112 protein-coding genes and 2 pseudogenes (2 of these 114 cut by a window edge) are annotated in these 115,343 nt (G+C 45.5%); 77 read left to right on the top strand and 37 right to left on the bottom strand.

What is annotated here, in order from left to right:
- Together lplD and FB592_RS17180 are read left to right on the top strand one after the other, a co-directional pair.
- Positions 1 to 1,020 carry the 3' portion of an alpha-galacturonidase LplD gene (lplD, locus tag FB592_RS17185; RefSeq protein WP_141949842.1) on the top strand. It extends 321 nt beyond the left edge of the window, so only the last 1,020 of its 1,341 coding nucleotides appear in the window; its start codon lies beyond the left edge, outside the window; the stop codon is at positions 1,018 to 1,020.
- A 74-nt stretch (positions 1,021 to 1,094) separates the two neighbouring features.
- Positions 1,095 to 1,790, top strand: coding sequence for a DUF421 domain-containing protein (locus tag FB592_RS17180; protein WP_032726686.1), 696 nt, complete (start codon positions 1,095 to 1,097; stop codon positions 1,788 to 1,790).
- A 36-nt stretch (positions 1,791 to 1,826) separates the two neighbouring features.
- On the opposite strand, the gene hmoA is transcribed toward FB592_RS17180, so the two are convergent.
- The 3 genes from hmoA to FB592_RS17165 form a co-directional block, all read right to left on the bottom strand.
- Positions 1,827 to 2,153: a heme-degrading oxygenase HmoA gene (gene hmoA / locus FB592_RS17175; RefSeq protein WP_003243958.1), complete on the bottom strand. Its 327-nt coding sequence runs from the start codon at positions 2,151 to 2,153 to the stop codon at positions 1,827 to 1,829.
- Between the two features lie 103 nt (positions 2,154 to 2,256).
- Positions 2,257 to 2,619, bottom strand: coding sequence for a VOC family protein (locus tag FB592_RS17170; RefSeq protein ID WP_003233803.1), 363 nt, complete (start codon positions 2,617 to 2,619; stop codon positions 2,257 to 2,259).
- A 91-nt stretch (positions 2,620 to 2,710) separates the two neighbouring features.
- Positions 2,711 to 3,253, bottom strand: a complete 543-nt coding sequence (locus tag FB592_RS17165; RefSeq protein ID WP_031315514.1) for a hypothetical protein — start codon at positions 3,251 to 3,253, stop codon at positions 2,711 to 2,713.
- Positions 3,254 to 3,450: 197 nt separating this feature from the next.
- Between FB592_RS17165 and FB592_RS17160 the strand changes: the two genes are divergently transcribed.
- The 3 genes from FB592_RS17160 (at position 3,451) to FB592_RS17150 (ending at position 5,399) form a co-directional block, all read left to right on the top strand.
- Positions 3,451 to 4,323, top strand: coding sequence for an STAS domain-containing protein (locus tag FB592_RS17160; RefSeq protein ID WP_085187052.1), 873 nt, complete (start codon positions 3,451 to 3,453; stop codon positions 4,321 to 4,323).
- Between the two features lie 154 nt (positions 4,324 to 4,477).
- Positions 4,478 to 4,645, top strand: a complete 168-nt coding sequence (locus FB592_RS17155; protein ID WP_014663144.1) for a YezD family protein — start codon at positions 4,478 to 4,480, stop codon at positions 4,643 to 4,645.
- Between the two features lie 109 nt (positions 4,646 to 4,754).
- Positions 4,755 to 5,399, top strand: a complete 645-nt coding sequence (locus FB592_RS17150; protein WP_003244397.1) for a Bax inhibitor-1/YccA family protein — start codon at positions 4,755 to 4,757, stop codon at positions 5,397 to 5,399.
- Between the two features lie 57 nt (positions 5,400 to 5,456).
- Here the strand turns inward: FB592_RS17150 and pdxR are convergent, their stop codons facing one another.
- A complete protein-coding gene (gene pdxR / locus FB592_RS17145) occupies positions 5,457 to 6,872 on the bottom strand; it encodes a MocR-like pyridoxine biosynthesis transcription factor PdxR (RefSeq protein WP_141949841.1) in 1,416 nt (471 codons plus the stop codon).
- 201 nt (positions 6,873 to 7,073) lie between these two features.
- Here pdxR and trpD point away from each other — a divergent pair, with 201 nt between their 5' ends.
- From trpD to FB592_RS17065, 16 genes are all read left to right on the top strand, one after another.
- Positions 7,074 to 8,132 (top strand): anthranilate phosphoribosyltransferase, encoded by a 1,059-nt coding sequence (gene trpD, locus FB592_RS17140; RefSeq protein ID WP_029726643.1) that lies wholly within the window; start codon positions 7,074 to 7,076, stop codon positions 8,130 to 8,132.
- A complete protein-coding gene (gene trpC, locus FB592_RS17135; RefSeq protein ID WP_128740110.1) occupies positions 8,107 to 8,889 on the top strand; it encodes an indole-3-glycerol phosphate synthase TrpC in 783 nt (260 codons plus the stop codon). Before trpD ends, trpC begins: the two co-directional genes overlap by 26 nt.
- A gap of 17 nt (positions 8,890 to 8,906) precedes the next feature.
- Positions 8,907 to 10,103, top strand: coding sequence for a tryptophan synthase subunit beta (gene trpB / locus FB592_RS17130; RefSeq protein ID WP_029726645.1), 1,197 nt, complete (start codon positions 8,907 to 8,909; stop codon positions 10,101 to 10,103).
- Positions 10,100 to 10,918, top strand: a complete 819-nt coding sequence (trpA, locus tag FB592_RS17125) for a tryptophan synthase subunit alpha (protein WP_128740111.1) — start codon at positions 10,100 to 10,102, stop codon at positions 10,916 to 10,918. The genes trpB and trpA overlap by 4 nt, the downstream gene beginning before the upstream one ends.
- A gap of 10 nt (positions 10,919 to 10,928) precedes the next feature.
- On the top strand, positions 10,929 to 11,579 hold the full coding sequence (locus tag FB592_RS17120) for a phosphoribosylanthranilate isomerase (RefSeq protein WP_128471733.1): 651 nt from the start codon (positions 10,929 to 10,931) through the stop codon (positions 11,577 to 11,579).
- Positions 11,564 to 12,592: a Gfo/Idh/MocA family protein gene (locus tag FB592_RS17115; protein WP_160240599.1), complete on the top strand. Its 1,029-nt coding sequence runs from the start codon at positions 11,564 to 11,566 to the stop codon at positions 12,590 to 12,592. Before FB592_RS17120 ends, FB592_RS17115 begins: the two co-directional genes overlap by 16 nt.
- Positions 12,589 to 13,740 (top strand): DegT/DnrJ/EryC1/StrS family aminotransferase, encoded by a 1,152-nt coding sequence (locus tag FB592_RS17110; protein WP_250620095.1) that lies wholly within the window; start codon positions 12,589 to 12,591, stop codon positions 13,738 to 13,740. The genes FB592_RS17115 and FB592_RS17110 overlap by 4 nt, the downstream gene beginning before the upstream one ends.
- The gene (locus FB592_RS17105; protein WP_141949840.1) at positions 13,737 to 14,864 is read left to right on the top strand and encodes a DegT/DnrJ/EryC1/StrS family aminotransferase; all 1,128 of its coding nucleotides are present in this window, start codon (positions 13,737 to 13,739) and stop codon (positions 14,862 to 14,864) included. Before FB592_RS17110 ends, FB592_RS17105 begins: the two co-directional genes overlap by 4 nt.
- The gene (locus FB592_RS17100) at positions 14,839 to 15,708 is read left to right on the top strand and encodes a sugar phosphate isomerase/epimerase family protein (RefSeq protein WP_032678961.1); all 870 of its coding nucleotides are present in this window, start codon (positions 14,839 to 14,841) and stop codon (positions 15,706 to 15,708) included. The genes FB592_RS17105 and FB592_RS17100 overlap by 26 nt, the downstream gene beginning before the upstream one ends.
- Positions 15,701 to 16,996 (top strand): M20/M25/M40 family metallo-hydrolase, encoded by a 1,296-nt coding sequence (locus FB592_RS17095; RefSeq protein WP_128740114.1) that lies wholly within the window; start codon positions 15,701 to 15,703, stop codon positions 16,994 to 16,996. The genes FB592_RS17100 and FB592_RS17095 overlap by 8 nt, the downstream gene beginning before the upstream one ends.
- Entirely contained in the window at positions 16,993 to 18,096 is a 1,104-nt protein-coding gene (locus tag FB592_RS17090) for an Ldh family oxidoreductase (protein ID WP_029726653.1), read from the top strand. The genes FB592_RS17095 and FB592_RS17090 overlap by 4 nt, the downstream gene beginning before the upstream one ends.
- 19 nt (positions 18,097 to 18,115) lie before the next feature.
- Positions 18,116 to 19,018: a Gfo/Idh/MocA family protein gene (locus tag FB592_RS17085; RefSeq protein WP_029726654.1), complete on the top strand. Its 903-nt coding sequence runs from the start codon at positions 18,116 to 18,118 to the stop codon at positions 19,016 to 19,018.
- Between the two features lie 12 nt (positions 19,019 to 19,030).
- Positions 19,031 to 19,444 carry a DUF6917 domain-containing protein gene (locus FB592_RS17080; protein ID WP_029726655.1) on the top strand — a complete coding sequence of 138 codons (414 nt, stop codon included), beginning with the start codon at positions 19,031 to 19,033 and terminating at the stop codon, positions 19,442 to 19,444.
- Positions 19,441 to 20,130: a B3/B4 domain-containing protein gene (locus FB592_RS17075; RefSeq protein WP_128740116.1), complete on the top strand. Its 690-nt coding sequence runs from the start codon at positions 19,441 to 19,443 to the stop codon at positions 20,128 to 20,130. Before FB592_RS17080 ends, FB592_RS17075 begins: the two co-directional genes overlap by 4 nt.
- A gap of 26 nt (positions 20,131 to 20,156) precedes the next feature.
- Positions 20,157 to 21,491 carry a nucleotide sugar dehydrogenase gene (locus FB592_RS17070; protein ID WP_029726657.1) on the top strand — a complete coding sequence of 445 codons (1,335 nt, stop codon included), beginning with the start codon at positions 20,157 to 20,159 and terminating at the stop codon, positions 21,489 to 21,491.
- 137 nt (positions 21,492 to 21,628) lie between these two features.
- On the top strand, positions 21,629 to 22,555 hold the full coding sequence (locus FB592_RS17065) for a DMT family transporter (protein ID WP_128740117.1): 927 nt from the start codon (positions 21,629 to 21,631) through the stop codon (positions 22,553 to 22,555).
- Positions 22,556 to 22,578: 23 nt separating this feature from the next.
- Here the strand turns inward: FB592_RS17065 and yetL are convergent, their stop codons facing one another.
- Positions 22,579 to 23,082, bottom strand: a complete 504-nt coding sequence (gene yetL, locus FB592_RS17060; protein WP_003233796.1) for a transcriptional regulator YetL — start codon at positions 23,080 to 23,082, stop codon at positions 22,579 to 22,581.
- A gap of 162 nt (positions 23,083 to 23,244) precedes the next feature.
- Here yetL and FB592_RS17055 point away from each other — a divergent pair, with 162 nt between their 5' ends.
- Positions 23,245 to 24,354 carry an FAD-dependent oxidoreductase gene (locus tag FB592_RS17055; protein ID WP_141949839.1) on the top strand — a complete coding sequence of 370 codons (1,110 nt, stop codon included), beginning with the start codon at positions 23,245 to 23,247 and terminating at the stop codon, positions 24,352 to 24,354.
- A 34-nt stretch (positions 24,355 to 24,388) separates the two neighbouring features.
- On the opposite strand, the gene FB592_RS17050 is transcribed toward FB592_RS17055, so the two are convergent.
- A complete protein-coding gene (locus FB592_RS17050) occupies positions 24,389 to 25,459 on the bottom strand; it encodes a DUF3900 domain-containing protein (RefSeq protein ID WP_003233793.1) in 1,071 nt (356 codons plus the stop codon).
- 149 nt (positions 25,460 to 25,608) lie between these two features.
- On the opposite strand from FB592_RS17050, the gene cypD reads away from it, so the two are divergent.
- The 7 genes from cypD to FB592_RS17010 all read left to right on the top strand — a co-directional run bounded on the left by cypD (position 25,609) and on the right by FB592_RS17010 (position 36,214).
- Complete coding sequence (cypD, locus tag FB592_RS17045; protein WP_141949837.1) at positions 25,609 to 28,794, top strand: bifunctional P-450/NADPH--P450 reductase; 3,186 nt, start codon at positions 25,609 to 25,611, stop codon at positions 28,792 to 28,794.
- A 446-nt stretch (positions 28,795 to 29,240) separates the two neighbouring features.
- Positions 29,241 to 31,160 carry a lipoteichoic acid synthase LtaS1 gene (gene ltaS1, locus FB592_RS17035; RefSeq protein WP_015252593.1) on the top strand — a complete coding sequence of 640 codons (1,920 nt, stop codon included), beginning with the start codon at positions 29,241 to 29,243 and terminating at the stop codon, positions 31,158 to 31,160.
- A gap of 236 nt (positions 31,161 to 31,396) precedes the next feature.
- The gene (locus FB592_RS17030; protein WP_070548693.1) at positions 31,397 to 32,161 is read left to right on the top strand and encodes a glucose-1-phosphate cytidylyltransferase; all 765 of its coding nucleotides are present in this window, start codon (positions 31,397 to 31,399) and stop codon (positions 32,159 to 32,161) included.
- Positions 32,162 to 32,167: 6 nt separating this feature from the next.
- Complete coding sequence (locus FB592_RS17025; protein ID WP_003233783.1) at positions 32,168 to 33,136, top strand: GDP-mannose 4,6-dehydratase; 969 nt, start codon at positions 32,168 to 32,170, stop codon at positions 33,134 to 33,136.
- Between the two features lie 23 nt (positions 33,137 to 33,159).
- A complete protein-coding gene (locus tag FB592_RS17020; protein WP_041851193.1) occupies positions 33,160 to 34,071 on the top strand; it encodes a putative nucleotide-diphospho-sugar transferase in 912 nt (303 codons plus the stop codon).
- Positions 34,072 to 34,099: 28 nt separating this feature from the next.
- Complete coding sequence (locus FB592_RS17015) at positions 34,100 to 35,278, top strand: glycosyltransferase family 2 protein (RefSeq protein WP_125121402.1); 1,179 nt, start codon at positions 34,100 to 34,102, stop codon at positions 35,276 to 35,278.
- A complete protein-coding gene (locus FB592_RS17010) occupies positions 35,279 to 36,214 on the top strand; it encodes a putative nucleotide-diphospho-sugar transferase (protein ID WP_134992021.1) in 936 nt (311 codons plus the stop codon).
- Between the two features lie 29 nt (positions 36,215 to 36,243).
- On the opposite strand, the gene FB592_RS17005 is transcribed toward FB592_RS17010, so the two are convergent.
- The 3 genes from FB592_RS17005 to bcaP form a co-directional block, all read right to left on the bottom strand.
- Positions 36,244 to 37,473 carry an MFS transporter gene (locus tag FB592_RS17005; RefSeq protein WP_103803338.1) on the bottom strand — a complete coding sequence of 410 codons (1,230 nt, stop codon included), beginning with the start codon at positions 37,471 to 37,473 and terminating at the stop codon, positions 36,244 to 36,246.
- Positions 37,474 to 37,584: 111 nt separating this feature from the next.
- On the bottom strand, positions 37,585 to 38,292 hold the full coding sequence (locus tag FB592_RS17000) for a YjjG family noncanonical pyrimidine nucleotidase (RefSeq protein WP_101501751.1): 708 nt from the start codon (positions 38,290 to 38,292) through the stop codon (positions 37,585 to 37,587).
- A gap of 91 nt (positions 38,293 to 38,383) precedes the next feature.
- A complete protein-coding gene (gene bcaP, locus FB592_RS16995) occupies positions 38,384 to 39,769 on the bottom strand; it encodes a branched-chain amino acid transporter BcaP (RefSeq protein WP_003233771.1) in 1,386 nt (461 codons plus the stop codon).
- Between the two features lie 249 nt (positions 39,770 to 40,018).
- Here bcaP and yfmT point away from each other — a divergent pair, with 249 nt between their 5' ends.
- The 6 genes from yfmT to FB592_RS16965 all read left to right on the top strand — a co-directional run bounded on the left by yfmT (position 40,019) and on the right by FB592_RS16965 (position 46,744).
- On the top strand, positions 40,019 to 41,476 hold the full coding sequence (yfmT, locus tag FB592_RS16990) for a benzaldehyde dehydrogenase (RefSeq protein WP_014479141.1): 1,458 nt from the start codon (positions 40,019 to 40,021) through the stop codon (positions 41,474 to 41,476).
- 13 nt (positions 41,477 to 41,489) lie between these two features.
- A complete protein-coding gene (locus tag FB592_RS16985; protein ID WP_003233767.1) occupies positions 41,490 to 42,350 on the top strand; it encodes a methyl-accepting chemotaxis protein in 861 nt (286 codons plus the stop codon).
- Positions 42,351 to 42,483: 133 nt separating this feature from the next.
- A complete protein-coding gene (locus tag FB592_RS16980; RefSeq protein ID WP_015383066.1) occupies positions 42,484 to 44,373 on the top strand; it encodes an ABC-F family ATP-binding cassette domain-containing protein in 1,890 nt (629 codons plus the stop codon).
- A 122-nt stretch (positions 44,374 to 44,495) separates the two neighbouring features.
- Positions 44,496 to 44,942, top strand: coding sequence for a YfmQ family protein (locus FB592_RS16975; RefSeq protein WP_106074008.1), 447 nt, complete (start codon positions 44,496 to 44,498; stop codon positions 44,940 to 44,942).
- 123 nt (positions 44,943 to 45,065) lie between these two features.
- Positions 45,066 to 45,488, top strand: a complete 423-nt coding sequence (locus FB592_RS16970; RefSeq protein WP_141949835.1) for a MerR family transcriptional regulator — start codon at positions 45,066 to 45,068, stop codon at positions 45,486 to 45,488.
- A 65-nt stretch (positions 45,489 to 45,553) separates the two neighbouring features.
- Positions 45,554 to 46,744 carry an MFS transporter gene (locus FB592_RS16965; protein WP_076458612.1) on the top strand — a complete coding sequence of 397 codons (1,191 nt, stop codon included), beginning with the start codon at positions 45,554 to 45,556 and terminating at the stop codon, positions 46,742 to 46,744.
- A gap of 36 nt (positions 46,745 to 46,780) precedes the next feature.
- On the opposite strand, the pseudogene FB592_RS21175 reads toward FB592_RS16965, so the two are convergent.
- Positions 46,781 to 46,905: pseudogene (locus tag FB592_RS21175) on the bottom strand (GNAT family N-acetyltransferase); the annotation flags it as partial.
- A 31-nt stretch (positions 46,906 to 46,936) separates the two neighbouring features.
- On the opposite strand from FB592_RS21175, the pseudogene FB592_RS16955 reads away from it, so the two are divergent.
- Positions 46,937 to 47,090: pseudogene (locus FB592_RS16955) on the top strand (hypothetical protein).
- 109 nt (positions 47,091 to 47,199) lie between these two features.
- Here the strand turns inward: FB592_RS16955 and FB592_RS16950 are convergent.
- The gene (locus tag FB592_RS16950) at positions 47,200 to 48,756 is read right to left on the bottom strand and encodes an ABC-F family ATP-binding cassette domain-containing protein (protein ID WP_014476110.1); all 1,557 of its coding nucleotides are present in this window, start codon (positions 48,754 to 48,756) and stop codon (positions 47,200 to 47,202) included.
- 172 nt (positions 48,757 to 48,928) lie between these two features.
- Between FB592_RS16950 and FB592_RS16945 the strand changes: the two genes are divergently transcribed.
- A complete protein-coding gene (locus tag FB592_RS16945; RefSeq protein WP_032726670.1) occupies positions 48,929 to 50,059 on the top strand; it encodes a DEAD/DEAH box helicase in 1,131 nt (376 codons plus the stop codon).
- A gap of 68 nt (positions 50,060 to 50,127) precedes the next feature.
- Positions 50,128 to 50,574 carry a GNAT family N-acetyltransferase gene (locus FB592_RS16940; RefSeq protein WP_021481220.1) on the top strand — a complete coding sequence of 149 codons (447 nt, stop codon included), beginning with the start codon at positions 50,128 to 50,130 and terminating at the stop codon, positions 50,572 to 50,574.
- 52 nt (positions 50,575 to 50,626) lie between these two features.
- On the opposite strand, the gene FB592_RS16935 is transcribed toward FB592_RS16940, so the two are convergent.
- The 6 genes from FB592_RS16935 to FB592_RS16910 form a co-directional block, all read right to left on the bottom strand.
- Positions 50,627 to 51,646, bottom strand: a complete 1,020-nt coding sequence (locus FB592_RS16935; protein WP_029317502.1) for an NADP-dependent oxidoreductase — start codon at positions 51,644 to 51,646, stop codon at positions 50,627 to 50,629.
- Between the two features lie 104 nt (positions 51,647 to 51,750).
- Entirely contained in the window at positions 51,751 to 52,551 is an 801-nt protein-coding gene (gene yfmF / locus FB592_RS16930; protein ID WP_124048443.1) for a Fe(3+)-citrate ABC transporter ATP-binding protein YfmF, read from the bottom strand.
- A gap of 12 nt (positions 52,552 to 52,563) precedes the next feature.
- Complete coding sequence (gene yfmE, locus FB592_RS16925) at positions 52,564 to 53,565, bottom strand: Fe(3+)-citrate ABC transporter permease YfmE (protein ID WP_021481218.1); 1,002 nt, start codon at positions 53,563 to 53,565, stop codon at positions 52,564 to 52,566.
- Positions 53,562 to 54,563: a Fe(3+) dicitrate ABC transporter permease FecD gene (gene fecD / locus FB592_RS16920; RefSeq protein ID WP_014476116.1), complete on the bottom strand. Its 1,002-nt coding sequence runs from the start codon at positions 54,561 to 54,563 to the stop codon at positions 53,562 to 53,564. The genes yfmE and fecD overlap by 4 nt, the downstream gene beginning before the upstream one ends.
- Positions 54,564 to 54,635: 72 nt before the next feature.
- Positions 54,636 to 55,583 carry a Fe(3+)-citrate ABC transporter substrate-binding protein YfmC gene (gene yfmC, locus FB592_RS16915; protein WP_070548703.1) on the bottom strand — a complete coding sequence of 316 codons (948 nt, stop codon included), beginning with the start codon at positions 55,581 to 55,583 and terminating at the stop codon, positions 54,636 to 54,638.
- Between the two features lie 108 nt (positions 55,584 to 55,691).
- Positions 55,692 to 56,060 (bottom strand): YfmB family protein, encoded by a 369-nt coding sequence (locus FB592_RS16910; RefSeq protein WP_003233730.1) that lies wholly within the window; start codon positions 56,058 to 56,060, stop codon positions 55,692 to 55,694.
- Positions 56,061 to 56,303: 243 nt separating this feature from the next.
- On the opposite strand from FB592_RS16910, the gene FB592_RS16905 reads away from it, so the two are divergent.
- From FB592_RS16905 to nosA, 10 genes are all read left to right on the top strand, one after another.
- Positions 56,304 to 56,651, top strand: a complete 348-nt coding sequence (locus FB592_RS16905; RefSeq protein ID WP_003233729.1) for a YflT domain-containing protein — start codon at positions 56,304 to 56,306, stop codon at positions 56,649 to 56,651.
- 189 nt (positions 56,652 to 56,840) lie between these two features.
- Positions 56,841 to 58,103 (top strand): pectate lyase, encoded by a 1,263-nt coding sequence (locus FB592_RS16900; protein WP_128746972.1) that lies wholly within the window; start codon positions 56,841 to 56,843, stop codon positions 58,101 to 58,103.
- 126 nt (positions 58,104 to 58,229) lie between these two features.
- Positions 58,230 to 59,666: an anion permease gene (locus FB592_RS16895; protein WP_015383080.1), complete on the top strand. Its 1,437-nt coding sequence runs from the start codon at positions 58,230 to 58,232 to the stop codon at positions 59,664 to 59,666.
- A 127-nt stretch (positions 59,667 to 59,793) separates the two neighbouring features.
- Positions 59,794 to 61,422: a two-component sensor histidine kinase CitS gene (gene yflR / locus FB592_RS16890; RefSeq protein ID WP_141949833.1), complete on the top strand. Its 1,629-nt coding sequence runs from the start codon at positions 59,794 to 59,796 to the stop codon at positions 61,420 to 61,422.
- Positions 61,394 to 62,074 carry a two-component response regulator CitT gene (citT, locus tag FB592_RS16885; RefSeq protein WP_015252569.1) on the top strand — a complete coding sequence of 227 codons (681 nt, stop codon included), beginning with the start codon at positions 61,394 to 61,396 and terminating at the stop codon, positions 62,072 to 62,074. The genes yflR and citT overlap by 29 nt, the downstream gene beginning before the upstream one ends.
- Positions 62,075 to 62,076: 2 nt before the next feature.
- A complete protein-coding gene (locus tag FB592_RS16880; RefSeq protein WP_021481215.1) occupies positions 62,077 to 63,036 on the top strand; it encodes a tripartite tricarboxylate transporter substrate binding protein in 960 nt (319 codons plus the stop codon).
- Between the two features lie 26 nt (positions 63,037 to 63,062).
- Positions 63,063 to 63,188 (top strand): hypothetical protein, encoded by a 126-nt coding sequence (locus FB592_RS21170; protein WP_021481214.1) that lies wholly within the window; start codon positions 63,063 to 63,065, stop codon positions 63,186 to 63,188.
- A gap of 43 nt (positions 63,189 to 63,231) precedes the next feature.
- Positions 63,232 to 64,533 carry an Mg(2+)/citrate complex secondary transporter CitM gene (gene citM / locus FB592_RS16875; protein ID WP_021481213.1) on the top strand — a complete coding sequence of 434 codons (1,302 nt, stop codon included), beginning with the start codon at positions 63,232 to 63,234 and terminating at the stop codon, positions 64,531 to 64,533.
- Between the two features lie 55 nt (positions 64,534 to 64,588).
- Positions 64,589 to 65,383 carry an MBL fold metallo-hydrolase gene (locus FB592_RS16870; protein WP_049140626.1) on the top strand — a complete coding sequence of 265 codons (795 nt, stop codon included), beginning with the start codon at positions 64,589 to 64,591 and terminating at the stop codon, positions 65,381 to 65,383.
- Positions 65,384 to 65,501: 118 nt separating this feature from the next.
- Positions 65,502 to 66,593: a nitric oxide synthase gene (nosA, locus tag FB592_RS16865; protein WP_128737651.1), complete on the top strand. Its 1,092-nt coding sequence runs from the start codon at positions 65,502 to 65,504 to the stop codon at positions 66,591 to 66,593.
- On the opposite strand, the gene FB592_RS16860 is transcribed toward nosA, so the two are convergent.
- Positions 66,584 to 66,859, bottom strand: coding sequence for an acylphosphatase (locus tag FB592_RS16860; RefSeq protein ID WP_141949831.1), 276 nt, complete (start codon positions 66,857 to 66,859; stop codon positions 66,584 to 66,586). The genes nosA and FB592_RS16860 overlap by 10 nt on opposite strands.
- A gap of 66 nt (positions 66,860 to 66,925) precedes the next feature.
- Between FB592_RS16860 and FB592_RS16855 the strand changes: the two genes are divergently transcribed.
- A complete protein-coding gene (locus tag FB592_RS16855) occupies positions 66,926 to 67,591 on the top strand; it encodes an MOSC domain-containing protein (protein ID WP_014479155.1) in 666 nt (221 codons plus the stop codon).
- Positions 67,592 to 67,631: 40 nt separating this feature from the next.
- Here FB592_RS16855 and FB592_RS16850 read toward each other — a convergent pair whose 3' ends face one another.
- The 4 genes from FB592_RS16850 to map all read right to left on the bottom strand — a co-directional run bounded on the left by FB592_RS16850 (position 67,632) and on the right by map (position 69,333).
- On the bottom strand, positions 67,632 to 67,769 hold the full coding sequence (locus FB592_RS16850) for a YflJ family protein (RefSeq protein ID WP_003239885.1): 138 nt from the start codon (positions 67,767 to 67,769) through the stop codon (positions 67,632 to 67,634).
- A 156-nt stretch (positions 67,770 to 67,925) separates the two neighbouring features.
- Positions 67,926 to 68,081 carry a hypothetical protein gene (locus FB592_RS16845; protein ID WP_003244572.1) on the bottom strand — a complete coding sequence of 52 codons (156 nt, stop codon included), beginning with the start codon at positions 68,079 to 68,081 and terminating at the stop codon, positions 67,926 to 67,928.
- 106 nt (positions 68,082 to 68,187) lie between these two features.
- Positions 68,188 to 68,502: a DUF3243 domain-containing protein gene (locus FB592_RS16840; protein ID WP_003242951.1), complete on the bottom strand. Its 315-nt coding sequence runs from the start codon at positions 68,500 to 68,502 to the stop codon at positions 68,188 to 68,190.
- A gap of 81 nt (positions 68,503 to 68,583) precedes the next feature.
- Positions 68,584 to 69,333, bottom strand: a complete 750-nt coding sequence (gene map, locus FB592_RS16835; protein ID WP_003233698.1) for a type I methionyl aminopeptidase — start codon at positions 69,331 to 69,333, stop codon at positions 68,584 to 68,586.
- Between the two features lie 171 nt (positions 69,334 to 69,504).
- Between map and nagE the strand changes: the two genes are divergently transcribed.
- Positions 69,505 to 70,863: an N-acetylglucosamine-specific PTS transporter subunit IIBC gene (nagE, locus tag FB592_RS16830; RefSeq protein WP_014479158.1), complete on the top strand. Its 1,359-nt coding sequence runs from the start codon at positions 69,505 to 69,507 to the stop codon at positions 70,861 to 70,863.
- A gap of 33 nt (positions 70,864 to 70,896) precedes the next feature.
- On the opposite strand, the gene ltaS is transcribed toward nagE, so the two are convergent.
- Positions 70,897 to 72,846 (bottom strand): lipoteichoic acid synthase, encoded by a 1,950-nt coding sequence (gene ltaS, locus FB592_RS16825; RefSeq protein WP_003233694.1) that lies wholly within the window; start codon positions 72,844 to 72,846, stop codon positions 70,897 to 70,899.
- A 100-nt stretch (positions 72,847 to 72,946) separates the two neighbouring features.
- On the opposite strand from ltaS, the gene FB592_RS16820 reads away from it, so the two are divergent.
- The 3 genes from FB592_RS16820 (at position 72,947) to FB592_RS16810 (ending at position 75,035) form a co-directional block, all read left to right on the top strand.
- Positions 72,947 to 73,084, top strand: a complete 138-nt coding sequence (locus tag FB592_RS16820) for a hypothetical protein (RefSeq protein WP_103803342.1) — start codon at positions 72,947 to 72,949, stop codon at positions 73,082 to 73,084.
- An 18-nt stretch (positions 73,085 to 73,102) separates the two neighbouring features.
- On the top strand, positions 73,103 to 73,495 hold the full coding sequence (locus FB592_RS16815; RefSeq protein ID WP_003233692.1) for a DnaJ family domain-containing protein: 393 nt from the start codon (positions 73,103 to 73,105) through the stop codon (positions 73,493 to 73,495).
- A 124-nt stretch (positions 73,496 to 73,619) separates the two neighbouring features.
- A complete protein-coding gene (locus tag FB592_RS16810; protein ID WP_015252561.1) occupies positions 73,620 to 75,035 on the top strand; it encodes an alanine/glycine:cation symporter family protein in 1,416 nt (471 codons plus the stop codon).
- Here FB592_RS16810 and FB592_RS16805 read toward each other — a convergent pair.
- The 4 genes from FB592_RS16805 to FB592_RS16790 are packed head-to-tail and all read right to left on the bottom strand — an operon-like array spanning position 75,032 to position 79,024.
- Positions 75,032 to 76,108 (bottom strand): endospore germination permease, encoded by a 1,077-nt coding sequence (locus FB592_RS16805; RefSeq protein WP_041851179.1) that lies wholly within the window; start codon positions 76,106 to 76,108, stop codon positions 75,032 to 75,034. The two genes, FB592_RS16810 and FB592_RS16805, sit on opposite strands and share 4 nt — an antisense overlap.
- A 23-nt stretch (positions 76,109 to 76,131) precedes the next feature.
- Positions 76,132 to 76,332: a hypothetical protein gene (locus FB592_RS16800; RefSeq protein ID WP_003233686.1), complete on the bottom strand. Its 201-nt coding sequence runs from the start codon at positions 76,330 to 76,332 to the stop codon at positions 76,132 to 76,134.
- A 15-nt stretch (positions 76,333 to 76,347) separates the two neighbouring features.
- Positions 76,348 to 77,502 carry a Ger(x)C family spore germination protein gene (locus tag FB592_RS16795; protein WP_041851178.1) on the bottom strand — a complete coding sequence of 385 codons (1,155 nt, stop codon included), beginning with the start codon at positions 77,500 to 77,502 and terminating at the stop codon, positions 76,348 to 76,350.
- Entirely contained in the window at positions 77,483 to 79,024 is a 1,542-nt protein-coding gene (locus tag FB592_RS16790; protein ID WP_103803343.1) for a spore germination protein, read from the bottom strand. Before FB592_RS16790 ends, FB592_RS16795 begins: the two co-directional genes overlap by 20 nt.
- A gap of 188 nt (positions 79,025 to 79,212) precedes the next feature.
- Here FB592_RS16790 and treP point away from each other — a divergent pair, with 188 nt between their 5' ends.
- From treP to FB592_RS16770, 4 genes are all read left to right on the top strand, one after another.
- Positions 79,213 to 80,625, top strand: a complete 1,413-nt coding sequence (gene treP / locus FB592_RS16785) for a PTS system trehalose-specific EIIBC component (protein WP_003233682.1) — start codon at positions 79,213 to 79,215, stop codon at positions 80,623 to 80,625.
- A 70-nt stretch (positions 80,626 to 80,695) separates the two neighbouring features.
- Positions 80,696 to 82,381, top strand: coding sequence for an alpha,alpha-phosphotrehalase (treC, locus tag FB592_RS16780; RefSeq protein ID WP_103803344.1), 1,686 nt, complete (start codon positions 80,696 to 80,698; stop codon positions 82,379 to 82,381).
- 20 nt (positions 82,382 to 82,401) lie between these two features.
- Positions 82,402 to 83,118 carry a trehalose operon repressor gene (gene treR / locus FB592_RS16775; RefSeq protein ID WP_041851175.1) on the top strand — a complete coding sequence of 239 codons (717 nt, stop codon included), beginning with the start codon at positions 82,402 to 82,404 and terminating at the stop codon, positions 83,116 to 83,118.
- 139 nt (positions 83,119 to 83,257) lie between these two features.
- Complete coding sequence (locus FB592_RS16770; RefSeq protein WP_014476144.1) at positions 83,258 to 83,923, top strand: NAD(P)H-dependent oxidoreductase; 666 nt, start codon at positions 83,258 to 83,260, stop codon at positions 83,921 to 83,923.
- 36 nt (positions 83,924 to 83,959) lie between these two features.
- Here FB592_RS16770 and FB592_RS16765 read toward each other — a convergent pair whose 3' ends face one another.
- Positions 83,960 to 88,324: a multifunctional 2',3'-cyclic-nucleotide 2'-phosphodiesterase/3'-nucleotidase/5'-nucleotidase gene (locus FB592_RS16765; protein WP_141949829.1), complete on the bottom strand. Its 4,365-nt coding sequence runs from the start codon at positions 88,322 to 88,324 to the stop codon at positions 83,960 to 83,962.
- Positions 88,325 to 88,566: 242 nt separating this feature from the next.
- On the opposite strand from FB592_RS16765, the gene yfkM reads away from it, so the two are divergent.
- Positions 88,567 to 89,085, top strand: a complete 519-nt coding sequence (yfkM, locus tag FB592_RS16760) for a general stress protein 18 (protein ID WP_141949827.1) — start codon at positions 88,567 to 88,569, stop codon at positions 89,083 to 89,085.
- Between the two features lie 39 nt (positions 89,086 to 89,124).
- Here the strand turns inward: yfkM and FB592_RS16755 are convergent, their stop codons facing one another.
- Positions 89,125 to 90,315, bottom strand: coding sequence for an MFS transporter (locus FB592_RS16755; RefSeq protein WP_141949824.1), 1,191 nt, complete (start codon positions 90,313 to 90,315; stop codon positions 89,125 to 89,127).
- Positions 90,316 to 90,407: 92 nt separating this feature from the next.
- Positions 90,408 to 90,623 (bottom strand): DUF1128 domain-containing protein, encoded by a 216-nt coding sequence (locus FB592_RS16750; protein ID WP_003243712.1) that lies wholly within the window; start codon positions 90,621 to 90,623, stop codon positions 90,408 to 90,410.
- A 202-nt stretch (positions 90,624 to 90,825) separates the two neighbouring features.
- On the opposite strand from FB592_RS16750, the gene yfkJ reads away from it, so the two are divergent.
- From yfkJ to FB592_RS16735, 3 genes are read left to right on the top strand one after another with little or no spacing between them, the layout of a single operon-like run.
- On the top strand, positions 90,826 to 91,296 hold the full coding sequence (gene yfkJ / locus FB592_RS16745; protein WP_038829516.1) for a protein-tyrosine-phosphatase: 471 nt from the start codon (positions 90,826 to 90,828) through the stop codon (positions 91,294 to 91,296).
- A 17-nt stretch (positions 91,297 to 91,313) separates the two neighbouring features.
- Positions 91,314 to 91,634, top strand: a complete 321-nt coding sequence (locus tag FB592_RS16740) for a hypothetical protein (RefSeq protein WP_003233665.1) — start codon at positions 91,314 to 91,316, stop codon at positions 91,632 to 91,634.
- Between the two features lie 23 nt (positions 91,635 to 91,657).
- The gene (locus tag FB592_RS16735) at positions 91,658 to 92,485 is read left to right on the top strand and encodes a YihY family inner membrane protein (RefSeq protein ID WP_014479170.1); all 828 of its coding nucleotides are present in this window, start codon (positions 91,658 to 91,660) and stop codon (positions 92,483 to 92,485) included.
- Positions 92,486 to 92,683: 198 nt separating this feature from the next.
- On the opposite strand, the gene FB592_RS16730 is transcribed toward FB592_RS16735, so the two are convergent.
- Entirely contained in the window at positions 92,684 to 93,859 is a 1,176-nt protein-coding gene (locus FB592_RS16730) for an MFS transporter (RefSeq protein ID WP_003243008.1), read from the bottom strand.
- A gap of 167 nt (positions 93,860 to 94,026) precedes the next feature.
- On the opposite strand from FB592_RS16730, the gene cax reads away from it, so the two are divergent.
- Positions 94,027 to 95,082, top strand: a complete 1,056-nt coding sequence (gene cax / locus FB592_RS16725; RefSeq protein WP_003242902.1) for a calcium/proton exchanger — start codon at positions 94,027 to 94,029, stop codon at positions 95,080 to 95,082.
- Between the two features lie 70 nt (positions 95,083 to 95,152).
- On the top strand, positions 95,153 to 95,947 hold the full coding sequence (locus FB592_RS16720) for a YfkD famly protein (RefSeq protein WP_003233657.1): 795 nt from the start codon (positions 95,153 to 95,155) through the stop codon (positions 95,945 to 95,947).
- A gap of 38 nt (positions 95,948 to 95,985) precedes the next feature.
- Here the strand turns inward: FB592_RS16720 and mscC are convergent, their stop codons facing one another.
- Both mscC and yfkAB read right to left on the bottom strand, forming a co-directional pair.
- Positions 95,986 to 96,828 carry a mechanosensitive ion channel protein MscC gene (gene mscC, locus FB592_RS16715; RefSeq protein WP_010886444.1) on the bottom strand — a complete coding sequence of 281 codons (843 nt, stop codon included), beginning with the start codon at positions 96,826 to 96,828 and terminating at the stop codon, positions 95,986 to 95,988.
- Positions 96,829 to 97,950, bottom strand: coding sequence for a radical SAM/CxCxxxxC motif protein YfkAB (gene yfkAB / locus FB592_RS16710; protein ID WP_141949822.1), 1,122 nt, complete (start codon positions 97,948 to 97,950; stop codon positions 96,829 to 96,831).
- A 144-nt stretch (positions 97,951 to 98,094) separates the two neighbouring features.
- Between yfkAB and FB592_RS16705 the strand changes: the two genes are divergently transcribed.
- Positions 98,095 to 98,280, top strand: coding sequence for an SE1561 family protein (locus FB592_RS16705; protein WP_003223132.1), 186 nt, complete (start codon positions 98,095 to 98,097; stop codon positions 98,278 to 98,280).
- 100 nt (positions 98,281 to 98,380) lie between these two features.
- Complete coding sequence (gene pdaA, locus FB592_RS16700) at positions 98,381 to 99,172, top strand: delta-lactam-biosynthetic de-N-acetylase (protein ID WP_003244439.1); 792 nt, start codon at positions 98,381 to 98,383, stop codon at positions 99,170 to 99,172.
- A gap of 37 nt (positions 99,173 to 99,209) precedes the next feature.
- Here the strand turns inward: pdaA and FB592_RS16695 are convergent, their stop codons facing one another.
- Positions 99,210 to 100,070, bottom strand: coding sequence for an NAD(P)-dependent oxidoreductase (locus FB592_RS16695; protein WP_141949820.1), 861 nt, complete (start codon positions 100,068 to 100,070; stop codon positions 99,210 to 99,212).
- 98 nt (positions 100,071 to 100,168) lie between these two features.
- Positions 100,169 to 101,128 (bottom strand): magnesium/cobalt transporter CorA, encoded by a 960-nt coding sequence (gene corA / locus FB592_RS16690; protein ID WP_003233650.1) that lies wholly within the window; start codon positions 101,126 to 101,128, stop codon positions 100,169 to 100,171.
- A gap of 117 nt (positions 101,129 to 101,245) precedes the next feature.
- Between corA and FB592_RS16685 the strand changes: the two genes are divergently transcribed.
- The 12 genes from FB592_RS16685 to FB592_RS16630 all read left to right on the top strand — a co-directional run bounded on the left by FB592_RS16685 (position 101,246) and on the right by FB592_RS16630 (position 114,647).
- The gene (locus FB592_RS16685) at positions 101,246 to 102,109 is read left to right on the top strand and encodes a DNA-3-methyladenine glycosylase family protein (protein ID WP_141949817.1); all 864 of its coding nucleotides are present in this window, start codon (positions 101,246 to 101,248) and stop codon (positions 102,107 to 102,109) included.
- 115 nt (positions 102,110 to 102,224) lie between these two features.
- Positions 102,225 to 103,625: a 23S rRNA (uracil(1939)-C(5))-methyltransferase RlmD gene (gene rlmD, locus FB592_RS16680; protein WP_015252551.1), complete on the top strand. Its 1,401-nt coding sequence runs from the start codon at positions 102,225 to 102,227 to the stop codon at positions 103,623 to 103,625.
- 619 nt (positions 103,626 to 104,244) lie between these two features.
- On the top strand, positions 104,245 to 104,529 hold the full coding sequence (locus FB592_RS16675; RefSeq protein WP_021481197.1) for a YfzA family protein: 285 nt from the start codon (positions 104,245 to 104,247) through the stop codon (positions 104,527 to 104,529).
- A 756-nt stretch (positions 104,530 to 105,285) separates the two neighbouring features.
- Positions 105,286 to 106,263, top strand: coding sequence for a tRNA dihydrouridine synthase (locus tag FB592_RS16670; RefSeq protein ID WP_141949815.1), 978 nt, complete (start codon positions 105,286 to 105,288; stop codon positions 106,261 to 106,263).
- Positions 106,264 to 106,437: 174 nt separating this feature from the next.
- Positions 106,438 to 106,890: a DUF6884 domain-containing protein gene (locus FB592_RS16665; protein WP_003233638.1), complete on the top strand. Its 453-nt coding sequence runs from the start codon at positions 106,438 to 106,440 to the stop codon at positions 106,888 to 106,890.
- Positions 106,891 to 106,919: 29 nt separating this feature from the next.
- Positions 106,920 to 107,609 (top strand): YfjL-like protein, encoded by a 690-nt coding sequence (locus FB592_RS16660; RefSeq protein WP_141949813.1) that lies wholly within the window; start codon positions 106,920 to 106,922, stop codon positions 107,607 to 107,609.
- A 230-nt stretch (positions 107,610 to 107,839) separates the two neighbouring features.
- Positions 107,840 to 108,841 (top strand): acetoin:2,6-dichlorophenolindophenol oxidoreductase subunit alpha, encoded by a 1,002-nt coding sequence (gene acoA / locus FB592_RS16655; protein WP_015383114.1) that lies wholly within the window; start codon positions 107,840 to 107,842, stop codon positions 108,839 to 108,841.
- 3 nt (positions 108,842 to 108,844) lie between these two features.
- Positions 108,845 to 109,873, top strand: a complete 1,029-nt coding sequence (gene acoB, locus FB592_RS16650; RefSeq protein WP_015252545.1) for an acetoin:2,6-dichlorophenolindophenol oxidoreductase subunit beta — start codon at positions 108,845 to 108,847, stop codon at positions 109,871 to 109,873.
- 13 nt (positions 109,874 to 109,886) lie between these two features.
- A complete protein-coding gene (gene acoC, locus FB592_RS16645) occupies positions 109,887 to 111,083 on the top strand; it encodes an acetoin dehydrogenase complex dihydrolipoyllysine-residue acetyltransferase (protein WP_141949811.1) in 1,197 nt (398 codons plus the stop codon).
- Between the two features lie 20 nt (positions 111,084 to 111,103).
- Entirely contained in the window at positions 111,104 to 112,480 is a 1,377-nt protein-coding gene (acoL, locus tag FB592_RS16640; RefSeq protein WP_101501769.1) for an acetoin dehydrogenase complex dihydrolipoyl dehydrogenase, read from the top strand.
- A gap of 116 nt (positions 112,481 to 112,596) precedes the next feature.
- Positions 112,597 to 114,414, top strand: a complete 1,818-nt coding sequence (acoR, locus tag FB592_RS16635; RefSeq protein ID WP_014479182.1) for an acetoin dehydrogenase operon transcriptional activator AcoR — start codon at positions 112,597 to 112,599, stop codon at positions 114,412 to 114,414.
- A 53-nt stretch (positions 114,415 to 114,467) separates the two neighbouring features.
- Complete coding sequence (locus tag FB592_RS16630) at positions 114,468 to 114,647, top strand: small acid-soluble spore protein H (RefSeq protein WP_003244276.1); 180 nt, start codon at positions 114,468 to 114,470, stop codon at positions 114,645 to 114,647.
- Positions 114,648 to 114,682: 35 nt separating this feature from the next.
- Here the strand turns inward: FB592_RS16630 and FB592_RS16625 are convergent, their stop codons facing one another.
- On the bottom strand, positions 114,683 to 115,012 hold the full coding sequence (locus FB592_RS16625; protein ID WP_010886445.1) for a YnfA family protein: 330 nt from the start codon (positions 115,010 to 115,012) through the stop codon (positions 114,683 to 114,685).
- A 49-nt stretch (positions 115,013 to 115,061) separates the two neighbouring features.
- Positions 115,062 to 115,343: the 3' portion of a YfjD family protein gene (locus FB592_RS16620; protein WP_015715517.1), read on the bottom strand. Its footprint extends 276 nt past the window's final position; 282 of the gene's 558 nt are visible here — the last part of the coding sequence; its start codon lies beyond the right edge, outside the window; the stop codon is at positions 115,062 to 115,064.

Below are 115,343 nucleotides of genomic sequence, written 5' to 3'. Positions count from 1 at the left end.
TATCAGTCTGTAGGTGATACTGTCGGGCCCGGAGGGATCATCAGGGGCTTGCGTGCTGTGCCGATATTTGCGGAAATTGCCCGGGCAATAAGAGACTACGCACCTGAATCATGGGTCATTAATTATACAAACCCGATGTCTGTCTGTACAAGAGTGCTGTATAAAGTGTTTCCCGGAATCAAAGCGATTGGCTGCTGCCACGAGGTATTCGAGACGCAAAAGCTATTGGCGGAAATGGTCACGGAAAGGCTGGGGATAGAGGTGCCGCGGCGTGAGGATATCCGCGTTAATGTGCTCGGCATTAACCATTTTACATGGATCACAAAAGCCTCTTACCGCCATATTGACCTGCTGCCTATATTCCGTGAATTCAGCGCGCACTATGGGGAATCAGGATATGAGCTGGAGGGGGAAAGCTGGAGGGACAGCGTCTTTTGTTCGGCACACCGTGTTGCGTTTAATTTATTTGAAACGTATGGCGCCATCCCTGCTGCAGGAGACAGGCATCTGGCAGAGTTTCTTCCCGGCCCATACCTCAAACAGCCTGAAGTATGGAAATTTCATCTCACACCTATATCATTCAGAAAACAAGACAGAGCTGAGAAACGACAAGAAACAGAACGGTTGATCGTGCAACAACGGGGCGTTGCTGAGAAAGCTTCGGGAGAAGAAGGCGTGAACATCATAGCGGCTCTTCTCGGATTGGGTGAACTCGTCACAAATGTAAATATGCCGAATCAAGGCCAGGTCTCAAACCTTCCTAAACAAGCCATTGTCGAAACAAACGCATTCATCACAAGGAACCGTGTCCAGCCGATTTTTTCCGGAGCGCTTCCGAAAGGTGTGGAAATGCTGGCGGCTAGGCATATATCCAATCAAGAGGCAGTGTCGGAAGCAGGTCTAACAAAGGATACTGGCCTCGCGTTTCAAGCTTTCCTCAATGACCCGCTTGTCAGGATTGACCGCAGTGATGCAGAGCAGCTTTTCAATGACATGCTCCAATGCACCATGCAACGTTGAGCGGAGCTTTTCCGGTTTAGAAAAGAAACCATTGACCATACTGATAGTATAATCAAGAAGTAGGTGCTATCAATATGGGAGATTATTTAAGTGTTGCGGTAGAATTGGTCTGCGGTTTAGGCATTTTATTTATTATCTTAAAGCTTCTCGGGAAAACCCAATTTTCTCAAATTACGCCGTTTGACTTTATTTCTGCTTTAATTTTAGGAGAATTGGTCGGAAATGCCGTCTACGATCATGATATCAAAATCAAAGAAATCATTTTTGCTTCGCTGCTGTGGGGCGTGCTGATTTATGTTATTGAATTTATCACGCAAAAAATGAAATCATCGCGAAAGTTCTTGGAGGGTGAGCCGAATATCGTCATCCGCAAAGGAGAGCTTCAATATAAAGTAATGAAGAAAAATAAGATAGACATTAACCAGCTGCAAAGCCTATTGAGGCAAGCGGGGAGTTTTTCGATCCAAGAAGTAGAATATGCGATTCTTGAAACAAACGGGATGGTCAGCGTGCTTCCAAAATCAGACTTTGACAAACCGACAAATAAGGATTTGCAGATTCCTTCGAAGTCCGTTTCTCTGCCGATCACGTTAATCATAGATGGAGAGATTGTGCGGGATAATTTGAAGGAAGCAGGTGTGGATGAACAGTGGCTGAAACAAGAATTGAAAAAGAAGAACATTGATAAGACAGAGGACGTGTTATTTGCAGAATGGCATAAAAATAAGCCGCTGTATACTGTAACGTACGAACAAAGCAGATCAACATGACTCTTAGAAAAAAGCTTGCAGCAAGGCGCAAGCTTTTTATTGATTGTATGTCCCTTGTTTGACAGCACGTACATGGTACATGCTCACTTCAGTGCTGATCAGATAGTCAGGCTTTGGTTTGCCTTTGTTTGCTTTATGGCCGGCGATATGCGCATCGCTTTTTTCCCATTGCTTCCAGTGATCCTCTGATTCCCAGCGAATCATGACAACAACTTCTTCATCACCGCGGCGCACATTTTTCTCAAGCACTGTCACATCAATTAAACCTTCTTGTTTTTCAATGATTCCTTCAGCGCTGAAACGTTCTATAACTTTATCTGCAAAGCCTTCTTTAACCGTCATTTTTCTCAACTGTACAAACATTTGTCTCACTCCAATCATTCTCACATATGAATAATTGTAAATGAAATTCATTCTCAATGTCAAAGAAAGCGCAGGACGGAATCGAACCGCCGTGCGCAACAGTTTATTCTTTTAATAAAAACACATTTCCGTCTTCGTCCTTAAATTGAACGAAGGTGCCCCACTCCATTTGATTGGGCTCACCGAGAAATTCTACACCGTTTGTCTTCATTTTCTCGTATGTACCAAAGATGTCTTCGCATTCAAACACAATAGAAGCCTTCATTTGCTCTGAGCCTTTCATCATGGCTTTCGGGTAAATGACTAAACGAGTCTCGGCCCCTTTTGGCGCAACCTCCAGCCAGCTTGCTTCAGGTCCCATTGGGTGGTCCGCTGCAATATCAAAGCCTACCTTCTCTGTCCAAAATTGCTTCGCTTTCTGCTGGTCCTCGACATATACAGCAACAGTGCCAATTTGTTTGATCATAGGGAAACCTCCAAGTTGAAAAGATAATAATACTATAACCTGTTTACGGCCGAAGTAACATAAAAAAATCAGCCGGGAAACCGGCTGATTTTTAAAATGAGCAGCTTACAACATCGATGTGATTTGTGTCTAAGGCGAAATAAACCCAGCGGCGCCGTGAGGAATCCCAATAAAAGCCGCCGACAGACCTTCTGCCAAGGATGATCGGGTAAAACCAAAAGGAGCGGCCATTGGTTAACCAAACATAGGTAAATCGGAAAAGGCAAGGACGAATGGTGATTGGTTCAACTAACAAAACGGCTCCTTGAGAACCCTGCGGTTTTGGGGGTTTCGCTGGTATTTGGGAAGGAGGAGGTCCCTGCGGCGCACCGCCGAAGCCTGGGCTAGCACCGCTGCCAATACCAGGGCCGGAGCCGCCGCCAAAGCCTGGAACAGCGCCACCGCCAATACCAGGGCCGGAGCCGCCGCCAAAGCCTGGAACAGCGCCACCGCCAATGCCAGGGCCGGAGCCGCCGCCGAAGCCCGGAACAGCGCCGCTGCCAATGCCAGGCCATGGATATCGGTATTCATATTCAAAAGCAGGCCAAGGCTCATAAAAATGCCCCGCAAACATATAAGGATCAACATAATACATGTGATAACGTCCTTTCTCATTGTAAACTGTACATTGCAGTTTATGCGGGCGGACTCTTATTGGTGCATTCGCCTAAGGATATGAAGCAGGAATGCTCTCAGAGAGCAGAGTCATTTGATTTTTCTCTAGTCTTATTCACAATTCCGATTTATCATTTTATAATGAAAGTGCTTCTATTACGAAAAAGGAGACAGACCGTGAATATCGATCAATTATTATATCAATATATCATAGACAACACTGCGGATATTACTGAGAAATGGTTCAGTTTGCGTTGCCAGCTAAAAGGCGAGCTATATTCCGCCAGCCATTTAAGTGAAGAAACGAAAACACTTTTAACCGAGCAGCATACATTTACCAATATAACAATCGCAAGCGCATTTCTGGAGGATCAAACCGATTTTCAAGAAAACATGACAAAATGGGCGGAAAACGTTGCGAAAAACAGGGTAGAGCAGGATGTTCAAGTGCATGAGGTCGTAGAAGCCATATCCAATTCTAGAATCTCATTCTGGGACGCAGTCGCCACATTTATAAAAGAGAATCAGGAAATTGTGACAAATGAGGATGCAGACCGATGGAACCGCATTGTGAACCAGTCGTTCGATAAGCTGATTATTGAATTCTCCGAGCAGTACCAAAAATTCATGCTGATGAGGCTCACATCTCAGCAGGAACTGATCTCAGAGCTTGGCTGTCCGGTAATTTCCATTGCCGATGGAATCGGGATATTGCCGCTTATCGGCTCCATTGATACAAAACGGGCACAGGTCATTTTAGAAACAGTGCCGGTCCGCTGTGTCGAGAGAAAAATCACAAGCCTTGTCGTTGACCTTTCGGGTGTTCCGATTGTGGATACCATGGTGGCTCAGCAATTGTACAACCTGTCTAAAACGCTTTTCTTATTAGGCGTCAAAGCCGTATTTTCAGGGATTCGCCCGGATGTGGCCCAAACATCGATTCAATTGGGGCTTGATTTTAGTGAATATGAAACGTATGGCACGCTGAAGCAGGCATTAGAAAACATGGGTGTCCGCTGTATTGTTGAGGAATTGGAAGAAAACAAATAGGGAGTTTCTAGGCATATGATCGTCCGTCACCGGGTGATCATATGCCTTTTTGATTTGAACAGAAATCACCATTGATTTATCGAAAAAAACATAATATTATAATTCTTATAAGAATACTGTGAATTAAAACCTATTCAACAGGGGGGAAGGTCTTTTGGTTTCAAAATTAACGATTGATCCGGAAGTGATTGAAAAAATTATCAGCTCGCTGGAAACACTCGATTTCGGCACCGTTCAGATTACGGTTCATGATTCTCAGGTTACCCAAATTGAGAAAATAGAAAAGCACCGTTTTTCGCTGAAAAGGAAAGAATCAAAATGATAATGTAAAGGGCGTTTGTTTTCATTAAATTCTCCTTAAAACATATACATATTTCATCCAATTTTTATATAATAGACCTTTAAGATCATTTTTTAGGAGGATTTTTGACATGCAAGCTACGGTTCACGAGAGTAAGCAATCGATCATGCAACGCATTTTGACAGTCTTTGTCTTCACATTGCTGATCGCGACTGTCGGCCTTTTTATCGGCCAATTTGTTCCTGTCGCTTTGATGCTGCCGCTTTCTATTCTTGAAGTGGCGATGATTATTCTGGCCTTCTGGATGCGCAGAAGAAAAGCGGTCGGGTATGCGTTTGTATATACATTCGCGTTCGTTTCCGGCATTACCTTATTTCCGATCGTCAGCCATTACGCTTCCATCGCCGGCGCCTATGTCGTGCTCGAAGCCTTTGGTTCTACATTTGTCATTTTTGCCGTCTTAGGCACAATCGGCGCAAAAATGAAGAAGGATTTATCCTTCCTGTGGTCGTTTCTGCTGGTTGCGGTGCTCGCACTCGCAGTGGTAGGGATTTTCAACATTTTCAGCCCGTTAAACTCAGCGGCGATGATGGCGTATTCCGTGATCGGAACCATCGTCTTTTCCCTTTACATTTTGTATGATTTGAACCAAATCAAACACCGCCACATTACGGAAGACTTGATTCCCGTTATGGCATTATCGCTGTACCTTGACTTTATCAACTTATTCATCAACCTGCTCCGCTTCTTCGGCATTTTGAGCAGTGATGATTAATGAAAAAGCGCCTGTCATTGGATAGGCGCTTTATGAATGCAAGTGATCAGGTAACAGTTAAACAATGATTGAGTCTAGTCCTCGCTTAATTCTTCTTACACCCTTTTCAATTTCCTCAAGGCTCAGATGGCCGAAGCCAAGCAACCATTTTGAATTATGGCTATGAGATCGTCTAGTATAATCATTTGCCGGATAGATATGAACCCGTTCCTTTTTTAGTGCCTGCTGAAACTTGTCACTCGGATGATCATACTGAAAGTCGACCGCTAAATGAAGACCTGTGCTTTCCCCCATAATGCAAATGGATGAAAATTCTCTCTTCAGAATTTTTGTTAACAGGTTATTTTTTTGCTTATATATCTTATTGGCTTTTCTGATCTGACGGTCAAGGTGGCCCTGTGAAATAAATTCAGCAAGTGCTTTCTGCTCGAAAAGGGAAGAATGCAGGTCGCTGTACCATTTTTCTTTTCTGCATTGTTCAATCAGTTCATCGGGCAAAATCAAATAGCCGATGCGAAGAGCGGGCGACAATGTTTTACTGAATGTGCCAATATAAATCACACGGTCCGGATCAAGTTCATAGAGCGAACTGATAACGGGGCTAGTATAGCGAAATTCACTGTCATAATCATCTTCTACAATATAAGTGTTATGGTGCCTCGCGTATTGAATTAATTCAATTCTTCTTTGAATCGGCAGTGTTCCGCCAAGTGGAAATTGGTGGGATGGCGTCACATAGATCAGCTTTGGGGCTTCTTTGAATTTCAGATGTTTGGTGACTGCACCCAGCTGGTCTACTTCAAGAGAATACATAGAGCAGTTCTTTTGGTTGAATATTCGGTAAATATCAATTGAACAAGGATCTTCTAAGCAAATTGAATCACCAGGATGAACCAAGGCATGAGACAAAATAGAAAGTCCTTGTGCGGCCCCATTTGTAATAATGATGTTTTCACTGGAGCAGCAAATTCCTCGTTTTAAATAGAGATAATCGGCTAAAGCCTTTCTCAATTCATACAGTCCCTCAGGTTTGCCATACCCGAATAACTGCTTTGGACTGTTTTTCATTGTTTCACTGTACACCTTTTGCCATTGAATTCTCGGAAATAATTGCAGGTCGGGCATTCCCGTTTTGAAATCTACAATATCCCCTGTATCAGTATGACAGGGATTAGTGAGAGTAGCAGTTTTTTGGTCTTTTATATTCTTACGTTTTGCACAATCTAATAAAATACCTTTGGATATAAAGCTCCCGGCCCCCTGCCGGCTTTCAATGTATCCTTCGGCATATAGCAATTCATAGGCCGAAATGACAACATTTCTCGATATCTTTAACTCTTTGGAAAGTTCCCTTGTTGAAGGGATTTTCCATCCTTCCTTTAGGCGGCCCGATAAGATTTCTTGTCTGATTTGGATGTAAATCTGTCTTGTAAGCGGTACTTTTGAGCTTTTATTTACCTTAATCCAAAGCATAGTGCGCACTCCTTCATTGTATAAAATACTCTTTTAAATAAATTATTAGAAAGAAATTTTATCCATTTTATAACAATTTTCGACGTAAAATGGTACTGTTAATTTTTTTAGTAATGGACCTATAATTGTAAATACTACCATGATATATTAATTACGCAAGTGAGAGGTTGTTTAACAATATAAGGAAAAAGGAGTGTTGGAGTGACAGCATTTAATCGTTATATTAAGAAAATAATCAATGGGAAACACCTGAACAGAGAAGAAGCCTATCAATGTATGAAACACATATTGGAAGACGATTACAGTACAGTGCAAATAGGAGCGCTGCTCACCTCGCTTACGCTCAAAGGGGAAACAAAAGATGAGATAATTGGTTTTATCCGTGCGATACGGGACAAAATGATTCCCTTTGAAAGGACTAAAGAAGTACTTGATACATGCGGAACAGGCGGTGACGGCAGCAATTCGTTTAATGCATCAACGACAGCCTCCCTGATTTCTTCTTCCGCAGGCATACCCGTAGCCAAAAATGGAAACAGGTCTTCTACCAGCAAATGCGGAAGTGCTGATTTATTAGAAGCGTTAGGACTCAATATAGAATTGCCCGCAGTACAATCACAGCAACTGTTAGAATCAACTGATTTTACCTTTTTATTTTCTCAATTCTTTCATCCGAAACTTAAAAAACTGGCGTCCGTCAGGAAGAGTCTGACTTTTCGAACTTGTTTTAATTTAATTGGGCCTTTATGCAGTCCGGCAAGGCCTGAAAGACAGCTGTTAGGTGTGCCCGATCCAAAGCTGATCCCATTTTTCGCAGACTTATTACTGGAATCAGGGGTGAAAAGAGCTTTAATTGTCAGCAGTATGGATGGATTTGATGAAATCAGTGTGTCAGCCCCTACTTCTATTTGTGAGATAGATCACAAAGAAACGAAGGAATATATCATTCATCCGGAACATTTTAATGTGTACAGGAGTAATGCCGAAGTGGTCAGCTGTGATAGTTTAGAAGATAGCGTCCAGGCTTTTTACAGTGTGTTAGATTGTCAGCAATCGGCCATTACTGATTTTTGCATTATGAATGCCGGGGCCGCGCTATATCTTGGTGGGAAAGCTGACAGTATAAAACAAGGTACTGAGCTGGCACGAGAGCTGCTAATCTCAGGTAAAGTGAAAGAACATTTCTTCCTTATTAAAAATGAGAGTCAGCGTTTGACAGAAGGAGAGCAGCTACATGAACATGTTAGACGAAATTATTGAATACAAGTATTCCGAAGTGAAAGAAAAGAAAAAATGCAAGCCTGAGTCGGAATTAATAAATATGATTCAGACTGCCAGGAAAACGAGAGACTTTTATCAAGCGATCCAAAAACCGAATATTTCTCTTATCGCCGAAGTGAAGAGAAAATCTCCTTCAAAAGGATTGATTCGGAAGGACTTTGATCCGCTCAAACTAGCCCGGACATATGATAAAAGCGGAGCAAGCGCAATTTCGGTGCTCATCGATGAAAAGTTTTTTGGAGGCAGTGCGAAGTATTTGAGAAAAGTCGCTAACGACCCCGATATTACAATACCAGTTATGTACAAGGAGTTTATTGTCGATCCCTATCAAATCTATGAAGCGAGAGCAAACGGAGCAGACGCTGTATTAATCATTGTCAGAGCGATAGATCAAACACTGTTATCAGAGCTTATTCAATTGGCCTACGACTTAGATATGGATGTACTTACAGAGACGTTTACACCGGAAGAAGTCACAAAGTCCATTGAAGCAGGCGCTAAAATTATCGGGATAAATAACCGTGATCTGCAAACTTTTGAAGTGGATCTGGAGAAATCAAAGGTAATGAAAAAACGAATTCCTGATGAGTATCTAGCTGTTAGTGAAAGCGGTATCTTAACAAGGCAGGATGTACTTGCAGCACAGGAATTGGGGTTTGACGGGATGCTCGTCGGAGAAACCATTTTAAGGGCTGACAGTGTAGAAGAGAAAGTGAAGGAATTAACAAACTTTTGAGCTAGGGGGAGACGAATGTGAATGGTTTATTCGGTGAATATGGAGGAGCATACGTAGCTGAAACACTTGTCAGCAATTTAAATGAATTTGAAAGAAGCTTTGAAAGGCTGATGGCTGACAGTACTTTTATTGACGATTATCATGCGTTGCTAAGAGAGTTTGTGGGAAGACCCACCCCACTTACATATTTAAAGCAGCTCAGTACAGCATCCAAAGAAGGGCCTGCCATTTACCTGAAAAGAGAAGATTTGACTCATACGGGAGCTCACAAAATTAATAATGCACTCGGACAGGCGCTTATGGCCAAAAAATTAGGAAAAGAGAGAATTGTTGCCGAAACAGGTGCAGGCCAGCACGGTGTGGCTGTTGCAACAGTTTGTAGTTTTCTCAATCTTAATTGCGTTATTTATATGGGGGCATACGATGCGGAGAGACAGCGTATGAATGTCCAGCGGATGAAGCTTTTAGGAGCTGATGTAAAACTTGTCCATCACGGGACAAAAACGTTAAAAGACGCAATTAATGAAGCGATTCGCGATTGGGTTTCTTACGCAGATACGACTCATTATTTGTTAGGTTCAGCGGTAGGACCACATCCTTTTCCATCCATTGTCCGCCATTTTCAATCGATCATTGGAAAGGAAGCGAAAGAACAGATGATACAGGCGATCGGGGGGCTGCCGGATTATGTCATTGCCTGTGTCGGCGGAGGAAGCAATGCAATTGGCATGTTTAGCGCTTTTCTTGAGGAATCCGATGTGAAACTGATTGGCGTTCAGGCAGGCGGAGCGGGTCTTGAGAGCGGACATCATGCATCGCCATTGCTGGTCGGGAAAAGCGGAATCGTTCAAGGAATGAAAACGTATGTCCTGCAGGATAACGATGGACAAATTCTTGAAACTAAAAGCATAGCACCCGGTCTCGATTATCCCGGAGTAGGTCCGGAACACAGTTATTTAAAAGATTCGGGAAGAGTGGAATACACGTCTGTTAACGATCAGCAGGCATTGGATGCATTCCAGCTATTATCCAGAAAAGAAGGAATTATACCTGCACTTGAGTCTTCTCATGCTGTAGCCAAGGCAGTGGAACTTGCTAAACAATTAACGGGAGACAAAACCATATTGGTGAATCTTTCGGGGCGAGGCGATAAAGACTTGGAACAGGCGCTTTCGGCTATCGAAACAAGGCAAAAAGAGGGGGCTTCCTTATGATACAGCATAAAGTTGAAGAGATGTTTCAAGATTTGGAGAGGAAAGGGCAAAAAGCGCTGATTCCATATATTCCAGTTGGATATCCTCGTTTAGATGAAACCTTAGATTATATTGAGTGCATCAGTAGGGCTGGAGCCGATATGATTGAATTGGGTGTTCCATTTTCTGATCCGCTTGCGGACGGACCCGTCATCCAGGAAGCGGCGCAGATAGCACTTCAGCAGGGGGTTACTCTTCGAAAATGTTTGGAAACTGTAAAAGCTGTTCGTGCCAGCGGAAATACAATACCTATTGCGTTGATGGGCTACTGTAATTCATTCTCTGCTTATCAATTTGAAACGTTTGCCGCAGACGCTGAAGAAGCAGGAGTGAACGCCTTGATCATCCCTGATTTGCCGCCAGAAATGGCCGAATATTGGGTTAATTGTGCAAGCAAGCACCATATTGACATTATTTTCTTCATTGCTCCAACAACAACGGAAGAACGGATCGAGGTTATTTCTAAAGCCGGATCAGGTTTTATCTATTGTATTTCCGATCTTGGTGTAACAGGTGAAAGAGATAAGGTACCGATCGCTTTACCAGAGTTTATAAATCATCTCAGGGAAAAAATTAAGCTTCCTTTAGCAATTGGTTTTGGCATATCAATACCGGATCATGTCAGAGAAGTCAGTTCATTTGCTGATGGTGCCATTGTAGGGAGCGCGCTGATCAGGCTGATAAAAGAAACACCCAAGGATGAGCGGCTTCAAGCTGTATCCGTATTTATATCTAATTTAAAAGAGAGTACAAAATCAGTCCATTTGAATAGATGAGGTGAGATTGTTGAGTGTAGTCAAAATCTGCGGCATCAAAACGATGCTAGAAGCAGAAGAAGCTGTTGCGGCTGGAGCACAGGCTGTTGGGTTCGTTTTCTCTGCAGAAAGTAAACGGTACGTTACGCCCCAGCAAGCGCGGGAGATCATTCAGACGCTGCCCCCATTTGTATCCGCTGTTGGCGTTTTTGTAAATGAAAATCTAACGATAGTTAATGAAATTACTGCCAGCTGTGGAATGACATTTGCCCAGTTGCACGGTGAAGAGCCGCCTGAATATTGTGAACAGGTGATTTGTCCCGTGATTAAAACCATTAAAGTACGGTGTGAACAGGATTTACACGCATTCAGCCTTTATAAACCGCATTCATTTTTGCTGGACAGCTATGTGAAAGGAAGTCAGGGAGGGACAGGACAAACCTTCAATTGGGAGTTGGCCAAAGATGTTTCCAGCAGGCAGCGTGTGATACTGGCCGGAGGGCTGACGCCGAACAATATAACGGAAGCACTGGAAACTATTAAACCCCATGGGATTGATGTAAGTAGCGGTGTCGAAACCGGCGGCAAAAAAGATTTTTATAAAATGAGAGAACTGATCCGGCAATGCGGGTACTACCAAAACGTGAGGTTAGGAGAGAATGCGTCATGCTGCAGCCAATAATCATTGGATTTGGAAGATCGGGAAGAGATCTGCATTTGCGATGTTTACGGAAGGCTGCGGCATCAGAGGAAGCTGAAGACTTGTTTCATCAACAGGTCATCGTAATCGATCCGTATATTAAAAACAAATCGTTCGAAGATGTGGCGTTTTGCGGGAGTCTTCAAGAGGCGGCTGGACTTCGGCCATCAATCTGTCAGGATGCTGTTCTGCATATTTGCACTCCGCCATCGGCACATATTTCTATCATTAAGGAAGCTGCTTCGGCCGGGTTTAGACATATGATTGTGGAAAAGCCGCTTACGGATGATGTTGGTGAGATTGATGCGCTGATCAAATCAGTAGAAGAACATCAGCTTGATGTTATCGTTGTCGCGAATTGGCTGTCCAGCCGATTAACCGCTAAAATTCAAACATTTTTAGAGCAAAAAACGTTTGGGAACCTGCAAGCTGTCTATCTGCAGCAGGATAAACCGAGATTTTGCCGTACACTTGAAAACTCATCACATGGCAATGCATTTGATATTGAGGCACCGCATCAAATGGCGCTTGCGTGCTTTTTACAAGGAGCCGATGCTGAAGTCATCGCTTCGGAGACAAAAGATATGGTGATCGGCCAGCAACGGTATATGCGCCTTGGCGGAGCGGAAGCTGTTCTTAAGCATGCGAATGGTAGCCGTACATATATTGCATCGAATTTAACATCATTCGTTAAACAAAGAACCGTTAAAATTCAATTCGAGCAATATACGCTTCTAGGGCATTTTCCGCCTGATGGAAGCGACAGCTATTCAAACATTTCTATATATAACAGTGCTAACGAAATGGTTCATTCAGAATTAATTTATGATGACCCTTTAAGTTTATGTTTTATTGAATACTATCAATATTTTCACGGTATCTCTCAAATAAAACCAGTTAGTGATATTTATTTCAATCAAAAGATCATCCAATTACTTGAGGAAGCTAAAGCTAAAAGCGAGATAAAATTACATACAAAAGGAGCAGTCATATGACAGTAAAGAAAGACATGAGGATTCCATTTTTCTCTGGGAAAATTTCTTTCCACAAGCGTTGGGGCCTAATCTCAGAGAGACTGGACGAAGTCATTTCAGAAGGTAAATTTATTGACGGAGGTGCTGTCCGCTCTTTTGAAGCAGCTATACAGAATTATACAGGCGCAAAACATGCCGTAGCAGTGAATAACGCAACAGACGCACTGCAAATCATTTTAAAGGCAGCGGGCATTCAGCCTGGCGATGAGGTGATTGTACCTTGCTATTCCTTTTTTGCCTCGGCTTCGAGTATTGCGAATGTAGGCGCCACTCCAGTGTTTACAGACATTGAGCCTGAAACGTACAATATTTGCCCTGAACAAATTGAAGAAAAAATCACTCCAAACACAAAAGCAATTATGGTTGTTCATCTTTTTACACAAATGGCTGATATCAAAAAGCTGAAAGAAATTGCAGAAAAACACAATCTGATTCTGCTGGAAGATAGTGCCGAGGCGATTGGTATGAAAGCTGAAGGTATCCATGCCGGCCTTCACGGTCTGGCGGGTGTCCTATCCTTTTTCCCAACAAAAACGCTGGGCGGAATTGGCGACGGGGGCATGATTTTAACCAATGATGATGAGTTTGCTAAAACCTGTCGTTTACTTAGGCATCACGGCAAACTGGGGACAGAGTATTATCATGACATCATCGGTTATAACAGCAGAATGGATGATATTCAAGCAGCGGTCTTAGAGGAGAAATTAAGATATTTGCACGAAGATATTGTCCGCAGAAAAAAATTGGCAGAAGGATATGATGAAAGACTGAAAGAGCTTCATCCCACGGTGACGACGCCAACAGTTGTGGAGAAACCATATAGTGCTGTCCATGTTTATTATGTGTATTTAATAGAAGCTGATAACAGAAATGAACTTGCAGCTTATTTGCAAAAAAGAGGAATAGAAACAGAGGCTTATTATCCGTATCCGCTTCATCTGCAGCCATGCTTTCAATATCTCAATTATACACATGGAGACTTCCCGCATGCTGAGAGAGCGTCAACTCGTGCGTTAGGCCTTCCGCTATACCCAGATTTAACCGAAGATGAGCTTGATTATGTGTGTGATGTTATAACAGACTTTTACGAGGGTGGAGGCAGCTTATGATACAGCCATATCAAAACTATCAGTTGAGATATAAAAATGAGAAAGAAAGAATAAAATCTATCGTTTACGAAGCGGGATTGAAAGATCAGTTTATTTTAAAGGAAAAGGTCGCTCGCCTTGAAGAAAAAATAAAAGGATATACAGGTGCTCCTTATGCAACAGCAGTATCGAACGGCACTTCTGCCTTGATCATCATATTGAAAGCACTTGGTGTCAAACCCGGTGTGGACGTCCTGACGCCGGCATTCTCCTTTATCGCGACAGCGAGCTGTATTTCTGTTCTCGGCGGAAACCCGATTTTTGTCGATATCGATAAGGAAACAGGAATGATTGATCCTGATGATGTTAAGCGAAAAATAACACCTTCGTCCCGCGTCATCATTGCTGCACATTTATTCTCTGTCATGGCTGATATGAAAAGATTGAGAGACATTGCAGATGAGCATGGACTGTTTTTGGTCGAAGATAGTGCTGTCGCGCTCGGGGGAACTATAGATGGCGTATCAGCGGGGCTATTGGGTGACATCGGCCTGTACTCGTTTTTCCCTGCAAAACCGATCGGGGGGATTGGTGACGGGGGCATGATTGTCACCAAGGATGATGAATTAGCAGCAAGATGCAAAATGCTGAGAAACCATGGTCAAGAAGAAGGCAAACGGTTTTATCACACTTTAATAGGCTATAACTATCGAATGGATGAACTAGTAGCCGACTTTATTTCACAGCGGCTGGAACAGTTGGAGCAAATCATAGAAAAACGAGGTGAACTTGCGGAACTGTATCATAAAGAGCTGGCACCTTCCGCAACTTATGTATCCTTGCCACCAAAAACGGAGTATCAGCGAGTATACTACACATATCTTGTACAAGCTGAATACCGTGATGAGCTTCAGTCATTTTTAGAAGAGAAAGGCATTGAGACTGTTGTTTTTTATCCTCTTGCCATTCATGAGCAAAAAGCTTATCAGCATTTGGGTCATCAGCCAGGAGATTTCCCAAATGCGGAGCAATTCGCAAGAAAGAGCTTAGCGTTTCCTTTGTATCCTGAGATGAGACATACCGACGTGCGACAGATCACAGAAAGGGTGAATGAATTTTATGCGGCTAAGCAACATCAGTCTTAGCGGGATAGCGGATGAAGCTGCCCAAACGCTTGATATGCAGATTAAAGCTCATCAAATGCTGGGGTGGCAAAGCATTGAGCTCCGGTCTATTCAAGGTTTATCTATTGCTGAACTTGACGAGGCTGCCTTCAATGATGTGGTTTCTTTGATACAGTCGCATGAAATGAAAGTAACCGCTTTTTCTTCAAAAGTGGGAAATTGGGAAAGGCCAATTACATTCGATAAGGAAACTGAAAAAGAAGAACTAAAAAGAATAGCTGAACGCATGCACCGTCTGAAAACACGTTACGTTCGGATTATGTCTTATCCAAATGACGGATTAGAGCCACAGGAATGGAAGGAAAAAGTAATCGCTCGCGTCAAAGAGCTGACAACATTAGCGGAGCAGGAAGACATTATTTTGCTGCATGAGAACTGTGCCGGCTGGGGCGGACAAAGTGCAGAGAATACAATTGAATTAATCACATCCATAAACAGCCAAGCATTAAGGCTATTGTTTGATATCGGAAACGGCATCACTTACGGCTATGACAGCTTATCCTTTTTAAAGGCTGTTTATCCTTATGTGGAGTATGTTCATATGAAAGACAGCTTGAGTGATGGTCAAAACATCCATTTTACCTTCCCAGGAGCCGGTGAATCGAAAGCGGCGGAGTGTTTGGCTTATTTAGCAGATCTGAATTATAAAGGTGTCATATCGATTGAACCGCATATTCATCTGATTCCTCATCTTGGTGAAGTTCCGGGGAATGAGAACGATCACTTTGCTTCATATATTAGATATGGAAGAGAAACGGAACAATTGGTCAGGTCGATCATGAAAACAGGAGTACACAATGGCTGAATTATTCACTGAATATTATGTTAATTTATTGACGGATTTGCTGAATATCGACACGACAACTCCGATGGAAACAGGAGTTGCCGGACACCATGAATACGCGTTGAAACGTTATGCAGAAGCTGCTTCACACTTAGGGTTTAAACCGGTTTATTTTGCTCCTCCGATGGAAGAAGATATTCTCAGATCTGAAATACCGGGGGCTGTAAAAGAGATGTATGCAAAAATGGGCGATGCTTTTTTAAGCTCGCAGCCCAATCTGGTTATGGAACTGGGGTATTCACATGAACGAGAAGCAACCATTATGTTCAATTTTCATATCGATACAGTTGAAGGATACGGAATGACAAGCTATCGAAATGAGAGCTTTTTTGGCCGGGGAGCCGTTGACATGAAGGGACCGGCAGTTGCTCTGTTGGCGGGACTGCAAGCGGCTCTTGAGGAAGCACCCTCGCTTACCGGAAATATGAAGGTGATCATCCAGGCTGTCTCCGGAGAAGAGGGAGGTGCAATGGGAGTGTATGGGACAAAGCTTCTTTGTGAAAGAGGATACGTTGGCGCGCTGAATGTATTTATAGAACCAACGGAGCGTTTATTTTTCGATCATTCTACAACGTCAATGACCGCACAAATCACTGTTGATGGAAACGATTCAACCGACGATGCCCCTGCTGTAGGTCATAATGCCACCTTGGTTTTAGGATTCCTCGCTCAGTTTATGACGAAGGCGCTATCAAAGCGCTTAAACAATACGGATGCAAAAATGTGCCTTTCCGGTTTGCATACAGGCCGCATGCATAACAAGGTGTATGGATCAGGGGTTCTTAAGTGGAATTTCGCCTACTCTTCAATGGAGCAGCACAATTTAATTGAAAAGCTTGTAGAAGATAGCTATTCCGAAGCGATGAAAGCCTTTGTTTTGCAATTTGCCGATGTTCCTGATGCTGCAAAAACTGTGAGAGAAATAGACAGTATATGTACCTTAACGTGGGTAAAGAAGGAACTCCCAGTATTAAATAATAAGAATGAAGCAAAAAGAGCTTTACTCGAGGAATCTGGCTTGAAGCTGCTTCCCGGTCATATGCAATCAAAAGCGTTTACTTGTGATGCAATGTGGGCGCAAGGTGACGGAATGTATACTGTTGTATATGGACCAGGCAGCCTGGAAATCAATAATGCACATGGAAAAAATGAATATATCGAAAAGGCTGAATTGGAGAAGTTCAGCATGGACATCAAAAATCTGATTTTACATGTTAATGAGAAAACAAAGAAACGGGTGCTCAAATGAACTTTTATACATTTAAAGAAGATCAGTTATCTGAGTTTGTCAAAAATACTTTTATTCATCACGGTTTGCGAGACGATCATGCTGAAACTGCTGCTAAAGTACTGGCATACGCCGATTTAAACGGATTCTCAACACACGGAATCGCAAACTTGGAGAAAATTTACTTAACAAAAATTCAAAACGGCGATATGAATCCTAAAGCCGAAGTGCAGCATGTCATCGACCATCAGGCGATTTCGGTTTTAGACGCTCAGCACGGCATTGGGCTCGTCGTTGGTGATACGGCGATGAAAATCGCAATTGAAAAAGCGAAAATGTTCGGCGTCGGGATCGTAACCGTCAGAAACAGCTCTCACTTCGGTAGTGCAGGCTATTACAGCCATAAAGCATTACAAGAAAATATGCTAGGTTTTTCTATGACCAATTTAGGCTCACAAGGAGTGGCTCCGCCGATGGGCGGGACGGTAAATATGCTTGGTACAAACCCCATCAGTGTAAGCGCACCTTCACAAGAACTGCCGCCATTCTTATTAGATATGAGTACGACTGTTGCAGCTACTGGAAAAATAAAAGAAGCAGCGAGACAGGGGCGGTCTATTCCTGAGGGATGGCTGATCAACAAGGAAGGCCAAACGACAACAAATCCGCATGACTACCTTAATGGACAAGGGTTTATCCAGTTCCTTGGCGGGAGACCGGAAATGGGAGGAAACAAGGGATACGGCTTATCGATTTTAGTAGATATTTTATGCGGACTGCTTTCGGGGGCGGATATCGGTCCTCATTCCGGTGTATTGTCGGAAAAAGGGGCTGGAGAGAATGACTACAATGTCGGCCATTTCTTTATGACAATTAATATAGATGCATTCGTTCCAATCTCACAATTCAAACACCGTATGGAACAAATGCTAAGCACGCTAATGGCTTGTCCGACAACACAAACAGCGGATCAAGTCATTTATCCGGGTTATCTTGAAGGGGTGAGGAAGAAGGAGAACATTACAGTGGATGAAGTGATATTTGGTTCTTTAACCAACTTATCGAAACAGGCGGGAATCAGCATACCAGAATATGCACAGGCTTCAAAAGTCTATTCTTAATAAATTGGGGGATAACATTATGAAAATCGGGATCATTGGATTGGGCGTCATATCAAAATATTATGTAGAGGCCATTAAACAGTTAGACTCATTTACACTGTCAGCGGTATGCGATATACAAAAAGAAAAAATGAGTCCTTTTCCTGAGGCGGAGCACTACACAGATTACCGAACGTTTTTAGAAAAGGCCGATATTGACGGTGTTGTCATTAATGTTCCGAATCACATGCATTATGACATTTGCCGCTATGCATTGGAATGCGGTCATCATATTTGTTGTGAAAAACCGCTAACAATTGAACTGAAAGATGCTGACCGTCTGGCTGAACGTTCTCAACAAGTACAGAAGACACTTTTTACAGCATTCCACAGACGGTACAATATCAATTTTCTAAATGAGATGAAAAAAATAAACCTATCACAAATCAAAAGCGTAAAAGCCCGTTATTTAGAAAATATTAAAGAACACGCCGGAAGTGACAGCTGGTATCTCGAACCGGACCAATGCGGAGGTGGATGTGTTGCTGATAACGGACCGAACGTATTTGATACGCTATCTTATTTCTTGGGCAAGCTTGATGTAACAGGTGCACAAATTTGGAACAATGCGAATGACATTGATGTACAAGCTGTTATTCAATTGAAAAATGGTGACGGCGTACAGGCACAAGTGGAGCTTGATTGGGAATTTCCTCATGGAGAAAGAAAAGATGTTGATATTACGCTGCAAGACGGTACAACGATTCATATTGATATGCTGAAAGATTTTGAAGTGTTTAAATCCTCTCTCTATCATGAGTATGAAGAAATTTTAAAAGATTTCAAAGCCAGCATCGCTGCCGGAAATTGCTTCGGAGAAAGCGGTCAAGATGCTGTCCGGCTTGTACAAGAAGCGTACAGCTTTGGAAGAGTAACCTTATAAGGGAGCTAAACAATGAAGATTGCAGCTATAAAACGGACCGTAACCGGACGGTTTGTGAAACTTTTATTTCATAAACAGGATAAACGAAACATGGTTTTAGAAAACTTTCAAACTAGATGTATCAGAGAAAAAGAGATTCATGAAATTGTGACAACTGATCAGAAAGCATATGAACCCGGACAGCTAGTAGGAAGGATCGGTTTCTTAGGATTTGCTGAGATGGACACAGGCGGGGTCATACAGAAGGGTGATCGTGTGTATATCAATGAAACGTATCTTGGCGTTGTTGCCGGATTTGATGCTTGTCATTTTCCGAATCACTATAACATTATCATTCAGACGGATCTTCTGCTGTCAGCAACTGATATTGATCTGTCTGTAGAAGAAGAAATCCGTTTTGTGAGTTCGGGATATCGAACAATATGAATAAGGAGCCAGTATTCCAGATTCGTATAACAGAAGATGTACGAACCGCTTTTCCGAATCTAATTATTTTTGCTGCTGACATTCAGGTAGGCAATCTCAAAAGAGAGACGGAAGAAGTCATGAAAGTGCTTTGGAAGAAAGAACATGCACAGTGGCGGGGGAAGACAAAGCAGGATGTAAAACAAACGGATGTAATCAAAGCATACAATGCTTTTTTTGAATCAATCGGACTTCAGACGAAAAAAACACCTCCGTCCGTTCAAAATATGATTCAGCGATTTTTACTGAAAGATCAATTAGTTAAATATCCGAAAATTAATCCTATTGTCGACGTTTTGAACGTGGCTGCGGTGCAAAGCTTGATTCCGTTGGGAGCATTTGACTTGGATAAGATCAATGGTGAGATGAGACTGGATGTCAGCTCTGCCGGTGAATCATTTTTACCGGTGAATTCTGACAATGAAATTCGCCTGTCAACAGGCAGTCTTGTGATAAGGGATGACAGCAGAATCCTATCCCAATTTTGCTATAGAGACAGCGATTATCAAAAAATAACGGATCAATCTGCCAAGATTCGCATTATGGGGTGCCGTGTAGAAGGAGTTCGTGACATAGATGTGATCCAGGCTGTTAACGAGACAATCCGTATTTTAACCACTTTATATGAAGATTGTGCAATGATTTAACTCATTTATTTTAGGAGGGATGCGAAATGGAAATGTTGGAAAAAATCAAGCACAAGCAAGCCTCAATCGGCATTGCTGGTCTTGGATATGTAGGGCTTCCGCTAGCTACTGCTTACGCTGAAAACGGTTTTTCTGTCATGGGAATTGACAGTGATTCGGAAAAAGTGAAACTCATCAATCAAGGAATCAATTATATAGACGGTATTGACCTTGAAAAGGTCGTAGCAGACGGCCGGTTAAAAGCTGTAGATCACTATGAAGAGGTTAACAAGCTTGATGTAATGATCATATGCGTACCGACTCCGCTTGATCAAAACCAGCAGCCTGACATTTCATATATTGTCAATGTGATGAACCATGTCAAAAAACGATTGAAAAAAGGCAGCCTCATTATATTAGAATCCACAACCTATCCGGGAACAACCGAAGAAATTATTCATCAATCCGTAACGGAAGAAGGCTTCATTGTTGGAGAGGACATCTACATTTGCTTCTCGCCTGAAAGAATTGATCCAGGTAACCTAAGTTTTACAATCAAAAATACAACAAAGGTAATCGGAGGAATTACGCCGAAATGTCTGGAACGGGGACAATTACTGTACAGCCACATTATTGATACCGTGTTTCCGGTTTCTTCCCCGCGAGTTGCCGAAATGTCAAAGCTGCTGGAAAACACATTCCGAAGCATTAATATCGCTTTTATCAATGAAATGGCACTGATGTGTGAGAAGCTTGAAGTGAATATATGGGAGGTTATAAAGGCGGCCTCTACAAAGCCATTCGGGTTTATGCCGTTTTATCCCGGCCCGGGGATCGGAGGGCACTGTATTCCGCTTGATCCGATGTATCTGTCCTGGAAAGCAAGAGGAGAAAATTTTTACAGCCGTTTTATTGAAACAGCGCAGGAAATCAATAAACAAATGCCTCAGCACATTGTAAGTAAAATCAGCGAAATCTTGAACGAAGAGAAAAAATGCCTGAATGGCGCTTCTATTTTGCTGCTGGGGATGGCATATAAGCCGAATGTAAGTGATTGCAGAGAATCACCGAGTCTAGATGTATATGAGTTGTTAACAGAAATGGGTGCAAAGGTCAGTGTGAATGAACCGTTTTGTGAGAATATTTTTGACCGGAATGGAGCTAAAATGGATAACAGGCCGCTTCATTACAGCCAATTTGCTGAATATGACTGTGTGGTGCTATTAACACCACATTCTATGTACGATCCGGATCTGCTGACATCTTCAGCAAAGGCCCTTCTTGATACAAGAAACTTGACTGATGGTATTCATCAAGACCATGTTTATGTCATCGGCAGCCCAGTAAAGAAAAGAAAGGGGAAGCAGCTTCTCCCAAATTAAAAAGCAAAATTCCACTTTAAGATGATACGAATCACAAGGAGCTGGCTTTTAAATGGATCTATTAGTTTCTTGTGAATTGGACCTGTAACAAACTAATTTTACATGCTATGTTTAACAAAAATGTTAGGTGGAGTATGATGAAAAATCAATTAAGCGCATATATTTCCCTGGGAACGGCCATGGCAATCGTCGGCAGCTCTGTCGTCGTAGGAAAACTCATGGTTGAGCGTATTCCTGTCTTTCTATCCTCGGGACTGCGTTTTTTGCTGGCTTCTGTCGTATTGCTCACGCTGCTGTTTTGCATTGAAAAAGGGTTTCCGGCTTTAACGAAAAAAGATGTGCTCGTTTTGCTGGTGCAATCATTTACAGGCGTGTTTTTGTTCAGTATTTGCCTGCTGTATGGGGTTCAATATACTACGGGAACGGAAAGCGGCATTTTGACAAGCACAACCCCCATGGTGATCGGTATTTTATCCTTTTTCCTGCTGAGAGAAAAAATTGAGAAAAAGACGCTGATCGGCATTTTGCTGGCGGTTTGCGGCGTAATGGCGATTAATCTGTTTGGAGCGGGGAGCCAAGACGGGACGCCGCACGCCTTATTCGGGAACATGCTGATCATTGCTGCAGTCATTGGCGAAGCGTTGTTTACATTGATGGCCAAGCTGCTATCTCCGCATGTTTCGGCACTGGCGATTTCGACCTTCGTATCACTCTTCGGTTTCCTGTTTTTTCTCCCGTTTGCTTTGTTTGAGGCCTCTTCATTTGATTTCAGCGTGCCGACTGTTTTGGATTGGTCGTATGTGCTGTATTACGCGCTTTTTGTCACTGTTTTGGCGTTTTACTTATGGTATAGCGGGGTGACGAAGGTGCCGGCTGGGGTGTCTGGCATTTTCACATCCTTTCTTCCGGTCTCTGCTGTCATTTTGTCAGGCGTGATATTAAAGGAGCCGTTTGAGCTTGTGCATTTGATTGGCATTGTATGTGTCATCGGCGGCATATTTGTTACGGTCATAAAGAAAAAACAGCCGGATGCGTATCCGGCTTCAGAAGAAAAGACGCTTTAGCCTGTCCTGGTCGGACGGGTTTTTTAGTCTTTAAATACGCTCAGCCTTTCAAAAAGATCACCAAGCATCTTCACGAACATGTCTTTTTCCTCGTCGCTGTAGTTTTCCATGACAGCGGATATTTTGCTGAAATGGCCGGGCAGAAATTGCTCAAGGCGTGCTTTGCCTTCCGTTGTCAGTTCAATGCTGATTTTTCGTTTATCCTCTGTGTGATGCCTGCGGCTGACAAAACCGTCTCTCGCCAGCCCGTCCAGCAGGCCTGTAATTGTTGCTTTCGTGACATTTGACCGCTTGGCAAGCTCTGTCGGACTTAACCTATGATCCTTGGCATCAAAGAGCAGCATCAGGATTTTGAATTTTCCTTCTGAAAGCCCTCGGCCAGCAAAGTAATGCTCCATCACATGATTCATTTTTTTTGAAATATCAAATAGAGATAAAAACAATTCAAGAGAGCCGGCGTCAATATTGGCATACGTTTCGGCGTGCTCTGTTATATGCTTATATTTCGGTAAATGTTTTAATTCCATCGCAAGTAGCTCCCGTACATTCGTTGTGACACGATTATAAAGGAGGGAAAACCATAACGCAACTTGGCTTGGAGATGATTGACAGATTTTCTTGGGACATAGTAAGGTAATATAGTTAGGCGACTAACTAATACATATAGAGCTGAAAAGGTGGTTATTGATATGAAACATATGTTAATTGCAGGAGGCGGCATCGGCGGCTTGTCAGCGGCCATTTCTCTCCGTAAGGCAGGGTTTTCCGTCACCTTATGTGAAGCGGCTTCAGAAAACCGAAAAACAGGTGCGGGAATTCTTCAGCCGCAAAACGCAATGGCCGTCTTGAAAGAATCGGGCGTGTTCGAGGAGTGCTGTAAGCATGGCTTTCAAACAGAGTGGTTTAAAACGTTTGATGCACAGGGGAATTTGCTGTTTCAAGTCAGTGAATCCTTTTTAGACGATTCACTTCCGGGACGCAATAATATCCTGCGCAAAACGTTAAATGACATTCTCATGAAGCATGCCGAGGCAGTGGGTGTAGACATCAAGTGGGGGAAAAAGGTTGTCGCTTATGAAGAAACAGCTGAATCGGTCACTGCCGTATGTGAAGATGGGGAAAAGATGCAGGCTGACATTCTGGCGGGCTTTGACGGCATTCACTCCGTTGTTCGCGATATAATGCTGCAAAAGGAGACGGAAAAAGAGCATCTCGGCATGGGGGCGTGGCGCTTTTATATCGAACTTCCTGATTACACATTCGAGGACGCAACATTCATGTATAGAAGCGGAGACACACAAATTGGGGTGGTGCCATTGGCAGAACACGCTGGCTATGTCTTCGTCCTCCAGCCTTGCACGAGCGATTACTGGGATGAGGAAGATACCCGGTTTGATAGAGTAAAAGAGATTCTTTCTGGTTTTCGGGGGCTGGATTTTGTCACAAAGCACATGTCAAAACAGCATCCTGTCATCTTTAACAAACTGGAGCAGGTCGCCGTGCAGGAGCCATGGCATAAAGGCCGCGTTGTCATCGGAGGAGACGCTGCCCACGCTGGCGCGCCGACCTTGGCGCAAGGAGCGGCAATGGCGATCGAGGATGCCATCGTCCTCGCCGAAGAACTCCAAAACCACGCCGACCACGAAACAGCATTACAGGCATACTACAAAAGAAGAGCCCCACGAGCGCTCAAAGTCCAGAACCTATCATCGGAAATCGTCCGCCGCGGGCTGAAAGGAGAGCCGGGAGCGGAAGAACTGATTGGGGAGTGCTATGCGGTGTTGAGGGAAGGGTATTAAATAGGAAAAGTCCAGAAAATGATTTCTGGACTTTTTAGTCTTGCTCTGTTTTATTCCTTATCCGCTCAATCACCTCATGCAGCCCCTCAGGCTTATAAAACTCCACCGGTGAACTGCCTTTCTCAAACGAAATCGTCTCGGCTTCAATCAGCGCGACATAGCGCCCGTTTACTTTTGCGAGATGAATAGAATCGCCAAAATCCGCTAGCAATCCCTTAATCTCTGTTTCTCCGACTTTCATTTTCAGCTGGGCCTCTGGCGTGTGCTCGATGATTTGGGCGGAGGCTTCGATGACTTGATGGGTGTCGAGGCGCTCTTGGATTTCCCGCTTTTCGCTTGCTTCCCAAATTTCAATGTCGTGCTCGAACTGCTTGAGCTCTTCGCTGTTGTCTTCAAATGTCTCGTAGACGTGCTCCTGTACCATGTTCATGACCTGATTTTTCATGATTTCCGGCATCGATTCGCCGTACTCGACGAATTTCAGAAAGTCCTCAAAATAGCGGGCGTGCGAGGCCTGATGGATTTTTAGCTCACCTTCTTCGACCATTCCTTCCTCTGGCATGTACGGGTATTGGATGCTTTTCATGTTTTTTGTCGTGATCGCCATTTCGACTTTTTTAATGAGAGAAGACGCGTCAGAGATGCGGGCGACCTTCGGCTCAAAGTCACATTTCATAATGAAGACAAATGACTCGTCAAAGTATTTTCTCGGCACGGCCGAAGCGACGAGAAACACACCGCCGCGGACCGCGCTTGTGTCGAGGTACGTGCGGACGAACTGCTCACTCAGCTCATTGAAGTCTTCTTTTGTTTCCGCCAGACGCGCACGGTTGAACATGTTGTAGTTTGGGTTGGAATCAAGCTCGTGGCCGGGCTCGACGATAAAATGGCCGATTTTCGTCGGCACCTGCTCGGACTGCGGATGGCGGTCTGCTTTCCGTTTGACGATTTTTTTCAGTTCCCCGTCGAGAAAGTCCTTCAGCTCGCTTTCTTCAAATTCGCCCGTATCAAGGGTCTGGAAGTGCTTGAACTGCTTGTTCGCCTGCTCATCTTTGCCTTCCACCTGTATGACATAAAAGGATAAAAACCGAATTTCAAAATCCATATATAAACTCACCTTATTCGCGTATTGTACAGCTTCTCAAGTATAGAAAAAACAGCAATCATGCGTCAATTGGGAGAACGGAATAATCATGACCACGAAAGGGAAATGTAGTCAAATAGAAGGCATCTCATACGGAAAGGAATGGTTCGATGAAGGAAACAAGCCCGATTCCTCAGCCGAAGACGTTTGGGCCGCTCGGCAATTTGCCTTTAATCGATAAAGACAAGCCGACACTTTCGCTGATCAAACTGGCGGAAGAACAGGGCCCGATTTTTCAAATTCATACACCCGCGGGCACGACCATTGTAGTGTCCGGCCACGAATTGGTGAAAGAGGTTTGTGATGAAGAACGGTTTGATAAAAGCATTGAAGGCGCCTTGGAGAAGGTCCGCGCGTTTTCCGGTGATGGATTGTTTACGAGCTGGACGCATGAGCCTAACTGGAGAAAAGCGCACAACATTCTGATGCCGACGTTCAGCCAGCGGGCCATGAAGGACTATCATGAAAAAATGGTCGATATCGCTGTTCAGCTTATTCAAAAATGGGCCAGGCTTAATCCGAATGAAGCAGTTGATGTCCCGGGGGATATGACGAGGCTGACGCTTGACACCATTGGGCTATGCGGGTTTAACTACCGCTTTAACAGTTACTACAGAGAAACGCCCCACCCGTTTATCAACAGCATGGTGCGGGCGCTTGATGAAGCGATGCATCAAATGCAGCGGCTTGATGTTCAAGATAAGCTTATGGTCAGAACAAAGCGGCAATTCCGCCATGATATTCAAACGATGTTTTCTTTAGTCGACAGCATTATTGCAGAGCGCAGGGCGAATGGAGACCAGGATGAAAAAGATTTGCTTGCCCGCATGCTGAATGTGGAAGATCCGGAAACGGGTGAAAAGCTCGACGACGAAAATATCCGCTTTCAAATTATTACGTTTTTGATTGCCGGCCATGAAACAACGAGCGGCCTGCTTTCCTTTGCGACCTACTTTTTATTGAAGCATCCTGACAAACTGAAAAAGGCGTATGAAGAGGTCGATCGGGTGCTGACAGATGCAGCGCCGACCTATAAACAAGTGCTGGAGCTTAAATACATACGGATGATTTTAAATGAATCACTGCGCTTATGGCCGACAGCTCCGGCTTTCAGCCTTTATCCAAAAGAAGACACAGTCATTGGCGGGAAATTTCCGATCACGACGAAAGACAGAATTTCTGTGCTGATTCCGCAGCTTCATCGTGATCGAGACGCTTGGGGAAAGGACGCCGAGGAATTCCGGCCGGAACGGTTCGAGCATCAGGACCAAGTGCCTCATCATGCGTACAAACCATTCGGAAATGGACAACGGGCCTGTATCGGCATGCAGTTTGCCCTTCATGAAGCCACACTTGTGCTGGGGATGATTTTAAAATATTTCACACTGATTGATCATGAGAATTATGAGCTTGATATCAAACAAACCTTAACACTTAAGCCGGGCGATTTTCACATTAGGGTTCAAAGCCGTCATCAGGAAGCCATTCATGCGGACGTCCAGGCAGCTGAAAAAGCCGCGCCTGATGAGCAAAAGGAGAAAATGGAAGCAAAGGGTGCATCGGTCATCGGTCTTAACAACCGCCCGCTTCTCGTGCTGTACGGCTCAGATACTGGCACTGCAGAAGGCGTCGCCCGGGAGCTTGCTGATACTGCCAGTCTTCACGGCGTAAGGACAGAGACAGCACCTCTGAACGACCGGATTGGAAAGCTGCCGAAAGAGGGAGCGGTTGTCATTGTGACCTCGTCTTATAATGGAAAACCGCCAAGCAATGCCGGACAGTTCGTGCAGTGGCTTCAAGAAATCAAACCGGGTGAGCTTGAGGGCGTCCATTACGCGGTATTTGGCTGCGGCGACCACAACTGGGCGAGCACGTATCAATACGTGCCGAGATTCATTGATGAGCAGCTTGCAGAAAAAGGCGCGACTCGGTTTTCTGGGCGCGGGGAAGGAGATGTCAGCGGTGATTTTGAAGGGCAGTTTGACGAGTGGAAAAAAAGCATGTGGGCGGACGCCATCAAAGCATTCGGACTTGAGCTTAATGAAAACGCTGATAAGGAACGAAGCACGCTGAGCCTTCAGTTTGTCAGAGGGCTGGGCGAGTCTCCGCTCGCTAGATCGTACGAAGCCTCTCACGCATCCATTGCCGAAAATCGTGAACTCCAGTCCGCAGACAGCGATCGAAGCACTCGCCATATCGAAATTGCATTGCCGCCGGATGTTGAATATCAAGAGGGCGACCATCTTGGCGTATTGCCAAAAAACAGCCAAACCAATGTCAGCCGGATTCTCCACAGATTCGGCCTGAAGGGAACCGACCAAGTGACATTGTCGGCAAGCGGCCGCAGTGCGGGGCATCTGCCATTGGGCCGTCCTGTCAGCCTGCATGATCTTCTCAGCTACAGCGTCGAGGTGCAGGAAGCAGCCACAAGAGCGCAAATACGTGAACTGGCGGCATTTACAGAGTGTCCGCCGCATAGGCGCGAATTAGAAGAACTGTCAGCAGAGGGTGTTTATCAGGAGCAAATATTGAAAAAACGAATTTCCATGCTGGATCTGCTTGAAAAGTATGAAGCGTGCGACATGCCGTTTGAACGATTTTTAGAGCTTTTACGGCCGTTAAAACCGAGATATTATTCAATTTCAAGCTCTCCAAGAGTGAATCCGCGGCAAGCATCGATCACAGTCGGTGTCGTGCGCGGCCCTGCGTGGAGCGGCCGTGGCGAATACAGGGGCGTGGCTTCAAATGATTTAGCTGAGCGCCAAGCCGGAGATGATCTCGTGATGTTTGTCCGCACACCGGAATCCCGGTTTCAGCTTCCAGAAGACCCTGAAACGCCAATCATTATGGTCGGACCAGGCACAGGAGTCGCGCCATTCCGCGGTTTCCTTCAAGCCCGCGAAGTTTTAAAGCGGGAGGGGAAAACGCTCGGTGAAGCTCATCTCTATTTTGGATGCAGAAACGATCGTGATTTTATATACCGCGATGAGCTTGAGCATTTTAAAAGAGACGGAATTGTCACTGTCCACACAGCCTTTTCCCGCAAAGAAGGCATGCCGAAAACGTATGTCCAGCATGTCATGGCTGACCATGCAGAAACGTTAATATCGATCCTTGACCACGGAGGCAGGCTTTATGTATGCGGTGACGGCAGCAAAATGGCCCCGGATGTGGAGGCGGCACTGCAAAAGGCGTATCAGTCTGTTCATGGCACCGGGGAGCAAGAAGCGCAAAACTGGCTGAGACATCTGCAGGATACCGGTATGTACGCTAAGGATGTCTGGGCAGGGATATAGATAAAGAAGACTGGAGACATCCAGTCTTTTTTGTCCTTTAGAAAAAATGGTGATCGCGCTAAACATTGATGCATACAATAACTTCAGTCCGCCGGAAGGGCGGGCTGTCTGCAAAACCTATTTTTCGTTTTTGCTAGTTTATGTTATTCTTATACTCGGTATCTATTTCTTTTTTCAAAGGCACACATGACAAAAGAAATCCTTTTTTTATTTCCAAGAAAAAAATGTGAAACGAAATGAAGGTTTCTTTCGTCCAGTGATTGGTTTCCAAATGGTTGTAATAAAAATGATATGGTGCGAAACATAAATATTCCGGCTTGCCGCGGTGTATTTCTTGTTGTGTGATGCCTTGATTTTGTTTGGAAAGAAGGAATTGGAAGGCAGGATATAAAGAGCAGGTAAATATGAATGAAGAACTTAAAGTGTTTAAGAAAGTAGAGGTTGCCATGAAGAAACTTTTTTCTTACAAACTTAGCTTTTTTGTGCTGGCTGTTATACTGTTTTGGGCAAAAACGTATTTATCCTACAAGACTGAGTTTAATCTTGGGGTAAAAGGCACAACTCAGGAGATCCTCCTGATATTTAACCCATTCTCAAGCGCCGTCTTCTTTTTAGGACTGGCTTTGCTGGCGAAAGGGCGTAAATCAGCCATTATTATGCTGATTATCGATTTCTTGATGACATTTGTGTTATATGCAAATATTTTATTCTATCGTTTCTTTGACGATTTCTTGACGTTCCCGAACATTAAACAGTCCGGAAACGTTGGAAACATGGGAGACGGGATTTTCAGTATCATGGCCGGTCATGATATTTTCTATTTCTTAGATATTATCATTTTGATTGCGGTATTGATCTGGAGACCTGAATTAAAAGAATACAAAATGAAAAAACGCTTTGCGTCTTTAGTGATCCTTTCTGGGATCGCACTGTTTTTCATCAACCTGCACTATGCGGAAAAAGACCGTCCGCAGCTGCTGACAAGAACGTTTGACCGCAATTATATCGTGAAGTATTTAGGTCTTTACAACTACACCATTTATGACGGTGTGCAGACGGCTCAAACAGAAACGCAACGGGCCTATGCAAGCAGCGATGATTTAACAAGCGTCGAGAATTACACGACGTCTCATTATGCGAAACCAAACGCCGAGTACTTCGGCTCTGCCAAAGGCAAAAATATCATTAAAATTCACCTCGAAAGCTTCCAGTCATTCCTGATTGACTACAAGCTAAACGGTGAAGAGGTGACGCCTTTCTTAAATAAACTTGCGCACGGCGGGGAAGATGTGACGTATTTTGATAACTTCTTCCATCAGACAGGCCAGGGAAAAACATCTGATGCCGAGCTGACAATGGATAACTCGATCTTCGGTCTTCCTGAAGGCTCCGCGTTTGTGACGAAAGGCGAAAACACTTACCAATCGCTTCCTGCGATTTTAGACCAGAAGGAAGGCTATACAAGCGCCGTCCTGCATGGTGATTACAAATCGTTCTGGAACCGTGACCAGATTTACAAACATATCGGATATGACAAGTTCTTCGACGCAAGCACGTATGATATGTCAGATGAAAATGTGATTAACATGGGACTTAAGGATAAGCCGTTCTTTACAGAATCGATTCCAAAGCTTGAGTCTCTTAAACAGCCGTTTTACGCGCATTTGATTACTTTGACAAACCATTATCCGTTTAACCTGGATGAAAAAGACGCGTCTCTTAAAAAAGCGACAACTGGCGATAACACAGTTGACAGCTACTTCCAGACAGCGCGTTACCTTGACGAAGCGCTTGAGCAATTCTTCAAGGAGCTGAAGGAAGCCGGCCTGTATGACAACTCAGTCATCATGATTTACGGTGACCATAACGGTATTTCTGAAAACCATAACCGAGCGATGAAAGAGATTCTTGGAAAAGAGATCACAGATTATCAAAACGCACAGAACCAGCGTGTGCCGCTGATGATCCGCGTTCCTGGCAAAAAAGGCGGAGTGAACCATACGTATGGCGGCGAAATTGACGTCATGCCGACAATTCTGCACTTAGAAGGAATTGATTCTCAGAAATACATCAACTTTGGTACTGACTTATTCTCTAAAGACCACGACGATACAGTGGCATTCAGAAACGGAGACTTCGTAACGCCGAAGTACACATCAGTCGACAATGTCATTTATGATACGAAGACTGGTGAAAAACTGAAAGCGAATGAAGAAACGAAGAATCTGAAAACAAGAGTGAACCAGCAGCTGAGCCTTTCAGACAGTGTCCTGTACAAAGACTTGCTGAGGTTCCATAAACTAAATGATTTCAAAGCCGTTGATCCGTCAGACTATCATTACGGCAAGGAGAAAGAAATCAAATAAGATGAAAAAGAGCCTTGAGCGGGCGCATTGCCTTCGCTCAAGGCTCTTTTTTTGGTTATACAACCAACTTGAAAAAATAGATTCCATTTGGTCACCAAGGCTGGCTTTCTCTCATATCATTACAGTAGATTTTGAAACCGGTATTGAAATCGGACAAATTATCGGGGAAATGCCTTGATAGATTGTGAAGATGTACCAGGTTTCGAACTCAATATTCATAGAGATGAGGGGTAGAGATGAAAGCGGTCATTCTCTGCGGCGGAAAAGGAACGAGAATGAGTGAAGTCACGAATGACATTCCTAAACCGCTCGCCATGATAGGCGGCAAACCGATTCTATGGCATATTATGAAAATTTATCAGTACTACGGAGTAAACGAGTTTATTCTGCTGTTGGGCTATAAAGGAGAAAAAATCAAGGAATACTTTCTCGACTATGAATGGAAGCACAACAGCCTGACACTCGACAGCTCTACGGGAGAGGTACAGATCCTGGGGCAGCCTGAAACGTGGAAAATTACGTTTTTGGAGACTGGGGAAGATACGCTGACAGCCGGAAGAATCTTGCAGGCGAAAGACTATATCGGTGATGAAACATTTCTGCTCACCTATGGGGACGGGCTGGCCAATATCAATCTTTTCCATCTCATCAGCTATCATCAGACAAAAGGTGCTGCCGCGACTGTCACCGGCATTGACAAAGTCTCGCAGTTTGGCACCTTGACGGTTGAGGACGGCATGGCGAAAACATTTTCTGAGAAGACATCAAGTGACGGAATCATCAACGGCGGATTCTTCGTTCTCAGTCCAAAGGTTTTCGAGTATTTGCCGAAGGACGGGAACGCGATGTTCGAAGATGAACCGCTGAAGAACCTTGCCAAAGACGGGGAGCTTGCTGTGTACCGCCATTATGGATTTTGGACGGCCATCGATACGTATAAAAATCTTTTAGAAGTCAACAAAATGTGGAATCAAGGACAACAAGTATGGAAGGTATGGTGAATCGATTTGAGTTTCTGGAAAAATAAAAACGTATTTGTCACGGGATGCACAGGTCTTTTAGGAAGCTATTTGGTGAAAGAGCTGATCGATCAGGGCGCAAATGTTACGGGGCTTGTCAGGGATCATGTGCCTCAATCCAATCTTTATCAGGGAGAACATATCAAGAAAATGAACATCGTGCGGGGCTCTCTAGAGGACTTGGCTGTGATTGAACGCGCGCTTGGCGAGTATGAGATCGACACTGTCTTTCATCTCGCTGCACAAGCGATTGTCGGCGTAGCAAACCGCAACCCGATTTCTACCTTTGAAGCGAATATCCTCGGCACCTGGAATATTCTCGAAGCCTGCCGCAAGCATCCGTTAATTAAGCGGGTCATTGTCGCTTCAAGTGATAAAGCTTACGGCGATCAAGAAAACCTTCCATACGATGAAAACATGCCGCTGCAAGGCAAGCACCCGTACGACGTCTCAAAAAGCTGCGCAGATCTGATCAGCCACACCTATTTTCACACGTACGGGCTTCCGGTCTGCATTACGCGCTGCGGAAACTTATACGGCGGCGGAGATTTGAACTTCAATCGCATCATTCCTCAGACGATTCAGCTTGTGCTGAACGGGGAAGCGCCGGAAATCCGAAGCGACGGCACATTTGTACGGGACTATTTCTATATTGAAGACGCCGTTCAGGCTTATCTGCTTCTTGCAGAAAAAATGGAAGAAAACAATCTTGCCGGAGAGGCCTTTAACTTCAGCAATGAGATCCAGCTGACCGTACTTGAACTGGTAGAGAAAATATTAAAGAAAATGAACAGTAATCTGAAACCTAAGGTGCTGAATCAGGGAAGCAATGAAATCAAACATCAATATTTATCCGCGGAAAAAGCAAGAAAGCTGCTGAATTGGACACCGGCCTACACCATTGATGAGGGACTTGAAAAAACGATTGAGTGGTATACGGAATTCTTCAAAAAGTAATGTGAAACGAGGTGAACAAGACTGTGACCAGCGCGTATTGCACCGTTTTATCAAAAGGAAGATTATATCAGGCAGTCGCTTTGTTTAAGTCGTTAGAGCTAGTTGATCAAGACAGTCCCATTTTTATACTTTGCATGGATGAAGATACGCACCGCGTGTTACAGAAGCTGAAGATGAAGCAGCTGAACCTTGTGCCGGTGGCCGCACTTGAAAATGAATTGCTATTGAAGCTGAAGGAAACTAGAGATCAAAGTGAGTATTGCTGGACGATGAAGCCGATCTTTCTGCAAGCTGTGCTGAATAGCAATCCCGGGCTGGAGCGTGTGACGTATATTGACGGGGATCTCTTTTTCTATGCAGATCCATCGCCGATTTTTGAAAACCAGCCGGACTGCTCGGTGCTGCTTTCACGGGGGGATATTGTAATCCCTTCTTTTGAGAAAGAGCAGATTGACATGCTGCAGCGTCTTTTAGGCAGATATAATTCCGGGTTTATCAGCTTCAAGCATGATGATGCAGGCATGGATTGCTTGGAGTGGTGGAAGGAACGCTGTCTTGAGGAATGCAAAAATGCACCGGGTGAAGGAAAATTCGGTGATCAGGGCTATTTGGATTATATGTCTGAGCTGTTTCCGAATGTGTGTGACATTACAACACCCGGCGTGAACATCGGGCATTGGAATTATGGGCAGCATACGTTTTCCTGGAAAGATGGCCGGATCGTGCTGGAGGATGGCAGTCCGCTGATCTTTTATCATTTCAGCGGATACCGAATCGTCAGCATCAATGAAATCAAACAGATTCATGAAACAACCCGCACAGATCTGCCGTTTGTGCATGAACTGTATCAAGAGACACTGCCGCATATCATTCAGCACATCAAAACGTTAGACCCTGAATTTAACGGTTTTGCTTCAAAAGATGACAACAAATAAATGAGTAAATACAGGAAGTGAAAATGAAGTGAAAGCAAGCGTTATTATTCCTGCATATAATTCGAAGGAGCGTCTTTACAACAGCCTTCTGTCATTAAACCAGCAGGAGTGCGATGAAGAATTCGAAGTCATTGTAGCGGACAATGGCTCTGAGGACGGGACGCTCTCGATGCTTGAGTCATTTCAAGCTGATTTTCCGCTGATCTTTACACGGATTAAAGAAAACAGGGGCATTGCGTACGGACGAAATCAGGCGCTTCGCAATGCCAGAGGAGATATCCTGATTTTCCATGACAGCGATATGCTTGCGGCAAAGGACCTTGTGGCAAAACATATTAAAGCCCATGAGAACGAAGAGAATCTCGTCGTGTGCGGGTTGTTTTGGAAACGGATCTACAGTTTTTATTATGAACGGTTTGAAGAAGAACATAAGGAACAGCTCGCAAAGCTCACAGGTGAAATGCCGAAGAAAGACAAACAAAAGCTGCTGGAGGAGGCGGACATCAAAAACGGAAGCTTTCTTGATAAAAGCTTTGACCTCGATACCGACTTTATAGACGTGCTCAAGAAGATTTTAGATGAGTACGGCGATGACTTGAAAGGCTATCATATGCCATGGCGCTTTTTTATCACGAATAATTCCTCTGTGAAACGCAAGCATGTGGTTGACCTCGGTTTATTTGACGAAGGCATTGTGCGGTACGGGTTTGAGGATTATGACCTCGGGATCAGGCTTCATCAGGCCGGATTGACCTTCAGGCTTCGCCGCGATATTGTCAGTGTTCATCAGGAGCATCCAAGCAATTGTAAGTCTGTAGATGATATTCGGGCCAACATTGCCTATATGTGCGATAAATACAATAACATCCGCTCCTTAGACGTTCATCTCGCTTTTAATGGACCGTTCCCGTCTGACATGACGAACAGAATCATGGCTGATATTCAAAAGCTGCTGGAGTCTCAGAAATATGATATGCTGCTGAATCTGTTTCTTGAGCTTCTGCATGTTGTTAAAGAGCGCAACATTGATCCGGATTGGCGAAAGAAAGCCCCAAGGGTGACGGCGAAAAGCTTTGATTTACAAACTGTCCGCAAGCTTCTGCCAAAAGCGAAGAAAAAGCTAGGCGTGAACGATTTTGCCAACGCACTGTATGCGCTTGTCAACGATTTGCTGCACGTGGATCTTAGATCATTGGATGTGGTATAAGTGAGTACATTTCATTTTTCAACGATAGTGTCAAGGACACATATCTTTAAGCTCATGCCTATGATTCATTCTCTCCATGAGCATTGCGATGATTTTCATTTATATGTGCTATGTGTCGACCAGAAAGCGTATGAATTGCTTCAGCACGTTCCATGGGAGCATGTAACCTTTGTGCAGCTGCATGAAATGGAAGACCCGGAGCTGTTGAAAGCGAAAAGCAACAGAACGTTTCATGAATATTGCTGGACGTTAAAGCCTGCCTTTTTGTTTCATGTGATGAGCAAGTGGGATGACGCTGAATACTTTGCCCATATGGATACGGATCTATTTTTCTTTTCTGATCCGGCACGTATTTTTGCAGAAAACCCAACGGCGTCTCTGTATTTGACTGATCATCGTAATTCGCCGCGCTTCATGTCCTACTACGACCGAACCGGACGCTTTAATACAGGCTTTGTCGGTGCCGGTAATACAAAGGAAGCATATGAAGCGGTGTGGCAGTGGAGACAGGACTGTATTGAATTTTGCACGGTCGAAATGGATACGGAACGAAAGACATATGGTGATCAAAGATATGTGGAGAAATGGCCGGCGCAGTTTAAAGGTGTTCATGTTGTCAAATCAATAGGAGCCAATACAGCGCTTTGGAATATCGAAAACTATAAGGTCGGGCAAAAGGACGGCCGCGTGTATATAGATGAAACGCCGCTGATTTTCTATCATTTCTCTGGGTTTACAATGGTGACAGAAAAAGAGTTTAATCTTTGCTGGTACTATCGGATTGAAGACGAAGCGACAATTGAGATGATTTATATGCCCTATATATTAAATCTGAAAAGATGGATTGATGAAATACAGTCGGCGTTTCCGGACTTTGCGGATGGCTTTATCCCGAAGCACGCAGTGCCTGACACTCATTTTATCCAGCTGGATTAAAAAACCCCTGCCGCCTGGCAGGGGTTTTTTCAGCTATGCCATTCTCTCAGCTTCTGGTCACTTGGCAATAGGAAGGCAAGGATGCCGAGAACAGGGAGAAAGGCAATGGCGATCATCGTCGGGGTCAGTCCCGCGGCGTCAATCAGAGCGCCCAGCGCCACAGCGCCGATCGCGCCCATCCCGAAGGCAAGCCCGACGGTTAAACCGGACATTGTGCCGATTTTTCCAGGAACTAGCTCCTGTGCGTAGACGACCGTTACAGAAAAGCTCGACATCAGAACCAAGCCAATCAATGCGAGCACGCCATAGGCGAGAACCGGTCCGGCAAATGGCAGCAAGATCGCCAGCGGCGCCGAGCATAACAGCGAACCGAGGATAACGAAGCGTTTTCCAAAACGGTCTGCAAGCGGGCCGCCGAGAAACGTGCCGATTGCGCCGAACAGCAAGAAGACAAAAATATAGCTTTGTGCCTGCTGAATGCTTACGTGATAGGTATCCATCGCGTAAAACGTGTAAAAGTTACCGATCGCACTCGTATACCAAGAACGAGCAAAAATGAGAAATATAATAATAATAAGAGCAGATACAACAGATTTGGTGATGGCCGTGTTTTCAGCCGTTTTCTTTTGTTTGCCTGATTTCTTGGCAAGGCTGCCGAGACGTGAGGCGTACCATTTCGCAATATACATGAGAAACATAACAGCAAGCGCGGCGACAAGCGTGAACCAAACAGCGCCGAATTGCCCGAGCGGTACAAGGATCAGCGCGGTGATCAGCGGCGCCATCGCCTGGCCTGAGTTTCCGCCCACCTGATAAATCGACTGGGCGAGCCCGCGTTTTGTGCCGGCGGCCATATACGCCACACGGGAGCCCTCCGGGTGGAAAATGGCCGAGCCTAATCCAATGAAAAACACACAGCATAAGATCGTTATGAATGACGGGGCAAATGCAAGGCCCAAAATGCCAAGCATGCTGGCGGTCAAACCGACTGGCAGCGCATACGGCCGCGGCCGTTTATCGGTATACCAGCCGACAACAGGCTGCATGACGGATGACACCATGTTTAATGTGAAAGCGATGATGCCGAGCTGTGTAAACGTCAGGCTCATGGAGCGTTCCAAAATAGGGAACATGGCCGGAATCACAGCCTGAAGCGAATCGTTGAGCATATGGCAAATTCCGATAATAATCAAAATCGGATACACCGTGGTGCCTGGTTTTTGAACTGTTTTTTCTTTTAACGGGGCGGCGATAGCCAATTGAGTCTCCTCCTTACATATATAACCAAAGCATACCACCATATTATTCATATGGTGAAGAATTTATCAAGAGGAAAAAAGATTCTTATGAAAGAAATACCGTCAGCCTGATTAGGAGCTGACGGTATTTTCGATATTCAAAATGTGATATAGCTCTTCAAGCTTACGAATCTCATAGGTTGGTATGATCTCTGGCACATTCGGCTTCATGTCAGGGTTCATCCAACAAGTGTCAAGTCCGGCGAGCTGTCCGCCTTTGATATCAGCAGTCAGTGAATCCCCAATGATTAATGTGTGCTCTGCTGAAAATTGAGGAATCCGTTCAAATACGTAATCGAAATATTCCTTCATCGGCTTTTGGAAGCCTGTGTCTTCAGAAACGAAAATGTCCTTGAAGAATGGACATAATCCTGAATCACGGAGACGCTTATATTGTGTGTGAGACACGCCATTTGTCACGATGTACAAATCAAACTGTTGCTGCAGATTTGAGATGAGATCAAATGCACCGTCAATAAGCTGATGTCCTTCTTCAAGAAAGCGGCGGTATTTTTGCTCAAGTTTGGTTCCGTCAGTCTCATAGCCGTATTCTTTAAGCAAAGCGGAGAAACGTGTGTTTACGACTTCATCCCGTGTCATCTTACCTTCTTCAAAGGCTCTCCAGAGACCTTGATTGATGGTTTTATACTGCGCCTTCATGTCATTTGTTAAAGGAATGTTCTGATCTTCAAACAGCAAACGCAGGGCTAAAGCTTCTGCCGCTTGAAAATCAAGGATGGTATCATCTACATCAAATAATAAAGTGCGGTATCGTTTCATCTGTGTGTCTCCCTTTCTCATATGTATTCAAAGTATAGCACATAAAAAAAGGAAAAAGCCGGCGGGTGAGGCACCGCCGGCTAAAAAGAGATTATTTGTTTAATAAGCTGTGTTTTCTCGAATATAGGAAGTAAACCAGTGTTCCGACAGCGATCCAGATGACAAATGAAAGCCATGTGACGCCGGGAAGGCTGTACATGAACCAGAGGCAGATGCCTGCGCTGATAATCGGCACAACCGGAACGAACGGCACTCTGAAGGACGCCTTGATTTCAGGATGTTTCTTTCTTAGCACAATGACAGCAATAGATATGACCGTAAACGCGGCAAGTGTTCCCATGTTCACCAGATGGGCCAGCGTTCCGAGGTTAATAAAGCCGGCGATTCCCGCTGCAACGATCCCTGTCAGCCATGTGTTGCGGAACGGGGTTTTAAATGACGGATGAACCTTTGCGAACAATCCAGGCAGAAGGCCGTCTCTGCTCATGGCAAATGTCAAACGAACCTGAGCGTACAGCAAAGCGAGCATCACCGTCGTAATCCCGATAATCGCACCGACAGAAATAATTCCGGCAACAGCGTCCTGTCCGACGAATTTCAGCGCAAAGGATACAGGATCTCCGACATTCAATTTGGCATAAGGCATCATGCCTGTCAGCACAAGCGATACCGCGATGTACAGAACCGTACAGACGGCTAGAGCTGAAATAATGCCGACGGGCATGTTTTTTTGCGGATTTTTCACTTCCTCTGATGCGTTAGAAACCGCGTCAAACCCAAGGTACGCGAAGAATACAGTGGCAGCGCTAAGTATGACGCCTTTCATCCCGAATGGCATAAAAGGAGACCAGTTATCCGGTTTCACATAGCCGATGCCGACAATAATGAACAATAATATGATCGCGATTTTCATCAGTACGATGACGTTGTTAAAGCGTGTGCTTTCCTTGACGCCTCTGCTGACAATCGCAGTGATGAGGAGAATGATCACCGCAGCCGGAAGGTTAAATACGGCGCCCGCCGTGCTTCCCGGCGCTCCTGTCAGTGCAGCCGGAATATGAAGATTGAAGCCGGCAAGCAGTGATTGAAAGTATGAAGACCAGCCGGTGGCAACCGCCGACAGTGCAATGACATATTCAAGCATGAGATCCCATCCGATCAAAAAGGCGAGCAGCTCTCCAAGTGTCACGTATGAGTATGAGTACACGCTTCCCGAAATCGGAATGGAAGACGAAAACTCAGCATAACAGAAAGCAGCCAGCGCACAGGCGAGCCCCGCTAAAATAAACGATATGATGAGGGCGGGACCTGCACCGGTCGCTGCCACTGTTCCTGTAATGACAAAAATCCCTGTACCGATGACACAACCGATACCGAGCAAGGTTAAATCAAATGCGCTTAACGTACGGGCAAGGCTTTTTGACTTGCTCTGCGCACTCAATGTTTCAAGCGGTTTTTTTCTAAATAATGAACTCATCAAAAGTTCCTCCTAGAAATATTCAAAATATTCTAATCATTATATGCAGTTCTTGTTGTATTATATTGTCGAAATTTGACTCAGTCAATAAAATATTTTTCTGCTTTAAACGATAGAAGCGAAACAGCGTTGTCGTATCATAGGATAGTAATTTTTACTAATCGTATATTCAATTTTATGCAAGATGAACCGATAGAAAAAATAGATTCGCCCATATTTTGATTTGCGGTTATAAAGGAGATGCTGACCATGTTTCAATATGAAGAGTTGAATAAACAGTTTATCGGCGGGAAATGGCAGGAGGGCAGCAGCCCAAATGTATTGGAAAACAAAAATCCTTATACTCAAAAAACATTCACAACATTCCGTAAAGCGACTGCTGACGATGTAGATGAAGCGTATCGGGCAGCGGCGCTGGCAAAGAAAAAATGGGATGCGGTCAACCCGTTTGAGAAAAGAACCATTTTAGAAAAAGCCGTCACGTATATTGAAGAAAATGAAGAAGCCATTATTTATTTGATTATGGAGGAGCTAGGCGGTACAAGGCTCAAAGCGGCTTTTGAAATCGGACTTGTCAAAAACATCATGAAGGAAGCGGCAACGTTCCCAATCCGCATGGAGGGGAAAATTCTTCCGTCCACAATAGATGGCAAGGAAAACAGATTATATCGCGTGCCTGCAGGTGTAGTCGGTGTCATCAGTCCGTTTAACTTCCCATTCTTTTTATCTATGAAATCAGTGGCGCCTGCACTCGGAGCCGGCAATGGCGTTGTGCTAAAGCCGCATGAGGAAACGCCGATTTGCGGCGGAACGCTGATTGCGAAAATTTTTGAGAACGCGGGAATTCCAGCGGGGCTGCTGAATGTTGTTGTCACAGACATTGCTGAAATCGGCGACAGCTTCGTTGAGCATCCAGTGCCGCGGATCATCTCATTTACCGGTTCTACGAAAGTCGGCAGCTACATCGGACAGCTTGCGATGAAGCATTTTAAAAAGCCGCTTCTTGAGCTTGGCGGAAACAGCGCCTTCATCGTACTTGAGGATGCAGATATAGAATATGCGGTCAATGCGGCGGTGTTCAGCCGATTTACACATCAAGGACAGATTTGCATGTCAGCCAACCGCGTGCTTGTTCATTCTTCTATTTATGACAAGTTCCTTGAGCTGTACCAGGCAAAAGTGGAATCGCTGAAAGTCGGCGACCCAATGGATCCTGATACGATTATCGGGCCATTAATCAACAGCAGACAGACGGACGGGCTAATGAAGACTGTTGAGCAAGCAATTGAAGAAGGCGCTGTACCAGTGAAGCTTGGCGGATTTAACGGGACGATCGTGGAACCGACGATCTTAAAAGACGTCAAACCGTTCATGAGCATTGCCAAGGAAGAGCTGTTCGGACCAGTCGTCTCCTTTATGAAGTTTGATTCAGAAGACGAAGCGGTGGATATCGCAAACGAAACCCCGTTTGGCTTGAGCGGTGCCGTACATACGTCAAATCTTGAGCGCGGCGTGGCTTTTGCGAAACGCATTGAAACAGGCATGATTCACGTCAATGACACGACCATCAATGATGAACCGAATGTAGCCTTCGGCGGTGAAAAGCAATCAGGCCTCGGCCGTTTAAACGGTGAGTGGAGCCTCGAAGAATTTACAACGCTGAAATGGATCTCGGTCCAGCACGAAAAACGCAGCTTCCCTTATTAATGAAAAGGAGTGAATGGAATTGACCATAAATACGGAAAAAGAAACCGCAGATATTCTGGACGCATTTATCAAAGTAGCCCCTTATTTAAACAGCCTGGTTCAGGATGATATTACAATCGGCATTTATGATACGGAAAAACTGCTCGTGAATATACCGGCCAAAACCTTTTCGCTGAACGTAAAAGCCGGCGATCCGCTGCAGGAAGGGGATATCATCACAGATGCCATCCGAAGCAATCAGAAGAAGACGAGCATGGTTCCGAAAGAATTGTTCGGCTTCCCATTGATCGCGCGTGCCATCCCGCTGCACGACGAGAATGGAAGAGTCATTGGAGGCGTCGGCCTCGGAACGAGCCTTGAGGAGTCGTCAAAGCTGCATGATGTCGCGGAAAGCTTATCAGCTGTCGTTGAACAAACAGCCGCGGCTATTTCCGACATTTCTGAATCAATTAACGGGTTTTCAACTCAAATGTCGGGCATTTCCTCTCAGGCGAAAAAAGTAAGCGAAAGCGCCGGTGAAATCGCTGATATTTCAGTAACTGTTAAAGGCATCTCTGACCAAAGCAATCTGCTCGGCTTGAACGCCGCGATCGAAGCGGCAAGAGCAGGGGAGTCCGGAAAAGGCTTCTCTGTCGTCGCAGATGAGATCAGAAAGCTAGCAACGCATTCAAAAGAAAATGTCGGCCAAATTGACCAGATTACGAAAAAAATCCACAGCCTGCTGAAAGGGCTGGAGGAATCCATTGAGTCGATTAACCAGCATACAGACGGACAAGCCGCTGCTGTTGAACAAATTTCCGCCACAATGCAGGAGATTTCAGGAAGCGCACAGCATCTTGCAAAAATGGCCGAAAAAGCGCTTGAGGAAGAGTAAGAGACCGGGGACAAATGTCCCCGGTCTTTTTCTATCCTGCATTTCCATGAAATTTGTCTGACGTTTTACTAGTTTTATTCCAGCGGCTGATTTAAAATGTACACATGAACTTACGTGAGGATTGATAGGAACCATGAGCATATTAAAAGCGGAAAATCTTTATAAAACATACGGAGATAAAACATTATTTGACCATATCTCCTTTCATATTGAAGAGAATGAGAGAATCGGATTAATCGGGCCGAACGGAACAGGAAAATCAACGCTGCTGAAAGTGATTGCCGGCTTGGAATCTATCGAAGAAGGAGAAATCACGAAATCCGGAAGCGTGCAGGTCGAATTTCTTCATCAAGACCCGGAGCTGCCTGCGGGGCAAACAGTGCTGGAGCATATCTATTCCGGTGAATCGGCTGTGATGAAAACCTTGCGTGAATATGAAAAAGCGCTGTATGAACTGGGGAAAGATCCCGAAAATGAACAGCGCCAGAAACACCTGCTGGCAGCACAAGCGAAAATGGACGCAAACAATGCATGGGATGCAAACACCTTGGCAAAAACCGTATTGTCTAAGCTGGGCGTCAACGACGTAACAAAACCGGTCAATGAGCTCTCAGGCGGCCAGAAAAAACGGGTAGCCATTGCCAAAAACTTAATTCAGCCCGCTGATCTGCTCATTTTGGACGAGCCGACAAACCATTTGGATAATGAAACGATTGAGTGGCTTGAAGGGTATTTAAGCCAATATCCCGGCGCCGTCATGCTGGTGACGCACGATAGATATTTCTTAAACCGTGTCACCAACCGCATTTATGAGCTTGAAAGAGGCAGCCTCTACACGTACAAAGGCAACTATGAAGTGTTTTTAGAAAAACGCGCGGAACGGGAAGCGCAGGCTGAGCAAAAGGAAACGAAGCGGCAAAACCTGCTGCGCCGCGAGCTGGCCTGGCTCAGACGGGGAGCGAAAGCCCGCTCAACAAAACAAAAGGCGAGAATTGACCGGGTAGAGACGCTTAAAGAGCAGAAAGGCCCTCAGTCATCAGGTTCACTCGATTTTGCCATTGGCTCGCACCGTCTCGGAAAACAGGTTATTGAAGCGGAGAACGTCATGATCGCTTATGACGGCCGCATGCTCGTCGACCGTTTTAATGAACTTGTCATACCAGGTGAACGGATCGGGATCATCGGGCCGAACGGCATCGGGAAAACAACGCTGTTAAATGCCCTTGCCGGCCGTCATACGCCGGACGGAGGCGATATTACGATCGGACAGACGGTCAGAATCGGCTACTATACTCAGGATCATAGTGAAATGAACGGTGAGTTAAAGGTCATTGACTATATAAAAGAAACGGCGGAGGTCGTAAAAACGGCAGATGGCGATATGATTACAGCTGAACAAATGCTCGAGCGTTTCCTCTTCCCGCGTTCGATGCAGCAGACGTATATCCGCAAGCTGTCCGGCGGGGAAAAACGCCGTTTATACTTGCTTCAGGTTCTCATGCAGGAGCCGAATGTCCTGTTTCTCGATGAGCCGACGAACGATTTGGATACTGAAACATTAAGCGTTCTTGAGGATTATATTGACCAGTTCCCAGGCGTCGTCATCACCGTATCCCATGACCGCTATTTCCTTGACCGCGTCGTCGACCGTTTGATTGTATTTGAAGGAAATGGCGTCATTTCCCGCTTTCAAGGCTCCTATAGCGACTATATGGAGGAGTCAAAAGCGAAAAAAGCGGCCCCAAAACCGACAGCTGAGGAAAAAACGGCTGAAGCCGAGCCGAAGAAAAAACGGAAAAAGCTTTCTTACAAAGACCAGCTGGAATGGGATGGCATCGAAGATAAAATTGCCCATCTGGAAGAAAAGCATGAGCAGCTCGAAGCTGACATCGCCGCAGCAGGCAGTGATTTTGGCAAAATCCAAGAGCTGATGGCCGAGCAGGCGAAAACTGCGGAAGAGCTTGAGGCTGCGATGGACCGCTGGACAGAATTGTCCCTCATGATCGAAGAACTGGAAAGCTAAAAAGCGTGGCCGCAGCAGGCCGCGCTTTTTTTCACATAATGGACAAAAACGAACCGGCCTGCTTATGTTAGGATAAAATTGTGTGTCAGCGGCACATGGAAAACTAACGGAGATGATGAAGTATGACATGGGCGATCGTGATGTTAATTCTCATGAGTCTGGTGAAAATCGTATTAACCTGTCTTCCTACAGGCGTCATAGAATGGCTGCTCGGCAAATTTGAAGTGCACGCCAAGCTGAGTGGCGAAAATGCGAGTCTCTCTCTAGATGGAAAACGCCTCGAGGGTGCAGAGAAGCAGAAAGTGATTGATCAATTTAACGAAGCTGTCTTCCTGGAAAAATATTATATCTATCCAGGTGATGAAGAGCGTTATTTACATCCGGAAAACGGCGGCACGCCGCTGGTGATAGATACAAAAAAAGGAAAAAAAGACGTGAAGCTGTTCGTGTACCGCTATGACGACCATATCGACGTCGTGAAACAGTACAAGAAGAAAGTGATCGCGTATCGAGTGCTTTCTGAAAGCCTTCAAAAAGAGTCTCTGTCAGTGGCGGGAAGTTTAGCTTAAACAGGAAAGTGAAAGACGGGTGCTGTATGCTACTCGTCTTTTTATTGTTTTTTAAAACTTAACGTTTACGTTAAGGTTCAAAAGGTGTATAATGGTAACAGAAACGGCGAAGGGGGATTTACCTTGGAATGGATGAAGATTGATCAAGTGGCCAAAAGAAGCGGACTGACAAAGCGGACCATCCGGTTTTATGAAGAAATCGGCTTGATTCCGGCGCCGAAACGGACAGACGGCGGTGTAAGGCTTTATTCAGAGGATGATATGGAGGAGCTTGAGAAAGTCATCAGCACAAAAGAGGTGCTCGGTTTTTCCCTTCAGGAGCTTCAGCATTTCATGGAAACCAGCCGCCAGCTAGAGTTAAACAAAGAGGGGTATTTGTTGTCACTGGATCCCAAGGAACGGAAAGAAAAACTGGAGGAAATTCAGCAAACCCTGAATCACCAGTTGGATTTGATTGATGAGAAAATCCGCACATTCCAAAGCTTTAAAGAACGCCTGCAGGGCATGAAAAATAAAGCGGAACGTGCCATTCAATCAATCGAATGAAAAGTTTGTTAAACGCTATTTTCGTAGCGTTTCTTTTAATGGAATAAAGATGGAGGTCAGGTCAAATGGATAAGACAACACAAGTGAATCAGAAAACAGGCTTGCTCAGCCAGCCAAAAGCTGTATGGGCTGTCGCGTTTGCCTGTGTGATTTCCTTTATGGGAATCGGGCTGGTTGATCCAATTCTTCCGGCCATTGCCGCACAATTACATGCTTCACCTAGTGAAGTATCACTCTTGTTTACAAGTTATTTGCTAGTAACCGGATTTATGATGTTTTTCTCAGGAGCCATTTCCAGCCGCATCGGCGCAAAATGGACGTTAATTCTCGGACTTATTTTTATTATTGTGTTTGCGGGGCTTGGCGGCAGCTCAAGCTCAATCGCTCAGTTAGTCGGCTATCGCGGCGGCTGGGGATTAGGTAATGCTTTGTTTATCTCAACAGCGCTTGCCGTCATCGTCGGCGTGTCAGTCGGCGGCAGCGCCCAAGCGATTATTTTGTATGAGGCCGCGCTCGGTCTCGGGATTTCTGTCGGGCCGCTTGCAGGCGGAGAGCTTGGAAGCATTTCATGGCGCGCACCGTTTTTCGGAGTATCTGTCCTGATGTTTATTGCGTTAATCGCGATTTCTTTCATGCTTCCGAAGCTGCCGAAACCGGCGAAACGCGTCGGTGTGTTTGATGCGATGAAGGCGCTAAAATATAAAGGCCTTTTAACAATGGCGGTATCGGCATTCTTATACAACTTTGGATTTTTTATTTTGCTTGCTTATTCTCCGTTCGTTCTGGATTTAGATGAACACGGTCTTGGATATGTCTTCTTCGGCTGGGGCCTTCTGCTGGCGATTACGTCAGTCTTTACGGCGCCGCTCGTGCACAAAGCGCTGGGCACAGTGCGTTCGCTCGTCGTTCTCTTTATCGCCTTTGCGGCCATTCTCGTTATTATGGGGATCTGGACAGACCATCAAACTTTGATTATTACATGTATCGTTGTCGCTGGTGCTGTCCTTGGTATGGTGAATACGATCATGACAACCGCTGTGATGGGTTCTGCGCCGGTTGAACGTTCAATCGCGTCTTCAGCCTACAGCTCAGTCCGCTTCATCGGCGGCGCGCTCGCTCCGTGGATTGCAGGAATGCTGTCAGAACACTTTACTGCAAGCACACCATATATAGTAGGCGGAATCGTCGTTTTTGTCGGCATGCTTGTCCTTCTCATGGGACGTAAACATCTTGCTGGAATTAAGGCGGGGCATTAATAACGAAAGACACTGCCACAGATGCAGTGTCTTTTTTTAATCGTGGAATCTCCCCATTACTACCGTATTGTAGTGATTTCCGTCAGAAAGCAATTTCTCCTTTTTTAAGATTCCTTTTCGTTTGTTTCCAGGACATTCAGTGAGATTTTTTTAACTCCGTTGATGGTTCATGCTGTAGAGGGGACGTTTGCCATGGATAAGGCAAAGCCTGATGAATATGATCAGAAGTGTTTACAGGTGCTCTATCATTACATACACAGCGTCATGAAAAACAGCTTTTCGCCCGAGTGGTTTACCGCTTGGACAGATGAGGAGGATTTTGAGCTGTCTGCCAAAAGAGAGCTGACACTTGATGAATTCACATCTCCATTTTAAAAGACAGAGAGCTTTTGAGAATCGTTCAGAATAAATGGCAGTAAAAAACCCGCCCTTTAGCAGGCGGGTTTTTTTATAAATTAAAGCACTTTCGTCGTCCAAGACTCGCAGTTCCACGTTTCTGTCGCGATATCCATATAAAAGTCTGGCTCGTGGGAAATGAGCAGAATGGAGCCTTTATATTCTTTCAGGGCGCGCTTGAGCTCTTCCTTGGCATCGACATCCAAGTGGTTTGTCGGCTCATCGAGCACCAGCAGGTTTGTTTCTGAGTTGATTAGCTTGCACAATCTGACTTTCGCTTTTTCGCCTCCGCTTAATACGGAGACGCGGCTTTCGATATGCTTTGTCGTCAGTCCGCATTTTGCCAGAGCGGCACGGATTTCATACTGCGTATAAGAAGGGAATTCGCTCCATACTTCTTCGATGCACGTATTGTTGTTTGTTTCCTTGACCTCTTGCTCGAAATAGCCGGTATAGATGTGCTCACCGCGTTCTACAGAGCCTTCGAGCGGCTGGATTTCGCCAAGCAAACTTTTCAACAACGTCGTTTTTCCGATCCCGTTTGCGCCGTAAAGGGCGATTTTTTGGCCGCGCTCCATGCGGAGGTTGAGCGGACGGGACAGCGGGGAATCGTAACCGATCACGAGATCCTTTGTTTCAAAAATCAGCTTGCCTGACGTTCTCGCCGGCTTAAAGTGGAATTCCGGCTTTGGCTTTTCTGCCGCAAGCTCGATCATATCCATCTTATCGAGTTTCTTTTGGCGGGACATCGCCATGTTTCTCGTGCTGACGCGCGCTTTGTTGCGGGCGACGAAATCCTTCAGCTCTGCGACTTCCTGCTGCTGCTTTTTATAGGCCGCTTCAAGCTGTTGTTTCTTCACCTCGTAGACTTCCATAAACTGATGGTAGTCGCCGACATAGCGTGTCAGCTCTTGATTTTCAACGTGATAAATCAGGTTGATGACACTATTCAAGAACGGAATATCGTGGGAAATCAGGATGAACGCGTTCTCGTATTCCTGCAGGTAGCGTTTCAGCCATTCAATATGCTGTTCATCAAGATAGTTGGTCGGCTCATCGAGAAGCAGAATTTCCGGCTTTTCAAGGAGCAGCTTAGCGAGAAGGACCTTTGTGCGCTGTCCGCCGCTCAAATCGGTGACATCTCGCTCTAAACCGATATCGCTCAAACCGAGACCGCGGGCGATTTCCTCCACCTTGGAATCAATGACATAAAAATCATTGTTTGTCAGCGCGTCTTGAATGACGCCGACTTCTTCAAGCAGCTTCTCGAGCTCGTCGGGATCTGCTTCACCCATTTTGTTGTAAATCTCGTTCATTTCCTCTTCCATCGCAAATAGATAATGGAACGCGTCTTTCAGGACGTCGCGAATGGATTTTCCTTTTTCCAGCACGGTATGCTGATCAAGATAGCCGACACGGACATTTTTTGACCATTCGACTTTTCCCTCATCAGGTTCAAGCTTTCCGGTAATAATATTCATGAAGGTTGATTTTCCTTCACCGTTTGCGCCGATCAAGCCGACGTGCTCGCCTTTTAACAGGCGGAAGGAAACGTTATTAAAAATGGCCCGGTCCCCGAAGCCGTGGCTTAAATCCTTTACAGATAAAATACTCATGTTTACACCTCTATCGTTATCAAACACGCACAATCGGCGTGTAATATTCACCCTTTTGATTATAAAGGAGGATTCGGAATGTTGAAAGGTATAGGAAAGAAAAAGAAAAATTGCGTTCCGGGCGAGGTTTTGAGATACTATGGAATAGATTTCAGGAATTGAGGAGAACAAAATGACGCAAACTTGGCCATTTTTACATAATGCACAATCATTTATACAAGAGAATTGGAATGCTTCCGGCTTTCAAACGCCAACCCCTGTTCAAGAGCAGGCAGCCCAGCTGATCATGGACGGAAAGGATGTCATCGCGGAATCGCCGACAGGCACAGGCAAGACGCTGGCGTATGCGCTGCCGGTCTTGGAGCGGATCAAACCAGAGCAAAAGCATCCGCAGGCGGTGATTTTAGCGCCTTCCCGTGAGCTGGTGATGCAGATTTTTCAGGTGATTCAGGATTGGAAAGCGGGCTCAGAGCTGCGCGCGGCTTCCTTAATCGGCGGGGCGAATGTGAAGAAGCAGGTCGAAAAGCTAAAGAAACATCCGCATATCATTGTCGGCACGCCAGGCAGGGTATTTGAACTGATTAAAGCAAAGAAACTCAAAATGCATGAAGTGAAAACGATTGTACTTGATGAAGCGGATCAGCTTATCCTGCCGGAGCATCGCGAGACGATCAAACAAATTATTAAAACGACATTAAGAGACCGCCAGCTTCTATGTTTCTCTGCCACGCTTAAAAAGGAAACAGAGGATGTGCTACGCGAATTGGCGCAAGAGCCTGAGGTGTTGAAGGTGCAGCGAAGCAAGGCGGAGGCAGGGAAAGTGAAACATCAATACCTGATTTGCGACCAGCGCGACAAAGTGAAGCTGCTACAAAAGCTGTCTAGACTTGAAGGCATGCAGGCACTCGTATTTGTGAGAGACATTGGCAACCTGAGTGTATATGCGGAAAAACTGGCATATCACCACGTTGAACTCGGCGTTTTGCACAGTGAAGCGAAAAAAATGGAGCGGGCAAAAATCATTGCCGCATTCGAAGACGGAGAGTTTCCTCTTTTATTGGCGACTGACATTGCCGCACGCGGTTTAGACATTGAAAACCTGCCATACGTGATTCATGCTGATATTCCAGATGAAGATGGCTATGTCCACAGATCAGGACGAACAGGCCGGGCCGGAAAAGAAGGCAACGTGCTGAGCCTTGTGACAAAATTGGAGGAATCTAAGCTGAAAAAAATGGCGAAGAAGCTTGGTGTTGAGCTGAGTGAAGCTGTGTATGCAGGCGGAAAACTGAAGACGAAATAAAAAGAAGGGCGAAAAGCCCTTTTTTTGTTGTAAAATAATAGAAAAAGTTTCGCGCAGGGGGTGGGAAGGTGGTTTCAATAGACAGGTTTCAAGCAGTGAAGGAGTCAGAGCTGAAAATTCTTGAAAGCTGGTTTGAGAATGAGGATACCAGACGGAGAATGGATGGGATGCTGCCATTAGATGAGTGGTATGCACGAGTAAATAAAGATAAACACGATACTGTCATCATGGCGTATGATGGACAGCTGCCGGCAGGGATGGTCGTTATTGAGTTCGGGGAGAAGCGGACATATATTGGATTGATCGTCAATCCTTTGTACCGGCTTCAAGGGTACGGAAAACGGATATTGCAAAAGCTGATGACCGAACCTGATTTTACTAGCGTGCGGGAATGGGTGGCATGCATTGAAGAAGACAATCGAATCAGTTTAGCTTGCTTTCAAGCAGCAGGATTCACTTTGGAAGATACAGAACCTGATGAAGATGGTTTTCTTACGCTGATTCTTCGCAGCTGATCTCATCGAAACATAAAAGGAGGGCAAAAAGCCCTCCCGTTTTCATCTTCATTCAGCTCGGATCACTGACCTTGATCAGCTGTTTCCCTTTATTTTCTCCCTTAAATAAACCGAGAAACGCGTCAGGAATGTTTTCGAAGCCTTCTGTGATGGTTTCCTCGTAATGGAGTTTACCAGCCTTCAGCCATTCGGCCAGCTGTTTTGCTCCCTCAGAAAAACGATCGGAGTAGTCGCTTACGATAAAGCCTTGCATCAGCGACTTCGTTTTAATGAGTTTTGATTGGACACGAGGGCCCATGTCATCTGCTTCGCTTTCTGCGTTATAGGAAGAAATGGCGCCGCACACCGGAATGCGGGCAAATTCATTGAGCAGATTCATCACCGCGTCTGAAATCGGTCCGCCGACATTGTCAAAATACACATCGACACCGTCAGGACAAGCGTTTTGAAGCGCTTTTTGGATATCATCCGCTGTTTTGTAATTGATGGCTTCGTCAAACTGAAGCTCCTGTTTTAAGTAGTCGATTTTTTCATCAGAGCCCGCGATACCGACAACTCGAGCGCCTTTGATTTTGGCAATTTGCCCGACTGTTGAACCAACGGCTCCCGCAGCTCCGGAGACAACCACGGTTTCGCCTTCCTTCGGGCGTCCGATGTCCAGCAATCCGAAGTATGCTGTTAAGCCGGTCATTCCCAAAATGCCGAGATAGGCCGAAGCGGGAGCAAGGCTTGTATCAATTTTTCGCAAGGCAGACTCGCTCACAGCGGAAAATTCCTGCCAGCTGAGATTTCCGATGACGATATCGCCTTTTTTCAGATGATTCCCGTCTGACACAACTTCAGCGATAACCCCGCCAGAAAGCGCTTCATCCAAGGCGAACGGCTCAACATATGACTTCGTATCCTGCATACGGCCGCGCATATAAGGGTCAACCGAAACATAAAGCGTTTTGACAAGCACTTCCCCTTGCTTGGGTTCAGGAACCGGAATGGTTTCAAAGCGAAAGTCTTCATGAACAGGAATACCTTGTGGACGTCTTGCTAATTGAATTTGCTGCTGAGATGCTGTCATTTTCATCCTCCTATCACTTGGTTGACACCACTGTAACATGGACAGGAGAGGAAATACAAAAGGTAAGCTGGCATACAAAAAAGGAGAGGGGGCTCCTCTCCTTTTCATTTCGCCCGTAATTTCGGGCACAGTCCCGTCGGCAGGCACATTGGCTTCTGGTCGATCGGGCTTCTCATGATGCAGCATTCCAAGCCGAAGACTTCACGGAAAAATGGCTGGGTGAACACATCTTCCGGTGTTCCGGCGTTGTATATTTTTCCGTCCAGCACACTGATTAGATAGTCAGCATATTGAGCGGCTTGGTTTAAATCATGGAGCACCATGACAACGGTGCGGCCATGGTCGCGGTTCAGCTTTTTCAGCAGTTCAAGCACTTCAATCTGGTGTGAGATGTCTAAATACGTGGTCGGCTCATCAAGCAAAAGCAAATCAGTGCCTTGCGCAAGTGCCATTGAAATCCAGGCTCTTTGTCTTTGGCCGCCTGAGAGGGCATCCAGCGTCCGCTCCTTCAGTTCAATCATGCCCGTTGCTTCCAGCGCCCACTCTACCATGTCATGATCCTCTTGGGTATGCTTGGATAACAGCTTTTTGTGAGGATGTCTGCCAAAATAGCATAATTCCTCTACCGTCAATCCTTCAGGAGCCTGAGGAGATTGTGGAAGAATGGCCAGTTTTTTTGCGACTTCTTTTGATGGCTGGCGGTGGATGTCTTTTCCTTCTAGTAGCACTGTACCGCTTTTCGGGGCCATCAGCCTGGCGAGCGATTTGAGGATTGTTGATTTACCGCAGCCATTAGCGCCGATGAGCGCAGTGATTTTTCCTTCTTCTATCTTTAAGTCGACTCCGTCAATAATCACTGTACTGTCATATGAAAGAGTGAGCTGGTCTGCAGCCAGTTTTCCCATGGTATCCTCTCCCTACTGTTTCCTCGCTTCGAATTTCAATAAATATAAGAAATAAGGCGCGCCGATCACGGCTGTCAGTATTCCGGCAGGTATTTCAACCGGAGGCATGATGCCGCGCCCTAACGTATCTGCAATTAATAATATAATAGCACCAATCAATGCCGATGCAGGCAGTAAATATTTAGCTTTTTCTCCGGTAAGCCGTCTGGCGATATGCGGAGCAAGCAAGCCGATAAAACCGATTGAGCCGACGACGGCTACACAGCTTCCCGCCAGCGCCACCGCGGTGAAAATCAGGATGAATCTCAGCCGGTTTGCGTTTTCTCCGAGACCCTGTGCAAGCTCATCCCCGAGTGACATAAGATCCAGCTTCGGTATGAGTATGCAGACGATCGGAAAAAGAATTAAAAGCCATGGCGCAAGCAGCTTGACTTCTTCCCAGTTTCTTCCCCAGAGGCTTCCTGTCAGCCAAATGAGTGCAGCATTCACGTCGCCCGGAAACTTGACCATCATATATTGCATTCCGGCGTGGCAGACCGCGCCTAAAGCAATGCCTGATAAAGCCAGTGAAGAGGGCTGAATGCTCTTTTTTCGGGCTATCATTAATAATAGTACAGCAATAATGGCGGCTCCGGCAAATGCGGAGAACGGAAGCACGTATACCGGCGACTCAGGAAAGATGAGAATCACAGCCATCGCCGCAAGTCCGGAGCCTTTTGAAATGCCGACAACGTCCGGGGAAGCGAGCGGATTTCGGATCACACCCTGTAAAATCGCTCCGGCAGCGGCAAGCCCTGCACCGGCCAAAATTGCTAATATGATGCGGGGAAGGCGATATTGCTGGATGATAAATTCAAAGGAATGATCCAGTCCCAGCAGATTCGTCACTACCGCATCAGGTGAAATGTATAATGCACCGATTCCCATGCTGATGACGGACAGAACGATCAAAATCACGGCCAATATGAGTATCGCCAGTAAGGGGCGTTTTTGTTTTCTGGTTGTTTTCTTCATTTCAGGTTTCGCCCTTTCCTTGCCAAATATAAGAAAAACGGCGTTCCGATAATCGCGGTGACAATGCCGACCGGTGATTCATAAGGAAATGCAATCCATCTGGCCAGAACATCTGCGTACACCAGCAAAATGGCACCGAACAGTGCCGAAAACGGAAGCACGTATTGATAATGTTCTCCGATCAGCTTGCGAACAATATGCGGGACGAGCAGCCCGACAAAGCCAATCGGCCCGGCGACGGCTACGGAAGCGCCGGAAAGGATTAAAATAATCAAACTGATCAGAATCCGGATGCCGTTCATATTTTGTCCAAGCCCTTTTGCTGTTTCGTCTCCGAGACCGAGAACAGAAACAGAACCGGAAAATACGAGGGCAAGCCCGATGCCAATGACAGAAAACGGAGCGATGGTTATGACATCCTGCCAGTTGCTGCCGTCGATTGCGCCTGTCATCCAGTACAGAACATCCTCACCTGACTCATTTAAAATAATGATGGCCTGTGTCATAGAGGAGAGGAACAAATGCACGGCCATTCCTGACAGCGCCAGCTTAACAGGTGTCATTCCGCCGGATGAGGCAATCATATACACAATCGCGCCGCCTGCTGCCGCACCCGCAAAAGCGAATATAACAGATGAATAGGGCGATGCCGGCAGAATGACGAGAGAAGCAACGACAAAAAGCGATGCACCCGCATTCACACCGAAAATTTGGGGTGAAGCCAGAGGATTTCTGGTCATAGCCTGCATCAGCGCCCCTGCTACAGCTAGGCTGGCGCCGACAAAAACGCCGATTAATGTGCGGGGAAGGCGAAGAGTGGAGATGATGAGCTGTTCCTTTGAACCGTCCCATACAAAAAGATATTTCAATGAATCTATGATGCCGATGTCTGAGGCTCCTACTGAAAGATTCAGCCCAAGCCCAAATATAAAAATAATCAGTGCAATGATGAACATCATCAGTCTTGATGATGAGCGCCGTTTGGCTGAATGATACAACAGTCTCACTTCCTTACTGCGTCTGGTTGCAAAAACGAAGAAGCAAGGATTTCCCCTCGCTTCTCATTTGTCCTATTTATTATACACTTTTTTAAGCACATCTTTGGCGCTTGTTTCACTAGACTTGATGCCTCTGAATCTTGTCCAAGTGTCACGGTCCGCATCATAGACTTGTCCATTTTTCACCGCTTTGAGATTTTTCCAGAGCGGGTTCGTTTTCCACTCATCTACAATGGTTTTGCCTTCGTTGGCTGAGATGAACAAAATATCAGGATCGATTTTGCTCAATTGCTCGAGGCTGACCTCTTGATAGGCGTTATCTGACTTCACGGCGTGTGTAAAGCCGAGCATTTTAAAGATTTCTCCGTCATAGGATGATGATGTATGAAGCTGGAAGGAATCCGCTCTTGCAACGCCGAGAACGATGTTGCGGTTTTCATCTTTCGGAAGTTCGGCTTTTAGATCGTTGATGACTTTTTTGTGCTCGGCAAGCTTTTCTTTTCCTTCATCCTCTTTATTTAATGCTTTAGCAATGGTCGTAAAGCTGTCGATCGTTTCGTCATATGTCGCTTCACGGCTTTTTAATTCAATCGTCGGAGCGATTTGTTTCAGCTGTTTATAAATGTTTTTATGGCGCTCAGCGTCAGCGATGATTAAATCAGGCTTCAAGGAACTGATGACCTCAAGATTGGGTTCGCTGCGTGTGCCTACAGATGTGTAATCAATGGAGCTGCCGACAAGCTTTTTAATCATATCTTTTTTGTTGTCATCGGCGATGCCCACCGGCGTAATGCCGAGATTGTGAACGGCATCCAAGAATGAAAGCTCAAGCACAACCACCCGCTTAGGTGTGCCGCTTACTGTCGTTTTTCCTTCTTCGTCATGGATCACTCTGGAATCCTTAGACTCGCTTTTGCCGCTTCCGTTGTTATTCTGGCTTGATGAACAGCCGGATACAATGAGGCAGGCGAGCAATAAAACACTCATGATGGCAATCAACTTGTTAGAATAGGTGCGCATGTCATTCTTCCTTTTTTTAGATTTAGTAATGAGAATCATTATCACATGTAACACTATAATAGCATGGCTTATCATGTCAATATTTTTTTAGTAAAGAAAGCTGCGTTTTTACTGCTTTCTCATGAAAGCATCATCAGACACAAATAAGTGGTATGCAGCGTTACCGTGTCTTCGAGACAAAAACGCATGGGCGTTGGCTTTAGAGGTTTCGAACATATCAGCAGTGACATAAGGAAGGAGAGTGCTGAGATAACCGGACAATTTCTTTTCTATTTCATCTGTTAGTGCAAATTCAATGTCGCCGATATTCATGATAATCGAGAAAACAAAGTCGATATCGATATGAAAATGTTCCTCGGCAAAAACCGCAAGCTCGTGAATTCCTGGTGAACATCCGGCACGCTTATGGAAAATCTGTTTGACTAAATCACTCACAATCCAAGCATTGTATTGCTGTTCTGGTGAAAAGTATTGCATTAGACATACCTCCTGCTCGTACGGATAAAGGCAGCGTTTCATGGTCGTGTGCTCCGTGCAGCGGCTTCTCTTTAATTTTGATTTTTCTGAAAATAGGTCCCGTTCCTATCACTTTACCATGGACGGAAAACAAATAGCTACTACCATTCCTCCTGTTTTTCTCTTTAATGTTCTGGAATCTGTTTCAGGTACAGACGATCGGGTATGAAAGAAATATAGAAAACATGAAGGAGGAATATCGACATGAAACCAGTTGTAAAAGAGTATACAAATGACGAACAGCTCATGAAGGATGTAGAGGAATTACAGAAAATGGGTGTTGCGAAAGAGGATGTATACGTCTTAGCTCACGACGATGACAGAACGGAACGCCTGGCAGACAACACGAATGCCAATACGATCGGAGCCAAAGAAACAGGTTTCAAGCACGCGGTGGGAAATATCTTCAATAAAAAAGGAGATGAGCTCCGCAATAAAATTCACGAAATCGGTTTTTCTGAAGATGAAGCCGCTCAATTTGAAAAACGCTTAGATGAAGGAAAAGTACTTCTCTTTGTGACAGATAACGAAAAAGTGAAAGCTTGGGCATAAAGCAAGGAAAAAACCAAAAGGCTATGACGGCCTTTTGGTTTTTTTGCGGTCTTTGCGGTGGCATTTTGCAGAATGCCGCAATAGGATAGCGGAACATTTTCGGTTCTGAATGTCCCTCAATTTGCTATTATATTTTTGTGATAAATTGGAATAAAATCTCACAAAATAGAAAATGGGGGTACATAGTGGATGAAAAAAGTGATGTTAGCTACGGCTTTGTTTTTAGGATTGACTCCAGCTGGCGTGAACGCAGCTGATTTAGGCCACCAGACGTTGGGATCCAATGATGGCTGGGGCGCGTACTCGACCGGCACGACAGGCGGGTCAAAAGCATCGTCCTCAAATGTGTATACCGTCAGCAACAGAAACCAGCTTGTCTCGGCATTAGGGAAGGAAACGAACACAACGCCAAAAATCATTTATATCAAGGGAACGATTGACATGAACGTAGATGACAATCTGAAGCCGCTTGGTCTAAATGACTATAAAGATCCGGAGTATGATTTGGACAAATATTTGAAAGCCTATGATCCTAGCACATGGGGCAAAAAAGAGCCGTCGGGAACACAAGAAGAAGCGAGAGCACGCTCTCAGAAAAACCAAAAAGCACGGGTCATGGTGGATATCCCTGCAAACACGACGATCGTCGGTTCAGGGACTAACGCTAAAGTCGTGGGAGGAAACTTCCAAATCAAGAGTGATAACGTCATTATTCGCAACATTGAATTCCAGGATGCCTATGATTATTTTCCGCAATGGGATCCGACTGACGGAAGCTCAGGAAACTGGAACTCACAATACGACAACATCACGATAAACGGCGGCACACACATCTGGATTGATCACTGTACATTTAACGACGGTTCGCGGCCGGACAGCACATCACCGAAATATTATGGAAGAAAATATCAGCACCATGACGGCCAAACGGATGCTTCCAACGGCGCTAACTATATCACGATGTCTTACAACTATTATCACGATCATGATAAAAGCTCCATTTTCGGATCAAGTGACAGCAAAACCTCCGATGACGGCAAATTAAAAATAACGCTGCATCATAACCGCTATAAAAATATTGTCCAGCGCGCGCCGAGAGTCCGTTTCGGGCAAGTGCACGTATACAACAACTATTATGAAGGAAGCACAAGCTCTTCAAGTTATCCTTTCAGCTATGCATGGGGAATCGGAAAGTCATCTAAAATCTATGCCCAAAACAATGTCATTGACGTACCGGGACTGTCAGCTGCTAAAACGATCAGCGTATTCAGCGGGGGAACGGCTTTATATGACTCCGGCACGTTGCTGAACGGCACACAGATCAACGCATCGGCTGCAAACGGGCTGAGCTCTTCTGTCGGCTGGACGCCGTCTCTGCATGGATCGATTGATGCTTCTGCTAATGTGAAATCAAATGTCATAAATCAAGCGGGTGCGGGTAAATTAAATTAAGAAAGTGAAAAACACAAAGGGTGCTAACCTTTGTGTTTTTTAATTAATTAAAATGTTTATTAACTTAGTTAAGGAGTAGAATGGAAAAGGGGATCGGAAAACAAGTATATAGGAGGAGACCTATTTATGGCTTCAGAAAAAGACGCAGGAAAACAGTCAGCAGTAAAGCTTGTTCCATTGCTTATTACTGTCGCTGTGGGACTAATCATCTGGTTTATTCCCGCTCCGTCCGGACTTGAACCTAAAGCTTGGCATTTGTTTGCGATTTTTGTCGCAACAATTATCGGCTTTATCTCCAAGCCCTTGCCAATGGGTGCAATTGCAATTTTTGCATTGGCGGTTACTGCACTAACTGGAACACTATCAATTGAGGATACATTAAGCGGATTCGGGAATAAGACCATTTGGCTTATCGTTATCGCATTCTTTATTTCCCGGGGATTTATCAAAACCGGGCTCGGTGCTAGAATTTCGTATGTATTCGTTCAGAAATTCGGGAAAAAAACCCTTGGACTTTCTTATTCACTGCTATTCAGTGATTTAATACTTTCACCTGCTATTCCAAGTAATACGGCGCGTGCAGGAGGCATTATATTTCCTATTATCAGATCATTATCCGAAACATTCGGATCAAGCCCGGCAAATGGAACAGAGAGAAAAATCGGTGCATTCTTATTAAAAACCGGTTTTCAGGGGAATCTGATCACATCTGCTATGTTCCTGACAGCGATGGCGGCGAACCCGCTGATTGCCAAGCTGGCCCATGATGTCGCAGGGGTGGACTTAACATGGACAAGCTGGGCAATTGCCGCGATTGTACCGGGACTTGTAAGCTTAATCATCACGCCGCTTGTGATTTACAAGCTGTATCCGCCGGAAATCAAAGAAACACCGGATGCGGCGAAAATCGCAACAGAAAAACTGAAAGAAATGGGACCGTTCAAAAAATCAGAGCTTTCCATGGTTATCGTGTTTCTTTTGGTGCTTGTGCTGTGGATTTTTGGCGGCAGCTTCAACATCGACGCAACCACAACCGCATTGATCGGTTTGTCCGTTCTCTTATTATCACAAGTTCTGACTTGGGATGATATCAAGAAAGAACAGGGCGCTTGGGATACGCTCACTTGGTTTGCGGCGCTTGTCATGCTCGCCAACTTCTTGAATGAATTAGGCATGGTGTCTTGGTTCAGTAATGCCATGAAATCATCCGTATCAGGGTTCTCTTGGATTGTGGCATTCATCATTTTAATTGTTGTGTATTATTACTCTCACTATTTCTTTGCAAGTGCGACAGCCCACATCAGTGCGATGTATTCAGCATTTTTGGCTGTCGTCGTGGCAGCGGGCGCACCGCCGCTTTTAGCAGCGCTGAGCCTCGCGTTCATCAGTAACCTGTTCGGGTCAACGACTCACTACGGTTCTGGAGCGGCTCCGGTCTTCTTCGGAGCAGGCTACATCCCACAAGGCAAATGGTGGTCCATCGGATTTATTCTGTCGATTGTTCATATCATCGTATGGCTTGTGATCGGCGGATTATGGTGGAAAGTACTAGGAATATGGTAGAAAGAAAAAGGCAGACGCGGTCTGCCTTTTTTTTATTTTCACTCCTTCGCAAGAAAACGGATTTTGAAAAATGAGAAAATTGCCTGTGAAAAATGGTATGATCTAGGTAGAAAGGACGGCTGGTGCTGTGGTGAAAAAGCGGTTCCATTTTTCCCTGCAAACAAAAATAATGGGGCTGATTGCGGCTCTGCTGGTCTTTGTCATTGGTGTGCTGACCATTACGTTAGCAGTTCAGCATACACAGGGAGAACGGAGACAGGCAGAGCAGCTGGCGGTTCAAACGGCGAGAACCATTTCCTATATGCCGCCGGTTAAAGAGCTCATTGAGAGAAAAGACGGACATGCGGCTCAGACGCAAGAGGTCATTGAACAAATGAAAGAACAGACTGGCGCGTTTGCCATTTATGTTTTGGACGAAAAAGGAGACATTCGCAGCGTCTCTGGAAAAAGCGGATTAAAGAAACTGGAGCGCAGCAGAGAAATTTTGTTTGGCGGTTCGCATGTTTCTGAAACAAAAGCGGATGGACGAAGAGTGATCAGAGGGAGCGCGCCGATTATAAAAGAACAAAAGGGATACAGCCAAGTGATCGGCAGCGTGTCTGTTGATTTTCTGCAAACGGAGACAGAGCAAAGCATCAAAAAGCATTTGAGAAATTTGAGTGTGATTGCTGTGCTTGTACTGCTGCTCGGATTTATTGGCGCCGCCGTGCTGGCGAAAAGCATCAGAAAGGATACGCTTGGGCTTGAGCCGCATGAGATCGCGGCTCTATATCGTGAGAGAAACGCAATGCTTTTCGCGATTCGAGAAGGGATTATTGCCACCAATCGTGAAGGCGTCGTCACCATGATGAACGTATCGGCGGCCGAGATGCTGAAGCTGCCCGAGCCTGTGATCCATCTTCCTATAGATGACGTCATGCCGGGAGCAGGGCTGATGTCTGTGCTTGAACAAGGAGAAATGCTGCCGAACCAGGAGGTAAGCGTCAACGATCAAGTGTTTATTATCAATACGAAAGTGATGAATCAAGGCGGGCAGGCGTATGGGATTGTCGTCAGCTTCAGGGAGAAAACAGAGCTGAAGAAGCTGATCGACACATTGACAGAGGTTCGCAAATATTCTGAGGATCTCAGGGCGCAGACTCATGAATTTTCAAATAAGCTTTATGCGATTTTAGGGCTGCTTGAACTTGGGGAGTATGATGAAGCCATTGATCTGATAAAAGAGGAATATGCGATACAAAATGAACAGCATGATCTTTTATTCCATAACATCCATTCGCAGCAGGTGCAGGCCATTTTGTTAGGGAAAATAAGCAAGGCATCGGAAAAGAAGGTCAAGCTGGTGATTGATGAGAACAGCTCACTCGCGCCTCTTCCTGCGCATATCGGCTTGTCCCATCTTATTACGATTATTGGCAATTTAATTGATAACGCTTTCGAAGCTGTAGCGGAGCAAAGCGTGAAGGAAGTTTTGTTTTTTATCACGGATATGGGCCATGACATTGTCATTGAAGTATCAGACACAGGGCCCGGTGTGCCGCCAGAGAAAATAGAAGCTGTGTTTGAGAGAGGCTATTCTTCAAAGGGGATGAGGAGAGGCTACGGTCTGGCCAATGTGAAAGACTCAGTGCGTGAACTGGGCGGCTGGATCGAACTGGCGAATCAAAAAACTGGCGGGGCGGTATTCACTGTGTTTATACCGAAGGAGAAACAAAGGGGGAATCCATTTGATTCACATCGCGATTGCGGAGGATGATTTTCGAGTTGCGCAAATCCATGAGAGATTGATTAAACAGCTTGATGGATTCAAGATTATCGGCAAGGCGGCTAACGCAAAAGAGACATTGGCGCTTTTGAAGGAACACAAGGCTGATTTGCTTCTGCTGGATATTTATATGCCGGACGAGCTTGGGACCGCGTTGATTCCTGATATACGAAGCCAATTTCCTGAAGTGGACATTATGATTATCACAGCGGCAACAGAAACCCGGCATTTGCAGGAAGCGCTAAGAGCAGGAATTGCCCACTATTTGATCAAACCTGTAACGGCTGACAAGTTCAGGCAGGTGCTGCTTCAGTATAAAGAAAAAAGGAAGCTGCTCATGTCTCAGCCGGAGGTCAGCCAATCCATGATCGACCATATTTTTGGGAACAGTGTGAAGACAGCTTTGCCGGCAGAGGATTTGCCGACTGGCATTAATTCGATTACACTGCGAAAAATTAAGGAAGCGCTTCAGACTGCGTCAGAAGGATTGACAGCGGAGGAACTTGGGGAAAAAATGGGGGCGTCACGAACAACTGCCCGCCGTTATGCCGAGTATCTTGTGTCAAAGGAAGAAGCAAGAGCCGAGCTTGAATACGGGATTATCGGCAGGCCGGAGAGAAAATATTATTTGGCGGCGGATTAGATATGAAAAAATCTATAATCCTATTGATTTTTCTATTGATCTTTATGCAGGGTGATATCAGGCAGGCGGCTGCGCCGCGCCTGCCGGACGGGCCGATAGAAATTGTCGTCCCTGCCGAACCTTCTGGCGGCTGGGATGTCACAGCGCAGGCGATCCAATCAGTTTTGAGGCAGAAGCAGATCGTGAAGGATGATGTTCATATCGTCTATAAATCCGGCGGCGGGGGAGAGAAAGGCTGGAAATATGTCAACAAAAGCAGCAAACAAACCATCAGCATGACGTCCAGCCTAATATTGAGCAATGATCTTCTCGGGCAAAGCAAATTAAAAATGTCCGATTTTACGCCGCTCGCCATTCTCTCCAAGGAATGGCAGACGATTGCATTGCCAAAAGGATCAGCGTTAACAAATGGCAAGGATGTGCTGAATGAGATCAACATGCATCCCGGCAAGGTGAGAATCGGCTTTGCCCCGGGGTTTGGCAATGATGATCAGCTCTCGTTCGTCAGAGCGGCAGATATGTACGGCATTGACCCGTTTGACATTCAATTCTCACAGTATGACAGCAGCGAACAGCTCATTCAGGCGCTGATCAGACATGAGATAGAAGCGGCTTCCATGACACTTTCTGAAGCGAAACCATATGAACGAAACGGCGATATCACGTTAGCCGCTGTAACGTCTGATAAAAGGCTTCCCGGTTTTCCAAATGTACCGACGTGGAAGGAGCAGGGAATCCCGTTTGTTTTTTCTCATTGGAGAGGGATTTTGGGCCCGAAAAATATGTCTGAGGAAGAGATTTCTTATTGGGATCAAGCGCTAAAGAAGGTCACCTCTTCACCTGAATGGAAGCGGAAAATAAACGAACAGGACTGGGAAAGCTTTTATTTGAACAGCAGGGAAACGAAACGGTTTTTAGAAGAGCAATCTGCTTTTTATCAAAGCATCATGACAGGAAATTAAGATCCCGGCATCCCGGGATTTTTTTCATGCTGAAAATTGATCAAAAAGAACAAAACGGTTTTAAAAAATTAAAAATACAAAAAAACCAAATTATTTACTTGCGGTTGGTTTTCCCATACGATGGCAAAAAGGCAAGACAAAAAGGGGAGTAAGGGAGAAAAAAATGTAAGCGGATTCATTTAAGGGGGAATGGATGTGTTAGCAATCTTAGGCTTTCTCATGATGCTTGTGTTTATGGCATTGATCATGACAAAACGGCTTTCTGTTTTAACAGCATTAGTTTTGACGCCGACTGTGTTTGCGCTTATCGCCGGATTTGGATTTACTGAAGTTGGGGACATGATGATTTCGGGGATTCAGCAAGTCGCGCCGACTGCGGTCATGATTATGTTTGCGATCTTATATTTTGGAATTATGATTGATACAGGCCTGTTTGATCCAATGGTTGGCAAAATTTTAAGCATGGTCAAAGGAGACCCTTTAAAAATTGTTGTCGGGACAGCGGTTCTTACAATGCTCGTCGCCTTGGACGGAGATGGCTCGACAACGTACATGATTACGACAAGCGCCATGCTTCCGCTCTATTTGCTGCTAGGCATCCGGCCAATTATCCTGGCGGGAATCGCGGGAGTCGGCATGGGAATCATGAACACAATTCCATGGGGCGGTGCGACGCCGAGGGCGGCGAGTGCGCTGGGGGTTGATCCAGCTGAGCTTACAGGGCCGATGATTCCTGTCATTGCAAGCGGGATGCTTTGTATGGTGGCGGTTGCGTATGTGCTTGGAAAAGCGGAACGAAAGCGCCTTGGTGTGATTGAACTGAAACAGCCAGCCAATGCCAATGAACCGGCGGCAGCGGTTGAAGATGAGTGGAAGCGGCCGAAGCTTTGGTGGTTCAATTTATTGTTAACGCTTTCTTTAATAGGATGTTTAGTATCGGGTAAAGTTAGTTTAACCGTACTGTTTGTCATTGCGTTTTGTATTGCGCTGATTGTGAATTATCCCAATCTCGAGCATCAGAGACAGCGCATCGCAGCGCATTCCAGCAACGTGCTGGCTATCGGTTCAATGATTTTTGCCGCGGGGGTGTTCACGGGGATTTTGACAGGCACGAAAATGGTTGATGAAATGGCGATCTCACTCGTGTCCATGATACCGGAACAAATGGGCGGATTGATCCCAGCGATTGTGGCCTTAACAAGCGGTATTTTCACATTTTTGATGCCGAATGACGCGTATTTCTACGGGGTGCTGCCGATTTTATCAGAAACAGCTGTCGCATACGGTGTGGATAAAGTGGAAATTGCCAGAGCCTCTATTATCGGCCAGCCGATTCATATGCTGAGTCCGCTTGTGCCATCCACTCATTTGCTTGTCGGACTCGTCGGAGTTTCTATTGATGACCATCAAAAATTCGCATTGAAATGGGCGGTTCTCGCAGTGATCGTCATGACGGCTATCGCTCTATTGATCGGTGCGATCTCTATTTCCGTATGATAATTCAGGCGTAATGACACACACTAACGGCATACAACATTCCGGAGGTGTCATTATGAGTGATCCTTATATGCCGCTGACTTCAGTCAGAAGCGGAACGGGGTTCGAAGCGGCAAAAGGGGTGCACGGCCTGACTGTGCAAATTGCGAATGTCTATTTTATTCAGCTGCCTTCTGAACCTCACTCATTTGTTTTAATTGATGCCGGCATGCCTCAATCAGCTGGCATGATTGTCAATGAAGCCAAACAAAGATTCGGTGAAGGGTTTCAGCTGAAGGCGATTATCCTCACACACGGGCACTTTGACCATATTGGGGCAATCGAAGAGATCCTTGAGCATTGGGATGTGCCTGTTTATGTCCATTCTCGGGAAATGCCTTATGTAACAGGTAAAAAGGATTATCCTCCGGCTCGTCCTGACAGCAAGAGCGGGCTGGTCGCTAAGCTGTCGCCGCTGTTTCCGCGGCACTCCATCGATATTTCCTCACATGTCCAGGCACTGCCGGAAGACGGTTCAGTCCCTTTTCTTGACGAGTGGATGTGGATCGCGACACCAGGACACACGCCGGGCCATATTTCGTTATTCCGCGATGACGGCCGCGTGCTTGTAGCAGGTGATGCTGTTATTACAGTGGAACAGGAGAAAATGGCTGACGTCTTGATACAAAAACAGGAGCTTCACGGTCCGCCGGCTTATTTCACGCCTGACACAGAGACGGCCGCTGAGTCCATTCTGAAGCTGGCCGGTCTTGAACCGGAAGCGTTATTGACAGGGCACGGCATACCGATGACCGGCAAAAACTTTCGAAGTGACTTAACTGAATTGGCAAATCGATTATCGTCTATTTGACACCCGCATTACGCGGGTGTTTTTTATTGTTTTCCAGGAAGTTGCAGAAAAATCATTTGTCTTGCCGCTTAAAAACGATACAATGAAAAGCATGAAGTGATGTGAAGGGGAGAGTTTGTTGGAAGAAAAAGAAATACTCTGGAACGAAGCGAAAGCGTTTATTGCCGCATGCTATCAGGAATTGGGAAAGGAGGAGGAAGTGAAAGACCGTCTCGAGGACATTAAAAGCGAAATTGACCTGACCGGAAGCTATGTACATACGAAGGAAGAGCTGGAGCACGGAGCGAAAATGGCTTGGAGAAACAGCAACCGCTGCATCGGCAGATTGTTCTGGAATTCGCTGAATGTTATCGACAGACGAGACGTCCGGACGAAGGAGGATGTGCGTGACGCCCTCTTTCACCATATTGAAACCGCCACCAATAACGGGAAAATCAGACCGACCATTACGATTTTCCCTCCGGAAGAGAAGGGTGAAAAGCAAGTCGAGATCTGGAATCATCAGCTGATCCGGTACGCTGGATATGAGTCAGACGGAGAAAGAATCGGTGACCCGGCTTCCTGTTCACTGACAGCAGCCTGCGAAGAGCTCGGCTGGCGCGGAGAGCGAACGGATTTTGACCTGCTGCCGCTCATTTTTCGCATGAAAGGAGACGAACAGCCTGTCTGGTATGAGCTGCCGCGTTCACTTGTGATCGAGGTTCCAATCATACATCCGGACATCGAGGCGTTTTCTGATTTGGAGCTGAAGTGGTACGGCGTGCCTATCATCTCTGATATGAAGCTTGAGGTCGGGGGCATTCATTATAATGCCGCGCCATTTAACGGCTGGTATATGGGCACGGAGATCGGAGCGAGAAACCTCGCAGATGAAAAGCGGTACGACAAGCTGAAAAAAGTAGCGTCCGTGATCGGCATCGCCGCTGATTACAATACGGATTTATGGAAGGATCAAGCGCTAGTTGAATTGAATAAAGCTGTGCTGCACTCGTATAAAAAGCAGGGTGTCAGCATCGTTGACCATCATACAGCGGCAAGCCAGTTTAAACGGTTTGAAGAACAGGAGGAAGAAGCGGGCAGAAAGCTGACGGGAGACTGGACGTGGCTGATTCCGCCAATTTCACCCGCTGCCACTCATATCTTCCACCGCTCCTATGATAACTCAATCGTTAAGCCGAACTATTTTTATCAAGATAAGCCTTATGAGTAAACAATAGAAAATCGATGATGGCCTTCAAGGCTGCGGGATTCAGTCACAGAGATGTCGGTAACCTTTGAGAAAGGGCTTCCGTTCTTTACAGCCTCAACAAACGATTGCAGGGCGTTTTCCGGACCCTCTGCCAAAATCTCGACACGCCCGTCATCACGGTTTTTGACCCAGCCGGCCAGTTTTCGCTTATTAGCTTCCATTTGAACAAAATAGCGAAAGCCCACACCTTGAACCCGGCCGTTTACAATGATTCGGTATTGAAGCATGTAAAAACCACCTTTTCTTTTTATGATAATCAATCATTTTACAACCTGTAAAGGGAATGTGTTTGTATGAAACCAGAGCGCTATTCAGTTCTTTCTCTTAATCTGGGAAAACCGCAGACGCTTGAATATGACGGAAAGAAAATCGAAACCGGCATCATGAAGCGGCCGGCTGAATCAGCCGTCATGCTGTATCGGGAGAATTTTGAAGGAGACGGACAGGCGGACCTCGTCAACCACGGCGGACCTGATAAGGCTGTCTGTGTCTACCCGGCGGAGCATTATCCGTTTTGGGAAGAGTTCCTCTCAAGACCACTGTCAAATGCCGCATTTGGAGAAAATTTGACGGTCGCGGGCCTGACTGAGGAGAATGTTTGCATCGGGGATGTGTTCAGGCTTGATGAAGCTGTTGTTCAGGTCAGCCAGCCGCGCCAGCCGTGTGTAAAGCTGGCGAAAAAGTTTGGTGTAAAAGAAATGGTGCTGAAGGTCCAGCAAACCGGCTATACAGGGTTTTATTTTCGCGTGCTGGAGGAGGGCAGGGTGTCTCCCGGCGCGAACCTTGAATTGCTGTCCAGAGGAGAGAAGGGCATCTCCGTCCAGTTCGCCAACCGCATCAACTACCATGATGCAAAAAATCTCACCGCCATAGAACTGATTTTAAGTGAGGCTGCACTATCGGAAAGCTGGAGAGCGTCCTTTATGAAAAAAAAGGACAGGCTGCTGCCGGTTGAATAGAAAAAAGCCGCGCATATCAACGTGCGCGGCTTTGCCATATTTAAGATTGTTTTTTCTTTGTTTCAAGCAGGTTGGCAAGAAAATAGGTTTTATAGCTTTGAAGCTTTCTTCCCTCATGGTGCGTGATCCCCTGCTTTTTTAGTTCTGCCACATACCAGCCTTTACTGCCGTAATGCATGTCAGAAAACTCCTTTCCCTATCTGATTTCGAAACGATTGGCATTGTAACATCTATAAAAAGATGCTGAAAAGAGATGCGGGGAAAACTGAGCCTTTCGCACTAGATGTACGAATGTTCTTCTGTATGTATATGCGGAGCAAAAGCCGAATATGATTTAATGGCCGGTTAGTTTGATCATGACAACGCCAAATGTCATAATGGCGAAAACAATGCCGATATATGTGAGCATCCCGTTTTTTTTCTTAACGCCGTAAACGGTCATAATGATGCCTTCAATGAAAAAAATGATGCCGAAAATAATAAACCACATGCAGATAAAGGCTCCTTTCACAGACATAATAGTAGTGTAGCATATCTGAAAGAGCCGGGCTGTGACAATATCAAGAAAGCCGGGCGCATATCGCCCGGCTCATGTTTTATTGTTTATCAACCAATTTGACCAGAAGCTGTGCCAAATGTTCTTTCTCATCTTCGTCTGCAACGCTCCAAAGCTCTTGCAGCAGCATTTCTTCACCGTTTTGCGGCTCTTCATGCTTTGCGAGGTAGTCTCCCAGGATCGCAGCGCTTTTTACAAGCTTGCCGTCATCCAATCCCAGCTTTTTGCCTCGGTTGACTTGTTTTTTCAAGTAGCCTTTAAATTCCTCAAAGTCTTTTAAAATGTCTTCTTTTATTGTGCCATGCATCGCGTTCATTTCGTTTTCAATTTGGATTTTTTCTTGATCTCTGTTCATTGCAAGACCTCCTCGTGCAGAATAATGATGTTTTACCTGCTATTGGAGGAGGTTAAACCTGCCGGAAGCCCGGAATGTGTTTTACAGTTTCGTCAGGATAATCGGTTCATCTTTTGTGATGACGATCGTGTGTTCAACTTGGGCAACCATGCTTTTATCCGGCGTCTTGAACGTCCAGCCGTCTCCAGCTTCAACAATCGTTTCTGCTTTCGTTGAAATAAACGGTTCAAGCGCGATGACTGTGCCATTTTTGAACAGTGCGTTATCAAACGGATCATAATAGTTCATGATGTGGTTCGGCGCTTCATGCAGGCTTCGGCCGATTCCGTGGCCGGTCAGGGTTTTGATGACGGTAAAGCCTTGAGAGCGTGCTTCATGATAAACGGCTCTTCCGATCTGGTTTTGGCGCTTGCCCGCTTTTGCCTGCTGAAGCCCCTTTTGAAATGCGTTTTCCGCGCATTGGCAAAGCTTATGAAGGCGTTCTTCTCCTTCACCGAGCACAAATGAGATGCCTGTGTCGGAATAGAAGCCGCCAAATTCAGCGGAGATGTCGATGTTGACAAGGTCCCCTGCTTTTAAAATTTTGGATGTGCTTGGTATCCCGTGAGCCACTTCATCATTTACGCTGATGCATGTCACACCTGGAAAATCATATTCCTTCTCAGGAGCTGAAACGGCGCCGTGCTCATCAAGCACAGCTTTTCCGATAAGGTCAAGGTCTTTTGTGCTCATGCCGGGCTCTGCCTTCCGCTTCATTTCTTCACGCGCAAGCGCGACGATTCTTCCGATTTTTTTCAGACCTTCTAATTCTTGATCGTTTGTTACAATCATCTGTCATTCCCGCTTTCTTTTTAAATAATCTAGATTAAGCTTACCACAACTGTCTTAAAAATAGGAAACACACGGGCCTGGGAAAAAAGAAATACCCCCGGGAAAATTGGTATAGATCACTAGATATCTTATATGGTATATTTGAAAAAAAAGGGTATGAGGGGGATGGGTATGCTTTCATTTTTACAAAAACTCGGGAAGTCATTTATGCTCCCGATTGCGGTTCTGCCTGCGGTTGGAATTATCCTTGCGCTTGGCAGAGAGGATGTATTTAATATCCCGTTTGTTTATCAGGCGGGGACGGCGGTTTTTGATCATCTGCCGCTTATTTTTGCGATCGGAATTGCCATCGGCATTTCAAAAGACAGCAATGGGGCCGCGGGTTTATCAGGGGCGATATCGTATCTGATGCTTGACGCGGCAACAAAGACAATTGATAAAACAAATAACATGGCGGTGTTTGGGGGAATTATTGCCGGTTTAATTGCCGGTTACACCTATAACCGCTTCAAGGATACCAAGCTGCCTGAATATCTCGGGTTCTTCAGTGGCAGACGGCTTGTGCCGATTATAACAGCCATTATTACGATCATTTTAGCGGGCATATTCGGAGTCGTCTGGCCGCCGATTCAATCGTGTATAAACTCGTTTGGAGAGTGGATGCTCGGGCTCGGCGGCATCGGGGCAGGCATATTCGGCCTATTCAACAGGCTGTTAATTCCGCTTGGCCTTCACCATGTGCTGAACAATATTTTCTGGTTCCAATTTGGAGAATATAACGGAGTGACAGGGGATCTGGCGCGCTTTTTCGCGAAAGATCCGACAGCGGGCACATATATGACCGGATTCTTCCCAATCATGATGTTCGGTCTTCCGGCGGCGTGTCTGGCTATGGTTGTGACTGCGAAGCCGTCTAAACGGAAAGCGACGGCTGGAATGATGATTGGATTTGCTTTAACAGCGTTTATCACAGGGATTACGGAGCCGATTGAGTTTGCATTTATGTTTTTATCTCCGCTTTTATACGCTGTTCACGCGGTCTTAACCGGGTTATCTTTATTTATCGTCAACTGGCTCGGCATCCGTTCAGGCTTTTCTTTTTCAGCTGGAGCTATCGATTATGTGCTCAGCTATGGAATCGCAGAAAAACCGCTGCTTCTGCTTTTGGTAGGTATATGCTATGCGGCAGTATACTTTATCGTGTTTTATGTACTGATTAAGGCTTTGAATTTAAAAACGCCTGGACGGGAAGACGATGATGTGGATGAAGTGCTGGATGAAAATACTGTCCAGGATGTAAATGAAAACATCATGCTGAAAGGGCTCGGCGGAAAAGAAAACCTTCAAACCATTGATCATTGCGCCACAAGGCTGCGACTGACTGTGAAGGATACCGCTTTGGTGGATGAAGCGCTGCTAAAGAAAGCAGGCGCAAAAGGGGTTGTCAAATCAGGCGGGCAATCGGTTCAAGTCATTATTGGCCCGAATGTGGAATTTGCGGCGGAAGAATTGAGGGCTGCTGTCAAATAAAAAAAGCGGAGAGGGCAACCTCTCCGCTTTTTCTTATTTATCTTCGTTATCCTTTGACGTTTCGGAAGAATCTTCGTCATGTTTTGTGTAATCATAATCAGAAGGATTCACCTTCTTAAAACCTTTCGGCTCGTAGAACCGCAGCAGGTCTCCGTTTATGATTTTATCGGACATTTCAAGTTCCTTCTTGACGAGCGAGTCTTCTGACTTGTCGACTTCGGATTCATCGAGTTCTTTTCCGGTTTTCGTGTCGTAATACTTACCGGATATTTTCGTGTACTTCGGTGAAATAAAGTCTCCGTTTCGGAACGGAATCACTTCACGGTGTTCTTTCGATAAAATATCAGACCCGGACATCAGATAGTCCTTCGTATCCACTCCGAGCAGATGCAGAATGGTAGGAGCCACATCAACGTCTCCGGCATATTTATGAACTTTCTCGCCCTTCACGCCGGCAGCGTGGATAAAGAGCGGCACCCGTTGAAGCTGGGCGTTGTCGTAATCAGTGATTTCATCCTTGCCAAGCACTTTCGCCATCGCTTTATTGTGGTTTTCAGAGATGCCGTAGTGGTCTCCGTACATCACAATAATCGATTTATCATATAACCCGTCTTTTTTCAGATCATTGAAGAATTGTTCAATGGACTGATCAAGGTAATGGGCTGACTGGAAGTAGTTATCGACGACAGAGTCACCAAAGTCTCCAGCCGGGAAGTCTGTATCCCCCTCATCCATTCCGAATGGGAAGTGGTTAGACAGGGTAATGAACTTCGTATAGAACGGCTGCGGCAGGCTTTCCAGCAGCGGCATTGATTCTTTGAAGAACGGTTTGTCTTTCATGCCGTAGTTTTTCGTGTTTTCTTCGTTCATGTCATAGTAAGCAGAATCAAAGAATTTATCAATGCCTTCCGCTTTGTACATTTCGTTACGGTTCCAGAACGTCTGCGTGTTCCCGTGGAAAGTAGCAGATGTGTAATTCTTAGACTTCAGAATCGCCGGAACGGATTGCAGCGTGTTTTGTGCTTTGTTTACGAAAACTGAACCTTGAGCCAGCGGGTACAGAGAGTTTTCCATCATAAATTCAGCATCAGATGTTTTACCTTGTCCCGTTTGGTGGAAAAAGTTATCAAAGTAGAACGTTTCGTTATCATGTGCCAGTTTATTTAAGAACGGTGTCACTTCTTTGCCGTCAATTTTATAGTCGATAATAAATGACTGCAAAGATTCAAGTGAAACGTAAATGACGTTTTTTCCTTCCGCTTTGCCGAAATACACGTTATTCGGCACATCGTAATTGGCTTTCATGTAGTTTTCCACTTCCGTCACGTCGCTGGAATCGGCAAGCGCGCGCTGGCTGTTGGACTTGATATTCTGTACAGCGTCATAAATCGTGAAATTGTATGTTCCCAAGTATTTCACAAGATAGTTCCGGTCGAATGATCTTGTCAGCAATTCAGGACGGTCTGATTCCGCAACTGCCAGGTTGATCAAGAACACAAGAATTGAAGACGCAAAAATAATTCGGAACGATTTTTTGCTTGACGTTTCGGCAGGCTTGTTTACTTTGATCGCCAAGATGATCAGGATGATCGTATCGATAAAGTAAAAGGCGTCAGTCGGTCTCATCAGCGAAAATGCGCTGTCACCGAGTTGGCCGCCGTTTGTTTTAGCCTGCATAATGACCGGAATTGTAATAAAATCATTGAAAAATCTGTAGTACACAATGTTTGCGTACAGTAAAAAAGACATTAAAAAATGAATCACTATAATGGCTGTCTGCTGTAATTTTTTCTTGAACAAGAGTCCAAAGCCAAGAAAGAACAAGCTTGAGCTAAGAGGATTCACAAAAAGCAATATTTTTTGTATCGTGTTGTCTATTCCTAAGTTGAAGTTCAGGACATAACCGACATACGTTTTGATCCATAACAGGACGACCGCAATTAAGAAGAAGGCCAGTCCTCTTTCTTTTATAAATGTTTTCATTGTTACACTCCTTTTTTCCGATCCAGTTCGAGCGAAACGATAGAAAAAACGAACGTATCCAATATAACACGAATCAGCAGATTAGAAAAGTGAAAATCGTATGATGGAGAAAGTGGCGAAAAACGCCGTCGAATCAACGTTTCGCTTTGATATTACCAAATGTAAAACAAGGTATCTTTCTAGAAATAAAGGAATAAAATGGTACTTTGAGAATTGTATGATAAAATATAAGGTATAGATAAAAAGAGGTGAAATGATGGATTTTTCCCATATTGTGTCTGAAGATAAAATTAAGCGCGCCATCAAAGACGGGGATTTTCAAAACCTCCCGGGAATGGGAAAGCCGCTGCCGAAGGATGACGCGGCACACTTGCCGGAATCGCTGCGCATGGGCTATCGTATTTTGAAAAACGCGGGAATGGCAGAGGACGAGGGCGCGCTCAAAAAAGAGCTTATGACCATCGACCATTTAATCGAAAAGTGCTATGACGAAAAAGAACGCGAGCAATTAATCAGAAAAAAATCTGAAAAACAATTGCTGCTTGATAAGCTTGTCGACAAAAAAGGCATGTTTTCAAAGCCAGCATCCGCTTTTTATAAGAATAAAGTATATGACCGGCTTGGACGAAACAGACCTTCTTCCAGCTGATTTGTCTTGTCTGCAGGATGGCGTTTGTTAAAAGCCATCCTTTTTATGGTCCAAGTTCTATGTCAAAAGGTTTATGTTTTTCCATCTATGGGAAATGACCCATAAACGAAAAAAGGGTGATGGGATGGAACGACTATTAGTATGGATAGAGCATATATCTGATTGGCTGTGGGGTCCGCCGCTAATCATCCTGCTGACGGGGACGGGGTTGTATTTCACTATTTTGCTGAAAGGTTTTCAATTTCGCTATCCTTTATACATTTTCAAACAGACAATCGGCAGCGTAGGAAAAAAGCCGAAGGGAGAGGGCACAGTCACACCGCTTCAGGCATTGACCTCAGCCCTCAGTTCAACGATCGGTGCAGCGAACATTGTCGGTGTGCCCGCCGCTATTATGTTTGGAGGACCAGGAGCGGTTTTTTGGATGTGGCTTATTGCCTTATTTGCCATGGCGATTAAGTTTTCTGAAAGTGTTCTTGCTGTTCATTACAGAGAAAAAAATGAGCAGGGTGAATACGTCGGGGGACCGATGTATTACATAACAAAAGGGCTGCGCATGAAATGGCTCGGCGTATTCTTCTCTGTTGCGCTGATTGTGGAGCTGATCCCCAGCATTATGGTTCAGGGAAATTCGGTTTCAGTCTCGCTTGCTGAGACGTTTTCTTTCAATAAAATATACGCAGGAATCGGAATTGCGTTTTTGATCGGCTTAGTGGTGATAGGAGGGGTAAAGCGGATCGGAAAAGTAACAGAGTTTGTCGTACCTCTTATGGCAGGGGCATACGCGGGAGCCGGTCTCCTGATTGTTCTCATGAATCTATCATCAGTGCCGGCGTTTTTCTCTCTCGTTTTTTCAAATGCGTTTACCTCTTCTTCAGCAGTTGGAGGGTTCGCAGGTGCTGCGTTGGCGGAAACCGTTCGCTGGGGATTTGCCCGCGGGCTTTATTCTAATGAAGCCGGAATGGGAACAGCCCCGATTGCACATGCGGCAGCAATGACTGATCATCCTGTGCGGCAAGGGTTTTGGTCTGTGATCGGCATTGTCATTGACACCTTGATCATCTGCACGACCACCGCTTTTGTCGTTCTTGCATCTGGTGTCTGGACAGGGAAGAACGCCTCAATTGATCCGGCAGCACTGACGACGGCTGCATTTCAGCATTATTTCGGTTCTGGCGGAGGGTACTTCGTTTCGGTTTCCCTAGTCTTCTTTGTCGTATCAACCATTATGGTTGTCATTTTTTACGGCGTAAAGCAAGCTGAATTTCTGTTCGGGCGGCTGGCAGGACACGTGATTAAATTCGTTTATTTAGCGGCTATTATCATAGGTGCCGCAGGCGGAGCAAAAGCCATTTGGGGCTTTTTGGACTTAGCATTGGCTTTTATTCTCGTCCCAAATGTGATTGCGCTGTTGTTATTGAGCAGAAAGGTAAAAGCGCTGTACACCGAATTCTTTACATCTGAACAGTACTACCTGAAAGATATAAGAAAAACAAAACAGAATCCTGTTTATCAAACAAAAGAAGCTAAAAACTCCTAGTGCTTTGCTTTGGCGCCGAACAACGCTTTGCTTTTTATGATCAAATAAATGAGTAAAGGCAGCAAAAGAGAAATCACTACATTAATGATTGGTTTGATTCTGTTAAAGTCGATTAGCTGATTTGTATTTAAAAAGAACCAAAAGCTGCATACGACTGAGAACATGCCGGTTGGTGTATACATGGCTTTCGGGTCGATTTTTGAGTGTAAAAACGAAAGGCCGTATACCACGATATATAGGGAACCTGCTATCTTCACCATAATGACCGGAATCCAAAAAGCCGCGATGACCAGGTCTGAGCGATCCAGAAAATCCGTAATGCGGATCTGCCTGATGACCATATAAGCAGGATCAAAGAAAGTAGATGTCAGGTTGGGACCAAAGACAGAAATTGAAGAAAATAACATCACGGCCAGCAATAAAGCACCCAGCAGTATCGCGAAAATGGTGTATTTTAGCGGGACGCTCTGGTTTGAGAAGAGAAGCGGAAGGATAATCAATTCCCCCATTGTCCCAAACGCGTAATAGCCTGATTGAAGATATGGGATTAGACCTTCAAAAACAGGCGTCAAGTTTTGAAGCTCAATTTGTGTGGCCAGCGTGAATGGAAGGAACAAGACCAGGGTGCCGAATGGAAATAAGAATATCTGCGCCATTCTGGTCAATGTTTCTTTTCCCTCTCTGGCAATACAGATCGCCACAAAGATAATAACACCGCCCAGAACAGCCATTGGTGTTCTCGGGAGAAATAAAATGTTAATCAAATTGATGAAAAAACGTATATCATGAGCATTGATTAACAGGAAATACAAAGAAAACAGTAAAATGATAATCCGGCCTGCGATTGGTGAGGAATCGCTCAGCAGCTCATAGATATTTTTATCCTGATGCTTTTTCATCAGCCTATGCATGAGCCAGAGTGCCGGAATCACGATGACAACGCCGAGGATGTAGCTGTGCCAGGCATTTTGTTTTGCTGATTCGATCATGAGAATCGGAGCATGCTTTAATCCGACCGCTAACGTATACAGAGCTCCGAAAAATAATCCTTGGTATGCAGAGGTCTTGTCCATAAAGCACATCCTTTCTGTCATGTTCAAAACGGAATATATTTAAACAGGTGCCCCAGCCGCGGAAGCAGGGGATTCACTCTCATATAAATCCATAGAAAAGCACTTCCTGCAATTAGCAGGCTGAAGGCCCATTTTGTTAGATTGTTAGCGGAACGAAAATTCTTCCATTCATATGCGTATATGGCAATGCACACAATCAATGTCTGTACGATATAGCTGATCATGCTGACGCACCTCCATTAATGGCTGATCGTTTTGTATAGGACACCGCCCTGCTCAATCGTCACAATTGGGACGACGTGAACCTCCATATCCTTATATACCTCTTCCCATTCCTTTTTCAGCAGATTCTTCGTGGTTGCCGTGCTTCTGATGGTCCTGTCTTGAAAGCCGGCCGGGTCCGCCTTTAGCTTTTGCAAACGATGAACGGTGCTGATCACGTCCTTCTTTATGGTTCTGTTTAATGCTTTTTGAATGATGTAATACTGGTCAGTTTCTCTCGTCTCATAGGTTGATTGGTTTTCCATAATAATTCCTTTGGCTCTGATCTCGATTGTCATTGACAGCTTTCCGTTTTTTTCAGCGGCATGAAAGGATGCATTGGACTTTTGAAGCTGAATGGATGCTTGTCCCATTTGATTCGGCAGGTCTACTATGAATTCTGGCTGGCGGGCTTGATTAAGCAACATCAGGGCTGCTGTCATGTGTTCATCTTTGAAAATATCCATCAATCTGTCCTTTTTAAAGATCGCAAGCCCGTCAATTTTCAAATTAGATTTGCCTTTCCCTCCAGGTTTTGTTTTAGATGCAGAGATGACCGGTGCATACGGATCACTGCCTATTTCTACTAGATCAGACATGAATCTGCTTAAAAAAACGGGGCGGCTCGTTGCGATAATGGCCAGCTCCCGAATCATTTCCGCCGGAAACTGTTCAAGCTGAACATCGGTGTTTAAAATGTCCCGCGCTTCTCCCCGGCTGACTAAAATGAGCGCCGTTAATCTGTTCTGCGGATTTCGCGTTAAAATATCAAAGACTGGGGCAACGCCGTCTCTCGCCATATCCTCTCCAATAATGACTGTACGTCTGTGGGACGTATTGATTGTCCGTGACAAGGAGGTTTGCAGCTTGTTGTTTGCTTCTCTGATCGTAGTGCCGGAAGCTGAATCAACATACCATGTTTTTGAACCGGCAGTTCCGCCGCCGCCCCCTGTTTGTCCGCCTAATTGACCGACCAAGGGAATCTGCATGGCCACTCGATACTGATCTTTTTTCTTATCAATGGCTGAGCTGACAACAAATGCAATGTCATTGATTTCTGTCCGGTCCCAGCACCCCGTTAGAAGGATACAAATGAGAAGCGGCAAAACACACTTATATATTGTTTTCTTCATCTTTTGGGTCCTCTCTTTTCGCTCCCTTCTGTCCGTTGCCGCGCGAATACGTGCCCGGCCTTCTGGTCATCGTCCACCAAGGCGCCCTGACAAAAATATCTTTTACTTCATCTCGTTTAAACGGAGAAATCCCGGATAAATAAGGAATGCCGAAAGATTGCAGCTTGCATAAATGAAGCACTAAGATAATCGTGCCGAGCATAATGCCGAATATCCCAAAAATACTTGCCAAAAACATAAGCGGGAAACGAAGCATCCTGATGGAGATAGCTAAGTTAAACCGCGGAATTGTAAATGACGCGATCCCTGTTAACGATACGATGATCACCATGGGGGCAGACACAATTCCCGCTTCAACAGCGGCTGTCCCAATGACTAGGGCCCCGAGAATACTGACGGTCTGGCCGATGGTTTTAGGCAGGCGCACTCCCGCCTCACGGAGAGCCTCAAAAGAAATTTCCATAATCAATGCTTCTATGATGGCGGGGAAAGGAATCGGTTCACGCGCGGAGGCCACACTGAACATTAAGTTTGTCGGCATTAAGTCCTGATGGTATGTAATAACGGCAACATAAATAGCCGGCAAATATAAAGCAACGAATAAAAACATATAGCGAAGCCAGCGGATTAAGTTAGACATCAAATAACGCTCATAGTAATCTTCACTGGCCTGCATAAGCTGCCAAAACGTAATCGGGCCTGTTAAGACAAAGGGCGTATTATCTGTGAAAATGGCAAATCGGCCTTCGAGAAGCTGGGCGGCGACGGTGTCCGGCCTTTCTGTGTATTGCAGCTGGGGGAATGGCGAGTACGTGTCGTCTTCGATAAATTCTTCAATATATCCGCTTTCTAAGACAGCATCAATCTTTATCTTTTTGATTCTTTTTTTTGCTTTGTCAATGACCTTTGGATCGGCAAGCCCGTCAATATAGGCCAAGACAACATCTGTTTTGGTTTTTGTGCCGATTTTAAATGAGATCATTTTAAGCTGAAACGTTTTGACGCGAAACCGCACAAGAGCGGTATTGACCCTGAGGCTTTCAGTGAAGCCCTCTCTTGACCCTCTGATGGTCGATTCTGTTATCGGCTCTTCAATGCTTCTTCTTTGTCCGCCTTTTATATTTAAGATCAGGCCTTTTGAGTGCCCGTCGGCAAATAAAACCGCGTTCCCCTCAATGATGGATGCAGCCACTTTACTCATACTCGTTTCTATTGCAACACTTGAAATTGATAGAGTATTTTGCAGCGCCTCTTCATGTTCATCTATTTGATCCGTCAAATGCATTAAGAAAGGGCGGAGGGCGTGATCCTGAATATGTTCAGATTTTACAATTCCTTCGATATAAACAATAAATCCGCACAGCCCGTTTCCAAAGTCAAATTGTCTAAATACGATGTCTGAGCAGCCTTCTGTTAATAAGATCAGATTATCGAGGTTTTCCTTCAAATTGGGAGAGATCGGTCTGTCCTGATTGTCTTCAAGCTCTTTGATGAGCTGAAGCGCTTTGTCGCGTTTATTCATAGAGACTCACCCTGCTTTTTAATGTCACAATAAGTGCTTGTGACTTTTAGGGTAACCTTGTCTGTTTCATATATTCCAGACTAGGATGAAAGCGCTATAAAAAAGTGTTGACTACCTGTATATACAGGAATACAATATGATTATAAGTTGTATATACAAGTTATAAAAACGGATACGGAGGGGTTGGCATGGGGGAACTGAACAAATCGGCACGTCAGATTGTCGAAGCAGTCGGCGGTGCTGAAAATATTGCAGCGGCAACTCATTGTGTTACACGTTTGCGTTTTGCTTTAATAGATGAAAGCAAGGTTGACCAAGAGATGCTTGATCAAATTGATGTGGTAAAGGGATCATTCTCGACAAACGGACAGTTTCAGGTCGTAATCGGCCAGGGAACTGTCAACAAAGTATATGCTGAACTGGTCAAGGAAACGGGAATTGGCGAGTCAACAAAGGATGAAGTGAAAAAGGCCTCAGAAAAAAATATGAATCCTTTGCAGCGTGCTGTGAAAACGCTTGCAGATATTTTTATTCCAATATTGCCTGCGATTGTCACGGCGGGTCTTTTAATGGGGATCAATAACATTTTAACGGCGGAAGGCATTTTCTTCAGCACAAAATCGATTGTGCAGGTTTATCCGCAGTGGGCGGATCTTGCTAATATGATTAACCTGATTGCAGGCACGGCCTTTACGTTTTTGCCTGCGTTAATCGGATGGTCTGCCGTCAAGCGGTTCGGCGGCAATCCGCTTCTCGGCATTGTGCTCGGAGTTATGCTCGTGCATCCTGATTTGCTGAATGCGTGGGGATATGGCGCGGCAGAACAAAGCGGAGAGATCCCGGTATGGAATCTATTCGGCCTAGAGGTGCAGAAAGTCGGCTATCAGGGCCAGGTACTCCCAATTTTGCTTGCTTCTTATATGCTGGCGAAGATTGAGGTATTTTTAACAAAACGCACACCTGAGGGCATACAGCTGCTCGTTGTCGCACCAATTACGCTTCTCTTAACAGGATTTGCCTCTTTTATCATTATCGGCCCGATTACATTTGCGATCGGTAATGTACTGACTTCAGGGCTTATCTCGGTGTTTGGTTCTTTTGCCGCACTGGGCGGTCTGTTATATGGCGGTTTCTACTCAGCGCTCGTGATTACCGGTATGCATCACACGTTTCTTGCAGTCGACCTGCAGCTCATCGGTTCAAAGCTCGGCGGCACCTTTTTATGGCCGATGCTGGCGCTTTCTAATATCGCACAAGGTTCGGCCGCTCTGGCCATGATGTTTATCGTGAAGGATGAGAAACAAAAAGGCCTCTCCCTCACATCAGGGATTTCTGCTTATCTTGGCATTACAGAGCCTGCCATCTTTGGGGTGAATCTGCGATACAGATTCCCGTTTATCATTGCAATGGTCAGCTCTGGCCTGGCCGGAATGTATATTTCTTCTCAAGGTGTGCTGGCAAGCTCCGTCGGTGTCGGCGGCGTGCCGGGGATTTTCTCAATCATGAGCCAGTACTGGGGCGCGTTTGCAATCGGGATGGCTATTGTATTGATCGTGCCGTTTGCCGGAACATACGCGTATGCGAGATTCAAACATAAATAACAAATGGGGAGCGGGACGTGTTGAACGTTCTCTTTTCCCGTTTTCAATTTAAATATGGTGGTGGAAACAGATGAAAACAGAACAAACGCCATGGTGGAAAAAAGCTGTGGTTTATCAAATTTATCCGAAAAGCTTTAACGATACGACAGGAAACGGTGTCGGCGATCTGAACGGCATTATTGAAAAGCTTGATTACTTAAAAACACTTCAGGTGGATGTGCTTTGGCTGACGCCGATTTATGATTCTCCGCAGCATGATAATGGGTACGATATTCGTGATTATTACTCGATTTATCCTGAATACGGAACGATGGAGGATTTTGAGCGGCTAGTGTCCGAAGCACATAAAAGAGACCTGAAAGTCGTCATGGATCTTGTTGTCAATCATACGTCAACAGAGCACAAATGGTTTCGCGAGGCGATCTCTTCAATAGACAGCCCGTACCGTGATTTTTATATATGGAAAGACCCACAGGAAAACGGTTCTGTTCCGACGAACTGGGAATCGAAATTCGGCGGCTCGGCATGGGAGCTTGACGAAGCATCAGGCCAATACTATTTGCATCTGTTTGATGTGACACAGGCTGATTTGAATTGGGAAAATGAAGAGGTCAGAAAGCATGTCTATGACATGATGCATTTTTGGTTTGAAAAGGGAATAGACGGCTTTAGGCTTGATGTCATCAACCTGATTTCTAAAGATCAGCGCTTTCCGAATGCGGAGGAAGGCGACGGCCGCTCTTTTTACACTGATGGGCCGCGGGTGCACGAATTTCTGCATGAAATGAACGAAAAGGTGTTTTCGCATTACGACAGCATGACGGTCGGTGAGATGTCTTCAACAACCGTAGACCACTGTATCCGGTATACGAATCCTGACAATAAAGAACTTGATATGACATTCAGCTTCCATCATCTCAAGGTTGACTATCCTAACGGCGAAAAATGGGCCTTGGCGCCGTTTGACTTTTTGAAGCTGAAGGAGATCCTATCCGACTGGCAAACGGGGATGCACGCAGGAGGGGGATGGAACGCTCTGTTCTGGTGCAATCATGATCAGCCGCGCGTTGTATCAAGATATGGAGATGATGGCGCATATAGGGTGAAATCGGCGAAAATGCTTGCTACGGCCATTCATATGATGCAGGGCACGCCTTATATTTATCAGGGCGAGGAGCTGGGGATGACGAATCCGAAGTTCACTGACATAAGCTCCTATCGGGATGTCGAATCGCTGAACATGTATCACGCCTTTAAGGAAAAAGGAATGGCTGATCAAGATATTACAGCCATTTTACAGGCGAAATCCCGTGACAATTCCAGAACCCCCGTTCAGTGGGATGCTACGGAGAATGGCGGTTTTACAACGGGCACACCATGGATACCGGTTGCAGGAAATTACCGGGAAATCAATGCTGAAGCGGCGCTGAGGGATCAGAATTCGGTGTTTTACCATTATCAAAAATTGATTCAGATTCGCAAAATGTATGACATTGTGACAGAGGGTACGTATGAGATAATTGCAAAGGATGACCCGAACATTTTTGCGTATCTCAGACACGGCAGCAATGAAAAGCTGCTCGTGATCAATAATTTTTACGGGACAGAGGCGGCCTTTACACTGTCGGACTCTTTAGCGCCTGACGAATGGAAGGCAGAGGTGCTGTTGACGAACGATGAAGCAAGGGAAGGGCTTCAGAACATGACGCTTCGCCCGTATGAGTCCATTGTTTATCGTTTAACAAAACCGTGTTAAACTAAGCTGGGTGGTCCATAATGAAGGTGAATAAATTCATCACAATTTATAAAGACATCGCACAGCAAATTGAAGGCGGCCGATGGAAAGCGGAGGAGATTCTTCCGTCTGAACATGAGTTGACCGCACAGTACGGTACATCAAGAGAAACGGTCCGAAAGGCGCTTCATATGCTCGCGCAAAACGGTTATATCCAGAAAATCAGGGGAAAAGGCTCCGTCGTGCTCAATCGTGAAAAAATGCAGTTTCCCGTTTCGGGCCTTGTCAGCTTCAAGGAGCTCGCGCAAACGCTTGGCAAAGAAACGAAAACAACTGTACACAAATTCGGGCTGGCGCCTCCGTCAGAGCTGATCCAAAAACAGCTCCGGGCCAATCTGGATGACGACATCTGGGAAGTCATCAGGTCTAGAAAGATTGACGGGGAACATGTGATTTTGGACAAGGATTACTTTTTCAGAAAGCATGTCCCTCACCTGACGAAAGAAATTTGTGAAAACTCCATATATGAATATATAGAAGGAGAGCTCGGTCTTTCGATCAGTTACGCCCAAAAAGAAATTGTCGCCGAGCCGTGTACGGACGAGGACAGAGAGCTGCTCGATTTACGCGGCTATGACCATATGGTCGTGGTGAGAAACTACGTCTTTTTGGAGGATACCAGTTTGTTTCAATATACGGAAAGCAGACACCGTCTCGACAAATTCCGATTTGTTGATTTTGCGCGGCGGGGGAAATGAGAGAGGCGCCTGCCTGCGGCAGCGCGCTTTTTTGTTTGGTATCAAAATTGATACTATCCAACAAAAATGTGCGTACTTTTACTTTTTATCATAATGGCTACAATAGAGATGAGAGTAACCTAAAGGAGAGGTGTTTTACATGGCAGATCTAAAGAAACAAATTCTGGATGCATACAATTTCAGGCATGCGACTAAGGAATTTGACCCGAATAAAAAAGTGTCAGACAGCGATTTTGAATTTATTTTAGAAACAGGAAGACTGTCTCCGAGCTCACTCGGCCTTGAGCCTTGGAAATTTGTCGTCGTCCAAAATCCGGAGTTCCGCGAGAAGCTTCGTGAATACACATGGGGCGCGCAAAAGCAGCTGCCGACCGCAAGCCATTTCGTCCTGATTCTTGCGCGTACAGCGAAGGATATCAAATATAATGCGGACTACATCAAACGTCATTTAAAAGAAGTAAAACAAATGCCGCAAGACGTGTACGAAGGCTATTTAAGCAAAACAGAAGAATTCCAGAAAAACGATTTGCATTTGCTTGAAAGTGACAGAACATTGTTTGACTGGGCATCAAAACAAACCTATATCGCGCTTGGCAACATGATGACTGCCGCTGCGCAAATCGGTGTTGATTCCTGCCCGATAGAAGGCTTCCAGTACGATCACATTCACCGTATTCTTGAAGAAGAAGGCCTTCTGGAAAACGGAAGCTTCGATATTTCTGTGATGGTGGCATTTGGCTACCGAGTGAGAGACCCTCGTCCGAAAACAAGATCTGCTGTTGAAGATGTTGTGAAGTGGGTTTAAATAAAGAAAGCTGCTCGCTTAGCGAGCAGCTCTTTTTTATGCCTGATTCGCTCTATTCTGTTTTCTCCTCTGATGTAAGTACATTGCGGTGCCGAGTGCGCTGATCAGAAATCCGGCCAACAGGATCGAGTACATGGATGTGGCTGTGTCCGGAAGCAGGCCGCCAGCCGGACCGTTTCCTCCAGAGCCGTTAGTCGGTTGAGTGCCGGGAGGCGTATCATTTCCTCCGTTTCCGTCAGTTGGCTGTTTTCCGCCTGGTTTGTCGGAGCCGCCGCCATGATTGCCGTCATCACCGCCTGTCGGTTGATCTGACGGGAATGCAGGCGGTTTGTTGTTCTCTCCGGAATTTAAGATCGTGTATTCGCTGAAGTGGTTTGTATATCCTGTCACCATATCATCGTCGACTGATCCGTGATCTGTCTTTGTGAAAGCTTTCTTTTTCCTGTCGACGTGGTAAATGGCAGGGTTATGGGCTTCTTCAATATCAAACATGCGAAGCGAAAGCTGAACGGGCTCCTTGAATGATTTTATTTCTTTTCCTTTTTGCTTCACTGTAAAGTCATATACATCTGCCAGTGACACATCCAATTCTCCCGTCGACTTGATTCCGATTGCAGTGTCTGCTGTTTTAAGGTTCGCCATTGGCATCTTCATGCTGTACCAGTAGTTGAACACCGTCAATGAAGGATCTGACTCTCTTTCTTTCAAAAGTTTGACCTGATCTTTTTTTACTTTGAGATTGATAGGCTTCTCTTGTGATCCTTCATGTGTTCCGTAATAGACAAACGGCGTGTTGGCATTTTTAGCGTAAATCGCAAATTTGTCTTTATCAAGTGCCCAGCTGCCGTCCTCCTGCTTTGTCGGCAGGAATACTTCTTTGATCCGTCCTTCAAGCTTAGGAGAGACCTTGTTTCCTAGTTTTTTCAGCTGTTCGGTGAAAATCTCATAATCAACGTAGCCAAGGTCTTCACCATGGGAGGCTTCTGTAAAGACAGAATATCCGTCTCCTCCGGCACCGACAAAATTATTCGTTGCCACGCGGTAGGTATCATCCGTATTTATAGCAACTTTGTCTCCGTTAGGCGATTCAATTTTCACTTCTAACACACGGTGTCCAGGTTCGTTGTTTAATGTAAAGGTATATTCGATTCCGGCCACCTGAGGGAAAGCGCCGCCGCCATTTTCCACATTGCTTAGGCCTTGTTCAAGGGCTTCTTTAATTTGTTTTCCGGTTAAATCGGCCACGTAAAGCGTATTGCCGAACGGCATCACGTTGAGCACCTCGCCGAGTGTGATATCACCTTTGTCAATGCCGGCTCTGATGCCGCCGCCATTTGTTATCGCTATTCTGGCGCCGGCTGCTTCTTTCGCTTTTGCCAGCATACCGTCCGCGATGAAGTTTCCGAGATTCGTTTCTTTCGTGCGCACATGCTCACGCTGGCCGTCAAGCGCCACATCCGTATAGCCGACTTTTTCATTTTTTACGTCTTCTAATTCACTTTTGAACTGATCAAGCTCTTGTTTTGCTTCTGCGTTTTCTTCTGTATGCTCATCAATTGGCAGCACGCTCAGATTTGATTTGTCTGTTTGCACAACGCCATTTTCATCAAACGCGACATCAACGCGCCCCAAGAATTGGCCGTATTCTTTTGCCTGCGCCACGATCGTCGGTTCTTCGTTGTTCACGACCTCCATTTTGTCAACGAGGGTGTGAGTGTGTCCGCCGATGATCAAGTCAATGCCTTTTACTTTTTTGGCTAGCTCAAGATCACGGTTATGACCGATATGGGTTAAAGCAATAATTTTATTTACCTTTTCTTCTTCCTGAATCGCTTTGACGGTGTTTTGTGCTGTTTCAAAGGCATCATTGAATACGATGCTTTTGCCCGGGCTTGATGTGGTGGCTGTATCTTCTGTTGTCAGGCCGAATACGGCGACTTTCTCCCCGTCAACGTCTAACAGAATGTAAGGATGGATGCCGGCCTCTTTCTTTTCACCTGCGGTAAAGGTTTGCGGCTTTTTGACAAATGATTTCAGTTTGGGCTCATTTGACACATCTACGTTTGCGCTGACAATCGGAAATGCCGGCGCTTCAAAGTGATAGCGGTTCGCCGGATCAACGGTTGCGCTGTTTCCGCTTAGAAAATCAGAAAGCACTGTCGGGCCTTTATCAAATTCATGGTTCCCGAAGGTCATGGCGTCATAGCCCATCATGTTCATCATTTTCAGATCGGCCAAACCGTTCCATTTAGTAAAATACAGATCGCCGGAAAACACATCTCCCGCATCAAGGAGAATGTTGTGATTTGTTTCGCTGCGTACTTCGTTGATTTTCGTCATTCGTCTCGCTGCATCATCGAGATGTGCGTGCGTATCATTGGTGTGCATGACGGTCAGATCCCACAGTCCGTCTTTAGGAGGATCTGGATTTGAATCATCATCGAATTGCAGCTTATACACACCATAGCCTTCATTCGCAGACTTGCCTACATAAGCGACGTCGTCTGCTTTATCGGCAAATGGCTTGGCCAAAAGCGAGGATTCAAACGTCAGATTCGTGCCGGAAACAGGCGCGATTGACCAGTTGTTGTCTGCCTTTGGATTGACTGTTTTTTGTTCAATAATGTAATCCATCAGCACCTGCCTATTTTCAACTGCAGAGCCGTGGACAATTTTATCGCTTGTCAGATGAGGGAACCCGCCGCCTCCGGACGCACGATAGTTATTGGTGACTACGAGAAATTCCTGGCTTGGGCTGATCGGCTTGCCTTCATAGGAAAGGTTGATGATCCGGGATGAATCCGCATTGATCACTTTTCCGTTCTCATTGTATTTAGCCGGTTTTGTCACATCGACCTGATATGTGACACCGTCAATCACGTCAAAATTATAGGAGCGGAAATTCTCGTTCAGCAAGGCCTGATCGCCGCCTTTGGCTGGATCAATTTGGTTGAATTGGCCTGCTGACATCTCCAGCCAGTCCTTCACTTCGCTGCCTGTCAGCTTGACGATTTGAACAGTATTATCGTAAAGGTACAAGTCACCGACATTTTTAATCGCAAGATCTCCGGCTGGAATGTTTGTATAGTAATTGGCTCCGTTTCTGCCGCCTGCTTTAAACGGCGCCCCCGCAGACAAAATTGGAAGGTTCTTGTACTCAGTATCCTTCATTTCTTTTTGGGCATACCATTTTTGCGCGTCAGTCACGATCTGAATGGAAGGATCATCTTTGACCTGTGCAAAGAAGCTGTTAATATCTGCTTCGGTTTTGCCGACTGGCTTTCGGACATACTCCAGTGTGTTTTGGTGTGTTTGCTGAATGGTGTTTGTAACGGTCTCGTTTCTTGATGTGACGTTGCCAGCAATAGATTCAATACTTCCTTTGGAATCTGCTACCTTCCATGAGCCGTCCGCCTTTTCAAGCTTGAGGTCAATCACGCCTAAATATTTGCCCCAGCTGCTTGGCATGACGACAGGAATGCCGTTAATTGTTCCTTTTTCCACATCGAATTGAGCAACACCCGCATACTCGGAGGAAGGAAAGAGTCCGTGCTGATGGCCCGAGATAATCGCGTCAATGCCTTTCGTTTTGGTGGCAAGGTCAAACACGGCGTTTTCTGCACCTGATGATTGTGACTGCTTTTCAATGCCGGTGTGGGCGAGGGCAATAATGACATCTGCGCCTTCCGCCTTCATTTTCGGGATCGTTTCATTGGCGGATTCTACGATATCCTGCACCTGAACCTGCCCCTCGAGATTCTTTTTGTCCCATGTCATGATTTGCGGCGGGACAAAGCCTATGTAACCGACTTTTACTTTCTGCTCATTACCGTTTTCATCAATGAGGTTTTTTTCATTAATCACATACGGCGTATAACGGTTTTTACCGCTAGTTGTTTTGACGTTGGCATTTACAATCGGGAAATCGGCTCCTTTGATTGTGCCGTCGAGAAAGTCGAGCCCGTAGTTGAATTCATGATTGCCAAGCGTTCCGGCGTCGTATTTCAGCGCATTCATGACGCTGATAATCGGATGGGTTTTCGTGCCGGAGATAATGTCGTCTTTTTGATATTTCACCGCGTATTCACCCAGCGGATTCCCTTGAATCAAGTCGCCGTTATCCACAAGCAGGGTGTTAGGGTTTTGCTCGCGGTGCTTTTGGATCAATTGCGCTGTTCTCGCCAGACCGAAATCCGCCGTTTCTTTGTCGCTGTAGTAATCGTAATCCATCATGTTGGCATGAATATCAGTCGTAGCCAAAATACTCAGATGCACCTGAGGAGCCGCGCTTTCTTCTGCATGAATGGGTGGTGTTGGGAGGATTAGGCTAAGTATCATAATTGGGGGCAAAAGAATACGGAGAATGTTTTCGACGTGTGTTCGTCTTTTCTGTATTCTCACCAGTTCTCCACCTTTCAACGAAATTTGTGTTACAGCTCCTATTGTAAGAATATTTTGTAACTATTTGTAGGTGTTTCTTTATGATTATTGTAAAAGGGAGAAAAATGAGTATTATGTAGCAGTATCAAGCGACAAATACTGGGTATTTATGCTTATCGTTTGTCACAATCGCGGAATGTTTATTTTAGTGTGGCTGGGGTAGAGTGTTTTATGTAGACATATAAAGCGGGAGGTTATGAATCATGGGGAAAAAAATTGCAGTTGTTTTAACAGATTATTTTGAGGACAGCGAGTACACTGAGCCTGCGAAAGCCTTTAAAGAAGCGGGACATAAACTGACTGTCATCGAAAAAGAAAAAGGAAAAACAGTAAAAGGCAAGCAGGGAACAGCGGGAGTGACGGTTGACGCGTCCATTGACGGCGTAAACCCTTCAGACTTTGATGCGCTTTTGATTCCCGGAGGATTTTCACCAGACCAGCTTCGCGCTGACGATCGTTTCGTCCAATTTACAAAAGCATTTATGACTGACAAAAAACCGGTATTCGCCATTTGCCACGGCCCGCAGCTTTTAATCAATGCGAAAGCGCTCGACGGCCGAAAAGCGACGGGCTATACGTCCATTCGTGTTGACATGGAAAACGCCGGTGCCGACGTTGTGGACAAGGAAGTGGTTGTTTGCCAGGATCAATTGGTCACTAGCCGCACACCGGACGATATACCGGCATTTAACCGCGAGTCATTGGCATTGCTTGAGAAATAAGAAAAAACGGACGCTCTTGGGCGTCCGTTTTTTTGTTGCTTAGGCTTGAGCACCTGTCAGTTTCTTGTACCTGTAATACAAGAAAGCAGCTGCAGCCGTTCCGATGACCGCAATGCCGAAGTCGAATTTGAAAATATGGGCGATGCCCCCCGCTTTTGCGATAAGCCCTGTTGCAATCGGCAGCAGAATCGATGCAAGGCTTGAAGCGGTCGCTACAATTCCGGTAACGGTTCCTTTTCGCTTCCAGAAAAGCTCTGTCATTAACGTAATGGTAATTTGAAACACACCCGCAGTTGAAAAGCCTAAGAAAAAGGCAGTGATGTCCAGCACAACTGGGATATGAACGGTCAGCATGACTGCGAGCGTACATAAAGTAATAATAGGATATAAGAGCGTTATGAAGACAGGTTTGACCCATCTATTCAGCAAAACGGCTAATAATAAAACAGATGCCAGAGATCCTATACTATAATAGCTCAGCAATTGTACAGATGCTGATTCAGCTAAACCGGCTGCCTTTTGCGCGTAGCTCGGGAGCCAGATTTGAGAAACCGTAAATAAAGCCGTGGATGTAAAACCGATGATAATCAGTGCGGTGCCTTCCTTCTGAAAAACGGGTTCAGACAAGAAAACGGGAGATTCCTGTTGGCCGCTATTAGTTGGTTTCTTATGTTTTTTAGGAAACGAAAGCGTTGATAAATAAATAATATTCAGGAGATAGACCGCTGCCGGCAGATAAAAAGCAAATCCGTAAAACATGCTGTGGTCTGCTAAAAATGTGATCAAAAGCGGCAAAAGTGCGGCCCCGACAGACATAAAGGCTTTGACCAAGACATTCGCCGAACCGGAAGCAGACGGAAAGAGCTCGGTTAGGGCCGGATATGTTCCGGCATCCATCGCTGAATTTGCGACTCCGGCTAATAAGGCGAACACAAACGCCAGCTCATAGCTCGGTGATAAAGGAATACCTACTAAAAAAACGGCCATAATTCCCGCAGAAGCGACAACAAGCGGCTTTCTGCCGATTTTATCTGATAGAACTCCGGAAATGCCGTATGTCAGCAGTTTGCCAAACCCGATAGCGGCAATGACATAACTGATGCCGGTCGGATCGGTATTCCACTGTTTTGTTAATGAAGACATATTGGATGCGAGAATGATGTTGACCATCCCCAGAAAGAAGTAGTTGATATACATTCCGGATGCTGTTTTGATAGATGTCGTTTGCATGCTTGTACTCCTTCAAATCTTATTCGAACACTTTGCTGTTTTGGTTTGGGGAAATGATAAAAAAGACTCGCCGAGTTTCCGGCCAGTCTCCATTATTTACGAAGCGAGGCTAATTCTTGAGCAATCGCCTGCATTTCACTTGGGCTGAATGATTCTTTTTTCATCACCATTCTGTGAAGGTACGTGAGGTCTTCAATCTTCTCATCACTGAAATCCTCCGCTTTGATTACGCCGACGTTCAGCATGTTCAGCTTTTGGGAAATCTCTTCAATCATTTGAGTTAATGTTTCTGTATTTGGGCTGGACAAATGGTTCCATCCTTTCTATGCGCAATATAGGTATGTTTTATTCTAACAGAATTCCATCAGAAAAAAACCCTATTCTAAAAGCAGGCTGTTCATTCCAAAAAAGTGAAGACATCAGTTGAAAAGAAAATGAACATCCTACTAAGATATTCATGAAGGTTTCTTTTTAGAGAAATAGGGGCAAAGAATAGGGAGGTTGGACAACATGATAAGCGTGTTATTTGTTTGTTTAGGAAACATTTGCCGGTCTCCGATGGCGGAAGCGATTTTTCGGGACCTTGTAGCCAAAAAAGGATTAGAGGAGAAAATCAAGGCGGACTCAGCGGGAATCGGCGGCTGGCACATCGGCAATCCGCCGCATGAGGGAACGCAGGAGATATTGCGCAGAGAAGGAATCAGCTTTGATGGCATGCTGGCGCGTCAAGTCAGCGAACAGGATCTGGCCGATTTTGATTACATCATTGCAATGGATGCAGAAAATATCGGAAGTCTCAGAAGCATGGCGGGATTTAAAAACACCTCACATATCAAAAGGCTTTTGGACTATGTTGAAGATTCAGATCTTGCCGACGTTCCCGATCCTTACTACACAGGGAATTTTGAAGAAGTCTGCCAATTAATCAAATCGGGCTGTGAGCATCTGCTTGCGTCTATTCAAAAAGAAAAACAATTGTGAGTGAAAGGAGAATTTGCATGAACAACGAACGTTTAATGCTGAAAGGGATATTCCTCGGAGCTGCGGCAGGTGCGGCGTTATCACTGCTCCATAAGCCGACAAGACAGGCGTGCGGCATGAGATGGCTGACATGCAAGCATAAACTTTCACTGTACAAAAGCAATCCGGAGCTGTTAAAAAACACTGTCATCACAAAAGTGGATGAGGCCAAAAAGCTCGCCCAAACGCTTTCAAAGGAAGTCGACTTTGTGAACCAGCAGGTGAAAGAGCTGAAGAAAACAACGCCGCAAGTGATGGAACTCGTGCAAGAAACGAAAGAGCATTTTTCAAAAAAATGATCAAACATGCGAGGTGAGACGACATGAGTTTTTTGAAAGAGCTTTTCAGCAGATACACCCTTCATGAAGGACAAAGTAAATCAGCGGAGCTGGCGTATTTTTTTCTATTGTCACTGTTTCCGTTTTTGATTTTTATGCTGACGCTCACCGCGTATCTTCCGCTTTCTACCGATGATGTTTTAGGAGTCATAGAACAATATGCTCCCGCCAGTGCGATGTCTCTCGTTGAATCCATTACCCATCAAACCTTAAATAATCGAAATGGCGGTTTGCTGTCATTCGGGATTATCGCCGCATTATGGTCTGCGTCTAATGGAATGAACGCGATCGTCCGGTCGCTGAACCACGCGTATGATGTGGAAGAAAACCGCTCTTTTATCATTGTTCGTCTAACCTCTATTTTTTTGACGATTGCCATGGTATTTACGATTTTAGTGGCTTTGCTTCTGCCGGTATTTGGCCGGGAGATTGGAAGGCTCGCTTCTGACTTTGTCGGCGCGTCGGATCTGTTTTTATCCGTCTGGGCCGCCATTCGCTGGGGTGTCAGCCCGCTTGTGCTTTTGATTGTTTTTTCCGCGCTGTATGTGATTGCGCCGAACAAAAAGCTGTCTCTCCGGTTTGTCATGCCGGGTGCGGTCTTTGCGACCATCGGCTGGATCGTTGTCAGCACATTGTTTTCATTTTACGTCAGCACGTTTGCGAACTATAGCGCCACTTACGGGAGCATCGGGGGAATCATCGTTCTGATGATTTGGTTTTACTTGAGCGGCATTTTAATTATCCTAGGCGGAGAAATCAACGCTCTTTTACATAAACGTAAAAAGCTTCCTGATGAAAATCCCTACCATTAGCGCACCCTATAAACGAACTTCGGTTCAAAAAGAAGTCGGGGGGATATCGTGATGACCAAGCATACGAAAAAAGGCGGAAGCCATAACAAACAAAATTCGAAAAGTAAATCGAGCCATAAAACAAGCGGAAGCGCCAACGGACAAAACGGCTACCATTAGCATAAAAGCCTCCTGACATGATGTCGGGAGGCTTTTTGATTAAGAAGATGAAGAATAGGTTTCAGCCGGTGACCAGCTTTTCGGTTTGCCCAGCACAAGGGCCAGCCACACAGCGCTAAGCGTGAGAGTAATGAAGTAGAACAAGTTTGCGCTTTCAAATGTCTGCATATACCAGCCGCCGGCAACCGGACCGAGGATGCTGCCGAGACTGAATGTAATGCCGCAAAGCAGGTTTCCCGCCGGCAGGAGATGAGGCGGAAGAAGATCTGTCATATAGCTGATGCCAAGTGTAAAGGTTGATCCGACTGCCATTCCCGCAATAAAAAAGCAGCCGCCGATCACGTAAGGCGAAGGAAATACACCGGCGATGAAAAAGCAAAGAGCCCCAGTCAGTAAAATCACCAGCAGCACATTCCGCCTGCCGTATTTATCGCTGAGGATGCCGAGCGGAAACTGAAAAATAATGCTTCCAATCGCAAATGCGGGAAGGATGATCGCTACTGCGTCTACTGATATCCCCAAACGGAGCGCGTACACCGGAAAGCTTCCGTTCAGCGCCGTTTCCAAAAAGCCATAGCCAAATGTAGGCATAAAGGCAACCCACCCAAACAGCATGGCCTGATAAAATCGCCTGAAACTATTGTCTGATTTGGTTTCATGAGGACTGGTTTCCGGGTATGCATTTTGTAGAAAGAAAACAAAAAGCCACGCAAACAGACTGATGCAGCCGGACACGATAAAAGGAAGCGACGGACTCAGCTTGACAAGCGGCACCATGAACGGGCCTGCGGCAAAGCCAAGGCCAAAGGAAAGCCCGTAAATAGACAGGTTTCTTCCGCGATTTTGTTTTGATGACATGGAGGTCACCCACGTTTGCGTAGAAAAGTGAAGCATGTGGTCGCCGATTCCAATGAACAGGCGAAGCAGGAACCAGACCCAAACTGACTGAAGCCAAATAAATCCGAATAAGCTTAAAATGACAATGCTTCCGCCCATGACGATCAGCGGCTTGAACCCGAGCTTTCTGAGCGGCGCTTCCATAAACGGCGAAGCCAAAAGCACACCGATATACAGCCCGGTCGCGTGCAGGCCGTTGATAGCAGCGGATTCTCCATTTGTTTCAAAAATGATTGAAATGACAGGCAGCAGCATGCCTTGTGAAAACCCGGAAATGGATACGAGCAAGACAAGGATAAAGAAATGAAATCGTGACATCGTGTCAGTTCTCCTTATGTGGAATCTATGTTGATCGTACAATGTTTTCCAAAAGCAGGCAACCTGAAAAAAGCCTATATCACGCTATACATTTGCCCTCGTGTAATCATGAAGGTTTTTGTGAAGAATAAAAATAAAACAAGTCATAAAAAAGGAGCTATTTCACCATGAATCGTATCTTTTTTATTTTAGTGGCGGCCGGTGTTCCGCTTTCTGTGATTGGCAGTTTGATGCATTGGCCTTCCGCGGTTCTATTTGCCGTTTATTGCGTGACGATTATCGCGCTTGCAAGCTATATGGGGAGGGCGACAGAATCACTGTCCATCATTGCAGGACCGCGTATCGGCGGTTTGTTGAATGCAACCTTCGGGAATGCGGTGGAGCTGATTATTTCCCTTTTTGCATTAAAAGAAGGCCTGACAGGAATCGTGCTTGCCTCTTTAACCGGTTCAGTGCTGGGGAACCTGCTGCTGGTAGCGGGCCTATCGTTTTTTGTCGGCGGTTTAAAATATAAGCGGCAGGAATTTAATATCCATGATGCCCGCCATAACTCCGGGCTTCTGATTTTTGCCATCATTGTCGCCTTTGTGATTCCGGAGGTATTCTCTGTTGGTATGGGAAACGCCAGCAAGCTCAATTTAAGCATCGGCATCAGCATCATTATGATTCTGTTATATGTGGCGGCGCTGTACTTTAAACTTGTCACGCATCGGGGCGTTTATCAGCCGAATAATGCCGCTCAGACTGAAGAAGAGGAAGAGCCGGAATGGTCAGGGAAGGTTGCGACGATTGTCTTGTTTGCGGCAACGATTGTGGTTGCATACATATCCGAAAACCTGGTCCATACCTTTCACTCGGTGGCTGAACAGTTCGGGTGGAGCGAGCTGTTTATCGGGGTCATCATCGTGGCGATTGTAGGAAATGCGGCGGAGCACGCGTCAGCGATTATTATGGCCTTCAAAAATAAAATGGACATTGCGGTTGAAATTGCAGTCGGCTCTACGCTGCAGATCGCTATGTTTGTCGCACCGGTTCTCGTCATCTGTTCTATCTTTTTTCCGACAAGCATGCCGCTTGTATTTACATTGCCTGAGCTCGTCGCGATGGTATCAGCGGTTCTCTTGATGATCGCGATTTCGAATGACGGGGATTCCAACTGGTTTGAAGGGGCGACACTGCTTGCTGCATATGTCATTATGGCGATCGGCTTTTTCCTTCTTTAACCTGAAAAAATGATGGATAACAACAAAGCGGGATGAAAAGACTAAGGGAAAATGCCATAGAAAGAGTGATATGATGAAAAAGCTATTTCATTCCACACTTATCGTGTTGTTATTCTTTAGTTTTTTCGGCGTTCAGCCCATCCACGCGAAAAAGCAGTTTAAGGTTCCTAATTCTGTCGCAAGCATTTCAAAGGAAAACACGTATCCGAATGCTTCACAGGATCAGCCAATGCTTCAGCCGAGCAAGCTGGCAAAGGAATTGCTCGATCATTCTGAGGTGAAGATTGAAAATCCGCATCTCATCAAAATGCTGAATGAATCCAACATATCCGGCACACCGCTTGCAGTAGGGTACCGGGCGACAATATTTCTCGGGAAATGGGCGCTCGGCTATGAATCAAATGAAACAGTCGCAAACTGGGAATATAAAAAAATCAATACAAACCGTGCGGATAACCGCGGCGGGAAAGAAACGGCTGAAATGCATTATGCCCAGGAACAGCAGTACAGAGTGAAGGGCGGCCTGACAGCTAAAGTTCCAAATGCTGAAGATGTCAAAAGCATGATGATGCAAAAAGCAATGAAGAAAACGAACCTTCCGCTTGCATTTGAGACGGTCATTGGGGCTGGCACAAAACGGGATCAGATTTATAAAGTCGCTCCTAAAAAAATCGGTTATCTACATGCATATGCACCGGCTGTGAATGAAAAAGGAAAAGTGACTTACGGAGAAGTGTACTTAGTGCTGAAAGGAAATAAACGAAAACTCGTCGTGAAAAATGTCACGTCACAGGGCATCGGCGCGTGGATTCCGGTTCAAGACCATGTCACATTTGGCTTTCAGCTTTCCTCACTGCCAAGATAAATAAAAAACTGATTCCAACTCGGAATCAGTTTTTTTGTTTATTGGGTTCTCTCGATTCGGACCGCTTCCTCAAGCATTTGCACATTGTTTTGGTAGAGCTGGCGAACGAGAACCCGTCTGACTGCAAGGCTGGCACTGAAATAATCATCATCTTTCACCATGCCTTTAACCGTAAATTCGACGCCGCGATTGATTTTATTCAATGCGGTGATGCCGTGGATTTGAAACGGTTCTGTCGGATTGCCGAATTCATCCCGCTTCAATGAATCACGAAGCTCTTCATTCAGCATGTCACATGCCTCTTCCAACACGCTGTACACGCGGTCCGGATCTTCTTTAAAGCTGATAAGAAAGGATTCGGTAATCCGCATAAAATCAATATTATAGTTCTCTATTTGTCTGACCTCGCCGTTGCTGATGGTGAGCAGCTTCCCGCTCCATTCCCGGATTTGCAGCGAGCGGAGGCCGATTTCCTCCACTGTCCCGTTGAACAAGTTGTTGACGGTGACATAATCGCCTTTGTGCAGCTGGCGTTCATATATTAAGAACACACCAGCCAGCACATCTTTGATCAGCGATTGGGCGCCAAAACCGATCACGATACCTGCTACGCCCGCCCCGGCCAATATCTTGCCGAAATCATGCACAAATAAAGAAATAACGTAAAAGATAAAACCAATTGTCGCCGTATACTGGGTGACAGAACGGACAAGGCTTTCAATCGTTTTTTCCTTTTTTTCTTCAATAAAATCCGTCCGTTTAAAAAATAGCTGTACCAGCCGGTTGATGATAAAGACACCGATCCAAAGGATAACGGCAACGAGGAGAATATCGACGATTTTATTTTGAAAAATCTCCGTAAGTGTTTCTTTCATCCGCATCTAACTCCTGGCTTGACGTTTTGTGAAGTCTGTATCCTGATAATAACTGTTTTTGACAAGAACATTCGGTCCGAGGCACCGGACATTCGGGCAGTGGCAACTTAGTTCTTTCGCAAGCTTGGTCTCTCTCCACTTTTCATAGGCGGAAGGGAGGCTGTCCGTCTGAATGTTGCCAAGCGGCGGGGTATCACCGAAATCGGTCACGATAATGTTTCCGTCGAAAATGTTCACATTCAGGCGGGACCGGCCGTCAGGGTCATTTCGCACTGTGACGTTTTTCGCCGCGCGAAGCCGGCGAAGCAGCTTTTGGTCGTCTTCGTCCGGACTGCAGGCATAAAACGGCAGCGTTCCGAACAGCATCCACGTATTTTCATCACGAATATCCAGCAAGCGGTGAATGGCCTGTCTCATCTCTTTCAGGCTGAGGGATTCAAGAGCGCTTGCGAAATCGCTTGGATACATTGGGTGGACCTCGTGACGCTGACATTTCATATCTTCTGTGATTTGGCGGTGAATATGCTCAATATGCGGAAGAGTTCGTTTGTTCAGCATCGTTTCCGCAGATACCATCACCCCGGCTTCCACAAGCGTGCGGCTGTTTTCGATCATTTTTTCAAAATAGCGAGCGCGCTGTTCGAAGGTCGGTTTTCTGTCCATCATGGCAAAGCCGATTTCAGCAAAATCTTCAACTGTACCCCAGTTATGAGAAATATGTAGCACATCGAGATACGGAATGATCCATTCGTACCGCTCGATGTCGAGGGTCAGATTTGAATTAATTTGTGTCCGCACACCCCGTTCATGGGCATATTTCAATAAAGGAACAACATATTCTTTTACTGATTTCAACGAAAGCATCGGCTCTCCGCCTGTGATGCTGATGGATCTGAGGCGCGGGATTTCCTCCAGCCGTTTTAACAGAAGATCTATTGGCAGAGCATTCGGGTCTTTAGGCTGCAATGTATAGCCTACAGCACAATGCTCGCATCTCATATTGCACAGTGTCGTCGTTGTGAATTCAACGTTTGTCAGCTGCATGTCTCCGTATTGGTCAACATCCATATAGGCTTCCCAAGGGTCAAACTCGGGCGTAATCGGACGCAGCTTCGTGTTTTGTGTCATGACTATCTAACTCCTTTATAAATGGGCATACTAACGCTGCCAACAGTTAATTTTAGACCTGATTTGCCAAGATCGCAAGTAGCGCGGCGATTGAAAAACGGCAAAAAATGAGCTACCATAATAAAAAATGAATGGAGGAACAGAATGGGGAACGCCGTAAACAATAAAGATCAGCAGATTGATTATTTAAAGAACAGACTTGACATGTTTATGAACGTCATCGATTCATTAGACCCTGAAGCAACCGACGTTGAAGATATAGACAGGCTTATCAGCATGCTTGATGACCTGGAAGCCAAATACGAACGTTTTAAAAAAGATTGGGAATAAAACCGCGCGCCCGCCGCGGTTTTTTTATTGGCATAAAGCAACAGTATAAAACAAAGCCCCTATCTGTAAAATAAGAAAAAATGCAGAAGGAGCGCTGGCCATGAAGTGGATGTGTTCAATATGCTGCGCCGCCGTATTGCTTGCCGGAGGTGCAGCACAGGCGGAAGCGGTGCCGAATGAGCCGATTAATTGGGGCTTTAAACGAAGTGTCAATCATCAGCCGCCAGATGCCGGGAAGCAGCTGAACAGTTTAATTGAAAAATATGACGCGTTTTATTTAGGGAATACAAAGGAAAAAACGATTTACTTAACGTTTGATAACGGATATGAAAATGGCTATACGCCAAAAGTGCTTGATGTCTTAAAAAAACATCGCGTAACAGGAACGTTTTTTGTCACCGGGCATTTCGTAAAGGACCAGCCTCAGCTAATCAAACGTATGTCAGATGAGGGCCATATTATCGGCAACCATTCTTTTCACCATCCGGATTTAACGACAAAAACAGCTGATCAGATTCAGGATGAACTTGATTCAGTCAACGAAGAGGTTTATAAAATTACGGGAAAGCAGGACAATCTGTACTTGCGTCCGCCGCGCGGCGTGTTCAGTGAGTACGTACTGAAAGAAACGAAACGCCTCGGCTATCAAACCGTTTTCTGGTCGGTCGCTTTTGTTGATTGGAAAATCAACAACCAAAAGGGAAAGAAATATGCCTACGATCATATGATCAAGCAGGCGCACCCGGGAGCCATTTACCTGCTTCACACCGTATCGAGGGACAATGCAGAAGCGCTGGATGACGCGATTACAGATCTGAAAAAACAGGGCTACACTTTTAAAAGCATTGATGATCTGATGTTTGAGAAAGAAATGAGGTTGCCGTCTTTGTAAAAGAGAAAAACCTCTCCTTAAACGGAGAGGTTTTTTATTATTTTAAACATTTAATCAGTGCGGCCCAATCCAGATCTCCGAAGCCTTGTTCAATCCCGTTTTCAAAATGGCTCTTGGCCAGTTCGGCAAGAGGAAGATTTGCAGAAACCTGTTTTGCGGCGGCGAGTGCCAGGTTGGTATCCTTCAGCCCTAAAGACATTTTGAAGCCGGCCGGCTCAAATTTCTGCTCGGCCATAATGGTTCCGTAATTTTGATAGACTGGAGAACCAAAGAGCGCGCTGGCGATTTCTAAAAATTGTTTTTGTTCTAAGCCGTATTTCTCCATCATTAAGAATGATTCAGATAACGCCTCCAGCATGGACACGAGCAAGAAATTGATGCTGATTTTGGCTGCATTTGCCGTCTTGCTTTCTTCGCCGACGTCAAATACCTGCTGGCTCAGGCTGTCGAGCAGAGGCTTGGCAGCTTGCTTTGCTTCCGCCGGTCCGGCTGTTATGATACGGAGCGCGGCTTTGGCTGCGGCATCCGGTCTGCCAAGAACAGGAGCGGCGAGAAAAAATTGTCCTTTCTCTGCATGAGCTGCTGCGAGCTTTTCTGAGAACTCAACACTGATTGTGCTCATCGAGATGTGAATGCCGTTCTCTGCTAATCCTTCAAGCAGCCCGTCTTCTCCGAATGTCACGGCGCTGACAGAATCATCATCTGCAAGCATAGTAATGACAATATCAGCGGACTTTGCCGCCAGCCGCGGCGTATCAGCTGCCTGTGCGCCTTTTGTGACAAATTCTTCTGTCTTTTGTTTCGTCCGGTTATATACAGTCAATTCGTAGCCTGCTTGAAGAACATTTCGGGCAATGGGCTGTCCCATATTGCCGAGTCCGATGACAGCAATTTTCAATCTGATCACTCCCTGAATATTTTTTCCATTATAAACAATATGAACAGAATATGCATAGCGATCGGCTTACAACAAAAAAGAACAGCTGCTCGCTGTCCTCATTTAAAAATATTGAACCATCCTTTATGTACAAACCAAATCAGCATCCCGATCACAAGCGCGGCCATCAGGCCAAGTACAGCAAAATATCCGTATTTCCAATGCAGCTCCGGCATGAAGTCGAAGTTCATACCGTATACACCGGCAATAAAGGTGAGCGGGATGAAAATGGTCGACACAATCGTCAGTGTCATCATAATCGCATTCATCCGGTTTGAGTTTAGCGTCACGTAGCTGTCACGCAAGTCGGACGTCATGTCACGGTTGGATTCCACAATTTCAGACAACTTTAACAAATGATCGTATATGTCACTGAAGTAGGCTTTCGTTTCCCGCTGCTCTTTCACATGGTCAAGGCTTAAAATCCGGTAGAGCAAATCACGCATCGGGATAATCGTCCGTCTCAAATGCAATAGGTCTGTTCTGAGATCAAACACCTCGTTCATCAGCGTTCCATACGTTTTGTGGGGACGGCTTTCTTCAATTTCATTCAGCCGGTCTTCAATTTTATACACGAGAGGAAAATATTCATCAACAAGCTGATCCATGATCATATAAGAAATATGCCCGGGCCCTTTTTTCAATATATCCGGTGAAGCATACAAACGCTCCCGGACTTTAGCGATACCGGGCGTTTCGTGTAAATGAAAGGTGACGACAAATTTTTCGCCTTGAAAGATATCGACTTCCTCCGTCTCAAGTGTTTCCTTATTCAGCGCATGAATCACGTAAAAACGATAGCCGTCATAATGGTCAAGCTTCGGCCGCTGCATATGCTGGAAGCAATCCTCAATGGCAAGCGGGTGAAAATGAAAAAAATCTCTCAATAACGCCGTTTCCGTATCCTCCGGGCCGTAAAAATCAACCCAGTACCATGCAATATCAGGCTGTTCCACTCGTTCGATCGGTATATTTTTCAGCAGCTGATGCTCTGTTGTGATTGCGGTAATGTTGATCATAAACAACCCTCCACCTGCCATTATATCATGCGGTCTTTATGAGAAAAGTATACGGTACTCTCTGCCTAATTCAAGCGGCATGTTATACTGAACAAAAACGGAAAAAGGGTGGATCTCATGTGGAAGGAAAAAGTATCTGTCACGCCTCCGTATCATTTTGACCGCGTGCTGGACAGGCTGTCTTTAGACCCCCTCAATGCTGTTGATCGAGAGGCGAGGGAAGTCCGTGTGCCAATCAGAAATCAAGCGGGGGACGTATGTATTGTAAAGATACAGGCGTTAGGCCATGCGGGCGATCCTGAGTTCCTCGTCAGCGGGGAAACGGATCAGGGAGAAATGATGAAGGAAATCAAGCGGATTTTTCAATGGGAAAATCATTTGCAGCACGTTCTGGATCATTTTTCAAAAACGAGCCTGTCCGCCATTTTTGAAGAGCATGCCGGGACGCCGCTTGTTCTGGACTACAGCGTGTACAACTGCATGATGAAATGCATTATCCACCAGCAGCTCAATCTTTCCTTCGCTTACACGCTAACAGAACGGTTTGTTCATGCGTTTGGCGAGCAGAAGGATGGCGTGTGGTGCTATCCAAAGCCGGAAACGATTGCAGAACTCGATTATCAGGATCTGCGTGATCTGCAATTCAGCATGAGAAAAGCGGAATACACCATTGATACATCAAGGATGATCGCAGAAGGCACACTCAGCTTGTCAGAGCTGCCGCATATGGCGGATGAAGACATTATGAAGAAACTGATCAAAATCAGGGGTATCGGCCCGTGGACCGTGCAAAATATCCTCATGTTCGGACTTGGCCGTCCCAATTTATTCCCGCTTGCCGATATCGGCCTCCAGAATGCCATCAAACGCCACTTTCAGCTGGACGATAAGCCGGCAAAGGATGTCATGCTGGCGATGAGCAAGGAGTGGGAGCCTTATTTAAGCTATGCGTCTTTATATTTGTGGAGGAGTATAGAATAATTCGTCTCCCACAATGAAGGAAATCCTGCAAACGTGTTATACTAGAAAGATGTGAAAAAACCATTTCACTTTCTGCCATCTGCAGAAAGCTTTATATAGAAACGGAGAGAACAACGTGAACCAACAAAAGAAACAGGCGCCCGTCGAACTGAAGGTCGGACAAACCTTTCCGCTGACGATTAAGCGTCTCGGCATTAACGGAGAAGGTGTCGGCTATTTTAAGAAAAAAGTCGTCTTCGTGCCCGGCGCGCTTCCTGGCGAAGAAGTTGTTGTGCAGGCCACAAAGGTCCAGCCGAAGTTTTCGGAGGGCCGCATTAAGAAAATCCGCAAGGCATCTGAGCACCGGGTGGCACCGCCTTGCCCTGTTTATGAACAATGCGGCGGCTGTCAGCTTCAGCACCTTGCATACAGCCAGCAGCTTCGGGAAAAACGCGATATCGTCATTCAGTCTCTTGAACGCCATACGAAGTTTAAAGTTGAAAATATGGAAATCAAAGAAACGATTGGCATGGACAACCCGTGGAATTACCGCAATAAAAGCCAATTCCAGATCGGGCGCTCGCAAAGCGGCAGCATCATCGCCGGCTTATACGGCCTTGATTCTCATGACATCGTTCCGATTAAAGACTGTATCGTTCAGCATCCGGCAACGAACAAAACAACAGGCATCGTCCGCCGCATTTTAGAGGACTTCAATGTGTCTGTTTATAATGAAAGAAAACGAAAAGGCGACGTTCGCACGATCGTGACGAGAGTCGGCTTTGAAACAGGCGAAGTGCAGGTCGTGCTTGTAACCGCAAAAGAAACGCTTCCGCACAAGGAAGAAATCGTCAAAGCGATTCAAAAGCGATTGCCAGAGGTCAAATCCATTATTCAGAATGTAAATGGTGCGAAAACTTCAGTGATTTTCGGTGAGAAAACAAAACCGCTCGCCGGAAAAACAGTAATTCAAGAAGTGCTCGGCGACGTATCTTTTGAATTAAGCGCCCGCGCTTTCTTCCAGCTCAACCCGGAACAGACCGTCAAGCTGTATGATGAAGTGAAAAAAGCGGCGCAGCTGACCGGTAAAGAAAAAGTCGTTGATGCGTATTGCGGCGTCGGCACTATCGGCATGTGGGTGGCGGACGGAGCAAAGGAAGTCCGCGGCATGGACGTCATCAAGGAATCAATTGACGATGCTAAGAAAAACGCCAAAAAACACGGCATGGCAAATGCCACATATGTAACAGGAACAGCCGAACACTGGCTCCCGAAATGGACGAAAGAAGGCTTCCGCCCGGACGTCGTCATTGTAGACCCGCCGAGAACGGGCTGTGACAGCACGTTCCTGGACACGATCAAAAAAGTCAAACCGAAACGCTTCGTCTACGTTTCCTGCAATCCATCCACGCTTGCGAAGGATTTGCAGACGCTGTCGAAGGACTATCGCGTGGACTATATTCAGCCTGTCGATATGTTTCCGCAGACGGCGCATGTTGAAGCAGTGGCGAGACTTGTATTGAAATCGTCTAACTAAAAAGAACATTTCCCAGTCATAAAATAGTTTTCCTAATAAGACCTGGATTTCGGTAAAATAAACAATTCCGATTTCCGGGTCTTTTTCGTGCGCAGCCCTTGTCCTAACTGTCTTTCCCCAATTTTATCTTCCTTCTTTTCTCGGAGATCTTTATTTTAACTGGCGAAAAGAATTGAAAAAACGTATTAAAAAGCGGGTGAAAAAAAGCGTTATTTAACCGGAAAAATTTCCTTCCAGTATGATTAAAATACATGAGTAAAATGATGTAAAATCATAGATATATTTTTCATAATTTGTAAAATTATATATTGACTTGCAGTTATTACGTGTGAAATATTGATTATAGGAATATAAGGAAAGGTATGGCGTATATCATTTCAAGAGTCATTCGATGTAAAAAGTTGAAACATTGTAATAAACGAAAGAGGTGAAAATGATGGCCAACCCCATTTTAAAATGAATAACGTATGAGCACTACAACAATTAAATAATAGTGCCGACGATAACAACTATTACAGTAATACCTACAATGGTTATATCCTTGCGGCAATCATGCTTCATAATAATTTAGATTGACACTTGGCTAAAAAGTATTGCAGAGAAGGAAATGGATAACTAAATGGATAAAGTATATAAAAAACGACCGTTATATAAAAGAAGTTGGTTTCAAACATTTTTGGCATTTTTAGTATCTCAGCTTTATTTTAATTTTGTAGAATTAACGGGATGGGGTCCTAAGTATAGAGAAATGAATGGATTCCCAGCAAACATAGTTGAACTAGATTTCTTTCAAACATATCTTTCATTCTATGATAATCCATGGTTTAATATTATTACTGTTTTCTTGGGAGTTTTCACTATTATACAAATAATTACAGGAATAACAAAGGATATTCGAAATTAAAGCAATAACTTCTGATGCCTTATTTAATGATGAAAGAAAATGAACACTTTCTTAATTATCTTATGAGTGAAGACTGCGACATTTAGTCAGCAGTCTATTTTATTGGTTCTGGATCAGGATTACCGAATTATAACCCTATACAAATATATAGTAGGTTGCCACTTGCTGCGTTGGTTATTTTCTAAATCATGAGCAAATCCCAAATGGTTCAGATTGAAGTTCTTGAATTCTTTTAAATAAGGGTTTATTTTCTCTTCTCATCCTCTTTACTCCATGTGATTCACAAGTGTTAGCAGCTTAAGTAGAGGTTTTTTTCATTCTCTTGAGTATTCAGTTATACCACCCCCAACTCAATTTGCTTAATCGAAGTTTATCTCTTGAAATTAGTTTTTCCGCAAATATGATATTGAGATACGGATATGGTGTAGCGTTAAATATCTTATCTTCAATAACAGGGCAATTATTTTGCGTTGGTAATATGGAGAACTCATATGATATTCTATTTAGGTTGGAATCCTTTTTATCCAAAAAGTTCAAAAGCAAGGCCACTAAGAAAGACGAAGGTCAGCGCCAGTGTTAACCACAATATAAAAAATAGGTATAGATGGTCATCCCACGTGAAATGTTCAAAAATTACTATAGATTGATAAGAAATGCTTTCGCATGCGACAAGTGTAAAAAGAAAGCATGGTCAGTTTTTTAATATTGAGATAAAGGTATAGCCGTATCCCCTAATGAAAGGATTTGATTTTTGTTATGACAGAAAATTTCTGGCGTGAATTACCACGGCCATTTTTTGTACTGGCACCAATGGAAGATGTGACAGATGTTGTTTTCCGGCATGTAGTAAGTGAAGCAGGCAGACCGGATGTATTTTTTACAGAGTTCACAAACTCAGAGAGCTATTGCCATCCGGATGGGAAGGATAGCGTACGCGGCCGTTTAACTTTTACAGAGGATGAACAGCCAATGGTAGCCCATATATGGGGAGATAAGCCTGAAAACTTTCGTAAAATGAGTATTGGCATGGCAGAGTTAGGATTTAAAGGACTAGATATCAATATGGGCTGTCCTGTGCCTAATGTTGCGGGGAATGGAAAGGGAAGCGGCCTTATTTGCCGTCCTGCAGTTGCGGCAGAATTAATACAAGCTGCAAAAGCAGGGGGATTGCCTGTAAGCGTGAAGACAAGACTTGGATACACGGATGTGGATGAATGGCGCGAGTGGCTGACACACATTTTGAAACAGGATATTGCGAATCTTTCTATTCATCTGCGTACTAGGGCAGAAATGAGCAAAGTAGATGCGCATTGGGAGCTCATCCCGGAGATTAAGAAACTTCGTGATGAGGTGGCACCAGATACACTTTTGACGATCAATGGTGATATCCCTGACCGCCAAACTGGCTTAAAACTTGCTGAACAATACGGCGTCGATGGAATTATGATAGGGCGCGGTATTTTTACAAATCCATTTGCCTTTGAAAAGGAGCCGAAAGAGCATAGCAGCAAGGAATTGCTTGATCTCTTAAGGCTACATCTGGATCTCCATGACAAATATTCAGCATTAGAAGCGCGTCCGTACAAGCCTCTTCCTCGCTTTTTCAAGATTTACCTCCGCGGGTTCCGAGGGGCAAGTGACTTAAGAAATCAATGCATGAACACAAAGTCAACAGATGAAGTGCGTGCATTGCTCGACGACTTTGAGAGAAAGTATCTTGATGGGATAGAGTAACTGCAGTGCTTGATTCAAAAAAGGCTAACACAATTCTTGACTAAAATACCTGGATTTTCGGTAAATCCGGGTCTTTTTTGTACGAAGCTTTTACTCAGCCTGTCTTTTCTCTAATTTATTGTAAGAAAATAATGGTATATTTAGTGGAGATATCTTATAAAGGGGGAGAGGAAAATGAAACGGCTATGCATCATCCCCTGCGGCAAGAAAAAAATCTGGGATGTCCAGCCTGATGCCGGGCCGGTAAGAGCAGAGGACGCTTATCTCAGCCCGTTTCATCAGGCGTGCGAGCGGTATGCAAAAACATTTTTCGATGAGTGGGTGATTTTGTCTGCGAAGCACGGGTTCCTCCGCCCTGATGATCTCGTTTCGGGAAATTACGATGTCACTTTTGGCACCGGTCATCCGGAAATCATGACAGCGGACGAGCTGCGCCGTCAATTTCACGAAAAAGGCTTTTCTGATATCGAAGAGCTAGTCATGCTTGGCGGAAAAAAATATCGAAGCGTTCTAAACGCCGTCATCGGAGAGCACCAGCATATCAGCTGGCCGCTATCATCTTACAAAGGCATAGGCTATATGCTCCAAGCGCTGAACCGGGCTGTTGAAGAAAAGCATGAACTGTAGCACATACATATGAAGAAAAGAGTGTGAACATGAAAAAGCTTGTGTTTGGCTTGCTTGCCATTGCATTATTCGGATGCGGACTATATATCTATCATGTATGGTTCGGTGATCCATTTTCGAAAAATGCTGCAGAACAGAAGCTAGTCTCTTATGTGAAACAAACCTATCCTAAGAAAGAAATCAAGATCACGAATGGGGTATATAACGCTAAAACCTCTGAATATGTATTCGAAGCAACCTCCCAATCTCATCGCTACCCAATGTGTACGAAGGGATTTCTGCATCCTAAAGTAACGTGCGATGGAATTGAAGAAGCGTATACCGAATCAGTATCAAAACATGTAAATGAAGAAGCAACGAAGGCAATCGAAGCAGATCTGAAAAAAGCGGTTCCTCGACTTATAAAAGCTGATGCTGCTTTGAGTATTGAAAACGGACAGTTCACGTTAGATACAAAATGGAACAAACAGCTGGCTGAAAAAGCGCCTATGAGCATGACGATTCAGTTAGACGCCAGCGGGTTATCAAAAACAGATGCCGCAAAGATGGCGGAAACGGTCAGAAAAACGCTTAATGAAAAGGGATATACATACTCAAACGGCACGATAGACTGTATGCAGAAGGACGGGGACGGCGGTATTGGATATGTCAAATATTCAATTAATTTTCTTTCAAAAGCAGCTATTCAGTCAAACGATGCAGAGGAACTAGGAAGTTAAAAAGATTTCCAAGGAAATAAATACGTCGATCATTGTCAAAGGCCGGGTGATATCCGGTCTTTTTTTGCATGCTGTAAAACGAGACAAATGAATCAGTTTGAGACAAAACGAGACACACGTCTCAAACTGTCTCCAAAGTGAAGACGAGAAGACTGGTTTTACGGGCTCAAAAGACTGGCACACTTCTTGCATTTATAATGGTGAACCCTAAATAGAAGGAGGCGCACAAAATGGAATTGTTAAAACGAGAAGGCTTATCATTAACTGAGGAAAAAGCGCTGTGGATGTACCAAAAGATGCTGGAGATCAGGGGCTTTGAAGACAAAGTGCATGAACTGTTCGCCCAGGGAGTGCTTCCCGGATTCGTTCATTTATATGCCGGTGAGGAAGCTGTGGCTGTAGGGGTGTGCGCTCATTTACATGATGGCGACAGCATTACAAGCACCCACAGGGGACATGGACATTGTATCGCCAAAGGCTGTGATTTGGACGGCATGATGGCGGAAATTTTCGGAAAAGCGACCGGATTGTGCAAAGGCAAGGGCGGTTCTATGCACATTGCGGATCTTGATAAAGGCATGTTAGGCGCAAATGGAATCGTCGGGGGCGGCTTTACGCTCGCATGCGGATCAGCGCTCACGGCTAAATATAAACAGACTAAAAATGTAAGCGTTTGCTTTTTCGGGGACGGGGCAAATAACCAAGGCACCTTCCACGAAGGGCTGAATTTAGCGGCTGTATGGAACCTTCCTGTCGTGTTTGTTGCTGAAAACAACGGCTATGGCGAAGCTACCCCATTTGAGTACGCATCAGCCTGTGATTCAATCGCCGATCGGGCAGCTGCTTATAACATGCCGGGGGTTACAGTTGACGGCAAAGATATTTTAGCAGTTTACCAGGCAGCCGAGGAAGCGATAGAAAGAGCAAGAAACGGCGGCGGCCCGTCTTTGATTGAATGTATGACCTACAGAAACTACGGCCATTTCGAAGGAGATGCCCAAACCTATAAAACGAAGGATGAAAGAGTTGAGCACCTTGAAGAAAAAGATGCCATTCAAGGTTTTAAAAACTACCTTTTAAAAGAAACAGATGCTAATAAGCTGTCAGACATTGAACAGCGTGTCAGCGAATCGATTGAAAAAGCCGTCTCGTTCAGCGAAGACAGCCCATATCCAAAAGATTCGGAGCTGCTGACAGATGTGTATGTGTCATATGAAAAAGGAGGAATGTAAGAGATGGCGAGAGTCATAAGCATGTCAGACGCGATCAATGAAGCAATGAAGCTTGCGATGAGAAAAGACGAAAATGTGCTTTTGATCGGTGAGGATGTCGCCGGGGGAGCGGCGGTCGATCATTTGCAGGATGATGAAGCATGGGGCGGTGTATTAGGGGTCACAAAGGGGCTCGTACAGGAATTCGGGCGCACAAGAGTGCTGGACACTCCGATTTCTGAGGCGGGCTATATGGGTGCGGCTATGGCTGCGGCATCAACCGGTTTGAGACCGATTGCCGAGCTGATGTTTAACGATTTTATCGGCACGTGCTTTGACCAGGTGATCAACCAAGGGGCGAAATTCCGTTACATGTTCGGCGGAAAAGCGCAAGTGCCGATTACCGTCCGCACCACATACGGAGCAGGGTTCCGGGCCGCTGCCCAGCATTCACAAGCGCTGTATGGCCTTTTCACGAGCATCCCTGGACTGAAGACAGTTGTTCCATCCAATCCGTATGATGCCAAAGGTCTTCTGCTTGCAGCAATAGAAGATAATGATCCGGTGTTCTTCTTTGAAGACAAAACGTCCTACAACATGAAGGGCGAGGTGCCGGAAGATTATTATACAATTCCCCTCGGAAAAGCGGATATCAAACGCGAGGGCAATGATGTTACGCTCTTTGCAGTCGGCAAGCAGGTCAATACTGCGCTTGAAGCGGCTGCACAGCTTTCAGAGAGGGGCATCGAAGCCGAGGTCCTTGATCCGCGCAGTCTGTCCCCTCTGGATGAGGATGCGATTTTCACATCGTTAGAAAAAACAAATCGTCTGATCATCATTGATGAAGCCAATCCGCGATGCAGCATTGCCACGGATATTGCTGCGCTTGTCGCTGACAAGGGCTTTGATTTGCTTGATGCGCCGATTAAACGGATTACAGCGCCGCATACACCGGTTCCGTTTTCACCAGTGCTTGAAGATCAATATTTGCCGACACCAGATAAAATTGTCAGCGTCACGCTTGAATTGCTTGGCGAGCCGGCAATGAATTAAAGGGGGAACACAAATGGCGGTAAAAGTAGTGATGCCAAAATTGGGAATGGCCATGAAACAAGGGGAAGTATCGATATGGAATAAAAAAGTAGGCGACCCGGTTGAAAAGGGAGAAAGCATTGCCAGCATTCAATCGGAGAAAATTGAAATGGAGATCGAAGCGCCTGAAAAAGGAACGCTGATCGATATCAAAGTGAAAGAGGGAGAAGAGGTTCCGCCCGGCACAGCGATCTGCTATATCGGGGACGCCAATGAGTCGGTGCAGGAAGAGGCGAGCGCGCCTGTTGCTGAAGACAATATGCCGCAAGCCGTTCAGCCCGTCAAACAAGAAAACAAACCCGCAGCCTCCAAAAAAGATCGAATGAAAATATCTCCAGTCGCCAGGAAAATAGCAGAAAAAGCAGGATTAGACCTAAAACAACTGAAAGGAACTGGACCAGGCGGACGAATCGTGAAGGATGACGTAACAAAGGCTCTTGCTGAACAGAAAAAAGATCAGGCAAAGCCTGTGTCGGAGCAGAAAGCGCAGGAAATCCCGGTGACAGGCATGAGAAAGGTCATCGCTGCCCGAATGCAGGAAAGCCTGGCAAACAGCGCGCAGCTGACGATCACGATGAAAGCTGATATCACCAAGCTTGCCACTCTTCAAAAACAGCTTTCACCAACTGCGGAAGAGAGATACGGCACAAAACTGACGATCACTCATTTTGTCTCAAGAGCCGCCGTTCTCGCTCTGCAAGCTCACCCTGTGCTGAACAGCTTTTATCAAAATGAGCGCATCATCACACATCCCCATGTGCACCTTGGTATGGCTGTAGCCTTGGAAAATGGCTTAGTGGTGCCTGTCATCCGCCATGCTGAAAAGCTATCGCTGATAGAACTGGCTCAATCTATCTCAGAAAATGCCAAAAAAGCACGCGAGGGACGTACGGGAAGCGAAGAACTGCAAGGATCTACTTTCTCCATTACAAACCTTGGCGCGTTTGGAGTTGAGCATTTCACACCGATACTAAATCCGCCGGAAACAGGCATTCTCGGCATCGGAGCAAGCTATGACACGCCGGTGTATCAAGGGGAGGAGATCGTCAGAAGCACGATCCTGCCACTCAGCCTGACATTTGATCACAGAGCGTGTGACGGCGCCCCTGCCGCTGCATTCCTGAAGGCGATGAAAACATATTTGGAAGAACCCGCAGCATTAATTTTATAGGAAAAGCAGGTGAAAACGACATGACATTAGCCATTATCGGCGGCGGACCTGCAGGCTATGCGGCTGCGGTTTCCGCGGCACAGCAGGGCAGAAACGTGCTGCTTATTGACAAAGGCAAGCTTGGAGGGACCTGCCTGAATGAAGGCTGCATCCCGACAAAGTCTTTGTTAGAAAGCGCAAACGTTCTTGATAAAATCAAGCATGCCGACAGCTTTGGAATCGAACTTCCGGCAGGTGCGATATCAGTCGATTGGAGTAAAATGCAAAGCCGGAAACAACAGGTTGTCAGTCAGCTTGTCCAAGGCGTTCAGTACCTAATGAAGAAAAATCAAATACAGGTTGTAAAGGGAACAGCCTCCTTTCTTTCTGAAAGAAAGCTCTTGATCGAAGGAGAAAAAGGAAAAGAAATCAGAGAGGCGGACCAAGTATTGATTGCCTCCGGATCAGAGCCAATCGAGCTGCCTTTCGCCCCGTTTGACGGCGAATGGATCCTCGACAGCAAAGACGCGCTTTCTCTTTCCGAGATTCCGTCTTCACTAGTCATTGTCGGCGGCGGTGTCATCGGGTGTGAGTATGCAGGGCTGTTCGCCAGATTGGGATCGAAGGTGACCATCATTGAAACAGCGGACCAGCTGATCCCGGCTGAAGATGAAGATATTGCCCGTCTCTTTCAGGAAAAGCTAGAGGAAGATGGTGTTGAAGTGCATACCTCATCCCGGTTAGAACGGGTGGATCAAACGGCCAAAACGGCAATATGGAAAAGCGGTCAGCGAGAGTTTAAAACGAAGGCCGATTATGTGCTGGTGGCGATCGGCAGAAAACCCCGTCTTGACGGATTACAGCTTGAACAGGCCGGAGTTGATTTTTCTCCAAAGGGCATTCCGGTGAATGGGCACATGCAGACGAACGTGCCTCATATTTACGCGTGCGGAGATGCTATAGGGGGCATTCAGCTCGCGCATGCCGCTTTCCATGAGGGCATCATCGCTGCTTCTCATGCTTCCGGAAGGGATGTCAAAATCAATGAGAAACATGTGCCGCGCTGCATCTATACGTCCCCAGAAATCGCGTGTATCGGAATGACAGAACGACAGGCAAGAAGCATATACGGCGATGTGAAAATTGGCGAATTTCCTTTTTCCGCAAACGGCAAGGCGCTCATTAAACAGCAAGCGGAAGGAAAGGTCAAAATCATGGCTGAACCGGAATTCGGCGAAATCGTGGGTGTCTCGATGATTGGCCCGGATGTAACCGAGCTCATCGGCCAAGCGGCAGCGATCATGAATGGTGAGATGACGGCAGATATGGCGGAGCATTTTATCGCCGCCCATCCGACTTTATCGGAAACATTGCATGAGGCGCTGTTAAGCACGATCGGCCTTGCGGTACATGCATAATAAAGGAAAAAGCAGGCGCATGGATATAAGGCGCCTGCTTTTTTTATTGTTGAAAGCGCTTTATTTTTCCCCTACAATAGATGAAAACGGCGTGTAAGGGAGGAGCGATCAAGGAAATGAATTCGGTCCCAAACGATTTGCAAACCTGGAAACGTTTTGTGAAAGACGGTGTGCTTGACGAAGCCCGATTAAGAAAACGGATTGCAGAGTCATGGCATCGCTGCAAAAAAGCTGAGGTCAATCCTTATTTAGAAAAAGGCCCGAAGGTTTTACAGCAAACGGAGCTGGATCAGCAGTCAAAAAAACATTCATTCTTCTTGACGACCGCAAAGCCTTACCTCGAAAAACTGCTGCCTGCCATAAAAGAAATGGAAATGATGGCGCTGTTAATTGATTCAGACGGTGTTGTTTTGGCATTGGACGGCCATTCCCGCGCGCTCTATGAAGCCAAACGCATCAACTTTGTCGAAGGGGCATGCTGGACGGAAACGGCTGTCGGAACAAATGCGATTGGCACGGCACTCCACATTAGCGAGCCGGTTGCGATACAAGGATCAGAGCATTACTCCATTGCTTCCCATCTTTGGAACTGTTCAGCCGCTCCGATTCACCATGAGGATGGCAGCCTTGCGGGTGTGATTGACATATCGTGTCCGGCGGCAGGCGCTCATCCTCATATGCTCGGTATTGCCACTGCGATCGCCTATGCAGCTGAACGGGAACTCGCAGCTAAAAGCCGTGAGAAAGAGCTCGAGCTGATCAGCCGTTTTGGAGAGAGGGCTGCATCCAGTGTGCCGATGGTGCTATGCAATACCAAGCAGCACATCATCAGTGCGAGCATACCGATTCGAACCTCAATACCGGATTGGCAGGGCCGGCACCTGTATGAGCTGAAGGAACGGGGCTACTCAATCGAAAAAGCTGTCACCATAGGAGATGGCGGCACTTGTTTTTATCTTTCGGAACAAAAGAAAAAGAAGGTGTTTCGATTCAATGGAGTGATCGGGCAAAGCGGCCGATCGCAAGCGATGCTGATGAACCTTGAACGTGCAGCTGCGGCAGATGCAACGGTCTGTTTGTCGGGCGAAACTGGTACGGGAAAGGAAGTCGCGGCTCGCGCGCTTCATGAGAACAGTGAGAGACGGCACGGTCCGTTTATTGCTGTCAATTGCGGAGCGATTCCGTCTGATTTGATTGAAAGCGAACTATTCGGATATGCAGAGGGCGCTTTTACGGGAGCGAAACGAAATGGCTATAAAGGCGCCTTTCAAAAAGCGAATCAAGGCACATTATTTTTAGATGAAATCGGAGAAATTTCCCACTCGATGCAGGTTGCGCTTTTACGAGTGCTTCAGGAACGTAAGATAACGCCAATCGGCGGGACGAAAGAAATTCCGGTTGATATCAGAGTTATTGCCGCCACACATTGTGATTTACGCGAGCTTGCCGAAAACGGAAAAATCAGAGAGGACTTGTTTTACCGTCTTCATGTCTATCCAATTGAACTCCCTCCATTACGCGATCGCACCGAGGATATCCCGGACCTCTTTGAGCACTACAAACAGAAGAATCATTGGCCAGGCGAACTTCCTTCTGATTTTTGTAATGTGCTGAAGCAATGGAAGTGGCCGGGGAATATCCGTGAGCTGTTTAATGTGTTTGAACGTCTTTCTATCAGATTTCCGGACGGCCGGCTGAGGGATGAACCGCTACCCGCTTTACTGGAAGCCGCTGGATTGCCGGCCAGCTCTGCAGAAAAAAAGCCGGCTGCTGCCGGCGTGCTTACCTTTCGTGAGCAAATCCAAAAGGATATGATGATCAAAGCGCTTGAATCAGCAAAAGGAAACGTCTCTCAAGCCGCAAAAATCAGCGGGATCCCCCGAAGCACTTTCTACAAACGCCTGAAAAAATTCAACTTGTCCGCTGAATCATAAAGCATACTTCCTTCAGGAAATGGAAACGTTATGTATTGAAGGAGGGTGTTACGATGAATATTCAAAGGGCGAAAGAAATTGTAGAATCTCCCGACATGAAGAAAGTAACATACAACGGCGTTCCTATTTACATTCAGCACGTAAATGAAGAAACTGGAACAGCAAGAATTTATCCGCTTGACGAACCGCAAGAGGAGCATGAAGTGCAGCTGAACAGCTTAAAAGAGGATTAAACAAAAATGGCCCGCTTCATAAGCAGGCCATTTTGTTATCCGCGCGGCGCAAATAAAATAACACAGACACCGATGAGACAAATGAATGCGCCGATCCAGTCATACAGATCAGGTGTTTTCCGGTCAACAAGCCATCCCCACAGGACCGCAAGCACGATGAATACTCCGCCATAAGCGGCGTATACACGGCCGAAAGATGGGAAGGACTGAAACGTCGGAAGAATGCCGTATACAATGAGGATCAGCGCCCCGGCAATTCCGTAGCCGGCTGGCTTTGCCTCTCTCAGCCATAGCCAAACCAGATATCCGCCGCCAATTTCAGCAAGCCCTGCCGCGAGAAATAAAAGAATGGTAATCAGCATCATGAGCACTCCTCAATTTGCATTTATCTTTCATTATAGAGGAGGAGAGCTTTTAAAGCTTCGGATGATTCTCAAATTCCTTCAAATACGCTTTTCGCTGAACCTCTGTAAATTGGCTGATCCAATTGTTTTGAGCCTCTTCATTCAAATGGGGAAGGATATAGCGTTCAACCGCTTCGAAAAACAGCGGATTCGCGATGATGTTCCAGGTCGGGATTCGAACGATTTTGCCGTCTGTTTTCTCGATGATAATATCCTCAAAAAAGATCCCTTTCAAACTGTATTGATGGCGCCCCATATAAAGCCGCTTCACCTCGGAAAACAGCACGCTGCG

The sequence above is a fragment of the Bacillus sp. SJZ110 genome, from assembly GCF_006715455.1.
In the GTDB taxonomy this organism is placed as follows: domain Bacteria; phylum Bacillota; class Bacilli; order Bacillales; family Bacillaceae; genus Bacillus; species Bacillus subtilis.
This window is presented reverse-complemented; position numbering and strand designations above follow the sequence as displayed.

Excerpts from the sequence above, each read along its gene's own strand:
- treR (WP_041851175.1), top strand. The coding sequence starts at position 82,402 with ATGAAGGTGAATAAATTCATCACAATTTATAAAGACATCGCACAGCAA.
- FB592_RS16665 (WP_003233638.1), top strand. The coding sequence starts at position 106,438 with ATGAAACGGCTATGCATCATCCCCTGCGGCAAGAAAAAAATCTGGGAT.
- hmoA (WP_003243958.1), bottom strand. The coding sequence starts at position 2,153 with ATGTTTGTACAGTTGAGAAAAATGACGGTTAAAGAAGGCTTTGCAGAT.
- cax (WP_003242902.1), top strand. The coding sequence starts at position 94,027 with ATGAATCGTATCTTTTTTATTTTAGTGGCGGCCGGTGTTCCGCTTTCT.
- FB592_RS16845 (WP_003244572.1), bottom strand. The coding sequence starts at position 68,081 with ATGTGGTTTATTATTTTCGGCATCATTTTTTTCATTGAAGGCATCATT.
- FB592_RS16860 (WP_141949831.1), bottom strand. The coding sequence starts at position 66,859 with ATGCTTCAATACCGAATCATTGTAAACGGCCGGGTTCAAGGTGTGGGC.
- FB592_RS16730 (WP_003243008.1), bottom strand. The coding sequence starts at position 93,859 with ATGTCACGATTTCATTTCTTTATCCTTGTCTTGCTCGTATCCATTTCC.
- nagE (WP_014479158.1), top strand. The coding sequence starts at position 69,505 with ATGCTTTCATTTTTACAAAAACTCGGGAAGTCATTTATGCTCCCGATT.
- corA (WP_003233650.1), bottom strand. The coding sequence starts at position 101,128 with ATGATCAACATTACCGCAATCACAACAGAGCATCAGCTGCTGAAAAAT.
- FB592_RS17030 (WP_070548693.1), top strand. The coding sequence starts at position 31,397 with ATGAAAGCGGTCATTCTCTGCGGCGGAAAAGGAACGAGAATGAGTGAA.
- acoR (WP_014479182.1), top strand. The coding sequence starts at position 112,597 with ATGAATTCGGTCCCAAACGATTTGCAAACCTGGAAACGTTTTGTGAAA.
- FB592_RS16820 (WP_103803342.1), top strand. The coding sequence starts at position 72,947 with ATGATGGAGAAAGTGGCGAAAAACGCCGTCGAATCAACGTTTCGCTTT.
- FB592_RS16720 (WP_003233657.1), top strand. The coding sequence starts at position 95,153 with ATGATGAAAAAGCTATTTCATTCCACACTTATCGTGTTGTTATTCTTT.
- FB592_RS16880 (WP_021481215.1), top strand. The coding sequence starts at position 62,077 with ATGAAAAAATCTATAATCCTATTGATTTTTCTATTGATCTTTATGCAG.
- FB592_RS16900 (WP_128746972.1), top strand. The coding sequence starts at position 56,841 with ATGAAAAAAGTGATGTTAGCTACGGCTTTGTTTTTAGGATTGACTCCA.
- FB592_RS16670 (WP_141949815.1), top strand. The coding sequence starts at position 105,286 with ATGACAGAAAATTTCTGGCGTGAATTACCACGGCCATTTTTTGTACTG.
- FB592_RS16905 (WP_003233729.1), top strand. The coding sequence starts at position 56,304 with ATGAAACCAGTTGTAAAAGAGTATACAAATGACGAACAGCTCATGAAG.
- FB592_RS16675 (WP_021481197.1), top strand. The coding sequence starts at position 104,245 with ATGGATAAAGTATATAAAAAACGACCGTTATATAAAAGAAGTTGGTTT.
- FB592_RS17090 (WP_029726653.1), top strand. The coding sequence starts at position 16,993 with ATGAACTTTTATACATTTAAAGAAGATCAGTTATCTGAGTTTGTCAAA.
- yetL (WP_003233796.1), bottom strand. The coding sequence starts at position 23,082 with ATGGAATTAAAACATTTACCGAAATATAAGCATATAACAGAGCACGCC.
- FB592_RS17085 (WP_029726654.1), top strand. The coding sequence starts at position 18,116 with ATGAAAATCGGGATCATTGGATTGGGCGTCATATCAAAATATTATGTA.
- ltaS (WP_003233694.1), bottom strand. The coding sequence starts at position 72,846 with ATGAAAACATTTATAAAAGAAAGAGGACTGGCCTTCTTCTTAATTGCG.
- FB592_RS17165 (WP_031315514.1), bottom strand. The coding sequence starts at position 3,253 with ATGTATTATGTTGATCCTTATATGTTTGCGGGGCATTTTTATGAGCCT.
- acoA (WP_015383114.1), top strand. The coding sequence starts at position 107,840 with ATGGAATTGTTAAAACGAGAAGGCTTATCATTAACTGAGGAAAAAGCG.
- FB592_RS16855 (WP_014479155.1), top strand. The coding sequence starts at position 66,926 with ATGAAACCAGAGCGCTATTCAGTTCTTTCTCTTAATCTGGGAAAACCG.
- map (WP_003233698.1), bottom strand. The coding sequence starts at position 69,333 with ATGATTGTAACAAACGATCAAGAATTAGAAGGTCTGAAAAAAATCGGA.
- FB592_RS16705 (WP_003223132.1), top strand. The coding sequence starts at position 98,095 with ATGGGGAACGCCGTAAACAATAAAGATCAGCAGATTGATTATTTAAAG.
- yfmT (WP_014479141.1), top strand. The coding sequence starts at position 40,019 with ATGTTTCAATATGAAGAGTTGAATAAACAGTTTATCGGCGGGAAATGG.
- FB592_RS17150 (WP_003244397.1), top strand. The coding sequence starts at position 4,755 with ATGCAAGCTACGGTTCACGAGAGTAAGCAATCGATCATGCAACGCATT.
- FB592_RS16770 (WP_014476144.1), top strand. The coding sequence starts at position 83,258 with ATGGCAGATCTAAAGAAACAAATTCTGGATGCATACAATTTCAGGCAT.
- FB592_RS16800 (WP_003233686.1), bottom strand. The coding sequence starts at position 76,332 with ATGATCAGCTATATCGTACAGACATTGATTGTGTGCATTGCCATATAC.
- FB592_RS16950 (WP_014476110.1), bottom strand. The coding sequence starts at position 48,756 with ATGAGTATTTTATCTGTAAAGGATTTAAGCCACGGCTTCGGGGACCGG.
- FB592_RS16660 (WP_141949813.1), top strand. The coding sequence starts at position 106,920 with ATGAAAAAGCTTGTGTTTGGCTTGCTTGCCATTGCATTATTCGGATGC.
- cypD (WP_141949837.1), top strand. The coding sequence starts at position 25,609 with ATGAAGGAAACAAGCCCGATTCCTCAGCCGAAGACGTTTGGGCCGCTC.
- FB592_RS16755 (WP_141949824.1), bottom strand. The coding sequence starts at position 90,315 with ATGCAAACGACATCTATCAAAACAGCATCCGGAATGTATATCAACTAC.
- yfmF (WP_124048443.1), bottom strand. The coding sequence starts at position 52,551 with ATGGGAAAACTGGCTGCAGACCAGCTCACTCTTTCATATGACAGTACA.
- treC (WP_103803344.1), top strand. The coding sequence starts at position 80,696 with ATGAAAACAGAACAAACGCCATGGTGGAAAAAAGCTGTGGTTTATCAA.
- FB592_RS17050 (WP_003233793.1), bottom strand. The coding sequence starts at position 25,459 with ATGGATTTTGAAATTCGGTTTTTATCCTTTTATGTCATACAGGTGGAA.
- FB592_RS16795 (WP_041851178.1), bottom strand. The coding sequence starts at position 77,502 with ATGAAGAAAACAATATATAAGTGTGTTTTGCCGCTTCTCATTTGTATC.
- FB592_RS17100 (WP_032678961.1), top strand. The coding sequence starts at position 14,839 with ATGCGGCTAAGCAACATCAGTCTTAGCGGGATAGCGGATGAAGCTGCC.
- FB592_RS16870 (WP_049140626.1), top strand. The coding sequence starts at position 64,589 with ATGAGTGATCCTTATATGCCGCTGACTTCAGTCAGAAGCGGAACGGGG.
- FB592_RS21170 (WP_021481214.1), top strand. The coding sequence starts at position 63,063 with ATGCTGAAAATTGATCAAAAAGAACAAAACGGTTTTAAAAAATTAAAA.
- bcaP (WP_003233771.1), bottom strand. The coding sequence starts at position 39,769 with ATGAGTTCATTATTTAGAAAAAAACCGCTTGAAACATTGAGTGCGCAG.
- FB592_RS16975 (WP_106074008.1), top strand. The coding sequence starts at position 44,496 with ATGACATGGGCGATCGTGATGTTAATTCTCATGAGTCTGGTGAAAATC.
- FB592_RS16840 (WP_003242951.1), bottom strand. The coding sequence starts at position 68,502 with ATGAACAGAGATCAAGAAAAAATCCAAATTGAAAACGAAATGAACGCG.
- FB592_RS17065 (WP_128740117.1), top strand. The coding sequence starts at position 21,629 with ATGAAAAATCAATTAAGCGCATATATTTCCCTGGGAACGGCCATGGCA.
- FB592_RS16985 (WP_003233767.1), top strand. The coding sequence starts at position 41,490 with ATGGAATTGACCATAAATACGGAAAAAGAAACCGCAGATATTCTGGAC.
- acoB (WP_015252545.1), top strand. The coding sequence starts at position 108,845 with ATGGCGAGAGTCATAAGCATGTCAGACGCGATCAATGAAGCAATGAAG.
- FB592_RS17000 (WP_101501751.1), bottom strand. The coding sequence starts at position 38,292 with ATGAAACGATACCGCACTTTATTATTTGATGTAGATGATACCATCCTT.
- trpC (WP_128740110.1), top strand. The coding sequence starts at position 8,107 with ATGAACATGTTAGACGAAATTATTGAATACAAGTATTCCGAAGTGAAA.
- FB592_RS17105 (WP_141949840.1), top strand. The coding sequence starts at position 13,737 with ATGATACAGCCATATCAAAACTATCAGTTGAGATATAAAAATGAGAAA.
- yfkJ (WP_038829516.1), top strand. The coding sequence starts at position 90,826 with ATGATAAGCGTGTTATTTGTTTGTTTAGGAAACATTTGCCGGTCTCCG.
- yfmC (WP_070548703.1), bottom strand. The coding sequence starts at position 55,583 with ATGCGCACCTATTCTAACAAGTTGATTGCCATCATGAGTGTTTTATTG.
- FB592_RS16790 (WP_103803343.1), bottom strand. The coding sequence starts at position 79,024 with ATGAATAAACGCGACAAAGCGCTTCAGCTCATCAAAGAGCTTGAAGAC.
- FB592_RS16910 (WP_003233730.1), bottom strand. The coding sequence starts at position 56,060 with ATGCAATACTTTTCACCAGAACAGCAATACAATGCTTGGATTGTGAGT.
- FB592_RS17070 (WP_029726657.1), top strand. The coding sequence starts at position 20,157 with ATGGAAATGTTGGAAAAAATCAAGCACAAGCAAGCCTCAATCGGCATT.
- FB592_RS17080 (WP_029726655.1), top strand. The coding sequence starts at position 19,031 with ATGAAGATTGCAGCTATAAAACGGACCGTAACCGGACGGTTTGTGAAA.
- FB592_RS16895 (WP_015383080.1), top strand. The coding sequence starts at position 58,230 with ATGGCTTCAGAAAAAGACGCAGGAAAACAGTCAGCAGTAAAGCTTGTT.
- FB592_RS16685 (WP_141949817.1), top strand. The coding sequence starts at position 101,246 with ATGTGGAAGGAAAAAGTATCTGTCACGCCTCCGTATCATTTTGACCGC.
- pdaA (WP_003244439.1), top strand. The coding sequence starts at position 98,381 with ATGAAGTGGATGTGTTCAATATGCTGCGCCGCCGTATTGCTTGCCGGA.
- FB592_RS16965 (WP_076458612.1), top strand. The coding sequence starts at position 45,554 with ATGGATAAGACAACACAAGTGAATCAGAAAACAGGCTTGCTCAGCCAG.
- FB592_RS17110 (WP_250620095.1), top strand. The coding sequence starts at position 12,589 with ATGACAGTAAAGAAAGACATGAGGATTCCATTTTTCTCTGGGAAAATT.
- treP (WP_003233682.1), top strand. The coding sequence starts at position 79,213 with ATGGGGGAACTGAACAAATCGGCACGTCAGATTGTCGAAGCAGTCGGC.
- FB592_RS16850 (WP_003239885.1), bottom strand. The coding sequence starts at position 67,769 with ATGCATTACGGCAGTAAAGGCTGGTATGTGGCAGAACTAAAAAAGCAG.
- FB592_RS17095 (WP_128740114.1), top strand. The coding sequence starts at position 15,701 with ATGGCTGAATTATTCACTGAATATTATGTTAATTTATTGACGGATTTG.
- FB592_RS17170 (WP_003233803.1), bottom strand. The coding sequence starts at position 2,619 with ATGATCAAACAAATTGGCACTGTTGCTGTATATGTCGAGGACCAGCAG.
- acoC (WP_141949811.1), top strand. The coding sequence starts at position 109,887 with ATGGCGGTAAAAGTAGTGATGCCAAAATTGGGAATGGCCATGAAACAA.
- yfkM (WP_141949827.1), top strand. The coding sequence starts at position 88,567 with ATGGGGAAAAAAATTGCAGTTGTTTTAACAGATTATTTTGAGGACAGC.
- FB592_RS17055 (WP_141949839.1), top strand. The coding sequence starts at position 23,245 with ATGAAACATATGTTAATTGCAGGAGGCGGCATCGGCGGCTTGTCAGCG.
- mscC (WP_010886444.1), bottom strand. The coding sequence starts at position 96,828 with ATGCGGATGAAAGAAACACTTACGGAGATTTTTCAAAATAAAATCGTC.
- FB592_RS17180 (WP_032726686.1), top strand. The coding sequence starts at position 1,095 with ATGGGAGATTATTTAAGTGTTGCGGTAGAATTGGTCTGCGGTTTAGGC.
- FB592_RS17115 (WP_160240599.1), top strand. The coding sequence starts at position 11,564 with ATGCTGCAGCCAATAATCATTGGATTTGGAAGATCGGGAAGAGATCTG.
- FB592_RS16630 (WP_003244276.1), top strand. The coding sequence starts at position 114,468 with ATGAATATTCAAAGGGCGAAAGAAATTGTAGAATCTCCCGACATGAAG.
- ltaS1 (WP_015252593.1), top strand. The coding sequence starts at position 29,241 with ATGAAGAAACTTTTTTCTTACAAACTTAGCTTTTTTGTGCTGGCTGTT.
- FB592_RS16625 (WP_010886445.1), bottom strand. The coding sequence starts at position 115,012 with ATGATGCTGATTACCATTCTTTTATTTCTCGCGGCAGGGCTTGCTGAA.
- pdxR (WP_141949841.1), bottom strand. The coding sequence starts at position 6,872 with ATGCTTTGGATTAAGGTAAATAAAAGCTCAAAAGTACCGCTTACAAGA.
- FB592_RS16735 (WP_014479170.1), top strand. The coding sequence starts at position 91,658 with ATGAGTTTTTTGAAAGAGCTTTTCAGCAGATACACCCTTCATGAAGGA.
- trpA (WP_128740111.1), top strand. The coding sequence starts at position 10,100 with ATGATACAGCATAAAGTTGAAGAGATGTTTCAAGATTTGGAGAGGAAA.
- FB592_RS16815 (WP_003233692.1), top strand. The coding sequence starts at position 73,103 with ATGGATTTTTCCCATATTGTGTCTGAAGATAAAATTAAGCGCGCCATC.
- FB592_RS16740 (WP_003233665.1), top strand. The coding sequence starts at position 91,314 with ATGAACAACGAACGTTTAATGCTGAAAGGGATATTCCTCGGAGCTGCG.
- acoL (WP_101501769.1), top strand. The coding sequence starts at position 111,104 with ATGACATTAGCCATTATCGGCGGCGGACCTGCAGGCTATGCGGCTGCG.
- FB592_RS16945 (WP_032726670.1), top strand. The coding sequence starts at position 48,929 with ATGACGCAAACTTGGCCATTTTTACATAATGCACAATCATTTATACAA.
- yfmE (WP_021481218.1), bottom strand. The coding sequence starts at position 53,565 with ATGAAGAAAACAACCAGAAAACAAAAACGCCCCTTACTGGCGATACTC.
- yfkAB (WP_141949822.1), bottom strand. The coding sequence starts at position 97,950 with ATGACACAAAACACGAAGCTGCGTCCGATTACGCCCGAGTTTGACCCT.
- FB592_RS16935 (WP_029317502.1), bottom strand. The coding sequence starts at position 51,646 with ATGACAGCATCTCAGCAGCAAATTCAATTAGCAAGACGTCCACAAGGT.
- FB592_RS16810 (WP_015252561.1), top strand. The coding sequence starts at position 73,620 with ATGGAACGACTATTAGTATGGATAGAGCATATATCTGATTGGCTGTGG.
- FB592_RS16980 (WP_015383066.1), top strand. The coding sequence starts at position 42,484 with ATGAGCATATTAAAAGCGGAAAATCTTTATAAAACATACGGAGATAAA.
- FB592_RS16805 (WP_041851179.1), bottom strand. The coding sequence starts at position 76,108 with ATGGACAAGACCTCTGCATACCAAGGATTATTTTTCGGAGCTCTGTAT.
- FB592_RS17075 (WP_128740116.1), top strand. The coding sequence starts at position 19,441 with ATGAATAAGGAGCCAGTATTCCAGATTCGTATAACAGAAGATGTACGA.